The 115,343-nt window shown below is 43.9% G+C and carries 100 protein-coding genes, 2 tRNA genes and 1 pseudogene (1 of these 103 running past the window's edge); 59 read left to right on the top strand and 44 right to left on the bottom strand.

The window, feature by feature from the left end; all coding sequences use genetic code 11:
- From AUJ82_00725 to AUJ82_00705, 5 genes are all read right to left on the bottom strand, one after another.
- Nucleotides 1-415 carry the beginning of a KpsF/GutQ family protein gene (locus AUJ82_00725; protein OIO60931.1) on the bottom strand. 500 nt of this gene lie to the left of the window's left edge, so only the first 415 of its 915 coding nucleotides appear in the window; the start codon lies at nt 413-415; its stop codon lies off the left edge, out of view.
- Nucleotides 416-545: 130 nt separating this feature from the next.
- A complete protein-coding gene (locus tag AUJ82_00720; protein ID OIO60921.1) occupies nt 546-1,313 on the bottom strand; it encodes a 3-deoxy-D-manno-octulosonate cytidylyltransferase in 768 nt (255 codons plus the stop codon).
- Nucleotides 1,310-2,701, bottom strand: coding sequence for a UDP-glucose 6-dehydrogenase (locus AUJ82_00715; GenBank protein OIO60920.1), 1,392 nt, complete (start codon nt 2,699-2,701; stop codon nt 1,310-1,312). The genes AUJ82_00720 and AUJ82_00715 overlap by 4 nt, the downstream gene beginning before the upstream one ends.
- 47 nt (nt 2,702-2,748) lie before the next feature.
- The gene (locus AUJ82_00710; protein OIO60930.1) at nt 2,749-3,690 is read right to left on the bottom strand and encodes a hypothetical protein; all 942 of its coding nucleotides are present in this window, start codon (nt 3,688-3,690) and stop codon (nt 2,749-2,751) included.
- A 156-nt stretch (nt 3,691-3,846) separates the two neighbouring features.
- Nucleotides 3,847-5,580, bottom strand: a complete 1,734-nt coding sequence (locus AUJ82_00705) for a histidinol-phosphatase (protein ID OIO60919.1) — start codon at nt 5,578-5,580, stop codon at nt 3,847-3,849.
- A 239-nt stretch (nt 5,581-5,819) separates the two neighbouring features.
- Here AUJ82_00705 and AUJ82_00700 point away from each other — a divergent pair, with 239 nt between their 5' ends.
- The 5 genes from AUJ82_00700 to AUJ82_00680 all read left to right on the top strand — a co-directional run bounded on the left by AUJ82_00700 (nt 5,820) and on the right by AUJ82_00680 (nt 12,083).
- Nucleotides 5,820-6,332: a hypothetical protein gene (locus AUJ82_00700; GenBank protein ID OIO60918.1), complete on the top strand. Its 513-nt coding sequence runs from the start codon at nt 5,820-5,822 to the stop codon at nt 6,330-6,332.
- A gap of 85 nt (nt 6,333-6,417) precedes the next feature.
- Nucleotides 6,418-9,132 (top strand): aconitate hydratase 1, encoded by a 2,715-nt coding sequence (locus AUJ82_00695; GenBank protein OIO60929.1) that lies wholly within the window; start codon nt 6,418-6,420, stop codon nt 9,130-9,132.
- The gene (locus tag AUJ82_00690; GenBank protein ID OIO60917.1) at nt 9,129-9,659 is read left to right on the top strand and encodes a hypothetical protein; all 531 of its coding nucleotides are present in this window, start codon (nt 9,129-9,131) and stop codon (nt 9,657-9,659) included. The genes AUJ82_00695 and AUJ82_00690 overlap by 4 nt, the downstream gene beginning before the upstream one ends.
- A 66-nt stretch (nt 9,660-9,725) precedes the next feature.
- On the top strand, nt 9,726-11,177 hold the full coding sequence (locus AUJ82_00685; GenBank protein OIO60916.1) for a hypothetical protein: 1,452 nt from the start codon (nt 9,726-9,728) through the stop codon (nt 11,175-11,177).
- Between the two features lie 30 nt (nt 11,178-11,207).
- Complete coding sequence (locus AUJ82_00680; GenBank protein ID OIO60915.1) at nt 11,208-12,083, top strand: YicC family protein; 876 nt, start codon at nt 11,208-11,210, stop codon at nt 12,081-12,083.
- Nucleotides 12,084-12,095: 12 nt separating this feature from the next.
- Here the strand turns inward: AUJ82_00680 and AUJ82_00675 are convergent, their stop codons facing one another.
- The 5 genes from AUJ82_00675 to AUJ82_00655 all read right to left on the bottom strand — a co-directional run bounded on the left by AUJ82_00675 (nt 12,096) and on the right by AUJ82_00655 (nt 18,736).
- Nucleotides 12,096-12,758 (bottom strand): hypothetical protein, encoded by a 663-nt coding sequence (locus AUJ82_00675; protein OIO60914.1) that lies wholly within the window; start codon nt 12,756-12,758, stop codon nt 12,096-12,098.
- A gap of 86 nt (nt 12,759-12,844) precedes the next feature.
- Nucleotides 12,845-15,040 carry a hypothetical protein gene (locus AUJ82_00670; protein OIO60913.1) on the bottom strand — a complete coding sequence of 732 codons (2,196 nt, stop codon included), beginning with the start codon at nt 15,038-15,040 and terminating at the stop codon, nt 12,845-12,847.
- A 118-nt stretch (nt 15,041-15,158) separates the two neighbouring features.
- Entirely contained in the window at nt 15,159-17,429 is a 2,271-nt protein-coding gene (locus AUJ82_00665; GenBank protein ID OIO60912.1) for a hypothetical protein, read from the bottom strand.
- A 42-nt stretch (nt 17,430-17,471) separates the two neighbouring features.
- The gene (locus tag AUJ82_00660; protein ID OIO60911.1) at nt 17,472-18,140 is read right to left on the bottom strand and encodes a hypothetical protein; all 669 of its coding nucleotides are present in this window, start codon (nt 18,138-18,140) and stop codon (nt 17,472-17,474) included.
- A 23-nt stretch (nt 18,141-18,163) separates the two neighbouring features.
- Nucleotides 18,164-18,736, bottom strand: a complete 573-nt coding sequence (locus AUJ82_00655) for a hypothetical protein (GenBank protein OIO60910.1) — start codon at nt 18,734-18,736, stop codon at nt 18,164-18,166.
- A 114-nt stretch (nt 18,737-18,850) separates the two neighbouring features.
- Here AUJ82_00655 and AUJ82_00650 point away from each other — a divergent pair, with 114 nt between their 5' ends.
- The gene (locus AUJ82_00650) at nt 18,851-19,966 is read left to right on the top strand and encodes a hypothetical protein (protein OIO60909.1); all 1,116 of its coding nucleotides are present in this window, start codon (nt 18,851-18,853) and stop codon (nt 19,964-19,966) included.
- A gap of 22 nt (nt 19,967-19,988) precedes the next feature.
- Here AUJ82_00650 and AUJ82_00645 read toward each other — a convergent pair whose 3' ends face one another.
- The gene (locus AUJ82_00645; GenBank protein OIO60908.1) at nt 19,989-20,297 is read right to left on the bottom strand and encodes a hypothetical protein; all 309 of its coding nucleotides are present in this window, start codon (nt 20,295-20,297) and stop codon (nt 19,989-19,991) included.
- A 49-nt stretch (nt 20,298-20,346) separates the two neighbouring features.
- On the opposite strand from AUJ82_00645, the gene AUJ82_00640 reads away from it, so the two are divergent.
- From AUJ82_00640 to AUJ82_00620, 5 genes are all read left to right on the top strand, one after another.
- On the top strand, nt 20,347-21,318 hold the full coding sequence (locus AUJ82_00640) for a hypothetical protein (GenBank protein OIO60907.1): 972 nt from the start codon (nt 20,347-20,349) through the stop codon (nt 21,316-21,318).
- A 3-nt stretch (nt 21,319-21,321) separates the two neighbouring features.
- Complete coding sequence (locus tag AUJ82_00635; protein OIO60906.1) at nt 21,322-22,320, top strand: hypothetical protein; 999 nt, start codon at nt 21,322-21,324, stop codon at nt 22,318-22,320.
- Nucleotides 22,321-23,487, top strand: a complete 1,167-nt coding sequence (locus AUJ82_00630) for a hypothetical protein (GenBank protein ID OIO60905.1) — start codon at nt 22,321-22,323, stop codon at nt 23,485-23,487.
- Nucleotides 23,488-23,548: 61 nt separating this feature from the next.
- Complete coding sequence (locus AUJ82_00625; GenBank protein OIO60904.1) at nt 23,549-25,822, top strand: hypothetical protein; 2,274 nt, start codon at nt 23,549-23,551, stop codon at nt 25,820-25,822.
- Nucleotides 25,810-26,811 (top strand): hypothetical protein, encoded by a 1,002-nt coding sequence (locus AUJ82_00620; protein ID OIO60903.1) that lies wholly within the window; start codon nt 25,810-25,812, stop codon nt 26,809-26,811. The genes AUJ82_00625 and AUJ82_00620 overlap by 13 nt, the downstream gene beginning before the upstream one ends.
- Here AUJ82_00620 and AUJ82_00615 read toward each other — a convergent pair.
- Together AUJ82_00615 and AUJ82_00610 are read right to left on the bottom strand one after the other, a co-directional pair.
- Nucleotides 26,736-28,073 carry a dihydroorotase gene (locus AUJ82_00615; GenBank protein ID OIO60902.1) on the bottom strand — a complete coding sequence of 446 codons (1,338 nt, stop codon included), beginning with the start codon at nt 28,071-28,073 and terminating at the stop codon, nt 26,736-26,738. The genes AUJ82_00620 and AUJ82_00615 overlap by 76 nt on opposite strands.
- Before the next feature lie 2 nt (nt 28,074-28,075).
- Nucleotides 28,076-29,026 (bottom strand): aspartate carbamoyltransferase, encoded by a 951-nt coding sequence (locus AUJ82_00610; GenBank protein OIO60901.1) that lies wholly within the window; start codon nt 29,024-29,026, stop codon nt 28,076-28,078.
- Nucleotides 29,027-29,065: 39 nt separating this feature from the next.
- On the opposite strand from AUJ82_00610, the gene AUJ82_00605 reads away from it, so the two are divergent.
- The gene (locus AUJ82_00605) at nt 29,066-29,563 is read left to right on the top strand and encodes a hypothetical protein (protein OIO60900.1); all 498 of its coding nucleotides are present in this window, start codon (nt 29,066-29,068) and stop codon (nt 29,561-29,563) included.
- Here AUJ82_00605 and AUJ82_00600 read toward each other — a convergent pair.
- Together AUJ82_00600 and AUJ82_00595 are read right to left on the bottom strand one after the other, a co-directional pair.
- Nucleotides 29,547-31,937: a hypothetical protein gene (locus tag AUJ82_00600; protein ID OIO60899.1), complete on the bottom strand. Its 2,391-nt coding sequence runs from the start codon at nt 31,935-31,937 to the stop codon at nt 29,547-29,549. The two genes, AUJ82_00605 and AUJ82_00600, sit on opposite strands and share 17 nt — an antisense overlap.
- Entirely contained in the window at nt 31,934-32,746 is an 813-nt protein-coding gene (locus tag AUJ82_00595) for a hypothetical protein (protein ID OIO60898.1), read from the bottom strand. The genes AUJ82_00600 and AUJ82_00595 overlap by 4 nt, the downstream gene beginning before the upstream one ends.
- 261 nt (nt 32,747-33,007) lie before the next feature.
- Here AUJ82_00595 and AUJ82_00590 point away from each other — a divergent pair, with 261 nt between their 5' ends.
- On the top strand, nt 33,008-33,556 hold the full coding sequence (locus AUJ82_00590; GenBank protein OIO60897.1) for a hypothetical protein: 549 nt from the start codon (nt 33,008-33,010) through the stop codon (nt 33,554-33,556).
- A gap of 218 nt (nt 33,557-33,774) precedes the next feature.
- On the opposite strand, the gene AUJ82_00585 is transcribed toward AUJ82_00590, so the two are convergent.
- Nucleotides 33,775-37,059: a hypothetical protein gene (locus AUJ82_00585; GenBank protein ID OIO60896.1), complete on the bottom strand. Its 3,285-nt coding sequence runs from the start codon at nt 37,057-37,059 to the stop codon at nt 33,775-33,777.
- 259 nt (nt 37,060-37,318) lie between these two features.
- Between AUJ82_00585 and AUJ82_00580 the strand changes: the two genes are divergently transcribed.
- The 11 genes from AUJ82_00580 to AUJ82_00530 all read left to right on the top strand — a co-directional run bounded on the left by AUJ82_00580 (nt 37,319) and on the right by AUJ82_00530 (nt 47,359).
- The gene (locus AUJ82_00580) at nt 37,319-39,112 is read left to right on the top strand and encodes a phosphoenolpyruvate carboxykinase (GenBank protein OIO60928.1); all 1,794 of its coding nucleotides are present in this window, start codon (nt 37,319-37,321) and stop codon (nt 39,110-39,112) included.
- A 225-nt stretch (nt 39,113-39,337) separates the two neighbouring features.
- Entirely contained in the window at nt 39,338-39,877 is a 540-nt protein-coding gene (locus AUJ82_00575; GenBank protein ID OIO60895.1) for a hypothetical protein, read from the top strand.
- A 144-nt stretch (nt 39,878-40,021) separates the two neighbouring features.
- A tRNA-Ser gene (locus AUJ82_00570) sits at nt 40,022-40,109 on the top strand.
- A 269-nt stretch (nt 40,110-40,378) separates the two neighbouring features.
- The gene (locus tag AUJ82_00565) at nt 40,379-40,615 is read left to right on the top strand and encodes an excinuclease ABC subunit C (GenBank protein ID OIO60894.1); all 237 of its coding nucleotides are present in this window, start codon (nt 40,379-40,381) and stop codon (nt 40,613-40,615) included.
- 355 nt (nt 40,616-40,970) lie between these two features.
- Nucleotides 40,971-41,561 (top strand): DNA-3-methyladenine glycosylase, encoded by a 591-nt coding sequence (locus AUJ82_00560; GenBank protein ID OIO60893.1) that lies wholly within the window; start codon nt 40,971-40,973, stop codon nt 41,559-41,561.
- 73 nt (nt 41,562-41,634) lie between these two features.
- Entirely contained in the window at nt 41,635-42,231 is a 597-nt protein-coding gene (locus AUJ82_00555; protein ID OIO60892.1) for a hypothetical protein, read from the top strand.
- 93 nt (nt 42,232-42,324) lie between these two features.
- A complete protein-coding gene (locus tag AUJ82_00550; protein ID OIO60891.1) occupies nt 42,325-44,430 on the top strand; it encodes a hypothetical protein in 2,106 nt (701 codons plus the stop codon).
- A 96-nt stretch (nt 44,431-44,526) separates the two neighbouring features.
- Nucleotides 44,527-44,952: a hypothetical protein gene (locus AUJ82_00545; GenBank protein ID OIO60890.1), complete on the top strand. Its 426-nt coding sequence runs from the start codon at nt 44,527-44,529 to the stop codon at nt 44,950-44,952.
- A complete protein-coding gene (locus AUJ82_00540) occupies nt 44,945-45,412 on the top strand; it encodes a hypothetical protein (GenBank protein OIO60889.1) in 468 nt (155 codons plus the stop codon). The genes AUJ82_00545 and AUJ82_00540 overlap by 8 nt, the downstream gene beginning before the upstream one ends.
- A gap of 164 nt (nt 45,413-45,576) precedes the next feature.
- Nucleotides 45,577-45,801 (top strand): hypothetical protein, encoded by a 225-nt coding sequence (locus tag AUJ82_00535; GenBank protein ID OIO60888.1) that lies wholly within the window; start codon nt 45,577-45,579, stop codon nt 45,799-45,801.
- A gap of 304 nt (nt 45,802-46,105) precedes the next feature.
- Complete coding sequence (locus tag AUJ82_00530) at nt 46,106-47,359, top strand: dicarboxylate/amino acid:cation symporter (protein ID OIO60887.1); 1,254 nt, start codon at nt 46,106-46,108, stop codon at nt 47,357-47,359.
- On the opposite strand, the gene AUJ82_00525 is transcribed toward AUJ82_00530, so the two are convergent.
- The 5 genes from AUJ82_00525 to AUJ82_00505 form a co-directional block, all read right to left on the bottom strand.
- Nucleotides 47,356-50,106 (bottom strand): hypothetical protein, encoded by a 2,751-nt coding sequence (locus tag AUJ82_00525; protein ID OIO60886.1) that lies wholly within the window; start codon nt 50,104-50,106, stop codon nt 47,356-47,358. The two genes, AUJ82_00530 and AUJ82_00525, sit on opposite strands and share 4 nt — an antisense overlap.
- A gap of 335 nt (nt 50,107-50,441) precedes the next feature.
- Complete coding sequence (locus tag AUJ82_00520) at nt 50,442-51,257, bottom strand: hypothetical protein (GenBank protein ID OIO60885.1); 816 nt, start codon at nt 51,255-51,257, stop codon at nt 50,442-50,444.
- A 298-nt stretch (nt 51,258-51,555) separates the two neighbouring features.
- The gene (locus AUJ82_00515; GenBank protein OIO60884.1) at nt 51,556-53,160 is read right to left on the bottom strand and encodes a hypothetical protein; all 1,605 of its coding nucleotides are present in this window, start codon (nt 53,158-53,160) and stop codon (nt 51,556-51,558) included.
- Between the two features lie 113 nt (nt 53,161-53,273).
- Complete coding sequence (locus AUJ82_00510; protein ID OIO60883.1) at nt 53,274-54,131, bottom strand: hydroxymethylbilane synthase; 858 nt, start codon at nt 54,129-54,131, stop codon at nt 53,274-53,276.
- Between the two features lie 72 nt (nt 54,132-54,203).
- Nucleotides 54,204-54,280, bottom strand: a tRNA-Val gene (locus AUJ82_00505).
- Between the two features lie 144 nt (nt 54,281-54,424).
- On the opposite strand from AUJ82_00505, the gene AUJ82_00500 reads away from it, so the two are divergent.
- The 3 genes from AUJ82_00500 to AUJ82_00490 all read left to right on the top strand — a co-directional run bounded on the left by AUJ82_00500 (nt 54,425) and on the right by AUJ82_00490 (nt 56,820).
- On the top strand, nt 54,425-55,453 hold the full coding sequence (locus AUJ82_00500; protein OIO60882.1) for a hypothetical protein: 1,029 nt from the start codon (nt 54,425-54,427) through the stop codon (nt 55,451-55,453).
- 72 nt (nt 55,454-55,525) lie between these two features.
- A complete protein-coding gene (locus AUJ82_00495) occupies nt 55,526-55,825 on the top strand; it encodes a hypothetical protein (protein OIO60881.1) in 300 nt (99 codons plus the stop codon).
- A gap of 32 nt (nt 55,826-55,857) precedes the next feature.
- Nucleotides 55,858-56,820 (top strand): general stress protein, encoded by a 963-nt coding sequence (locus tag AUJ82_00490; GenBank protein OIO60880.1) that lies wholly within the window; start codon nt 55,858-55,860, stop codon nt 56,818-56,820.
- Here the strand turns inward: AUJ82_00490 and AUJ82_00485 are convergent.
- From AUJ82_00485 to AUJ82_00460, 6 genes are all read right to left on the bottom strand, one after another.
- Nucleotides 56,817-57,437: a hypothetical protein gene (locus tag AUJ82_00485; GenBank protein ID OIO60879.1), complete on the bottom strand. Its 621-nt coding sequence runs from the start codon at nt 57,435-57,437 to the stop codon at nt 56,817-56,819. The two genes, AUJ82_00490 and AUJ82_00485, sit on opposite strands and share 4 nt — an antisense overlap.
- A complete protein-coding gene (locus tag AUJ82_00480) occupies nt 57,438-58,082 on the bottom strand; it encodes a hypothetical protein (protein ID OIO60878.1) in 645 nt (214 codons plus the stop codon). It abuts the gene before it with no gap.
- An 18-nt stretch (nt 58,083-58,100) separates the two neighbouring features.
- On the bottom strand, nt 58,101-58,478 hold the full coding sequence (locus AUJ82_00475; protein OIO60927.1) for an rRNA maturation RNase YbeY: 378 nt from the start codon (nt 58,476-58,478) through the stop codon (nt 58,101-58,103).
- 97 nt (nt 58,479-58,575) lie between these two features.
- The gene (locus AUJ82_00470) at nt 58,576-60,963 is read right to left on the bottom strand and encodes a hypothetical protein (GenBank protein OIO60877.1); all 2,388 of its coding nucleotides are present in this window, start codon (nt 60,961-60,963) and stop codon (nt 58,576-58,578) included.
- Between the two features lie 20 nt (nt 60,964-60,983).
- Complete coding sequence (locus tag AUJ82_00465; protein ID OIO60876.1) at nt 60,984-61,946, bottom strand: phosphate starvation-inducible protein PhoH; 963 nt, start codon at nt 61,944-61,946, stop codon at nt 60,984-60,986.
- Between the two features lie 46 nt (nt 61,947-61,992).
- Nucleotides 61,993-62,484 carry an HIT family hydrolase gene (locus tag AUJ82_00460; protein OIO60875.1) on the bottom strand — a complete coding sequence of 164 codons (492 nt, stop codon included), beginning with the start codon at nt 62,482-62,484 and terminating at the stop codon, nt 61,993-61,995.
- A gap of 796 nt (nt 62,485-63,280) precedes the next feature.
- On the opposite strand from AUJ82_00460, the gene AUJ82_00455 reads away from it, so the two are divergent.
- The 4 genes from AUJ82_00455 to AUJ82_00440 all read left to right on the top strand — a co-directional run bounded on the left by AUJ82_00455 (nt 63,281) and on the right by AUJ82_00440 (nt 68,204).
- Nucleotides 63,281-64,753, top strand: coding sequence for a glycogen synthase (locus tag AUJ82_00455; protein ID OIO60874.1), 1,473 nt, complete (start codon nt 63,281-63,283; stop codon nt 64,751-64,753).
- A 99-nt stretch (nt 64,754-64,852) separates the two neighbouring features.
- Complete coding sequence (locus AUJ82_00450; GenBank protein OIO60873.1) at nt 64,853-65,251, top strand: hypothetical protein; 399 nt, start codon at nt 64,853-64,855, stop codon at nt 65,249-65,251.
- A gap of 150 nt (nt 65,252-65,401) precedes the next feature.
- Complete coding sequence (locus AUJ82_00445) at nt 65,402-67,891, top strand: hypothetical protein (protein OIO60872.1); 2,490 nt, start codon at nt 65,402-65,404, stop codon at nt 67,889-67,891.
- Between the two features lie 22 nt (nt 67,892-67,913).
- Nucleotides 67,914-68,204, top strand: coding sequence for a hypothetical protein (locus AUJ82_00440; GenBank protein OIO60871.1), 291 nt, complete (start codon nt 67,914-67,916; stop codon nt 68,202-68,204).
- Between the two features lie 19 nt (nt 68,205-68,223).
- Here the strand turns inward: AUJ82_00440 and AUJ82_00435 are convergent, their stop codons facing one another.
- Complete coding sequence (locus tag AUJ82_00435) at nt 68,224-68,937, bottom strand: hypothetical protein (protein ID OIO60870.1); 714 nt, start codon at nt 68,935-68,937, stop codon at nt 68,224-68,226.
- Nucleotides 68,921-69,367 carry a hypothetical protein gene (locus AUJ82_00430; protein ID OIO60869.1) on the bottom strand — a complete coding sequence of 149 codons (447 nt, stop codon included), beginning with the start codon at nt 69,365-69,367 and terminating at the stop codon, nt 68,921-68,923. The genes AUJ82_00435 and AUJ82_00430 overlap by 17 nt, the downstream gene beginning before the upstream one ends.
- A gap of 147 nt (nt 69,368-69,514) precedes the next feature.
- On the opposite strand from AUJ82_00430, the gene AUJ82_00425 reads away from it, so the two are divergent.
- The 4 genes from AUJ82_00425 to AUJ82_00410 all read left to right on the top strand — a co-directional run bounded on the left by AUJ82_00425 (nt 69,515) and on the right by AUJ82_00410 (nt 73,881).
- The gene (locus tag AUJ82_00425) at nt 69,515-71,488 is read left to right on the top strand and encodes a hypothetical protein (protein OIO60868.1); all 1,974 of its coding nucleotides are present in this window, start codon (nt 69,515-69,517) and stop codon (nt 71,486-71,488) included.
- A gap of 84 nt (nt 71,489-71,572) precedes the next feature.
- A complete protein-coding gene (locus AUJ82_00420) occupies nt 71,573-72,103 on the top strand; it encodes a chemotaxis protein CheD (protein ID OIO60867.1) in 531 nt (176 codons plus the stop codon).
- Nucleotides 72,100-72,954 (top strand): hypothetical protein, encoded by an 855-nt coding sequence (locus tag AUJ82_00415; GenBank protein OIO60866.1) that lies wholly within the window; start codon nt 72,100-72,102, stop codon nt 72,952-72,954. The genes AUJ82_00420 and AUJ82_00415 overlap by 4 nt, the downstream gene beginning before the upstream one ends.
- A 3-nt stretch (nt 72,955-72,957) precedes the next feature.
- Nucleotides 72,958-73,881 (top strand): histidine kinase, encoded by a 924-nt coding sequence (locus tag AUJ82_00410; protein ID OIO60865.1) that lies wholly within the window; start codon nt 72,958-72,960, stop codon nt 73,879-73,881.
- On the opposite strand, the gene AUJ82_00405 is transcribed toward AUJ82_00410, so the two are convergent.
- A complete protein-coding gene (locus AUJ82_00405; protein OIO60864.1) occupies nt 73,878-74,081 on the bottom strand; it encodes a hypothetical protein in 204 nt (67 codons plus the stop codon). The genes AUJ82_00410 and AUJ82_00405 overlap by 4 nt on opposite strands.
- 86 nt (nt 74,082-74,167) lie before the next feature.
- Here AUJ82_00405 and AUJ82_00400 point away from each other — a divergent pair, with 86 nt between their 5' ends.
- From AUJ82_00400 to AUJ82_00390, 3 genes are read left to right on the top strand one after another with little or no spacing between them, the layout of a single operon-like run.
- The gene (locus tag AUJ82_00400; protein ID OIO60863.1) at nt 74,168-74,611 is read left to right on the top strand and encodes a hypothetical protein; all 444 of its coding nucleotides are present in this window, start codon (nt 74,168-74,170) and stop codon (nt 74,609-74,611) included.
- 9 nt (nt 74,612-74,620) lie between these two features.
- Nucleotides 74,621-76,171 (top strand): glucose-6-phosphate dehydrogenase, encoded by a 1,551-nt coding sequence (locus AUJ82_00395; protein OIO60862.1) that lies wholly within the window; start codon nt 74,621-74,623, stop codon nt 76,169-76,171.
- Nucleotides 76,172-76,195: 24 nt separating this feature from the next.
- A complete protein-coding gene (locus AUJ82_00390) occupies nt 76,196-77,185 on the top strand; it encodes a hypothetical protein (protein OIO60861.1) in 990 nt (329 codons plus the stop codon).
- Between the two features lie 10 nt (nt 77,186-77,195).
- Here the strand turns inward: AUJ82_00390 and AUJ82_00385 are convergent, their stop codons facing one another.
- Together AUJ82_00385 and AUJ82_00380 are read right to left on the bottom strand one after the other, a co-directional pair.
- Nucleotides 77,196-78,443: a hypothetical protein gene (locus AUJ82_00385; protein ID OIO60926.1), complete on the bottom strand. Its 1,248-nt coding sequence runs from the start codon at nt 78,441-78,443 to the stop codon at nt 77,196-77,198.
- A 54-nt stretch (nt 78,444-78,497) separates the two neighbouring features.
- The gene (locus AUJ82_00380; protein OIO60860.1) at nt 78,498-79,157 is read right to left on the bottom strand and encodes a hypothetical protein; all 660 of its coding nucleotides are present in this window, start codon (nt 79,155-79,157) and stop codon (nt 78,498-78,500) included.
- A gap of 227 nt (nt 79,158-79,384) precedes the next feature.
- Between AUJ82_00380 and AUJ82_00375 the strand changes: the two genes are divergently transcribed.
- The 4 genes from AUJ82_00375 to AUJ82_00360 all read left to right on the top strand — a co-directional run bounded on the left by AUJ82_00375 (nt 79,385) and on the right by AUJ82_00360 (nt 84,583).
- A complete protein-coding gene (locus AUJ82_00375) occupies nt 79,385-81,538 on the top strand; it encodes a DNA polymerase (protein ID OIO60859.1) in 2,154 nt (717 codons plus the stop codon).
- 70 nt (nt 81,539-81,608) lie between these two features.
- Nucleotides 81,609-82,847 (top strand): beta-ketoacyl synthase, encoded by a 1,239-nt coding sequence (locus AUJ82_00370; GenBank protein ID OIO60858.1) that lies wholly within the window; start codon nt 81,609-81,611, stop codon nt 82,845-82,847.
- 24 nt (nt 82,848-82,871) lie between these two features.
- Nucleotides 82,872-83,120 (top strand): acyl carrier protein, encoded by a 249-nt coding sequence (locus AUJ82_00365; protein ID OIO60857.1) that lies wholly within the window; start codon nt 82,872-82,874, stop codon nt 83,118-83,120.
- Between the two features lie 53 nt (nt 83,121-83,173).
- Nucleotides 83,174-84,583 carry a phytoene dehydrogenase gene (locus AUJ82_00360; protein OIO60925.1) on the top strand — a complete coding sequence of 470 codons (1,410 nt, stop codon included), beginning with the start codon at nt 83,174-83,176 and terminating at the stop codon, nt 84,581-84,583.
- Here the strand turns inward: AUJ82_00360 and AUJ82_00355 are convergent.
- Nucleotides 84,580-85,431 carry a hypothetical protein gene (locus tag AUJ82_00355; GenBank protein OIO60856.1) on the bottom strand — a complete coding sequence of 284 codons (852 nt, stop codon included), beginning with the start codon at nt 85,429-85,431 and terminating at the stop codon, nt 84,580-84,582. The two genes, AUJ82_00360 and AUJ82_00355, sit on opposite strands and share 4 nt — an antisense overlap.
- Nucleotides 85,432-85,607: 176 nt before the next feature.
- Here AUJ82_00355 and AUJ82_00350 point away from each other — a divergent pair, with 176 nt between their 5' ends.
- The 4 genes from AUJ82_00350 (at nt 85,608) to AUJ82_00335 (ending at nt 91,275) form a co-directional block, all read left to right on the top strand.
- Entirely contained in the window at nt 85,608-87,032 is a 1,425-nt protein-coding gene (locus AUJ82_00350; protein ID OIO60855.1) for a hypothetical protein, read from the top strand.
- Between the two features lie 83 nt (nt 87,033-87,115).
- On the top strand, nt 87,116-88,615 hold the full coding sequence (locus tag AUJ82_00345) for a hypothetical protein (GenBank protein ID OIO60854.1): 1,500 nt from the start codon (nt 87,116-87,118) through the stop codon (nt 88,613-88,615).
- Nucleotides 88,616-88,690: 75 nt separating this feature from the next.
- A complete protein-coding gene (locus AUJ82_00340) occupies nt 88,691-90,763 on the top strand; it encodes a 1-hydroxy-2-methyl-2-(E)-butenyl 4-diphosphate synthase (protein ID OIO60853.1) in 2,073 nt (690 codons plus the stop codon).
- Between the two features lie 56 nt (nt 90,764-90,819).
- Nucleotides 90,820-91,275: a hypothetical protein gene (locus AUJ82_00335; protein OIO60852.1), complete on the top strand. Its 456-nt coding sequence runs from the start codon at nt 90,820-90,822 to the stop codon at nt 91,273-91,275.
- Nucleotides 91,276-91,589: 314 nt separating this feature from the next.
- Here the strand turns inward: AUJ82_00335 and AUJ82_00330 are convergent, their stop codons facing one another.
- Genes AUJ82_00330 through AUJ82_00320 form a run of 3 tightly spaced genes read right to left on the bottom strand, consistent with a single transcriptional unit; the run spans nt 91,590 to nt 93,717 of the window.
- Nucleotides 91,590-92,657 carry a hypothetical protein gene (locus AUJ82_00330; protein OIO60851.1) on the bottom strand — a complete coding sequence of 356 codons (1,068 nt, stop codon included), beginning with the start codon at nt 92,655-92,657 and terminating at the stop codon, nt 91,590-91,592.
- Nucleotides 92,654-93,451 (bottom strand): EscT/YscT/HrcT family type III secretion system export apparatus protein, encoded by a 798-nt coding sequence (locus AUJ82_00325; protein ID OIO60850.1) that lies wholly within the window; start codon nt 93,449-93,451, stop codon nt 92,654-92,656. The genes AUJ82_00330 and AUJ82_00325 overlap by 4 nt, the downstream gene beginning before the upstream one ends.
- A complete protein-coding gene (locus AUJ82_00320) occupies nt 93,448-93,717 on the bottom strand; it encodes an EscS/YscS/HrcS family type III secretion system export apparatus protein (GenBank protein ID OIO60849.1) in 270 nt (89 codons plus the stop codon). Before AUJ82_00320 ends, AUJ82_00325 begins: the two co-directional genes overlap by 4 nt.
- Nucleotides 93,718-93,963: 246 nt before the next feature.
- Here AUJ82_00320 and AUJ82_00315 point away from each other — a divergent pair, with 246 nt between their 5' ends.
- The 8 genes from AUJ82_00315 to AUJ82_00280 all read left to right on the top strand — a co-directional run bounded on the left by AUJ82_00315 (nt 93,964) and on the right by AUJ82_00280 (nt 100,525).
- Nucleotides 93,964-94,779 (top strand): ATP synthase F0 subunit A, encoded by an 816-nt coding sequence (locus AUJ82_00315; GenBank protein OIO60848.1) that lies wholly within the window; start codon nt 93,964-93,966, stop codon nt 94,777-94,779.
- A gap of 109 nt (nt 94,780-94,888) precedes the next feature.
- A complete protein-coding gene (locus AUJ82_00310) occupies nt 94,889-95,110 on the top strand; it encodes an ATPase (protein ID OIO60847.1) in 222 nt (73 codons plus the stop codon).
- A gap of 64 nt (nt 95,111-95,174) precedes the next feature.
- Nucleotides 95,175-95,738: an ATP synthase F0 subunit B gene (locus tag AUJ82_00305; GenBank protein ID OIO60846.1), complete on the top strand. Its 564-nt coding sequence runs from the start codon at nt 95,175-95,177 to the stop codon at nt 95,736-95,738.
- 14 nt (nt 95,739-95,752) lie between these two features.
- Nucleotides 95,753-96,151, top strand: coding sequence for a hypothetical protein (locus AUJ82_00300; protein OIO60845.1), 399 nt, complete (start codon nt 95,753-95,755; stop codon nt 96,149-96,151).
- A gap of 38 nt (nt 96,152-96,189) precedes the next feature.
- On the top strand, nt 96,190-97,725 hold the full coding sequence (locus AUJ82_00295; protein OIO60844.1) for a F0F1 ATP synthase subunit alpha: 1,536 nt from the start codon (nt 96,190-96,192) through the stop codon (nt 97,723-97,725).
- Between the two features lie 15 nt (nt 97,726-97,740).
- On the top strand, nt 97,741-98,622 hold the full coding sequence (locus tag AUJ82_00290) for an ATP synthase F1 subunit gamma (protein OIO60843.1): 882 nt from the start codon (nt 97,741-97,743) through the stop codon (nt 98,620-98,622).
- A gap of 40 nt (nt 98,623-98,662) precedes the next feature.
- Entirely contained in the window at nt 98,663-100,087 is a 1,425-nt protein-coding gene (locus AUJ82_00285) for a F0F1 ATP synthase subunit beta (GenBank protein OIO60842.1), read from the top strand.
- A gap of 24 nt (nt 100,088-100,111) precedes the next feature.
- Nucleotides 100,112-100,525 carry an ATP synthase F1 subunit epsilon gene (locus tag AUJ82_00280; GenBank protein OIO60841.1) on the top strand — a complete coding sequence of 138 codons (414 nt, stop codon included), beginning with the start codon at nt 100,112-100,114 and terminating at the stop codon, nt 100,523-100,525.
- Between the two features lie 71 nt (nt 100,526-100,596).
- Here AUJ82_00280 and AUJ82_00275 read toward each other — a convergent pair whose 3' ends face one another.
- Nucleotides 100,597-101,151, bottom strand: coding sequence for a hypothetical protein (locus AUJ82_00275; protein ID OIO60840.1), 555 nt, complete (start codon nt 101,149-101,151; stop codon nt 100,597-100,599).
- 153 nt (nt 101,152-101,304) lie between these two features.
- Here AUJ82_00275 and AUJ82_00270 point away from each other — a divergent pair, with 153 nt between their 5' ends.
- Complete coding sequence (locus AUJ82_00270) at nt 101,305-102,198, top strand: hypothetical protein (protein ID OIO60839.1); 894 nt, start codon at nt 101,305-101,307, stop codon at nt 102,196-102,198.
- 63 nt (nt 102,199-102,261) lie between these two features.
- Here AUJ82_00270 and AUJ82_00265 read toward each other — a convergent pair whose 3' ends face one another.
- From AUJ82_00265 to AUJ82_00255, 3 genes are all read right to left on the bottom strand, one after another.
- Nucleotides 102,262-104,316, bottom strand: a complete 2,055-nt coding sequence (locus tag AUJ82_00265) for an RNA degradosome polyphosphate kinase (GenBank protein OIO60924.1) — start codon at nt 104,314-104,316, stop codon at nt 102,262-102,264.
- Between the two features lie 58 nt (nt 104,317-104,374).
- Nucleotides 104,375-105,187 (bottom strand): hypothetical protein, encoded by an 813-nt coding sequence (locus tag AUJ82_00260; GenBank protein OIO60838.1) that lies wholly within the window; start codon nt 105,185-105,187, stop codon nt 104,375-104,377.
- A gap of 73 nt (nt 105,188-105,260) precedes the next feature.
- Complete coding sequence (locus tag AUJ82_00255) at nt 105,261-106,205, bottom strand: hypothetical protein (GenBank protein ID OIO60837.1); 945 nt, start codon at nt 106,203-106,205, stop codon at nt 105,261-105,263.
- A 66-nt stretch (nt 106,206-106,271) separates the two neighbouring features.
- On the opposite strand from AUJ82_00255, the gene AUJ82_00250 reads away from it, so the two are divergent.
- The 4 genes from AUJ82_00250 to AUJ82_00235 all read left to right on the top strand — a co-directional run bounded on the left by AUJ82_00250 (nt 106,272) and on the right by AUJ82_00235 (nt 109,100).
- The gene (locus tag AUJ82_00250) at nt 106,272-107,168 is read left to right on the top strand and encodes a hypothetical protein (GenBank protein ID OIO60836.1); all 897 of its coding nucleotides are present in this window, start codon (nt 106,272-106,274) and stop codon (nt 107,166-107,168) included.
- A gap of 742 nt (nt 107,169-107,910) precedes the next feature.
- A complete protein-coding gene (locus tag AUJ82_00245; GenBank protein OIO60835.1) occupies nt 107,911-108,438 on the top strand; it encodes a carboxymethylenebutenolidase in 528 nt (175 codons plus the stop codon).
- 78 nt (nt 108,439-108,516) lie between these two features.
- On the top strand, nt 108,517-108,768 hold the full coding sequence (locus AUJ82_00240; GenBank protein OIO60834.1) for an antitoxin: 252 nt from the start codon (nt 108,517-108,519) through the stop codon (nt 108,766-108,768).
- 68 nt (nt 108,769-108,836) lie between these two features.
- Entirely contained in the window at nt 108,837-109,100 is a 264-nt protein-coding gene (locus AUJ82_00235; protein ID OIO60833.1) for a toxin of toxin-antitoxin system, read from the top strand.
- A gap of 9 nt (nt 109,101-109,109) precedes the next feature.
- Here AUJ82_00235 and AUJ82_00230 read toward each other — a convergent pair whose 3' ends face one another.
- The 4 genes and pseudogenes from AUJ82_00230 to AUJ82_00215 all read right to left on the bottom strand — a co-directional run bounded on the left by AUJ82_00230 (nt 109,110) and on the right by AUJ82_00215 (nt 115,343).
- A complete protein-coding gene (locus tag AUJ82_00230) occupies nt 109,110-109,556 on the bottom strand; it encodes a hypothetical protein (protein OIO60832.1) in 447 nt (148 codons plus the stop codon).
- Between the two features lie 57 nt (nt 109,557-109,613).
- The gene (locus AUJ82_00225) at nt 109,614-112,037 is read right to left on the bottom strand and encodes a DNA gyrase subunit A (GenBank protein ID OIO60831.1); all 2,424 of its coding nucleotides are present in this window, start codon (nt 112,035-112,037) and stop codon (nt 109,614-109,616) included.
- 33 nt (nt 112,038-112,070) lie between these two features.
- The gene (locus AUJ82_00220; GenBank protein ID OIO60830.1) at nt 112,071-114,593 is read right to left on the bottom strand and encodes a DNA gyrase subunit B; all 2,523 of its coding nucleotides are present in this window, start codon (nt 114,591-114,593) and stop codon (nt 112,071-112,073) included.
- Between the two features lie 153 nt (nt 114,594-114,746).
- Nucleotides 114,747-115,343, bottom strand: a pseudogene (locus AUJ82_00215) (hypothetical protein).

Raw genomic sequence — 115,343 nt, 5'->3', positions numbered from 1 at the left:
AGCAACTTGTTGTAGGGACGATGCCCAGCGGATCCGCCTCCTTTTGTACGGTGACATCGAGAACAACATCAGATTGATGCGCAATCGGGGAATCCATGTTCCCTACAATCGAAATGAGAGGGGACCTGAATTGCCTTAGGGTTGGGATAAGACGAAGCATTTCCGCGGTACTACCACTTTTGGAGAGCAATATTGTAGGGTCGCCTGGTTGATATATACCAAGATCCCCATGGACAGCTTCTCCAGGGTGCATGGCAATCGCGGGTGTTCCTGTGCTGCAAAAGGTTGCTGCCATTTTTTGAGCCACGTGGCCAGACTTACCCACGCCGCAAATGATAATTTTTCCGGGGTGGGTAATGATAACCTCTAGCGCGCGTGTGAAATTTTTGTTTAATCGTGTAGCAACGGCGTCCATGGCCAGCGCTTCATGACGAAAAATATTTTTTGCGGCTTCAATAATAGAATCAGCGGCATTACGCACATCGTGAGCATTGGGCTTACTCAGATCAGCGTTGAGTCGGCTTCTTTCCGCTACGGGCATGGGCTCATGTAACATAGTGTAATTTCTCCGTTTCCTGTGCTTTAAATTGTTTTTGCACGACTAATAAATCTGCTGCGGTGTCCACTCCGGCAAACTGGTGCTTTACTAGAAAGGTCTGTATCGAATAACCGGCCTCTAAAAATCTTAATTGCTCGAGGCATTCGGCATTTTCTAGATAGCTATTGGGGACGTGCTTGTAATTTTCCAATGTTTTTCTGGGATAGCCGTAGATGCCGATGTGCCCTTGGAATTTGCACGCGCTTGGCCAATCGTTTACCGGACAATCTCTGACATAAGGTATGGTGCTTCGAGAAAAATAGAGGGCTCTACCATTACTGCTTGTGACAACTTTGACGACATTTGGATTCATCACCTTTGCCGGATCTTCAATGGTATAAATAGGGGTATAGATATCCGCATCTGCTTTGTTTGCCGTGCGGATCATTTCGCGGATGATTTCCGGATCGAAGAGAGGCTCATCAGCTTGTAAAATGATAATGAGTTCGCCTGGGATCTGATTCATAATGGTAGCCACGCGATGTGTTCCAGAGACGCAGGAAGGATCCGTTAAAATAACTTTTCCGCCCCAACTTTCAACCATCTCGAAGACTTGCTGATTGTCACACGCTACAAACACATGGGCGACTTCCGCAATTTGGCTGGCTTTTTGCCAAACGTGCCACAGCATGGGTTTGCCGTTAATATCTGCTAATATTTTATTGGGTAGCCGCGTTGAGCCGAGCCGTGCTGGAATGACGATGGTTGTTTTCATGACACAATCATATTGTTTCGTTTAGGATTGGGTTTACCGATGCCAAACGCGTCAAAACCGATTGCGCGTAGCCCTTCTAGATCTACAATATTTCGGCCATCAAAGAGGAAAGCGGGCTTTTTCATGGATGCATAGATTTTTGCGTAATCTAAGTCTTTAAACGCATCCCATTCTGTGAGAATCGCAATCGCATGGGCATCTTTAGCCGCTTCGTAAGGATCATTGCAAAGCGTGATTGCTTCAGCTTCAGGATCGGATATATTTAAATCTTTATAAATTTGGTGAGCCTGAACCTTTGGGTCATAAATAGCTAGTTCAGCTTGTTCATCGAGGAGGTCTTGGCAGACCGCAATTGCAGGGGACTCCCGGGTGTCATTAGTATCCTTTTTAAATGCAAAGCCAAATATAGCGATTTTTTTATCAGCAATTGTATTGAAGAGCGTGCTTACCATTTTACGGCTGAAGCGGTGCTTTTGGTGGTCATTCATCAAAACAACTTGTTCCCAATAGCGAGCAACTTCGTTTAAGCCGTAGCTTTCACACAGGTAGACGAGGTTTAAGATATCTTTTTGAAAGCAGGATCCGCCGAAACCTACAGAGCTATTCAGAAAGCGATTGCCAATGCGGGTGTCAGAGCCAATCGCTTTAGCGACTTCGGTAATGTCTGCGTCCGTTGCTTCGCACAACGAGGAAATGGCATTGATGGAAGAGATGCGTTGTGCCAGAAATGCATTGGCTGTCAGCTTAGAAAGCTCGGAAGACCAAAGGTTTGTTGTGATGATTTTTTCTCGGGGAACCCAGTGGGCATAGACGGAAACAAGTGTTTCAATGGCTTGAAGGCCTTCAGGAGTCTGCTCCCCACCGATCAAAACGCGATCCGGATTTTCTAAATCTTGAATGGCTGTGCCCTCGGCAAGGAATTCAGGATTAGAGAGAACCTGAAATTGGCAATTGTTGCTCGTAACCTCTAATATGTCGCGGATGGATTCTGCTGTACGAACCGGAAGGGTGGACTTTTCTACAATGATTTTATCCGATTGAGCAACCTCGCCGATCCGTCTCGCACAGCTTTCTACGAAACGTAAATCTGCAGATTTGCCCGCCCCATAGCCGTATGTTTTAGTAGGTGTATTGACGCTAATGAAGATGATGTCTGCTTCTTGGATTGCACTATCCATATCAGTGGAGAAGAACAGATTTTTGCCTCTGCATTCTTCCACAATTTCTTTAAGGCCTGGCTCGTAGACCGGTAGATTGTCGGAGTTCCAGGCTTTGATCTTTTCGTCATTGATGTCAACGATGGTGATTTGGATGTTCGGGCACTTGTGGGCAATTACGGCCATAGTAGGCCCACCAACGTAACCAGCTCCTATGCAACAAATTTTCATGCGTTGTGTGTGTAATGAATGATCTTCAATTTTAGAAAAAGAATAGACTAACTGGATGGGAAAACTTCTTTGAAGTCACGCTTCATGCTGATAACTTCCCAGCCATTGTTCTTGGCATGATCCAGCAGTTCCTCTGTGTGATATTCGAGTTCACGATCCGGATCATCGTGGTCAAGAATCATGACCAGGTTTTTATGGTGGGAAGCACCTGCAAAGGTAAGCATACCGAAATCCCCCATACTGTTGCCAAAGGCAAATATAGGAGCTTGGCCGGCTTCACCAATTTGATTCAGGATGTAGACGCATTTGTAGTCTTTGCGGTTTTCTGGTTGGCGAAAAGTATCATGCATGCGGAAATGAGGTTTGCCGTCTACGATCGAGAAGGTTAAGTCCACTTCATTACCTATAATAGCAACGTGCTCTAATCCCATACAGTCTTCTAAAAGCACGCGGATGCAGTTTTCTTCTGTGGTTGAGCAAATATAGACACGGAAGTTATTGTCTTGAAGATATTGCACAAGTTCGGCACCCGGTTGATAGTAGAGCTCGTTGAACTTACGGTCAAATGGAGCCTGTTTTTCGCGAAGCATGTAATCTTTAGCATATTCGTGAAACTCATGTACCGGGTAATCCTTGAAAGCAGTCAAAAAGATATAGTTGTGATTATTGGAATTTGCCTGGTATTCATCATCGAATTCCACTGCTGCCTTGTAGGGCTGCTCTTCTGCTAGAGAAGGGTTTTGGGCTGCAAGTTCGCGTAGGCGCTCTAGGGCAATAGCGCGTTGAAAGTTAATGGGATGTTCGCAAACAATGGTGCCATCCATGTCTAATGCAGCGACCCGTTCACGAGGGGGGACGAAATCCGGGCTTGAAGGATCAGTTACCGATTGTACGAAGTATATAATCTTTTCCTTTATAGCACCATCATTCCATGAGGGAAGGGGATCTTCACCCGGTAGGGGAGCAAGCGCAAAAGATTGGCATAGAATGAAAGGAATGAAAGTGAAGGTGAGTACAAGTGTTTTTAGTGTTTTCATAGATTGTAGGTTTTGGAAAATATAAAATAGATCATTCCGTATTATAGCAAGGGAATTAAGGTCGATTAGATAATATCTATATCGCGGCCTTTTTCCTTTTATTATTTGTTACGCGATAAATTTTTTAAAATAGCGGGTGACTTCTGTGAGTGGCCGTGTATTAAGGATGTGCTCTTTGGTGAGCATGCCTTTTCGAGCTATATTGATGCCGGCTTTGTAGAACATGAGTTGTTCGCGGCTGTGAGCATCTGGGTTGATCGAACAGAGAATATTACGTTCCGCGACATTGCGCCAGAGTCGCCAGTCCATGTCCAGGCGATAGGGATTAGCGTTTAATTCTATGATAACCTTATTGGCAATAGCGGCATCAATCACCTTCATCATATCAACTGCATAAGGTTCTCGTCTTAACAGCAATCGACCGGTTGGGTGAGCCAATATGCTCGTATAGGGATGTTCGATGGCTTTGATAATCCGTTTGGTCATCGCATCTTCATCCATATTGAAATTGGAGTGGATGGAAACGACTACGTAATCGAGTTCTTTTAAAATAGCGTCCTCAAAATCCAGCGAGCCATCAGGAAGGATATCACACTCTGTGCCCGCGAAAATATGTGTGTTAAAGCGCTTGGATTTATTCAATGTTCTGATTTCAGCGATTTGGGCCAATAGACGCTCTTCATCTAATCCATTTGTCTGCCGACTTGATTTAGAATGGTCTGCGATGCCGAGGTATTCCCACTCGTAGGAGTCGGCCGTCTCTGCCATTTGTTCCAGGGTATGGACACCATCGGAGGCTACGGTATGGTTATGAAAGACCCCGCGTATATCGCTTTCTTGAACCAAGTGTGGGATTTTGTCTTTTGCGGCAAGGTCGAGCTCGTCAAGCCCTTCGCGTAGTTCCGGCGGGATGTATGACAGTTTGAGCGCTTTGAATAGCTCTGCTTCCCCTTTAACGTGGTTGATGTCTTTATGATCATCTTTCTCGGCCTTTAGACCCCATTCGCTGAGGCTGTAGCCCATATGAAGCGCGCGTTGGCGCATTTGTATATTGTGATCCTTTGATCCCGTAAAATGATGAAGCGCGAAGTAATATTGTTCCGGCGCAACAACGCGTAGGTCAGCTTGTATGCCTCCTTTGAGGCGGACACTTGATTTTGTTTCGCCTTTAGCGGTAACGGATTCAACCGAATGGTGTTTCGTAAACCAATCCATAATCGCCTGTGGATCCTTGGATCCAACGACAAAATCAAGATCTCCGATCGTTTCGAGTCTTCTGCGCAAACTACCTGCTAAATCAGCGTGTACAGTTTCAGGGAGATGTTTGAGTTCATTCAGAATAGGTTCCGCTATATGATAAGCTTCCCACCAAAGATGGCGCTGGCTGTAGGCCACCAAATGCTCGATGCCGGCAAGAATATTGTTTTGGGATTTCGCTCCCATGCCGGGTAATTGTGCTATTTTACCCGCTTGGCACGCGAGTTTTAGATCTTCAATGGTTTCGATGCCCAGGTTGTCATGTATTAATTTGATTCGTTTTCCGCCGAGGCCGGGAATATCAAGCATTTTAATTAACCCCTCGGGGATAGACGCAGCAAGTTCTTGGTAGTAGGCTAATTTGCCAGTCTTATGAAGGGTTAGTATCTTTTCTTCAATGGCTTTGCCGACTCCTGGTATATCTTCTAAATGACCCTTTTTGATCGTTTCTTCAAAGTTGCCCTGAAAGGTTTCTAGGGCGCGGGCTGCATTTTGGTAGGCTCTTATTTTGAAAGGATTCTCGCCCTTGAGTTCAAGGAGAACAGCAATTTCGTCTAAGATTTGGGCGATTTCACGTTTATTCATAGTTTGTTCATTTTGGGCACGTTTGTCCGGAAGGTCAATTTTGGAGAATCAGTAAATTTTATTGAAAAGTTACTTATATTTATGCGCGTTTTTTTGTGTAGAATAGGGGGTTTTTGCTTTAAGAGAAAGGGTTTCCTGGATTTTGTATGGTAATAAACTTGCGGAAATGGGGTAGATGACTACAATAAGTGTTTTACTTATTTATAAAAGAAGTTAACTCAAGACAGAAAGAACAATTGATGAAAGCAGAATTAAATATTGGATCACCCGCGCCGGATTTTACACTACGATCAAAGCCCGTAGGTGGCGATGTGCAGATGGTCAAGTTAAGCGAGAATTTTGGCAAACGCCCTACAGTGCTCTTTTTTGTGCCGTTAGCGTTTACGCCTGTTTGCACAAAGACATTTTGCGCCGTTTCGAAGGAAAATCATTGGGATGAGTTTCGCAAGATGGGGGCAGCCGTGTACGGTATCAGTGTTGATAGTCCTTTTACGTTGGAAGCTTGGGCAAAGGATCAAGGCATTACGTTCCCTTTGTTAAGCGATTTTAATCGTGAAGTGGCTCCTCAATATGGGGTATTAGCAGAAGACTTTAAAGGATTTCAGCAGGTATGCTGGCGCTCCGTTTTTGTGATTAACAGCCAGGGGAAAATCGCACATATGTGGAAAGCGCCCGCAGAAGACGGTAACCAATATCCTGATATGGATGGTGTCCGTAAGGCATTAGAAGAAGAAATGGCGGCAACGGCATAAGCTTTTTCTAATCTTATTATTTTAAACTCCAAGGACGTTTTTTCGTACTTGGAGTTTTTTTATGGCCTTGGTATACTGCGATTATATGAGCCAGCCTTACGACCCCTTTAACGCGTTAAAGAAATTCAGGAACGGGAAGTTGTATTCTCTTCCAGCATTAGAAGCAGCAGGTGTGGGCAAAATCTCTCGATTGCCTGTAAGTATCCGGATTGTCCTGGAATCTGTTTTACGCAATTGTGATGGCAAAAAGATAAGAGAAGAGGACGTAAGGGAGTTGGCCAACTGGAATGCCAAGAAACCTTCCAGTCGTGAGATTCCCTTTGTTGTATCCAGAATTTTACTACAAGATTTTACGGGAGTGCCTTTAGTCGTAGACCTCGCCGCTATGCGAGATGCGGTAGCCGAAGTGGGTAAAAGCCCTGAATTGATTGAGCCTCTCGTGCCGCTGGATCTGGTGATAGACCACTCCATTCAAGTAGACGAATACGGCACTGCGATGGCTTTTAAAGGGAATGTGCAAAAGGAATTCGAACGAAATCGCGAACGTTATGAATTTTTGAAATGGGGGCAGGAAGCCTTTGATACTTTTCAGGTAGTGCCGCCCGCAGTGGGGATTTGCCACCAGGTGAACCTGGAATATCTGGCAAAATTGGTTTTCGAGAAAAAAATTAATGACGAGACGCTGTACTACCTCGACACCCTTGTCGGTACGGACTCGCACACGACCATGATTAATGGCTTGGGCGTGGTCGGCTGGGGAGTCGGTGGCATCGAAGCTGAAGCCGGTATGCTCGGGCAGCCCGTTTATTTTCAGACTCCGGAAGTGATTGGGGTGCATCTGACGGGAGCTTTAAAAGAAGGGGTAACTGCGACTGATTTGACGTTAAATATCACACAACTCTTGCGTACTGAAAATGTAGTCGGCAAATTTGTAGAATTCTTTGGAGCGGGAGCTGCTTCCTTGACGGTTGCCGACCGTGCTACAATAGGCAATATGGCTCCGGAGTACGGTGCCACAATAGGCTTATTTCCCATCGATGATAAGACAAAGGATTATTTATTGATGACAGGCAGGCCCAAAGCGCACGTGGAGATGGTCGAGGACTATTGCAAGGCTCAGGGAATCTGGGGCATGCCGCGTGATGGCGAGGTGGATTACACCAAAGTAATCGAGCTGGATTTAAGCACAATTGTGCCCTGTGTGGCAGGTCCGAAGCGTCCTCAAGACCGTATCAATTTAACGGAATTAAAAGAAAAGTTCTCTGATTTATTTCACTCATCTGTAAAAGAGGGTGGTTACGGTAAAGCGGCGGAAACTTATAAAGACAAAGCCTCCATTACCTTGGAAAAGCATGGCGATGAGAAGTTTGAAATTAAGCATGGATCTGTCCTCATAGCGGCAATTACCAGTTGTACGAACACTTCTAACCCATCTGTCATGGTTGCCGCTGGTTTAGTGGCAAAGAAAGCCGTAGAACTTGGCCTTAAAATAAACCCTATCGTTAAGACTAGTTTAGCTCCGGGTTCTCGGGTAGTTACGGATTATTTAGCAAAAACAGGGCTACAGGAATACCTGGATAAATTAGGATTTAACCTAGTTGGCTACGGTTGTACGACTTGTATCGGTAATAGTGGGCCATTGGATCTCGAAGTGGAGAAAGCCATCAAAGAAAAAGACTTGGTATGCGCCAGTGTATTAAGCGGAAACCGTAATTTTGAAGCCAGAATACAACCGGCTATTCGGGCTAATTTCTTGATGTCGCCTCCTTTGGTTGTTGCTTTTGCCCTTGCGGGAAAAGTGGATATAGATTTTGTAAAAGAGCCTCTAGGAAAGGATAAAAACGGAAAAGAGGTTTATTTGCAGGATCTTTGGCCGACTAATAAAGATATACATGAATGTGTTATTCATGGCCTTGAACCCGAAATGTTTTTAGATAAATACTCAGCATCCGCAATAGATCAAGCCAATCCCGAATGGAATGCCATAAAAATTCGAGGAGCCACGCGCTATCATTGGGATTCGGAGTCCACTTATATCCAAAAGCCTCCCTATTTTGACGATTTTTCAATGGATACCAAGCCCATAAAGCCCATAAATGGCATGCGTGCATTGGCAATATTGGGTGATTCGGTCACAACTGACCACGTCTCGCCGGCAGGCGCAATAGCAGAAGATGGTCCAGCGGGTAGATATTTAAAGTCGCTCGGCGTAGAGAAGAAAGATTTTAATTCTTATGGCTCCCGGCGCGGGAATGACCGTGTGATGACTCGTGGTACCTTTGGGAACGTACGCATTAAGAACCAGATGGCACAAGGAAAAGAAGGGGGTTATACGACCCATATGCCGGATGGTGAACTTATGAGCATATATGATGCCGCCATGGTTTATAAAAAAGAGAACGTGCCCTTAATCGTCCTTTCCGGTAATGATTACGGCATGGGAAGCTCTCGAGACTGGGCTGCCAAAGGAACTTTACTATTGGGCGTAAAAGTGGTTGTTGCCAAAAATTTTGAGCGTATACACCGCAGTAATTTAATTGGAATGGGAGTATTGCCCCTTCAGTTTAAGGAAGGTGAAAGCGTGGAATCATGGGGGCTAGATGGTACTGAAATTTACTCATTGCCCGATTTTGTCGATGATTTTGAGCCCGGAGACGAAATTAAGATGGAAATTTGGCACATGAATGGCAAGATTGATGCTATTAATCTAATTATAAGAATAGACACCCATATTGAAAAAGATTACTATAAGCATGGAGGAATAATGCCATACGTACTACGTAGCATACTCAAGCAATGAAAAGTCCGTTAAGGGGAATACATATGAAAACAGATTTAGAAAACGTATATTTTGTTGATTCGAGTTCCGATCCTGTCGTCCTCAAAATAAAGGGGCGCGCATCCTACTTAAATTGCAACCCCTTGAATGATTTTTTTGATTCCATGCGAATGAAGAGTGTGCAACGCATTATCATTGATTTTGAAGACTGTACGGGGATGGATAGTACCTTTTTAGGCTTAATTACAGGAGTGGCACTTGAGTTTCAAGAAGCAGACGAAGAGGCTTGTTTAGCACTCTGCCACCTCGGGAAGCGCAACTGGGACCTCGTCCATAACCTAGGGTTAGATAAAATTTTGCAAGTTATTGATAATGGAATAACGAATGATGGGAAATCAGAGGAGTTACAACCAGTCACATCTAACAAGCAAGTGGCTGACTCTAAAACCATTTTAAAGGCTCACGAGAACTTGGTCATTATTCAAGGCTCAAACGAAAGTAAATTTCAAGATGTCATCACTTTTTTAAAGGGTGTGGTAAAGGATTAATTTCAGGGGGTTTAGGGAATATTTTTTGAGCTTCATTAAAAGAAAGAAATGTACTATGAATGAAGTATGCTTTGGTACTTTCTTGCTGGTGTTGCCCTAGGCGCTTTAGGGCTCAGCTTTCTTTATATTTCCGCGAGGCGCGAAATTGTAAAGATTGATGAAGAAAAGCAGCTATTGTTGCAGGAGAAGCAGATATCGATCGAATTCATGCATAGTTTGGTGGAAGCGATCGGTGAGGGGGTCGAGCGTAATGATTTATACAACCATATCGTTCATACCGCGATTCTAAGTACAGGAGCCTTGAGTGCGTGCGTTTATGAAAAATCAAACGGGAACCAGTTAAAGCGTGTTGCGGTAGAGGGGTTGTTTCCTCCCCAAAAGCCCATTGCCTCAGCTGACGAAACCGTAGTTACTCGAGCAAAATTTATAGAACAGATATTGAAGTCCGAAAGCTTCGAATGGGGAGAAGGCTTGATCGGCGGAATCGCCAGAAGCGGGAAGGGTATATTGATTGCCAACGCGAGAAAAGATCCAAGAGTCATCTTTCATAAGGATCCCGCGCTTGCCGTCCACTCGATTATTATTGTGCCCATTTTATCTCACGGAAGCGTTTTGGGTTTATTGGCCGTTGCCAACCCCGCGGATAACATAGCGTTTAACGAAACCGATTTTTCCCTCGTGCAATCCTTGGCAGAGCAAGCCGGTATGGCGCTCCATAACTTGCATTTGATGGAGCTGCAGTTAGAGAAAAAGCAGTTGGATTTTGAAATAACTTTGGCAAGCAATATCCAAGGGATGTTATTGCCGCAGTCTTTTCCCAAAGATAATCACTTTGACGTTGATGCGTGCTACCATCCCGCAAAAAAAGTGGGTGGTGATTTGTATGATGTCTTTAAATTGCCAGACGGTCGTATCGCTGTGGCAATCGCTGATGTATCCGGAAAGGGAATACCAGCATCACTCCTCATGGCGATTTGCCAGACAAATCTGAGGCATTATGCTCGAGGAAATATGTCTCCTGCCGAAGTGTTAAAGGCTATAAATAGAGAGATGTTCCCTGAAATGAGGCGAGACATGTTTATTACGATCGTTTATGCGATTATCGATACTAAAAAAGGAGAGATTATGTTAGCCCGCGCGGGACATGAGTTACCAATGCTCTTAAAGGGTAGCCAAGCGGAGGCAGGCAAGGCCACCGAGATCCAATTGATTTCTTCCGAGGGAATGGCATTGGGAATGGTTCCCAGCCATTTATTCGATTCTGTAATAGAAGACAAAATAATACCGTTTCATAAACACGATGTATTGTTGTTATATACAGACGGGATTACGGAAGCTATTAACGATAAAGGTGAAGAATTTTCTGCCGAAAGGTTAATAGCCGTATTCAGGGCCTTAGGGAGGGAATCTGCTAAAAATATCAATCAGGGTATTTTAAAAGAAGTAGCGGAGTTTGTAGGGGCACCGGATCGCGCCGATGACCTTACCTTATTGTCCGTAAAATGCACGCAGGGGTGATTTAAATTATAAAATAGGTTATATAAAGTAATGAATAGCATGACAGGATATGGTATCGCAGTGGGAAATTGCGATGAAAGTGAAGTGAGCGTAGAGATTTCTTCTGTGAATCGAAAGAGCTTGGAGGTGAGTGTTTATTTGCCCAAAGAGTGGGTGAAGATGGAGCGCGATATCACAAAAAGAATTCAAGAACGTGTAGGGCGCGGCAAGATCAACGTTTATGTCAAAATCGCGAGTATCGATGCCGAAAAGGGTTTTACGTGGAATGAAGATGGCGTGGGTAAGATTTTTAACGGTTTACGCGAAATGTCGGAAAAGCTGGATGTACCGTTTAATCCGGATGTTACCCTTGTCTTAAATGCCATGAAAATGAGTGGCCAAGATAGCAAGCTCCTCCCGGAAGACACCGTTGCGCCTGTAGTGGAAGTTTTGTTAGAAAAGGCATTGGATGCGTTTATCGAAACGCGCCAGGAGGAAGGAAACGTTTTGGCAAATGATATGGCAGGCCGATTGACCCAATTATCAACTTGGGCAAAAGAAATCGCGGCCTTGAGTAAGCCGACCATAGAGCGTTACCGCGAACAATTAATGGCGCGTTTGCAGCAATTGAATCTTTCTATTAATTTGGAGGATGAGCGTGTTTTGCGAGAAATTGCCCTGTTCGCCGATAAATGTGACGTTTCTGAAGAAATCACGAGATTAAACAGCCATATTGACTCTTTTCTGCAATGTATTCAAAAGGATGAAGGCAGAGTTGGGCGCAAAATGGATTTCATTTGCCAGGAATTGCACCGTGAGTGGAATACTATTGGAAGTAAGGCCAATAACATAGACATCTCTCGTATTGTTGTAGAGGCCAAAAATGAGCTCGAGCGCATTCGCGAGCAAGTGCAAAATATAGAATAAAGACTATTCGATTTACTTCGTTTCCGGCTCAACAAGCTCAGTATTATAGAGATAGCTCATGATGTGAGGTGTCGTTTGCTCAACTCTTTTTGCCGGGCCGGAGCGTTGGATCACGAACAATAAACGTTCCTTTGTATCAGGAAACATAATGAATTCCTGATAGAGCATAGGCTCTTTATTCGAGCCTTGGCTAACTTGGTATTCAATATACCTATAATTGCCATTTAAAATAAAGGGCTGGTTTGCTGGAATGAAATTGGTTTTCTGATTGAGTACCTTGAGGCGTTGCCCGTATTTTGCTTTCAGGCTTTCGATATAGCCTAAAAGGGTATTCAGATTAAAGTTTGGCAAAAACTCATCGGGTTTAAAGATACTAAAACTTAAGCGATTGTCTGGGTTTCCTTGCTCCGTAATCGCAAATGATTCCGTCATAGCAGGCGTAGTAACGTGCCACCGTGGGGGAAACTGCATTTTAATGATTAGTTTAAACGCTTTGTTTTCTAGAAGGTAGTATCTGTAGGCAAGGCCATCAAAAAATTCCTGTTGAGCAGAGATTTCGAGTGCGGGACGTTTTGTTAACGGCCACGAATAAACCGTCAGCTGCTCCGTGTTGTTTTTGCCTTTTGGTTGTGCTTGCGTTAGGGAAAAGGGAATGAGCAGACATAGGAGTGCCATAAGGGTGAGGGGTAATCGGCGCATGTGCATAATATAAGATTTCCTGGTTGTTTTTTTCAATCATTTCCGGAGCATTTTTTGCCAGCCTATAGGTTTAGAATGGCGGCATCGTATTCCGCTTTGTCAATAAAACGGAAGTCCAATCTTCTGAATGATCTGACATTAGGGGTTCCGGGAGGGTAATTGCCTTTGGCGAATTGATCGTAGAAGCCCCATAGGCGTATTGGCGGGCTGTAATAGGAGGTGGAAACCGTTTGATTCGCAATTTCACTTTCAAAAAGAGCCACGAGGGACCCTCTATAAAGGAATTTTTTGTTACTCCAATTTTCTAAAAATCTGGGGAAATTGTGCGTACCGCCACTGGCCATATTGGTATCCCCGCCTTTATTTGTAATAGCAATACCGGTGATAAGGGCAGTGTTAACTTCAGTATCTTCGGCAGGGCGATCACTTGTAGAATTCTTGCTTTTGGCGAAGTTCCATTGATCAGATAGGATCGTGATAGAATCAGCAGCTAGTGCTACCGGTGGTTCCGGCGAAAGAGGATTGTCGGGAGCCGTTTCTGTTCCCGTGGCAAAGCTGCCGTCCGCGTTAAAGTCACCTTTTACATAGATGGCGTTATTGGTTGCTAACGTAAAACCGCTGTCTCGTGTGGGGATGTTATTGTAACTCGGATTAGGGACTTTCTTGCCGTCAACCAGATAGAGCCCCATATTATCAACACTTACGTTGACTTTATCCGGGCGTCCTGTTTGGGATGCATCCATGGGGAACTCTACATATACAACGCCATTGTAGTCGGTTACGGGAACATAATTACTCGTCCATACATAAGGTTTATAATGTGAATCTGTATTATCTACTCCCTCTCGAAATTCACCAACATCTAATTGCAGGATATCGAGGCCTTTTTCTCGCCGTGCATCCCAAAAGCTGGATGTCGGTTTGTTGGTCGAGGGATCCTCTTGATAGGTGTGTAGTTGAAATACGTCACTCACAAAACTGGAGGATACAGCGACTGGAATTTCTTGAACATTGCCATTCGCATCCAATTCAGCTTCACTATTGGGTAGGAGCGGATTTATGCGTTTCAGTTTATTGAAGGAAACATAATAATCTCCAGTTAAGTGCTGTGCGTGGGTGGGGACGGTACTTGGATCGTTGGTTTTGTAGAGGCGGACAATCAGGCCAGCCTTGCGGGCGTACTTTTCTTTTTCGCCAATGCCTTTATTGTCAGGACTAGACGTGGGCAGATTTGGCTCAATAATAGCATAAGCATAGTTTAGCGCATCATCTACGGCTTCCGTTGCGGGATTATCGCGAACATAGTCCGGAAACCCGATTAAATTGAGTTTGGGCACGCTATGCTCGGTGCTTTGCACATTTCCGTCCCAGCGGTTAGATGCCAGTTCTCTCCAACCGGGGCTGGGGACACCGTTTTTTATAACCGTGTAGTTGCTATCATAGTAGCTCGAGGAAAGTGATTTACTTCCTGAACCTTTGTAATCACTTATCCAATCACCTTCGCTGTCTTGAAAGTAAACCGTGCCGGTTTGGGAGGTTCCTGGGTCAGACATCATGCCGTGGTGGAATTTTCCAGCCGTGGTTACGGTAGAGTGGAAGTATAATTTATCAATCGCAGAGACCCATATATCGCCGTTGGCATGAACGGGACCATACATTTCCATTTTAGGGCCGGGGTGAAATTCCATATCCAGGTTATAAAAAACAGCATGGGCTAGTAACGGCGCATCACGTACTTGAAGGATCTCTTTCACATAGGATATTACTTTATCATTCGAATGTGGTATCTTGGCTGCGGCTTTGGCATAAATTTTGACATTTCGCGCGAAAACAAGTTTTCCCTTTTGGCTATCGAATTCATTGCCCGGATCTTTTGGGTCAATGTAATTCCATTCACCGGGCGGAACGGTTCCTCCCTTAAGTTCTAGGTCGCTGTCCACGATTTCACTCGAAAAAAATGTGGAGGCCGAAGCCGGAATTACGAGTGGCTGATTTGCGGAAAGCAGTTCATCAGTAGTAAACGAAGTGGCATTTTGCCAACGCGCGATGAGCTGGGCGACCCCGTACTCCGCAAGGCTTTCGGCGGCGTTTTTTGCTTTCAAACGAGTGAAGCTCCGCTCATTAAACCGGCGTTCAGAAAGGCTCCATTGGATGAGTGCGGCGAGAATGATCGCAACAGCGGTTGCTATAATAATGGTGAGAAATATAACAGAGCCTTTGTTGTCTCGACTAAAATGTTTTCTGTGTTGAGGGTTCATTAATGGGGTTCTCGGCTAATTAATTGTAAATAAGACACATACGAAATCACAAGCAAAGCTTTATGCTACGATGATTGCATTTCAAACGACTGGAATTACTTTTATGAATGTATTATATTCAGTTGCCGAAAACTATGGAAAGGTTACCGAGAGCAGCTTCGTACTCTGCTTTCGTGATAAATTTAAAATCTACTTTCTTAAAGGAGCGTACCATCGGAGTACCAGGGGGGTAATGGCCTTCTTTGAATCTCGTGTAATAACCCCAGTCTCTTTGAGGTGGGCTGTAATAGCTGGTACTGTATCCTTGATTAGCAATTTCGCTTTCGTACAGGCAGACCATTGATCCGCGATACCTAAATTTCTTGCCGGACCAATTTTCTAAAAACCGGGGGAAATTATGGTTACCACCACTGCTGATAGCTGCTCCCCCTTTCGCGGTTGGAACAAGACCAGCAATAATTCCCGCGCAGACTTCATTGAAACTGGATGCAGTACGGTTACTGGCAGAACTTTTGCTTTTTGTAAAATCCCAGTTGTTTGATAAAATGGTTATCGCATCAGCGGCAAGGGCAACGGGCGGGTTTGGGCTATTTGCATGGTCTGGCTCAGTAGCAGAACCCGTAGCTTCATCACCATCCGCATTAAAATGGCCTTTTATATATAGAGTGTTGTTTGTGGCTATGGTGAAGCCAGGGGATCTACCGGGGCCGTAATTATAACTAGGGTTAGGTATATTGCTGCCGTTAATAACTAATAAACCGAAATTGTCTTGGCTTACGGTTACGTTATCCGGGCGATTCGTAATAGAGGTGTTTCTGGGAAACTCAAAATACACTATGCCGCTGTAATCCACTGTAGGGGTATATCCTGATGTCCACAGTAGGGGATTGTAGTTCCAGCGGGTATTGTCTACCAGCTCTCGGAATTGAGATACGTTAAATCTTAGAACATCTAGCCCTTTGCCTCGGCGAGCATCCCAGAAGCTTTCAGTAGGGGTATTGCTAGAGCTATCTTCTTGATACTCGTACATGCGAAACACATCGTCAAATTGGTCAGAGTCCATTGTGACTGCAATTTCTTGAACATTACCATCAGCATTGAGTGTTGGTTCGCTGTAGGGGTTAAACGCGTTATCTCGCGCGAGTTTGTATAATGCGATATAATAATCGCCTTTTAGGTGTTGTGCGTGCGCGGGGCGCTTGGAAGCATCAGGTTCTTTTATCAATCGAACAATTAAACCTGCTTTATATGCAAATTTTTGTTTTTCACCTTCACCTTTGTGCTCAGGGTTGGGTTGCGAAGGGTCACTGGGCTTTTTAGCGGGCATATTGGGCTCAATGAGCGCGTAGGCGTAATTTAAATCGTCTCCCGCAACAGTAGGGGTAGCTGGGTCATCATCAATATAGTTTTTAAACCCAATTGGGTTGAGGTACGGGACTTCATGCACATCCGTTTGCACATTCCCGTCCCAGCGATTAGAGGCTAATTCTCGCCAGGCATTTCGAGTTTCTCCATCAACGGTAACCGTATAGCGGCTATCGTAATAACTCGAGGAAAGGCTTTTATTGCCGGAGCCTTTATAATCGCTCATATAATTCCCGTCCGCGTCCTTAATACTTACCGTTCCCTGTTGAGAGCCTTCACTGCCGCTTGACCAGTCATCAGGCCAACGAATAAAACCGTGGTAGTATTTTAGAGGGGTTGTTATGGTGGAATTGAATTTTAGCGAGTCAACTGCGGCTACCCAGATATTTCCATTTGCGTGAACCGGGCCGTTCATCGACATAGCAGGGCCTGGGTGAAATTCTAGATCCATGTTGTAAAAAACGGCATGCGTAAATAAGGGGGCATCTCTTACTTGCAGGGTCTCTTCACCATAGACGGTTAACGTTTGATTCGTTTTAGGAACAGAAGCGCTTGATTTGGCATAAAGTTTAACATTCCTAATAAAGGTTAATTTCCCTTTTTGGGAATCGAATTGATTGGCAGGATTATCGGGATCTATGTAATGCCATTGGCCAGGGGGAACCGTACCGCCTGTTATTTCAGAACTGTCGACCTGAATTTCAGTATCCGCGTAAAAATCGAAGAAGGATTGGGGTAGGTTTATCGGATTATTGCTGGGCGCAAGGGCATTTAACGGAAAGATCGTTTCGTTTTCCCACCGCATTCGCAGATCGGCAACGCCATATTCTATAATGCTTTCAACCGCGTTTTTGAGCTTTAAGCGCAAAAAATGTCGCTCATTGTTCTTTTGTTCCCCAACGCCCCATTGCAAAAGGCTGCCCAAAACTAAGGTGAGTGCAGTCGTCACGAGCAGCGTTAACAAGAGGGTGGAGCCTCTTTTGAGATTTTTTTTGAGCTTGGGGTTGGTCAGTTGTGCTTTCATACCTAGGTGGGGGCATGTGGGGTTATTATGAGTATAAAATTATTAGCCTCGGGGTGAAATGGTAAAGTTGTAGGTTTCTGTCACACGTTTTGCTTCATTACCGTGAATAATCTTTCCGTTTACTACGATGCTTTTATTCCAAAAGTTATAAAATAGATTTCCATCAGCAAGCCCTTCAGAAAGTTCTATGATTTTCGGGAAATTACTCGAATTAATTAATGATTCGTCTGGTAAGAGACTTTCTAGGGGTGCGGTAGATGCAGGGGAAAAAGATATTTCGAATTTTCTTACAGGCCCCATGCTTGTGGGGTTAGAGGGGTCAACAGGGGCCCTGTAATATCCGATAATAGCCGATATAGGGCGGGTTTGGGAGATAAGGGTTGGCAAAGGGCCTTGAAACACGAGAACGATATAGTCGCCCGCGTTACTTTCGGCGAGGCGGTCACCCGCGCTATCATGATCTGTGTTTTTAAAGCTTTTATAGAGTACAAAATAATTGGCGGCTCTCGCGTTGTCCGAGAGCTCGCTCGTCAATTTTCTAATGTCATTATTGATCAGGTTTTTTTGTTCACTCACAAAAGCCATTCTGGAGCTCTCTACAAAAAACTCAACAGCAGCTCCTAAGACAAGGACGGCCAAAAAAAGCGTAATCATCACCTCGAAAAGCGTAAATCCACTTTTGGAAGTTCTTTTTGTGCGATCGTTTAGCATATAAATTTTTTTGAATAACGACTCTAAAGTTCCGTCTTCACCATCCTTAACGAACCCTGATGTTTCACATCTCCTCGTACATGGCGAGCTTCGTATTCAAATTCTAAAATGATTTCTAAAGCCGGAATAGCATTGGCTCCCGTATTCAAATCCTTGATTTTAGGGGTAAACCACATGTCTACGGTATACTCCACTGGGTTGCCGTCTGTATCTTCTTGGATGTCTATAAGAACTTGCTTGTAGTTGTTGGCTTCTGTTTTTGCGTAGGTTTCGGTTGTTTTACCTAAATATAGGGGGTCGTCCTTTTCAATATTGGCTGTTTCCAGCGCAGAAATACTTTTTGTGGGAATGGCTTGGCTATTATTGCTAACAGAGGATAGTAATTCAGCCATCGCAATGCTTTTCATCTGCTCTAAATAACCCTGGGCAACCGTAAAGGCTGTGTTCCTAATGATGTTCATCTGAGCTATCTTTTGTGACTGAATAGCGGTTGCACTCAATCCTAAAGCAGCGATGCCAAAAATAATCATGGACACCATAACCTCCACTAGCGAAAAACCCTTAATTCCTAGCTTCTTCTTCTTACGTCTTTGCATTTAACCCTTTATCTATAATATACATGAGTTCCTGAGAATTTAAACCCCAATGGGCGTTTTTTTATATAGTTTTGGCAATAAATAGGGTATTTTGATACCTTACCTTAAGGAATTATGATTGAATCTCAACGGCCATTTTTTAGGAAACTTGTTGTTTTACTAGGTTTGCCGTTCCATGATTTGACCATGGAGGAGGCTTTAAACGCATGCGAATCAAGCATGAAGCGTGCCGATCCTGAGTATTTTGTAACCGTGAATGTGGATTTTACGGAAAAAGCTTTTGAGAATCCTGAATTACGGGAGATTCTCTTTTTTGCGGGAACTATATTTTGCGATGGTATGCCGCTTGTCTGGCTTTCTCGTCTATTTGGCCAACCCCTGCGACACCGCATCGCGGGTTCAGATTTAACGCCAAAATTACTGGAATTATGTTCATTATTAAATAAGAAGATATATTTTTTAGGATCCGATCCCAAAACACTCCAGGAATTGATAAAAAAGCTCCAGGTAACGTTACCTGACTTAAGGATCGCGGGGCACGAATCTCCTCCTTATGGGGAAATTGATAGCTGGGATAACGCGCAAATCATTACCCGAATAAAAGCTGCGCAACCTGATTTATTAATGGTTGCATTCGGATGCCCTAAGCAAGAGTTATGGATCCACCGCTATTATAAAGAAACAGGTGTGCCGCTCACGTTAGGTGTGGGCGCAAGTTTGGATTTTATTGCGGGAAAGCAAATACGAGCGCCTAAATGGATGCAATCGTGCAGTTTGGAATGGCTTTGGCGCCTGATTACTGATCCGGCTAGATTGACAAAGCGGTATTTAAGGGATTTTCTCTTTTTTGGGCGTATGACGTGGTATCAGTTTCGCTTACTTAAACGAAAAGAGCATAACGCTATACCGCAGGCTCCTATTAAGGTGAGCGAGGAGGGGTTTGCTTATTTGCGCTGGAAGGGCGATTTGACGCAGGATTTGGTATACGACCTCCAGTGGCCCGAGTCTTGGGATTTCCCTGTTTTATGCGATTTGAGTGAGGTAACTGCGGTAGACAGCGCAGGCTTAGGGCGAATGGCTCAATTAGCTCGCTATTGCAGGCGACACCACGTTCGCTACATTTTTTTGCAACCGTCCGATCAAATAAAAAAATTTATCAAACTGTTTCACCTCGAAGCCCAATTGCCATACGTGAATAGCCCGGAAGAATTGAAATCTGTGTTGCAATAAAACAGAGGTTTTTTTTGAGATATCAATATTCATGCGTTATATTGGGGTAGAACTTAACGAAGGTATTATATGTTTTTTGTATCAGGGCAATATTTTGAAAAGGCAAATAAGCTTGTGCATGGCGGTAAATCGGATGTCCATAAGTTGAAGGATGAGTATAACGCAAAAGAAAAGAAAAAGATGCATTTCCATCCTCGGCAAAAAACAAAGAGGGGCAAGCAGGCAACCCGAGGTCTTTGGGATCATAAGGGGTAAGCTCTTCGCATAGGGGTGTTTTTTTCTGTATCGCTATTAGCAGTAAGGACTTGCTTAATTTTAAGAACGTTTTCATGATTAGGGGAGTATTTGCCCGGGCTCGGGCAAAATATTAACTCCCGTACATGGATTCCGTTATTATTGTCAGCTACAATACCAAGCATGATCTATCGGCATGCTTAAGCAGTGTTTGTAGCGCTTTAGAGAGCATTTCTTCCGAAATTATCGTAGTTGATAATAATTCGATGGATGGTTCTGCTGAGATGGTTAAATCAAAATTTTCCGATGTCGTATTAATCGAAAATAAGGAAAATCTAGGCTTTGCGGCAGCAAACGCACAAGCTTACAGGCAATGTAAGGGTGATTATATTTATTTAGTCAATCCGGATGCCGTTGTCCTGAACGATGCCTTTCAGGTCGCGAGAGCCTTTATGGATGATACTCCCGAATGCGGTATCTGTGGCGGTAAGGTTTTGGACACAACGGGCAATACGGTTCCCTCAGCAAGGCGTTTTCCTAACGCGTGGTATAAATTTTTAATGATATCAGGGCTAAGCGATCGTTATCGTCACATCAAGTTTTTTGGTAATGGAGACTACAAATGGTTCGATTACAATTCGACAATTGAAGTGGACTGGGTTCCAGGTGCTTTTTTTTGCATCCGCAAGGCAATGTTGGATGAAATTGGTTTTCTGGATAAACGCTTTTTCCTCTACTACGAGGAGACGGATTTATGCCTTAGGGCAAAGCAAAACGGCTGGAAGGTCATGTTTGTTCCGCAAATAATCATCACGCATGAAGGTGGCGCAAGCAGCAAGACGGTTAAGGATAAATTATTTGATCAAGGGTCCGCTCAGATCGTAAAATTTAGAATGTTGGCCGAGTGTCTCTATTTTAGAAAAAATTATGGCTGTTTGTCCGTTTTAAGCAATATGGGCATAGAACTCCTTTGGCACGCACTCCGCTGGATTGTTAATTTAATAAGGCCGCATCGTCAACTCAAGCGGCAAAATGCAGCAGCCCTGATGGCACTTATTATGGCATCTCTGCGTGAAACAAGATTCGGAAAAATTTCCCCGGAAAAACCTTGGAAGTAACTTATGAAAATTGATGTTGTTATCATAGGAATTAATACGGAAAATACATTGAAGAGCTGTATAGAGAGCGTATTGAACAGCAATTATCCTCTGAGTGAATTACAAATATATTACGTTGATGGGGGCTCTCGAGATAGTAGTGTGAGTATCGCCGGGCGATTTCCTTCAATCGAGATTATCGAGCTCGATACAAAATATCCAACTCCCGGAATGGGGCGAAATGCCGGATGGAGGGCGGGCAACGCTGAGTGGGTACAGTTTCTGGATTCAGATACAGAACTTCATCCCGATTGGCTTAACTTCGCGACACATGCAATTGAGGATAATATCGGCGCGATTAGCGGTAATTTGCATGAAGTATTTCCTAAGGCTAATATTTACCATTTTATCGCGCATTTAGAGTGGGGGGCAGACCCCGGAGAATCCCAGGCTTTTGGTGGAAACGTGTTTATGCGTAGATCTATTTTGCAAGAAACGGGAGGCTATCGAGAGGACTGGATTGTTGGAGAGGATCCCGATCTAAGCCAACGCATTCACAAATTAAATCACTGGAAAATTATTCATATAGACGCGCCCATGGGCCGCCACAACATTGCAATGAAATCTTTCGGTCAGTATTGGAAACGTGCATACCGTTCGGGTTATGGTTATGCTGCCATATGCGGGGCTCATGGCCTAAGGAAGGGTTCTTTTTGGGTGTATGAACTAGGCCGTATAATGGCTCGTGGCGGTGGTTTTGTGGGGTTATCTTTCGTTGCCTTCATTTGCTTGCTCTTTGGGCAAATGGTCGGCATCCTTATATTTTTGCTGGGCTTATGCTTATTATTATATCCGAGGCTTTTTCGTATTGATTATTTTAGGGAAAATAAAAAAATAGACTATATTAGCGCAAAAAGATATGCTTGGCATTGTAGTTTTGTTGTTATTCCCCAATTTTTCGGAATTATGCGTTATGTCTTTGGAGTCATGTCTGGTTCTGGATTGAGAAATCGAGTGAAATAAATGCCTAAAATAAAAAAAGCCCATATCCTGTTTGTCCTGTTCTTGGTCGCCCTCCTATCGGGGTGCTCCCACTCACGTTATGCCAAAATGCAGCCAGGTGTATTCGATAACGAGGGTAAGGAAGAGGACTTTAGTAAGTACGCTTCCAGCGCGCCTCAGGATGAAACCGTTCGTATGATGAAGGATGTCTTTTACTCCGAAATAGGAGACAGAGTCAATTATACGACACCCAAAGAAATTCAACAAGCGGGTGATGATATCGATGATACCTACAAATTTGGCCCCGGAGATGTCCTGAGTATCCAAGTTTGGAAACGGCCAGAGGTCTCGGATAACGATGTTACGGTTTCGCCGGATGGTACAATATCGGTTTCCAGAGCAGGTTATTTAAATGTTAACGGCCTTACGTTAGATGAAGTTACGATTAATGTGACAGCAGCACTAAGGCCTTTCTATACAGATCCAGAGGTTGTCATAAAAATTAGAACTTATAACAATAATAAGGCGTTTGTGTTAGGGCGTGTTGCTAATCCTGGTATTGTCCGCTTTTCGGGTAAAGGGACGCTCATGGAGGCGCTTTCGTTGGCCGGTGGTTTGCCTATTTTAGCGACAGAATCTTTTTTGACGAAATGCTCAATTGTTCGAGGAAAGAATACCATTTTCTGGGTCGATTTGCGTGAGCTTTTAAATAACGGTAATATCGCTTATAACATGCGTATTAAAAATGATGATATTATTTTTATTCCTGAAAGTGAGGATGAAGTAGTCTATGTCATGGGTGAAGTGAAAAACCCAGGAGCCGTTCGTTTAAAGACAAAATTAACGTTGCTTGACGCATTGATGTTCGCGGGTGGACCTCTCATAGATGCCGATGCGGGTCGTGTTTATATCGTCAGAGAAAAGGACAGAAAGGGTTATGTTCGCAATGTCGACCTTCGGGAATTGCTTGTTAATGCTAATTTTTCCAATAACTTTATCCTAAGAAATCACGACATCATTTTTGTTGGTCAACAAGATCTCTCTAAATGGAATTATTTCATTCAAAGTGTTACTCCCACTGTCCAGTTAATAAGCCTCGGAACAGGTATTGCAGAAGATTTTGGCGTTATGCAAGAGGTTCGAAAAGAACTGTTTGGACAAACCGGATTTGTTAATGGTAGTAATTAGTATTGTGTTGAAAAGCTTATACTTCTTGCTACACTATAGAAAATTGCCCCGCTAAAATCGGATGAATAATACAGAAAATCCAGAATTTGAAAGCAATCTTGCTGGTAATCCTAAAAAGGGGTTCGATATTTTTTACTTTGTATTAAAGCGAACTATACCCGTTTCTATCGTTGGTCTTCTCCTTTTTATTTTATTGCTTCCGTTTGCCCTTATTCTCAGTAAAACTTACTACGAATCAGAGGGCTTTTTGCAAATCGCTCGTGTTGTTTCTTCCGTGAGTGGGGAAACAGACCCTATGTCTATTTCAAATTATTTTGATGATTACGCAAGTACCCAGGCCAGAATCATCCAATCATATGATACCCTTAAAGCCGCTTTATTAGAGCTACCTGAAAACGAGTGGCCTACCTTTCTCGACCCAGCTTTACCGATAGAGACTAATATTACGATTTTACAAAGAAATTTTTTGGTAGCTCATGTTGACGGAACCCATCTTATTCGCCTAAGTATGGAATCCCTTGAGCCCGAGGGTATAGCTGAAATGATTAATCAGATCATGGAGGTCTACATCAATAAGCAAAGAGACGATCAGGAGCAGCTTAACTCCAGGCGCTTTGCTTACTTGCTTGGAAAACAAAAGGAACTTGCCGAAGCGTTAATCGAAAGGGAGAAAAAACTTTATCAACTTGTTAAAGAAACCGGTAGTAGCTCTTTTAGCGAGCAGTTTAATATGTATTATGACAGGCTTTCTTCCCTCGAGGAGTCCTATGCCATGATTAGTGCCGCTCGCTTCAATGCCGAAGCCGACTACAGGTCTGCGATTGAAATTGTTACGGCTGTGGAAAAACTATCACCAGATGCGGCTGCAGATGAGATGGTTGCCCGTGACGAATCAATATGGTCAATACAATTTTGGACCTATCAGATGATGCAGGATATGCGCGCTTCTATCCATGGTATTGCTAAAGAAAATCCTGATCGCAAGTTTGTTGAAGAGCGCATGGAGAGCATGCAAAACTATCTGAAAAACCACCTTGAGAATGTTACGGCAAGGGATCGTAAAATTATCCGAGAGCAACGTGATTATGATCTGAAGAAGATGCTCATCGAATCTGAAGCTAAGTATAAAGCAGCGGTTTCCGCGGAGGAAACGATGCATGCTTCGTTAGAAGAGGTACGCGCGCAGACAAGAGATACTTCCGGAAAAATGCGCGAGGGAACGCGTATGGAGGCAGAGGTTAAGGATCTGAGAGAGAGAATTGTTCCACTGGAGAGCAAAATTCAAGACTTATATGCCGATTCTAAAGCACCTGCGCGTATCTCGATTGAATCCAAAGCCAGGGCACCTTATTTCCCTGCTAGGACAAGTTTTAGAAAGATCCTTGCGGTCTGTTTTGTCTTTGCGTTTGGCATAGTCGGTTTCCCTGTTTTTGTATATGATGTTATGGATGACCGTATCCGTAGGAGCGTTGAACTGAACCGCGCCTTGGGCAGAATTGCTCCGGATCCCATTGTTGAATACGATTTGCGTTCCTCTGAAAAACCTTACGTACGTGCAACTTTAGATATTCCTATTCACCCTACCGTGTCCTCTTTAAGGCGTTTGGCCATCCGTTTGGATAAGGAGCGAAAAGTACATGGTAGTAAATGCGCCATATTCACTGGGCTTGAGCGTGGTAGTGGCGTTACGGAAACGATCATTAACGTTGCCCACGCAATGACGAATTTTTGTCCTCGGGTTTTGTTAATCGAAGCTGATAATTTACATCCGTCCATCGGTAGGTTGCTTAACCTTAATCCGCCGGATTATTATTTGGAAAATTATATCCGAGGAGAGGTCGGTTGGGAAGATTGTATCTTGTTTGATCCGGAAAGAAAAATAGACGTTGCTGTTTTTCGTAAAATAACATGGAACAACGCTCAATATCGAGAGTTGGCTCATATGATCGCATCTGCTAAGGGTGTCTACGATTTCATCTTTATTGATTCCGGTACCATATTGGAACGGCCATTAACACAGTACTTAGCGCTTCAAGCCGATATCACGGTATTAGTCATACACGAGGATGTTACGCTTTATAGCGACTTAAGGCAAACCATGGAACTGATCTATAATTCAGAAATCCCGGCAATGACCGCAGTCTTGAATTTCTCAAAGCCGCTTGTCTCTCGGATTGTTATGAAAAACATTCAGAGTCAGGTTCTGAAGATTTCTAAAGCATACCGCAAGCATTCTAAGACCTTGGTACAATCTTTCCTTGAGAAAGAGCAAGTTGCTGCTGTTCGCAAAAAAATAGGCAAACTTACGAATAAATATAAAAAGTGGGTCGGCTAGCGCATCGTTTCTTTTATATCATTCCTCCACCTTATATATTCCGTAAAGCAGGGGAATCTCGTTTGCGTTATTATTTTAGAAAGTACCTGAAGCGCAGGGTGCTTCCTCCTACAGGTGGCGTTAAAATTATTCTTCAGCATTGCGATTTTTTAAACAAACAGGGTTATCAAGCGTTTCCCGTTCACGCGGGAAACTTTACCGTAGGGTATCATGAGCACGCTACCCCCCACATTACGCTTAAACAGGCACTCAAGATAATGCGCGAGGAGGACATTGTCATCATTCCCGAAATGATGCCGTACGTGGTCAGCCAATTTAAATGTAAAACAAGAATATCTTTGGTGCAGCAAAGATTAGGTAATCCCCCTGACTTTCAAGCTTTGGGCTATACTCATATATTATGCATTTCAGACTTATTGTTGCAGGAAACGACACACTATTCCGCATTGCCTAAGTTTTTAGTAATGAATGGCATTGATCTCTCTGCTTTTAAACCAGACCCCGCTATCAGGGAGGTCAATCGAGTCATTTTCTTGAATTTTAAAAATGCTGATTTGGCAAATAGGGTCGTTGGTAAATTAAACCCGGAAATTAAAAATCGGGTCAATATCTTAGGGCTAGATGCCGTTTATAAACAACATGAATTGATCGAGCAATTCCAGCGTACCGATGTCTTCATGGCTACGGCTTTCCCGGAGGGCTTCTCGCTCCCGCCTTTAGAGGCCATGGCGTGCGGTTGCGCCGTTGTCGGTTGCACCGGTGGTGGGGCTGGGCAATATATGCATGATAATAAAACAGCTCTCGTTGTGCCCGATGGTGATGTTGATCAGTTTGTTAAGGCACTGGAGGCAATCTTAACCGATAACGCTCTAAAGGAGCGTATTCGTGAGGCGGGCATACAGGAGGCCAAAAACTACAGTGTCGACAGAATGGAGCGCGAGTTATTGGTCTTCGCGGAAAAAATTTGCGCCGAAGCGTCATCTTCGTAAACAACACGGCCTGCGCATATCGTATACTTCACTTTTCCCGTAAGCGATTGGCCCCACCAGGGTGAGTTCCTGGATTTGCTGAATGTTTTATTGTAAACAAACGTTTCCAGGGGATCAAAAATAGTAATGTCCGCGTCTGCTCCGGTAGATAATGTTCCTTTGCTTATGTTGATAAGTTCGGCCGGTTTATGCGTCATTAAAGCTATCAAATAAGATAGGTCACAGTTGCCTGTGTTTACTAACGTCTCCAAACAAACGGGTAGCGAGGTCTCTAGTCCGGTAATGCCGAATGGAGAACTATCAAACGTATCATCTTTTTCATCTTTAGCATGAGGCGCGTGATCTGTAGCGATGATATCAATGGTCCCGTCTAGTAGTCCTTTAATAATAGCCTCTTGATCCGTTTTTTCGCGTAAGGGCGGGTTCATTTTGAAATGGGTATCGTATTCTTGAATACATGAATCGGATAATGCTATGTGGTGAGGGGTCGCTTCCGCGGTAACGCGTATTCCTTTTCGCTTAGCTTGGCGGATTAAATCCACCGCGCTCCCAGAACTCACATGTTGCATGTGTATATGCGCTCCCGTGCTTTCGGATAAGGCTATGTTTCTCGCGACGATAATGTCTTCTGCTGCTCTGGGCCAACCTTTTAGGCCTAGTCTCAGCGACCATTCGCCTTCATGTATCACGGATCCACTGGTCAACGAAGCATCCTGGCAGTGGTCCATTACGGGCAAATTAAACATCAAGGCATATTCAATCGCTTGTCGCATAATCGCATTCGATTGTATGCAATCCCCGTCATCGGTAACCGCTACGACGCCCGCGTCTTTTAACGCTCCCATGGGTGTTAGTTCCTCACCTTTGCGTCCCATTGTTAACGTTCCGGTAAGCAGGACGTTGATCACAGCATCTCGCTTAATCGTTTTTTGCACAAGCTCCAGGGTGCCTACGTTATCTAGTGCTGGGGAGGTATTTGGCATGCAAACAACGGTGGTAAAACCGCCTGCTGCCGCAGCCATTGATCCGGAAGTAATTGTTTCCTTGTGGGTCTGTCCGGGTTCTCTGAAATGCACATGTATATCTATTAAGCCGGGGCAAACTACACAGCCGTTTGCTTCAATAATCTGCGCGCTTTCTTTTTCTGCAATATCAAGAGTATCAACAATCTTGCCGTCTTTAACGTACACGTCGCTTGTTTCGTTACGTTTGTTTGCGGGGTCAATGACTTGTCCGTTCTTTATCCAAATACACTGTGCCATAATTATCGTTTATTTTTGTATGCATTATAACAATACGCAAGCACTGCCATTCTTGTGACGACACCGTTTGTCACTTGTTCTAATATTACAGAATTCTCAGAATCCGCCACGTCAGCGTCCATCTCCACGCCTCTATTGATCGGGCCGGGGTGCATAATAATTACATCCGGTTTCATCCAGGTCATTCTGGCTTTGTTCAGCCCGAATAACCGCTTATATTCCTTTAAGGATGAGGCAGATCCCGTCAACCTTTCTTGCTGAATACGCAGGCACATGACTACGTCTGCATCTTGTATAGCGGATTTTAAATCATGGCAAACTGTTACGCCGAAGGCTTCAAATTCCTTGGGTACCAGATTTAAGGGGCCGGCTAAGGTCACTTCCGCCCCTAGTTTTTGTAACGCCCATATGTTAGAGCGAGCTACTCGGCTATGCAGGATGTCACCCAATATCGTCACTTTTTTACCTTTAATAGTGCCTTTAAACTGTTCATGTAGGGTGAAGCAGTCCAGTAGGGCTTGTGTCGGGTGTTCGTGCGCGCCATCACCGGCATTGATGACGGGAATAGCCAGCCATTTACTTAATTGTAGCGAGGATCCGGGCGCTTTATCCCGCAGTATAACGATGTCCGCTTGGAGTGCTTTTAAGTTTAATGCCGTGTCGCGCAGGGATTCCCCTTTAGTTAGGCTGCTTGTGGCGCTGGCTATGTTGATGACGCTTGCGCCTAGTTTCTTTGCTGCCACTTCAAATGCCACGCGTGTCCGTGTGCTCGGCTCAATAAAGAGGTTTACTACAGTCGTTCCCTCAAGTTCTGTAAATGAGTTGCTCCTGTCCTCAAGACGGTCTTTATATTCTTTCGCCACACGAAAAACAGCTTCTATTTCTTGAATAGACAGAGATTCAATATCTATTAAATCTTTCCGTTGCCATACGGTATCATTTATACTTACCATGGTGAATAAACTTTTTATCAAAATCAAAAAGGAAGCGCAATGGGTTTATTTAAGATCGTAGACAAAGATGCTTTTCTCGTAAGGGGAATCAGTGTTAGAACAAACAACGCTGCCGAAATGTCGGGAACGGGCAAAATGCCGGCGCTTTGGGCTCGTTTTCAGGAAGAAAATTTATTGGCTAAAATCCCGCAAGTCATCGATCCCTTAAAGGTTTTTGTCGTTTATTCCGTTTATGAGAGCGATGAAAGCGGAGACTATGATTACACTATCGGCTATCAAGTCCCTACCAACCTAGATCCTGCCGAGGGCTTTTCTGATATCCTTATTGAAAAACGCTCCTACGCGGTTATTCCTTCAGATAATGGGCCGATACCCGCTATGATCATTTCTGCTTGGAAAACTATTTGGAAACTGAGTCCTGAAGAGCTGGGTGGGGAACGTGCCTATCGTACAGACTTCGAGGTCTATGATAGTCGTTGCGCAGATCCTCAAAATGCGCAAGTGGACATCTTTCTGTCGCTTAAAAACTCAGCATAGGGTCTTCTTCTCGGGAATCGTTTACTAGCGTTCCGTGAAGCCAGTTCTCTAAATCATCCCGTGTTTTTATTAACTTCCCTGTTTGATATTCCGTTGCAAGTAGTTGCTTGTAGTCTGTTTCTGCAAACCGTTTACAATGGAGCAATACTTTAGCGTGTTGCCCGGGCATGCGCACAAAGCGCCCCAGCGCTTGGTTGATTTTCTGGATTGCAGGAATTTGGTACACATCACGAAAGGCAGCTGTTCGACTCATCTCTTGCTCGGCTTTTTCCAGCTTCGCGTTCTGCACTGGGTTTACTTGGGGTAACGCGGGTCCGACAACCATGATATGCGAAATTCTGCCGCCGAGTACATTAATGCTTTCAGAGAAACCGCTGCCCAGGATCAAGAATAGTACATCGCGGTACCGAAGGCTTTCTTCCAAAAATCGAGCTTGCTCGTGCAAACTACCACCCCGGGGCTGTATCACAACTCTCGTTAACGGGCTGATTGCTTTTACATAGGGTAACACCGTTTCCGCGTATTGGTAGGAGGGGAATAGCACAACAATAGGCGTGTCTGAAAAACTTGATATCCGTTGAATGGTATCGGCTGTATCTTCATAATGCTGTTCTCGCTGCTTCAATCGGGTATCGACTCTCCGGTCTATCGCCACATCATACGCATTGTCCCTCCAATCGCACTTCGTTTGTACATACTGTATATGCTCCTTTTTGATGCCGATGCTTCTTATGTAGGCATCCATCGGAGAAAGCGTGGCAGACATTAATATTACATTGCTAAAGGTGGGCAAGATTGATGCAATCACAGGGCCCGCGTCTAAGCAGTTAACGGATAATCTTCCTGATTCCTGGATCCATACTAATTTCGAAAGATTGTCATCACACACGATGTTTCGCTTAAGTGGTATTTCCCACAACGTTTCTTTCGTGTAAGCAGATAACGAATCATACTCAATTACATCATGCTGTAAGCTGATAAACAGGTCATTCAAAATTTCTTTTAACTCATACTCTAGGGTAAGCTCCAGGCGATCAGTCGGCTTAAGGGCTTTTAGGAATTCTAGCCAACGTTTCCAATGGCCGAGTAGCTTGGACTTTCTTTTATGGACAAAATACAAGTCGCTTAAAACGCTTTCTGCATCGTTATATAATGCTTCAAATGAAAATACATCTGCTACGCGCGAGGCTAAGTTATGGGCTTCGTCAATAATAAGCAACGTTTGCCGCGGGTCATAATCGATCTGATTTTCTAAAACACTTTGGCTGCTCGGGGCAAACAGATAATTGTAATCACATATCCAGAAAGACGAGTAGGGGAGTGCTGCTCTCGAAATTTCATACGGGCAAATACCGGTTTGGGCGCCCACTTCTTTTGCGAGGTCAACTGTGATCGTCCCTTGGTCAAAGAGCCTGGGTAAATGTATACTATACTTATCCCAATTCTCCGCTAGACCTTCCGAGCAGCTGCCGTAAGCTTGGCACGAGTGAAGTTCGGATCGTATGGCATGCTCGGAACGGTTTCTCAATTGTATATAGCGCAACGAATCTTTCTCCGGTAGCATTTTTTCTAATTGCTGGACCACCTCCAGCTGCCCTGTCGATTTCCCTGTCAGGTAAATGGCTCTGGAATATACACCGTCTCTTAATTTCCCCAACGCAAAATCCAGTACCGTGCCTGTCTTGCCAAATCCGGTGGGCGCTTCCAGTAAGGTTATTTTTTTAGAATGTATCGAGTCAAAAAGACCTTTTTTGATTACCCATTGCTCCTCTCTGAATTCAGGGAAGGGGGGATTGAATTGTAGGGCGGATAACTTGTTTAAATAATCCCAACGATCCAGCAAAAAGGGGTAAATACGGTTCAACTGTTCTTTGAAAAGCTGTTCAGCGGCTTCTTTAAGCGGTACAACTTGCATCGTCCCGTCCGCTATATCCACAAAGATCAACTCTCCGGAAAAGCTAATGCCTTTATTTTCAGGTAATAATTGTGACAGTACTATATAGGTGGCTAGCTGTTTGAAATAATGCGGGTAGTCTCGCTTCAGTTGCTCATAGGGTAGGGGAAGCCTTTGTGAAACGGATTTTATCTCCTGGATAGTCCTCTCTTGTTCTCCTTCGATAATAATTTGGTCAATACGTCCTTGTATCTCGATATGCCAGCTTTTATGTACCCATGTCCCTTTTACGGAAACTTCAAACAACGCCTCCAGTTCCTGTTTGCGGGTAAGGGCATTGATGTCGTTATGGCAGGCAACTCCCTGGGCTAGCCGCGAGGGGCTTGTATATTCACGTTTAAAGGGAGACGGTCCTTCCTGGAACTCCGCAAACTCCCGCACACTTAACGCTATTTTCCTTTCCCCTTTCGTGAATTTCATTTGGCTTTAGATCTTAGCCAAATTTCGTTTGGTTCGGGAAGATTAAAAATACTTTTGTCCATTTCCGTATTGACCTCGAAATCACTCCAAGTCAGTTCCCCATAGATTTCTTTGCCGTAACCATAGGAAATCTTTTTGGGCATCCATATCCCGTTTACAAGGTAATATTGGTCAATATAAAGATCGTGCTCAACCCTATTGCCTTGGATCATTCGAGTTGTTCCAAGGCGGGTCACTAAAAACGTCTTGGCATCAAAATAGTAATACACGGCCTGTTTATCCGGGAAATATCCTTTTACAAGATACTGCTTTCTGCCTTTAGAGGTTGCGGTACCGCGATACTCGAAAATAATCCCTCGTTGGCTATGCTCGTAAAAGGATCCGTAAAAATCAGCATTGCGTAGCAGTTCTTCACGTTCCTCTGCTTTTAAAACAACGGGGAGTGCTGTTTTCTCTGTCGGCTCATATGTCCAGGCAACGGTTCCGTTATAGCCTTTTAAGATCTCCGTCTTGGTGTTGCCTTTGTTTAACGTCCTTTCCTCAAGAAAATAATTCGGCTCCAGTTGCCATTGGCTTATCATATAGACGTTTTTGCCTTCTTTCAAGATACCGTCTTTTTGTATCGAGTATATCGTCAGAAACCGATCCAACCCCCCTATCGCCATAAAATAATTATTAATCAGTTTTTGCGAAAGGGTATCCGTTCTCGCGGGCGCTTCCTCATTAATAAGAGATGCCGAAACCAAGCTCGTTAGGACGGATGCTTGGGTAACAAAGAAAAATAAATAAGGGATAAAACGTGATCTCATAACCTTGGCCGGGAATCCTCTAATGCCAATTGCTTAACTAGTATTTCAAGATTAACTCTAGTGCATAGGAGTGTTTTATGCAATTAGAATTACATTTTCCGTTTTTATAAAAAATCTTTCTGGCAGCCGTCAAAACTATCACTGTTTGGTACCCAACAAAAAATGCGATCGCAAAATAACTCCTGTTTTTTTGACATTCCCTCATTAGGGGGTATGTTGGGGTTGTAAAATGACTACAAAAAACAGGAGGGATTATTTATTATGTTAAAAAAAGCAAGTATTTTGATGGCTTTCGTGGGGGTATTCCTTGCGCTTCAGGTTGGGGTAGGCTTAGCCTACGGTATCGATAAATTTACTACCGAGTTTCGTGTCCTGAGTAATTGGGGGGAACGGTTTACAAACGTCAACTTTAATGACCTAGTGCTCACATTGAAACCGGTACCCGGCGAGGGTTCTGATGTTGTCAAGGCTTTCAGGGGCACCGTAAACCAGGAAGTAGTCCTCGGACCGGATGCAATCAAGAATCTTTCTGAAATTGTACTAGCTTGCGCGTTTACCGTGGATAAATATCTCATGGGCCCCGATCGTGAAAGGGTTTATATGGGTACCGCAACTGGTAAAATTGAAACAGTTACCCTAAAAAGCGACCTATTTAGGCAACCGGTTAAGGCCAAATTGCTCGATGAATCCGGAAAGGCAGTGGGCGAAGTTACCATCGTGCTCACGATTGATGGTTCCGCTAGTATAACAAATATTCGTATTGATACAGACTTCGATGGGCTGGATAAATTAACATACCGCACTCGATAAAAGCCTAAATAAATAACTGAGAAGAAGCTTAAGCGAGAATGCTACATGCATTTTCTTCTCAGGCCGAACTTTTTTCCAAAAGACCTAACGCATCACCATCAGTCTATTCTATTTATAGATGGACTGATGGTGATGCGTGATCTTGTAAATATCCAGAGATAAATCTTGGAGTTCGTACGTTTTTCCTGCCGGTTAAAGGGTGGGAGGCTTACTGGTTACTAATTATTTTTCTTTGAATCCTCATCAAACGAAGTTCCAAAAAAAGTTTTATAGTAAGTTTTGATCTTTTTGCTGGGGTTACGCCCTAAATTTTTCATGATCAGCTCTTTGTATTCCCCCTGCAGTTCCTTTGGGGCAAGTTTTTCCAGTGCTTTCTCGGCTTGACTGCTCCGTAGTGTTTTTTCTGCGTAGGTAAGAAATAAATCCTGGAATAGCATATATCGCCAGCTTTTACCTTCTGTTATTTCGGCTTCTTGCATCTTAGTGATTAGGGTTGGGATACTCGCTATCGCGTTAGCAAATTGGAAATCCTTTTTGCTTTTGAATGAAAGCTGCAAAAAGAAGGATGAAAACATGACACTAACATTCTTAACATCATTGGTCTCTTTTTTATCGACTTTGCCAGCCATTTCAATAAAGCGCTCCACATCTTTTTGATACTCATTAATATACTTCTTATCATTCTTGAATTTGTCCAGATCCTTGATTTTTTCGTATAAAATAGTGATAAGTTCCATCGAAACGGGCGTTTTGTTGTCATTCACGAGCGCAATAGCCTTATCAAGGTATTCAGGCTTCTCTTTTGCCAGTAAACAATAGGCGTTTATCAATACCAAGGCCGCCTTTGGGTTTTTACTTTCTTTGTCCAATAAGCTTAGCAAATAATCAATTTTAGTAAGTCTGTTTTTATCTTCATCTGATTCCAAGCGGTTGATGAGTTTATTGATTTCATCAAACTGCTGAAGGGCTATAATTTGCTTTGCGCAATTTTGCCAGGTGCGTTCATCGTCTTTCATGTCTACATTGAAGAAAAGCCCGCCATATAGAGCAGCGACTTCTTTACTCAGCATTTGGTCTGTGTCGTATGAGTTGTTCTTTAATAAATCGACTATTATTATTGGCACGTCTAGCGCATTCGAGCTAAGCCGGTCTATCAAATGTTTGGCATAATAAAAATTCGCTTCGTTCTTGTTTAGCCCAAATAGTGTTATACACGTTTCTATTGTAAGTCTTTGATCGCTCGTTAGTAGCTCGATCAAAATTTCTTCCGTTGTTGCCTGAGTTAATTTCTCATAAACATTAAAATAAAATTTCGCTTCATCCCCTTTTTTACTTTTGGTGCTTCCCTGAAGTTTTCCAAAAAAATGTTCTTTTATTTGATTTTCAGAAATAGTTAACTCCTTAAAGCCATTTTTATCAATGGCGATTAAGAGGTTCAGTTGTGCGTTATCGATCTTGCCCTCTTTTAGTGTGTTATTGATATCCTTAATAAGGTTCTCTCTAAAATTACCCTTAATCTTACTTCCTGTAGATGAAAGGTAATCGTAGAGTGTTTTTGTGAAGCCCTTTTTGTAGCAAAAAGTAATCAATTTTTCTGCGATTATATCTTTTATCTCATTGGTCAATTTTTTATCCGAAATGTTCTTTAAAAGAGGGTCGATTTTGTTCTCAATATGCTCCTTAAGTGAATCTTCATTTTCGCATTTATTTAGGTACTCTTCTTCCAAGTATAAATTAATTGCATTTCTATATATGGATTGATCGCTGAGCTCATGGTCTTTAAGGAATTTATCAATTTTTTCAGATTCCTTATTTGCTATCAATTTTTTAGCATATTCATTGGAAACCTTCTTTTGTGTGTCTTCGTCAACGATGGCATCTATAGCCTTTTCAGCGAGTTTAAATCCCTTATTGTCTACCAATTTTTTAACGTATACATTAAAAGCTGTCATCTTTGTGTCTTTGTCATCGATGGCGTCTATAGCCTTTTTCGCGATTTCAAAGTTTGGCATTTTCTGATTACAGCAATGCTCACAGAGAGCCTTGTATTGCAAATCTCTTAGATCTGTATCGTCAATCTTCGCAATGGCGGCGCTGGCCTTCTCGTAATCTGGTGTTTCTAGAGCCAAATATTGAACTGCCAGTTTTTTATAAAGATCGTCTCTCTCACCAGATACTTCTGTTTTGCTGAGCGCCTCTTCTGCTAAAACGTACTGCTTAAACACAATTGCTGTATTGGCGTATCTATGAAGTGCTTTATTTTTCGTAGCTTCGTTCTTAATGAGCGCGATTACTTCTTTTGCCTTTTCTAGATCTGTAGTGAGGGTATTTGTGTAAAATTTGTTTAGTGTTACTAACGTATCATCATCAGTGGCTTCGCTGATATTACCTAATATGTAATGAATTAATCCCTGATGCCAAGAACCGCGCTTGTTGAGACTTACCCCGGAGTCTAAGCTATGAATATTCTTAACATCATCCACCAAGCCAGCCGTAATCGCCCCCAACAAGGCGTTTTGCAGGTCTTTATTTCCGCACTTTACAATCACTTCTAAATAACTCAGCGATTTCAGGTCATTTATCTCTGCTTTTTCAAAATCATGGTTATTAACTTCATCGATAATCTCATTTTTTAAATTATTTATAAATGATTTTAGGTTATCTTGGTTTTTTATGAAATTATTAAATCCGTCAACGCCTTTGATATTTTCGTTATTGTCTAGGTATGCTTCTAATATAGAGATCCCCCATTCTTTCCTTATGTTTAAATCGCTTACTGCTTGGTTCATTTTCTCGGTGAATTCCTGAAATCCCTTAAAAGTTTTATCGGAGTCCTTGTCTTTTAAATAAGTGTCCAGCAATTCCTTTCCCAATTTCTTTCCTAATTTAAATTCCTCCGCAGTGTCTATCATGAGCATCAAGTCTTCTTTAGTGCCCTGTTTTATGCTCGCCTCCTCTATCAGTTCCCAATTATTAATGTTCGTCTCCTCTATCAGTTCCCATCCATCCTCTTGATCTTCCTTGCTAACATCCCGATTATCTTCTTGCTCGGTGCCCAATACCTTTTCTTTCAATTTTTGAAACTCCTCCACTTCCATACCTAAATGCTTTGCTCCATAGGTATCATAATACTCATCGTAAACATCTTCAGCGGTTATATCAGATGTGATGTTGTCTTTATTATCAAACAAGATCTTCTTCGTCGCTACCTGTTCTACTGCAGACCTTAGGGTATTTTTGCTCTCCTTATCTAACTTTGACTCCTTGTCGAAGATTTTTGCGTCTTCTTGCCCGCTCTTAATCTTATTTATATAGTCACTTTTGCGTTCTTGAATAGATTTCCCTAAGCCAAAGCTAATGAAGGATTTAACGTTCCTTCCAATATTGCGTTTGGTATAGTATCCAAACCCAATTTGCCCACTCTTGAATTCAATCTTTCCGTACTTGTTGTTGCTAAATACCCCAGATTTCTCCACCGTTTGCTGAAATTTGGATTTTGGCATCTCATACGATTTTCGTTTTTCTATATTACGGTTATTCATATCGATACTTTTTTGTTATAATTAATTATCGCATAAGTTATTGTTTGGGTCAAATTTATGAATTATTTTTATTTTATTATAGTGTGGTTTATTGGATTGTATGCTTAGTTTTTGCGCACTACTTAAAGTGAGCACCTTTTCGCTCCGTAGACTCCCCAATTATCTGCTTGCCTAATCGTAGGTTTGTTTGAAGACTAATTTTCAAATGGAAGCGATAACAATGAATAAACCCAAAACTTCTCACAAAGCGCTACTCAAATGGGTAGGCAAAATGGTTGATATGTGTGAACCCGATCAGGTTCATTGGTGTGATGGTTCCCAAGAGGAGGCTGATACCCTTTTTAAGCAAATGGAAGCTTCGGGCATGTGTGTTCGGCTAGATCCCGCCAAGCGTCCCAATAGCTATCTTTTTCGTTCAGATCCTAGAGACGTTGCTCGTGTCGAATCTAAGACTTTTATCTGTAGTAACAGCCCGGATGCCGCGGGTCCCATGAACAACTGGGAAAATCCTAGGAAAATGCGCAAATTCCTTAAGGAAAAGCTCTTTGCTGGCTGCATGAAGGGGCGTACCATGTATGTCATTCCTTTCAGTATGGGCCCCGTAGGTTCTCCCATTTCCCAAATCGGTGTTCAGGTAACCGATTCCCCATATGTGGTGGTTAACATGCGCATTATGACGCGTGTGGGCGACAGGGTGCTCAAAGTACTTGGTGAAAGTCATTTCTTCGTCCCTTGTCTCCACTCCGTTGGTTGTCCTTTAAAACCTGGGCAAAAAGATGTCGCCTGGCCTTGTGATCCCGAAAATACCCATATCGTCCACTTTCCTGAAGAGCGTACTATCGTTTCTTATGGCAGTGGCTACGGTGGTAATGCGTTGCTCGGTAAGAAATGCTTCGCGCTTAGAATTGCTTCCAATATGGCTCGGGATGAGGGCTGGCTGGCAGAGCACATGCTCATTATGGGGGTTGAATCGCCCGATGGTGAAAAAACCTATGTCACAGCTGCTTTCCCAAGTGCTTGCGGGAAGACTAATTTCGCCATGCTCATCCCTCCTAAAGAAATGGAGGGCTGGAAGGTCACCACAGTCGGGGATGATATCGCCTGGATTAAGCCCGATAAAGATGGCAAGCTTCACGCCATTAACCCGGAGGCCGGTTTCTTCGGCGTGGCTCCGGGTACTTCTTATGACACGAATCCCAATGCCATGGAATCCTGTCGCAAGGACTCTATTTTTACAAATGTCGCCCTAACAGATGATGGCGATGTCTGGTGGGAGGGTATGACAAAAGAAGCTCCCAAGCACTTAATCGATTGGCAGGGCAATGACTGGGCTCCCGATTGTGGCCGTCTCGCTGCCCATCCCAACGCTCGTTTTACTGCTCCTGTAGAAAACTGCCCTTGTGTCGACAAGGAATGGGAAAACCCTAACGGTGTCCCTATCAGTGCTTTTGTTTTCGGGGGTAGGCGTAAAGATGTTCCATTGGTCTATCAAGCTTTTAGTTGGACGCATGGTGTATACCTCGGCGCAACTATGGGTTCCGAAAGAACCGCGGCCGCAGAGGGTACTGTCGGTGAACTTCGCCACGATCCTATGGCTATGCTTCCTTTCTGTGGCTACAATATGGGAGACTACTTCCGCCACTACATCAACATGAGTCGCTTTTTGTCAGAAACCCCTCGGGTCTTTCACGTCAATTGGTTCCGTAGGGATGAAAAGGGTAACTACATGTGGGATGGCTTTAGCCAAAACATGCGCGTCCTTAAATGGATCGTAGAACGCGCTCGCGGCCGCGCTTTCGCCAAGGAATCTCCTCTCGGTTGGATGCCTCGCTATGAGGACATCGATTGGCGTGGTCTAAAGTTCACTAAAGAGCAATGGAAGGCTCTCATGTCCTATGATCGAGATAAGCTTAAAATGGAAACCCTTCAACACGAAGCTCTCTTTTTAAAGCTCTCCTCTCATTTGCCTAAAGAGCTTATTTTTGAACGCGAGCTACTCGTCTGCCGTTTGTAGTCACCTTAGCGCATCTTTCGATACGGGCAACAGGCTCGTATCGAAATGAATCGCTCAGGGGGAGAATCCAGCCTATATGTCCATGGAACCTTCAATCTGCTAGGCAGGCTAAACCGAAAATACCCCCATACTAATCTGTTTGAGTGTCTGGTATTGTAAGAATATGCTTGCTATTTATTCATAATTTACATACAATAGCATATTTAATAATAAAAACTAAACATTATGATGAAGAGATTAATATTAACATTATTTGCATTGGGGTTATTCGTAGGGGTACTAGCGGATAGGGGTTACGCCTTTCACGTAAAAGAAAACTTTACCGTAGACTTCCATGTCTGGGGGGGGTGGTCTCCTTTTTTCTTTCCAAACATTTCATCTAAAGATTTACAGATTACATTTATACCAAAATCAGGTGCGCCGATCGTAAGAAATATTACATTAGGTGGACCTGTCTCAATAGATCGCAAAATTGATATTGATAGAATTATCATTAAGGGGCAGATATATGTTCCGCGTTGGAGAATCGTGCCCTCCATTCCCGAAGGTTACTCGATCGCTGAGATAAACAAAGAAATTACCTCGGGTAAATTCATGCAGGAAAATGATAAAACCATTCTGAATGTTCCTGAGAAAGGAGCCCCACATGAGGTGGGCGCCAACGGCAAAATAATATTGCGCTTTGATGACAATAAAAATCTGACAAAAATAGATCTTGGTTCTTGGACTCCTGACCTTGGAAGGCTTCACGTCAGGCACGAATAAACAAAATTATTTAAACACAAGGGCAGCTTCAATCAGAGGTTGCCCTTTTTTATTTTACAACGAAAGGAGCTTCAATTCCCTACGGACCATTTTTTGCCATTGACCCAACGCATTTAATGAATTACATTCGAATACTTAAATCTTGGAGAGGTGACAGAGCGGCCGATAGTGCAGCATTGGAAATGCTGTGTACCTCACGGTACCGAGGGTTCGAATCCCTCCCTCTCCGCCACCTTAGCGCTTCGAGATACGGGCGTTCCGCCCGTAACGAGATGAGTCGCTAAGAGTGTCTGCCGAAGCCTTGGCGCAGGCAGGCCCTACGGCCTGAATAAAAAAATCCCAAAAGCCAAAAAAAACAATAAAAGGCCCAAAAAAAGAACCCCAACATCAAACCTCACGAGCGCAGGCAGGCTCTACGGCCTGAATAAAAAAAATCCCAAAGGCCAAAAAAACAAATAAAGCCCCCCCACACACACAAAGACCCCAACAACTCCCCTCAAAATGTGGTACGTTTATTTTTTAGAACTCTCAAACAACTCCATTTACATCGGCTTCAGCAATAACCTCAAACAACGCGTCACAGCTCACAACGATAAAAGAGTCCCCGCAACCGCAGCCCTTCTCCCCGCAAAACTCAAAAGCTACATAGCAGTAGAAACAAGAGAAAAAGCCATGTCCTTAGAGAAATACTTCAAACTTGGGTCCGGTAGAGCATTCGCGAAAAAACGCTTTCTATAAAAAGCCAGGAGTGTCCGCTGGCCTGTCTGTCTAACCTCCGCAATACGGAAAAACGAAAAAATTACCTATCGAAATGACGGTAGTTGGCGAGTGGTTACGCAAGGTATTAGAATGGAACTGATCAGGCACTCACATCACGTTCCCGTATTCGGTGTTTATCCTGGCCTTATTGAAACTGATATGGCCCAAGGGATTGACCTATTTTAAAAAGATATCAATGCTATTGAAGCACTTAATCAACCTTGCCTTCATATGAGGCCTTTACTACACTAAAAACCAGAATAGAGGAGAACTTACTTTGGCCACTTGTGCAAAACGTCGATATTTTCAGTAAAAAGTTATAAGGAAAATTGATATGAATCTTAAGTTGCCTACAAGCCCAGACGGCAAAAAGCGTTGCTTCGGCAACAAACCCAACCAAGCCTTTTACGCAGACTACCACGACAACGAATGGGGTATCCCTGTTCACGATGATAAACATTTATTCGAAATGCTCATCCTCGAAGGTGCCCAAGCCGGCCTCAGCTGGGAAACCGTTCTCAAAAAGCGCGAAGGCTATCGCAATGCCTTTCACAACTTTAATGTTCAAAAAGTTGCCCAAATGACAGATGAGCAACTCGAGGCCTTACGCGATAATCCCGCCATTATCCGAAACCGTCTTAAAATTTACGCCACACGCAAAAACGCCCAAGCTTTTATAGCGATCCAAAAGGAATTTGGCAGTTTCTCAAACTACCTTTGGCGTTTTGTTGATAATAAACCCATAGTCAACCACTGGAAATGCTTATCAGATGCGCCGACTGCTACCCCTGAAAGTGATGCGATCTCCAAAGACCTCAAGAAACGCGGCATGACATTTGTCGGCTCAACCATCATCTACGCCTACATGCAGGCTGTAGGCTTGGTCAACGATCATGTGCAAGAATGCTGGCGGCATGGCCATTAAGGATAAAATCCTAATTGCTTTTAACTCCATTTTCATCCATAATTACAGTATCTTTTTTCCTATTTAATTAATAATGAGTATCCAAGATCCAATTTTACTAGACCTTCCCATGCCGATCACTACAAATCGGCTCACCATCCGCCCCTTAATGCCTGGCGATGGCAAGCAGCTATATGCATTGCTCGAACACTCAAGGGAAGAATACGGTAAATGGTTCAATTGGATTGAAGGGGTCAGCTCATGGACCGATGTAGAGCATACCGCGCGCGAATTTTACAGCGAATACATTCTTAGAAAAACTTTCTGTTTCCCTTTCTTCCTTGAGGATGAACTCCTAGGCGTTGTTGGTTATAATAACCCCAATTGGGCCATTCCATCCGCAGAACTGGGTTACTACATTCACCTCGATCATCAAGGCAAGGGCTACATTCGGGAAGCCGTAACGGCCATCATCCAATACGCTTTTAAGGAAATCGGCTTCAAGAAACTCTCTATCCTCTGCGATGAAGAAAACACCAGAAGCATCACAGTCGCCGAAAGCCTCGGCTTCGAGCTCGAAGCCAAATCACCCGGAGTCACCAGTGTCCCTAATGCCACCGAACTTCGCATGGGTCGCTGCTATGTCCGTTTCGATACTGAAGGGCTAGAAGACTTCGGCGTAAAGTGGTAGGGCATAGCTTGCTTATTCCAGCTCACATACAGCTTGCCTAGCGAAAATGTTATGGGGTAGTATCACTCATTAATGCGCTCTCCCCGCCCAAGAATGAGAACTTTTTTACCCCGCTTCATTGCCATCTTCGCATCGGTACTGCTTTTGTCTTTATCACACGCAAAAACGGTCAACTACGAACTCACCATCCAACCGCTCACCGTCAATTTTGCCGGAAAGGAGGTTCAGGCCATGAGTGTTAATGGCACCATTCCTGGCCCTTTAATCAGAGCAACTGAGGGAGACTTGCTTCGTATTAAGGTAACAAACGCTTTAAATGAGGATACCTCGATTCACTGGCATGGGCTCTTGGTTCCAAATGATATGGATGGCGTTCCGTATGTCACATTTCCTCCCATAAAACCGGGCGAATTTTATCAATATGAATTTCTTGTTAAACAAAGTGGTACATACTGGTACCACTCCCATTCCGGCCTTCAGGAACAAAGTGGCGTGTACGGCCCGATTGTTCTTGATCCCAAGGAATCAGTTGAACGGGATTATGATGAAGAATACATACTCGTCCTCTCGGATTGGACAAATGAACGGCCGGATGATGTCCTCAAGCACTTGAAGATAGACGCAGATTACTATGCGCGTAAAAAGGGCTATGTGCAATCTTGGCTCAAGGTTCTTCAGAATGGTCCCGAGGCCGTTAAGATAAGGTTCAAAAACGCACTCATGCAAATGGCTCCTATGGATCTTACCGACATCGGTTATGATGCTTTTTTGATTAACGGCAATCACGCGCAACACCTCTCGCGCGCTAAATCGGGTACTCGCGTTCTTCTGCGCGTTATTAACGCCGGCGCTTCTTCGTATTTTATTCTTCAATACTCCGGTGGTCCCATGAAGGTGGTTGCCGCCGATGGGCTCAATGTTCAACCGTTTCTTGCAGACAAAATTCGCATCGCTATTGCGGAAACCTATGATGTCGTTGTCACGATCCCCGATAATAAGCAGTACGAATTCAGGGCGTCTTCAGAGGATGGTACCGGTTACGCAATCGCTACGTTTGGAGACGGGGAACTTGTGCCTGCGCCCAGCATTCCCATGCCAAATCTTGTGCTCATGGACATGTCGCATGGTGGGGACATGAACCACATGGGAAACATGAATCACGGGTCAGGCATGGATGATGCGCCGTCCACGAGCGATCACTCACCCATCCATCATTCCCATCAGGCAAGGCCCGCAGAAGACATTTCCCTCGTCAAATATCTCAATAATTACCAACCCATTCAGTCGCTTTCAGATACAACCCTTCCAGTAGACAACCCGACAAGAACCATTCCGATAAACCTAACCGGCTCCATGGAACGTTTCACCTGGGGTATTAATGGTAAGCCCATGAATGAATCGGATAAGATACTCATTAAACGTGGCGAAAACGTAGTTTTTATCATCACGAATGAAACGATGATGAAGCATCCTATTCACATCCATGGCCACTTCTTTCGCGTTATTAATAAACATGGCGCGCGCAGCCCTCTAAAGCACACCGTCAACGTAGAACCTTTCGAAACCGTCACAATCGAATTCGAGGCGAATGAGGACAAGGATTGGATATTCCATTGCCACAACCTCTACCACATGAAAACCGCAATGGCGGGTCTTATCCATTACGAGGGGAGTTATATTGATCCGTCCATCGGTGAGCACTCCCGTAAAGCAAAACGAGAGCACGGAGGGGAATGGTATAATGCCTCAAATGTCGCCGTTTACACCAATTTTGCGGCTGCGAACACGATGTTCATGAACAATGATAACAATGTCTTGTTCGAGGCGCGCCACAATTATAAGAAGAACTACGAGTTCGAGCCCGCTTTTCGTCGCTACTTCACCCGTCTTTTCGCAGTCTACGCGGGTGGTGATTTTAAGCGCGAGGATGATGAATACACAAATGTCGGTCTCATCGGTCTTGAATACATGTTACCGCTTCTCGTCAATGCCCAGTTGCGCGTCGATAATAATGGCCACTTCCGTCTCCAGCTCGGTAGCGAATTACAGTTAACAGACAGGCTTGCCTTCCAGTGGGTCTGGAATACCGACAAGGAATACACGTTCACCCTCAACCTCGAGCTCACCAAGCTCATCTACGCTTCCGCTAACTATGATTCCGAAGACAAATTCGGCATCGGGCTAGCACTCGTGTTCTAAAGATCCCCACTGAGCGCAAAAATTTGTTTGACGTAATATAGTAAACTCATATACAGTAATTATGTTTACTAAATAAACACCATCACTCATAACATCATGTGGATTCGCTCTTATACAAAAACATTTAAGCATCTTAATCCCGAGGACATCTGGCCGCTCTGGCAGGATGTCAATAACTGGCACAAATGGGATACCGATATCGAATATGCCAAAATGTCAGACTCCTTTGCGGTGGGTAGCCATTTTGTATTCAAGCCCAAAGGAGCTCCCGAGGTTTCCCTTAAGTTGGTCGAGGTTGTTGAAATGAAAAGATATACGGATTCTTGCAAGTTCTTCGGAGCCCGTCTCTTCGGTATGCATGAGATGGAGCGCACTCCCAATGGGCTAAAATTGACAACGTCCATCAAGGTTACAGGCCCGCTCAAGTATCTTTGGATCTTCCTGGTCGCCAGAAATATCGTAAAGGAGCTTCCGCAGCAGACGGAAAACCTCGCCAATCTCGCCACATCCCAACATGTCTAAAAAGTCCCAAGAATCCGCTTTCGGTTTCGATGCCCCAGAAGAGAGTCCCGGATTCCTCCTCTGGCAAACAACAGTTACCTGGCAGCGTCACATCAAAGTCGCCCTCGACCCTTTTGACATCTCGCACGCCCAATTCGTAATCCTCGCAGTCTCCCGCTGGTTTGAGGAGCATAACGAACCCCCCACGCAAGTCACGATCGCACGTCTCTCTCGCCTCGATAAAATGACTGTCTCCAAGTCCCTTCGCAAGCTCTCAGATCTAGCGCTCATAAAGCGTTCTGAAAATAAAGAGGATACCCGTGCCAAATCCGTCTCTCTCACCAAAAAGGGTAGGGCACTCGCTCAAAAGCTCATTCCTATCGTAGAGGCAGTCGATGCGCGGTTCTTTAATACTTTGTCAAAAGCAGATTCTCAAGCCTTGCTTAAGCTGCTAAATCGTTTGGTATTATCCCCTAAATAGAAGGGCATCCAGGTCGTTATGCTTTTCAGTTTAAGGCGCTATACTGAAATTCAAGGCTCCGTTTCGGTTGTCTTTTTCAGTTTACGTCTTCAAGCTGAAAAGCGGGTTCTTTTTCTGAGTTTACATTAATACTGATTTTATATGAAATTGAAATTGATATTGATATGAAAAATCCTGTCAAATATTCATCTCAGCTCGAAGCAGCGGTTCTAAAGGAAATTAAAGAACTTGCGAAATCACAAGGGAGAAAGCTTCAGGATGTGATAAATGAAGCGGTTAAAGAATACTTGGAGCGAGCACGCAGCAGCAGCCCACGCCCTCATGTCATGAAAGCTTTTCATAACAGTTTGTCTATCTATGATTCTGTTTATAAAAAATTGGCTAACTAGCATTTAACTTGCCTCTCGGCTTGTTGGGTGATTAATCACTTGACCTCCCGCTTCATTTCTCCTAGCATTGTGGATAATTATTACGCAAATGGTCTTAAACAGTAACACATCCGATTCCGCATTACGCAGCTTTTTTAGAGCTGGCGCGATCGTTTGTGCATCATTTGCTGCCTGTGGCATGGGTTGTCGTCCCTAGACGACTCCTTTTCCTATACCCATACCTGTATTTAACATACATCCATTTCCTGAAGAACATACTAGGAAATTCAAAATCTATTAACTTTTATCGCAATAAATTCATACCATGTGCACACAACACGCAAAATCAAAACCTAAACTTTGGCAAACCGCCGCCATCTATACTGTGGCTATCTTACTGGGTATCTACAGCGGCCTCTCCGGCATCGAGTGGTTACAGAATATCGGTCTCGCCGTTTCAGAAATTTTTGTCAACATCTTCAAATTCCTCAGTCTCCCGCTGATCGCGCTCTCTCTGATCGTTACGATCACGAACTACAGTAATGCGGGCGCTATGGGAAAAATGAGTCGAAAGATCCTGTCTTATACGTTTGGTACAACCATCATCGCGGCCCTTGTCGCATGCGGTTTATACCTCCTCTTAAGCCCCAGTTCGCCAAATCTCACTGGCTTGGCAGAGCCTATGGAGCACGCGCATACGGTTTCCTACGTCAAACACATCAGTAAGCTCATTCCTACAAATCTCCTGGAACCTTTCTTGCACCATCAGGTGATGAGTGTTCTGTTCATGGCGATCGCGATCGGTGTTGCCATCCTCAAATTGCCGGATACCAATAGCAAAACCACGCTCATTAACTTCTTCAAGGGCCTCCATGGTGTCTATTTGGTATTAACAAAATGGGTCATTGCTGTTATCCCATTTGCGCTCTACGGGTTCATAACAGCCAGTACGGTTCAGCTCTCACAGGGCTCAGACCTCAGTGGCATCGGCACTTACTTGACGGTTGTTGTATTGGCAAACCTGGTACAGGGGCTTATTATTCTGCCCGCCTGGCTCTGGTGGAATAAAATTTCTCCGATCCGTGCGATGAAGGGTATGCTTCCGGCTCTCTCAATGGCTTTCTTTTCAAAATCATCCACCGGTACCCTTCCCGTCACGATTGATGCGGCAGAGAAAAACTTGAACGTTAGCCCGTCCGTCAGTCGTTTCGTCCTCCCGCTTTGCACCACCATTAACATGAATGGTTGCGCGGCGTTCATTTTCACAACAGTCATCTACCTCATGCAAAGCAATGGCATCGAGGTCGCCCTCCCAACCATGCTGCTATGGACGCTTATTGCCACCGTCGCCGCCATCGGTAACGCAGGCATCCCCATGGGCTGTTTCTTCCTCAGCGCAAGCCTTCTCTCCGGTATGGGGGTTCCGCTCGCGCTCTTGGGGCTCATCCTCCCATTCTACACCATCATTGATATGATTGAAACGTCCCTCAATGTCTGGTCAGACGCCTGCGTCACCAAAGTCGTAGATGAAAAAATGAAAACCGCGGACGAATCCATCCCCGTGCTTCAAGAGGCCTAACTGTTCAATAGTTTGATTTCGTCATCTGCTAATCCCGCATTCTTTAAGGAATCGATCACCTTGTCTGAATTGCCATTCTCGGCCGCCACACGAAATGGTGTTCTGTAGCTTTCGTTCATTGCAGACATGAATTTAGTGATTTGGTTTTTTGTGAAATTAGCCTTGCTTAAGGAATCGATCACCTTGTCTAAATTGCCTCTCGCGGCCGCTAGATGAAACGAGGTGTTAACAGATTTGTCCGTGTCAAGCATGTAGTAAGTCATTGATTGAGCCAATCCGTCCGTCATTAAAGAATCGATAACCTTGTCTAAATTGCCTCTCGCGGCCGCTAGATGAAACGAGGTTCTTTGATTGCGGCTTTTATCTTTGATAGACATGCACCTAATGATTTGGTTAGGTGTGCATCCTGCGGTCTTTAAGGAAGCTATAACTTCGCCTATATTATCATTAAGGGTCGCAAAATGAAGCGAGGTTCTGCCAAAAATGTCCTGGATAGATATGAGATGAGCGATTTCATCATCTTTGCATCCTGCCGCATTTAAGGCATCGATTATCGTGTCTAAATTGCCTTTCTCCGCCGCTAAATGAAGCGGTGTTGTGTAACTTGCGGCCGTTGCAGACACGAATTCAATGATTTGTTTTTTTGTGAATTTGAACTTGCTTAAGGAAAGGATAACCTTGTCTAAATTGCCGTTGCTAGCCGCCCAATGCAGAGGGGTTTTGCTATGATTGTCCTTGATAGACATGAGCTTAAGAATTTCATCAGCCTTGCATTCTGCAGCATTTAAGGAAAGAATCACCTTGTCGACATTGCTGTTGCTAGCCGCCCAATGCAGAGGGGCTTTGCCATTATCGTGCTTGATAGAAAGAAGGGTAATGATTCCATCAGATTCGAATCCTGCTGCTTTTAAGGAGTCGATCACCTCGTCTAAATTGCCTTTCTCCGCCGCATTATGAATTGGGATTCTGTCATGACTGTCCTTAGTAGACACGAAGGTCGCGATTTCGCCAGCATCGCATCCACATTCATGTAAAACTGTAATAACTTGAGGCAAATAGCCAGCCTCTGCTAATGCGTGCACATTTTCCTTTGCGAGCGTGATAATCTCTTCAGTTTTATACCCGAAGGAAGTCAAAATCGAATAGGCGTCTTTTCGCGCAAAGATCATTTTGATAACGTCATTCACCAACGCTTTATCAGTGTCTGAGTAGCTTAATAAATCTCTGATAGTCAGTCTATTACTTGCTTCACCCAGCTCGTGAATAAGAGAAAGATCCCCGAACGATAGCATCTTGATCAATAGCTTTGCGTAAGATTTACTTCTCATGAATACCTCAAATGAAGTCTGCCCTTCTTCGGAAATAAGCTTCTGTTTGTAGATACTCCAGTCTGCATACCCCTTCCTTATGTGATTGAGGAACCGGTCAAGTTTTTCATTTTTAACTTTATATTTAGAGTCATTAAGTGCCTTTTTAATATGCGATCCTAACTCTGTTTTACCGCTCGCCTCATTAAGCTCATCGCGGCTCGCTTCATCGTAACTATAAATAACAAAGTATTGGAAGCTCTTAATAAAACCATCAATGGACGTATCTTCTTTTATCTTATTGGCTGCCCAGTCTTTGTATGTGCTTTCCAGTAATTTGTTGTACGCATCCCGATCCCCGTTCTGCACTTTACGCATCTCAATATAACCGGAAACAAAATCGGCATTGTCCTTGTGTCTCGTGATTTCATTCTCAAAGCGCTTTTTAAGATTTTTAAAAATCGAAGAATCTTTATTAATGCCTTCATAGAGAAGAAGGTTCTCAATAAATTCCAAATCGTCCGATTTTAGGACAACATCCCAAGGTGTTTCGTTAAAATGATTTACCTGGTCGAGGAGTGATCGATCCCCTGCTTCATCCAATATTTTCAGAAATGCTATAAAAGCTTCCTGTGAACCAAGTTTAGCAGCCCAGTGAAGAGGATTGTTGCCCTGAACATCAGGGTGTTTCAGTGCGTTAATATTGCTAAAATACTCGATAAACGGTTTGTGCAAAACCTCTTTACCTATGCCAGCCCCAGATTCCCCATCCAAATGCACCAGCAGCTCGTAAAAATCATTAATATTTACGTCCTTACCTGATTCTATGTCCTTGGCGATTGATACTAAGTCAACCGAAAGCTCCTTTACGTTAGATGATAAATAACTTGAAAATCCGGTAGTACTTTTGTTCTTAATGTCTGAGGCTAAATAAGCTTTTAGGCACGCAATACCGAGATCTTTACCTAGTTCACAACCTTCGGCCGTATCAATCATCAACATTAAGCCCTCTTCGCTTATTGTTACCGCTTCCCATTCATCCTCCTCACTAGGAGAAGAGCCTAATGCTTTGGCCTTTAGTGTTATAAAATCTTTTTCAGAAATGCCTAAATGCTTTGCGCCGTAGTCAATGTATAAAGCATCCCACAGTTTATCAGGGGTAATATCTGATACAATCTTGCCGTCTTTAATTATAATGCTGTTGCTCGCTACCTTTTTCGCAAATTGTTTGAATTCTTTTCCAACCGTATCCGTGCCGAATATTCCCGACTCCTGCTTTAAAAATTCCTTGAGATAATCCGTTTTTCGCTCCTTAATCGATTTGCCAATCCCTGTAAAATTTTTGACCCTTCTAAATACATTACTATTAACATATTCCTTGAATGTTTTTATCTTTAACATTCCTTCTTTAGAAATCCCCTGAAAACCGAGTTTTCCCATCTCATTCTTGAAATTACTATATTTTATTGGCTTTGATTTAATTGATTTCGGATTCATGACTAATTGTATATCTATTTTTTTATTTTTTCAATCTTTTGGTATTAATTATACTTAATAATTAACCAAATTCACCCTCCAAAACATGCTTTTATGGATGCTTACTGCCACCGTCGCCGCCATCGGTAACGCAGGTATCCCCATGAGATGCTTCTTTCACAGCGCAAGTCTACTCTCAGGGATGGGGGTGTCGTTAGCCCTGAGAGTCTTAACTGTTTTTAGTCACAACAACACCAAAGCAACCTAACCTTGCCTCGGCCGAACATCACTCACTTCGTTTAGCTCTTCAATTGCTTAATGTCTTCACTCGTTAAGCCGTACGACTTCAATAAATATTCCGACCAGCCTAAGCAGCTGTTCTTCTCCGCCCGGCGAAGCGGGGTGCAGTCACCCGAGTCCCTTATGGAAAGAAGGGTAGTGATTTGCTCAGTTGTGAATCCGGCCAAGGAATCTATCACCTTATTTAAAGTGCCTTTCATCGTTGCCCTATGAAGGGGGATGCAGCCATCCGGATCCTTTAGAGAAAGAAGGGTAGTGATTTGTTCAGTTGTTAATCCGGCCTTCTTTGAGGAATCGATCACCTTATGTAAATTGCCTTTACTAGCCGTCCAATAAAACGGAGTGTCGCCACCCGAGTCCTTTTCGGAAAGAAGGGTAAAGATTTGGTCAGCTGTGTACTCCATTTCATATAGAACCGAAATAACTTGAGGCAAATAGCCAGCTCTTGCCAAGAAATGGCTTAAATACTCTTTGGCATAAACCTTCTTCAGTTTCTCCAGACTAATATCTGATGCAGTCGTGCTGCCTTTAATGTTAGCGCTGTCTTTCGCTACCTTTTTTACGATCTTTGCGATTATTTCGCTAACCTCATCCTCACTGAATATTTCCCATCCCTTCTTTTCAACACTACCGAAATACTCAGGCTTTCTTTCCATAAGGAATTTTCCGGCACCGTTAGGATCATTTACATCTTTCGTGTAGGTTTTTACTGTCAACGTTTCCGTTGTAGAGCTTCCCTGAGAATCGAGCCTTTTCACCTCGTTATTAAAATTACTATTCTTTTTAGGACTTGAATTAAGTGAATTTAGGTTCATGACAAAATTTATATCGTCTATTTTTTCGCAAATTAGTCAATAGTCGCTTTTATTAATTCTTTTCTTGCGAGAAACGATCGCTTTATTTGTGTATAAATCGCAAAATAGTGATCTTATGATCACTATTTTGCGAAAAGATTTGTTTCAGGTGAAACAAACACCCGTTTTTATGACGAAAAAAAGCGCATTAAATGCGCGTTAATTTCTAAATTAAGCCTGATTGATAATCAATCTGTTCTCAAATGTTAATGATTTGAAAACAGATTATGATTATTAATAAAGCCCATTGGGCTGCTATTTAAGCAACGCTGAAAACTCGTTTTCCACGTCCGCCGCCTTGGTTGTCAGATCTCCGACCGCCGCCGCCAAAGCGGGATGAAGATGATCTTGGTCTGTCGCTGCGCTCTCCGCCACGGCTTTCTCCGCCTTCACTTCTTCTGCCGAAACGATTTCCGCCACCAAAGCTTCTCTCGCCACCGCCGAAACTTCTTTCGCCGCCATTGGAGCGTCTTTCACCGCCACCAAAGCCTCTCTCGCCACTGCCGCCGCTTCTCTCTCCGCCGCCGAAACTTCTTTCGCCGCCATTGGAGCGTCTTTCACCGCCGCCAAAGCTTCTCTCGCCACTGCCGCCGCTTCTTTCGCCGCCGAAACTTCTTTCGCCACCGCTGGAGCGTCTTTCACCGCCTCCGCCAAAGCTACGACCACGACCGCCGCCTCCGCCGAAGCTTCTGCCTCCGCCTCCGCTGCCGCCACCAAAGCTACGACCACGGCCGCCGCTTCTGCTGCCGCCACGGCTATAACCGTTTTGTGGCATATCGTCTTCGTCGCCCTTAAGAAAGCGTTGTACACATACCCACTTACCTTTATCTGCAGGAGAAATCAGGGATAGCGCTTCTCCAGAAGAGTCTTCACCACGAGCGGTACGCCCAATACGGTGAATGTAATCCTCCGGACACTGTGGAATGTCATAATTAATCACGAAGCTGATGTGCGGAATATCCAGCCCTCTTGCAGCAACGTCTGTAGCTACCATGATGCGGTACTTCTGGCTACGAAACGCTTTGATAACACGGTCACGTCTGCTCTGTCTCAAGCCGCCGTGGATCACGTCTGCGCTATGGTCGTGGCGAATCAATTTATCCTTGATTTCCTCAGCACCTCTTTGTGTCTTAACAAAAATTAATACAGATCCCTCACTCGCTTCCAGAGCCTTTAGTAGCTCAGGATACTTGTCTTTCGTGTGTATTTCATTTTGTACGATATTCTTTGCGACTGTATTAACATCGCCAGAAGATATGCGAACGGGATTACTTAAATACTTGTCAGACAGCTTTGTAATCGCTTTCGGCAATGTTGCTGAAAACAAAAGCGTTTGTCTTTCCTTTGGAATATAAGAAACAACTTCGTCAATCTGTATGCCAAAGCCCATGTCTAGCATTCTGTCCGTCTCATCTAATACTAGAAAACGTGTCTGGCTTAAATTTAAGCTCTTACGATCCAAGTGGTCATTGACACGCCCTGGAGTTCCCACGATCAATCTCGCCTTCCTGCGCAACTGCTGCAGCTGGCCGTGCATAGATTCGCCGCCAATTAACAATGCGGCATTAATGCCACTGTTCTTATCAAGCATTTGGATTGCTATGCCATAAATCTGTCTGGCAAGCTCCCTTGTTGGGGTCAGAATAATCGCGGATCCATCCTCATCGCCCATCAAATTGGCGATAATGGGAATAATAAACGCTCCTGTTTTCCCTGTTCCCGTTTGGGCAGAGCCCAAAACATCCCTTCCTTCAAGAATAACCGGTATAGCTTGCTCTTGAATAGGCGTGGGTGTTATATAATTCATCCCAGTAAGCCTACCTTTAAGCCCCTCGGGTATATTGAAGTCATTGAATTTGTTCATTTAATTTATTTTGAATTAATTAGCCTTAAATGGCTAAAAGCAAAAATGATACAATTTTATATGGCCGTTTACAAGAAAAATCAACAACTTTAATGGAAATTGTTTATACTCGTTTACTGTAACACTCCAATTGCTTGTATGATATCAGCAATCCGCTCTGCTGTCTGGCCTAAATCCACTATATTGTGGAGGGGGTGCTTGCTGTACCCCGCGGCTTCGTGAAAAATATGCAAGTGACCATCTGTAAAATGCCCGCCAACAGCAGTTTGGCACCCACCGCCTAACATGGTCAGGAAAATTCTTTCAATAGAAACGGATTGAAATGTCTCCGCATCAAGCAGGGGTCTGAATTCCTCAATCCTGTCTTTATGGCATTCAATCGCGATTGCACCTTGTCCTACCGCAGGCACCATATGATCCACGGCTAATGGGATGAACTTTAAGCCACTATAGCTTTCTATGTTTAAGCGCTTAAGCCCAGCCGCTGCCATAACGGTAGCATCCGCATAGCCATCTACCATCTTATTCAGTCGAGTGGCTACATTCCCTCGTATTTCTAAAAACTCAGCTTTAGGGTACATTACACGCACTTGAGCACGCCTTCTGGGGCTAGCTGTAGCAATTTTATGGGGCGATCCAACTATATTTTCTCTCAGGATCAGCACATCATTGGGAGTGTCTCTTGGCAGATAGCCTGCGATCACAAGGCCCTTGGGTAGTTCTGTTGGCAGATCTTTCGCGCTGTGCATTGCGATATCGGCTTCCCCTGAAAGGAGAGCTTCTTCAAGTTCTTTCGTAAAAAGGCCTTTCCCACCTTGTTTCTCTAAAGACCATCCTTGCTGTTTATCACCAGTAGTCACCTTTTCAACGATCTCATAACCGGATACGCCCGCTAAGTGTTCGCCTACCATATTCGTTTGAATCAGCGCCAAGGGGCTGCGTCTGCTCGCTATTTTAAGTTTTCTTTCCATAACTACAGGGAAAACTCTGCCTTTTTTTGTTTGCTAATGCAATAATAAGAACTTTTCAAAAATAATTGAAAATGGTGGACGGCACAGGACTCGAACCTGTGACCTACTGGGTGTAAACCAGCCGCTCTAACCAACTGAGCTAGCCGTCCCGATTCAAATGAAATTATAAAGTAGACGGTTTTGCGCAAATTGCAAGCGAAAACTTGATAGTTTTTTTGGCTTACATATTTAGCTTGAATAGATGTTAAATTAACATCACTTTGAGTTTTGTCACAGAACCACTACGTCCCAAAATGCCATTACCATTGCCGAAAATCGTTTCATTCATATTTTTATCCTTACTATTCTCAGGACAATTACTTCTTGCAGAGCTCCCAAAAGGGATGGTGAAATTTATGAACGTAAAAGGAGATGTGTCGGCTCTTAAAGGTACTGATGACCAAAAGCTTGTCGCGCATAATGGCCAAATTTTAGATGAGGGTTATACGGTTACTACAGGTGATAATGGTTCTTGTGTTTTGGTTTTTTCAAACGGCTCAACTCTTGTTGTTTCCAGTAATACCAGTCTTTCCATTGCGAGTTTTAGGCAAGAATCATTTGATGATTCGACTCGAAAATTTGAACTTCTTGACGCAGATCCGAGCGAATCCACAAGTGATTTGATTCTCAACTATGGGCAACTCCTTGCGGATGTAAAAAAATTAAGCAAAAAATCTTCATTTAAGATAACCACCCAAGCAGGCGTTGCTGGTATTCGTGGAACCATCGCAGATGTTTCCTTTGTGATGGATACGACAACCGGCTCGTTCGTCATGAAGATCATTAATGTGGTTGGTTCGGTTACGTCAACTGCCTATAATGTTTCTATTAACAGCGATGGTCTGCAAGAAGTCGAAAAGATTGTTAGCGAGCTTAATGTTGGCGCAAAAACGACTTCTTTGGGTAACAAGGATCTGGCATCGGGCAATATAGCAACAAGCGAATCAAGGACTGAACCCATTACTCAAGCAGATAAGAATATTATATTGGAGGCTATCCGTAATGCTAATATCACGGATCAAGGTGTTCTTGCAGCACTTAACGCCGTGATTCCCGCCATACAGGCACTTAAGGAACCTGCTAAAATTCAAAAAAATGCACAAAAAGACTTACAGCAACTTGAGCAAAAAACACAAAAGGCTTTCCAGCTCTCAGCTGAAACTCAAACAGTTGTGGCACTAACGGCTCAGGCAGTAGAGGCATCATCCCCCCAGGCTGGTGTTGTGGACAATTCCATTGTTAATAAGGACGAATTTGTGTCCAGTCCCGCTGATCCGGAGTGATTGAATGATGCCGTATTGTATTCGCTTTTTTGATGTTGTGGTGCACCGATATTCTTTTTTAAACTAAAAACGATGCCCCTCCCTTCTTTTATTAAAAAGCTGTTAGTCCTTACTTTCGTGTCTATGATTGCGATTAGTTGTCCGTTATTGGCTAGAGTGCCTCCTCCTCGGCCGCACCCAAGAGAACAGCAACCAACACCTCCTCCGGGCCACCTTGAGCCAGATGCGTTAGCGCCGCTTCCTCATCCTCAAGATGATCGAACCGAGCTTAGGCCTATTCCTCGCACGGACCCCAGTTCCCCAAAAGAAAAGGGCTATTACCAAAAAAAGAAGCTAGACGTTGATAAGGCACCGCCCCAAAAGTCCAAATAAAGAGAGCGAATACCTGTAAGTTTAAAGATATTATGAAATATACCCGTTGCTTAGGCATAGATAAAGATTGGAGCGTTCTTACGATGGGTTGCTGGCAACTCGCCCCGAGCATTGGTTGGGGCGATAAGTGTAGCGCAACTGAGGCGGAAACTGTCATAAAAACTGCTGTTGATTGTGGTATAACCGCATTTGATACTGCTGAGGGCTATGGTGATGGTGAATCCGAGCGTCGTCTAGGAAGGGCTCTGGGAAATAAAAGAGATGATGTTATTATTGTTTCAAAAATTTGGCCGGATGCCGAGCTAACGCTCGAGGCTTATCAAAAGCGCCTAGATGAGACGCTTTTGAGGCTTAATCGCGACTATGTAGACCTTTACCTGATTCATTGGCCATCTGATTTTATGCAAAATGCTTCTCTTTTTTGCGATATCATGTTTGCCCTGAAGGAAAGTAAAAAGGCTTTGACTGTTGGCTTATCCAACTTCCATGAGCAAGATTTGGAGTTACTAGGGGATCAGCTCGCGGATTTTTCTATCAACCAAGTACCTTATAATTTACTGTGTCGCTTTTATGAAGGGCGCACACGTGAACTGTGTCATCAATCAGGGGTAACCTATATGGCATATGCTCCATTGGCCAGAGGTTTCTTAGCACGAAAATTAACAGAAACGGATCGCCAAGTCGCTGCCCGTACGAACCGTTATGACAGTTTTTTTGATGAACCGATCAAAAGTGAGGTTGCTAAGGTGTACGATCTCTTGGCTTCCATCGGTCAAGACCTCGGCAGGCATCCTTCTGAAATTGCTTTGGCTTGGGTTATTGCCCAAGAGAACATCCAAACGACCATTATCGGCAGTCGTAAGCCGGAACAAGTAAAAGAATGTGCCAAAGCGGGCGATTGCGAGCTCACTGCTGAAATGCTTCAAGCATTAACGGCTGCAAGTGATCGTTTTGTAGCAAATACAGAACGTGTGCTCCAATCTCCGATAGACTAAATTATAATCGCCGTTTCCTTTCGAATCCATTGGTGTAGTCGCTCGATGGATTCTTGGTGTTCGGGGGGATCTTCTCGGTCGGCTTTCGCGTGCAACTGCTCCTTTAATAGAGCCCAGGTGCTTTCTCTGAGCTTTGTGGGTAATTGTTTAAGCCAGGCTTCCTTCACGGGGTAACCCTCTTGTTGCACCAATAGATAAATCGCTTTTAGGTAAACGACACTGGGGGCATATCCGTTTAAAAGATGTTGCAGGGATTTCTCCCAAAGCAAAAAGAGGTCTTCCGTAGACTCAGGGTGCAGGTTATTTCTGTACAAAAGTTTGGAGAGCGAGCATGCGTAGGTAAAAGCCTCGTAGTTGCGGCTGATGTCGCTATGCCGCCTTTCTAGCCGAAACTCTTGAATGAAAAAAGTATCTTGGTTCGAACCTCTCGTCTTAACCACAATTTCCCCAAGATCAAAGAGGTCTATGCTGGAGCTGGCTCTTGATTTTTTGGTTTCCCTAAATAAGCCTAATATAATGCCTTGAGCAGCGGTAAGGATACTGATTCGGCTGATACTCTTTTCTGAAGCCGAGGGCGCTTTATGGATCACGTACCCCCTGAATTCCTGAAATTGCATCTAGCTTCCGATATCAAGCGGTTTTGCATTATAAGCTGGTACAAGTGCTCCTCCAGAAATAACAACCTTCATGCCATCAGAAACACTCATTTCTAAATCGATCACCTCGTCCTCTGGGAGCATCAATAGAAATCCACTAGTCGGGTTAGGTGTTGTTGGCACGAACACATTAACCACAACTTTTCCAGTCTTTTGCTGTACTTCGCCTTTTGTGGTACTTGTTAAAAAGCCTAAAGCATAAACCCCGGGTCTAGGGTATTCGATCAATACTGTTTTTTGAAAAACCGCCTTTTGTTGTTGGCTAAAGGTGTCAACAATTTGCTTCACCGTATTATAAACAGTCTTAACAAAAGGTACGGATGTGATTACCTTTTCAGCTAATTGCATCATTAAGCGCCCTAAGAAGTACTTGGATAATAATCCCAAAATCGCTATGAAAACGACTATAATGATAATCGAAGCAATGCTTAACATCCCTTCAAACCAAATTTGGTCACGCAAACTTGAATCAATAAACCAGAATATCAATTTACTTGTGGGAGCCCCAATAGACTCTATTAAAAACTTAACTACGAAAATCGTAGCGGCTAATGGCAGAAGGATTAATAATCCTGTGAAAAATGAACTTCTAATTGATTTAAACATGGCAGTGTATGGAACAGCCTATACGTTATCCAAAAAAACAAACTCAGGCAAGCCCTCACATTCAAGTATTTTTTGCATCACCACGCTTTCCATATGCCGTATTTGCTGAATATCTTCAGTTGTTTTGTCATTATAGCCCGCCAGGTGTAGCCAACCGTGCACGATATAAAGCATGAGTTCGTAAGGAAATGTGACGCGGTGGTCATTATGCACTTCCATAGCTTGGTCAGGTGAAACGCAAATTTCTCCGGCAAAATCCATCTCAGGATCACCGGTAAAGGTCATAACATCCGTTGGCGTGGGGTCATTAAAGAAATTTTTATGTAGCTCGATAATGATGGGGCGCTCTAAAAATGCGATGGAAAGCTCCCCTGGTGGTATTTTAGCCTCGGGAATACTGTCTAATAGCGCAATAATCTTTTCAAGCGAGTCAGCTTCAAACTTCAGGTTAGGATGTTGATTATTGATGAAAACTTCCCTCATGCAATTTATATTAAACATCACCTCCTGTGTCGTCCGCAGGTATCTTGATGGGTTGTTTGGGTTCATAAGCGCTCCTTGAGGATTCTTTTCCCTTGGGGTACTCTATTCGTGAATGTAGCGTGTTGAGTATTGTCACTATGAAACTTTTCTTGAGCTTTTCAATTTCCTTCAGGGTGATTGGACATTCGGTTAACTGCCCATCTTCAATCTTTTCCTTGCAGGCCTGATCTACTAATTCCTCGATGCTTTGGGCGCTTACTTTTTTCAAGGTGCGGCTAGCGGCCTCTATCGTATCGGCAATCATTACAATGGCGCATTCTATAAACTGGGGTTTCGGACCGTCGTAGCGGAACGTAGATTCATCAATTTTTTCTTCCCCAATAATCGTTTCCGGCGCGATGAAGGGTAAACTTGTTTGCTTTTTTTGGCGTTGAGCCTTGTCGAAGAAGTACTGAATGAGCGTAGTTCCATGGTGCTGCTCAATTATATCCAATACAGCTTTGGGGAGCTTTGATTCTTTGCCCATCAATAAACCCTCTTTTACGTGGCTTTTGATTACTAATGCGCTCATTGAGGGATTGCGATCCATATGCGGGTTAATGCCATCCTTTTGATTCTCAACAAAATACTCTGGTTTCACAACCTTTCCAATGTCGTGAAAGAGGGCACCGACGCGGCATACTAGCGGATTTGCTTTTATTTCCGCCGCGGCACGTTCTGCTAAATTGGCTACCATTAAGCTATGGTGGTATGTTCCGGGGGCTTCTAATTGTAGTTGTCTTAACAGGGGGTGATTGAAATCTGTTAACTCGAGTAAGGTGATGTCTGTTGTCATCTTAAACACGCTTTGCAATAGGGGCATAATGAAAATCGCTATCAATCCCGTACATATACCCGCAATTTGTGCGGTTAACATTTGATTAAGAATGGTAAATACATTGATGTCATTAAATATTCCTAAAAAGGCGGCGCAAATTGCCATTATCAGGCCGGCAATTGCTCCTGCGCGTATAACCCTTGTTCTCAAAACGATATGGTTGGAATAATGAATCGCAGCTAGGCAGACCAGTATGCTAGGTAGTAGGAAGCGTATAACGTTCCCGAGCATGAGGGCATAAAAACAACTGACCAATAGGGAGACAATGATAGCAGATCGAGCATTCAGCATAATTGTTATTAGAATCGCGCTGAGAGCAATTGGCGCCATGTAGGGCAGAATCGAAAGGAAAACAGAATTGGCACCAAAAAGGTCGGTTTCACCAAGTTCGAGAATGAGTCGTATTATAAACAGGTTTAATAAAAAAAGAATTGCGCAGAAAGTTAGATCTCTTTTGCTTTTTAATAGTTTGGGCATGTTTAAGCGCAGGTAGACAACGGCTCCAAAGAGAATGCCAAGAGTTGCAACAGAAAGCTCAATGAGGGAGGCGTTAAAGCCTAATCCAATATCTTCATGTTTTTTTGCACTATCACGATAGGCAATGAGCGTTTCGTATTGCTCTGGTCCTACAATTGTTCCCGGCTCTATTATGGTTTGCCCTTCGCTTATAGAAACAGTTACGGGTTGCATTTTCGCAATGGCATCTTCTGCCTTTTTTTCGCTTTTTGCCGCATCGTATATTAAGTTTGAGCTTATGCCGCTCTTAAGAATACGGAACATGGCCCTAGCTACCTTCGCGTCTATATCAAGCGCGGATAGATTAATTCGCAAAAAGCGTAGTGCTTCTTCTTCGGATAGGACTCGAGAGTCACTATGCCGTCCTTCGATTTCGATGCTATAAAAATAGGGAGATGTTTTGCCTTCCTTTGCCCCTAGCTCGGTTGGATCGTAAATACCTTCTCTGAATATTTCACGAAGAATGATTAAACCTTCTTCAAATAGCTGTTCCTGTACGTTCTTGTCCGTAGATACGAGTATGGACTCTAAGTCCTCCGCGTTTAAGAAGTAGCCGGTTTTATTGCTAAATTTGGTTTTTAAGTCCCTGACTTCGCTTTCTATTTCAGTTGGGCTTAATTGCTGCTTGATACCTTTGTCTTCAATTTCGGTTAGGCCCTCAGCTAACAGGATCATGTCTTTTTTGAACTTTTCGTAGACAGACATGTCTAGATGATATACGGGCGCAATGCGCTTGCGAAGCTGTTCTTGGTTGCGTTGAGTTAATATTTTGCTTTCGTAGGTGAAGGGGAAGTTGGCAACGATTCTTGTGTTCGCTATTTGTTTTGGTAAGACTTGTAGTGTAGCTGGCGTCTGCCCTCCGAAGCATATGGCGATTGTAGTTATGGCAAATAGTGCAAAAACTATGGCGCCGGCGATATGTTTCTTTTCCAGAAAGGCTTCCGGGGTGATGGATTCTTCGTCGCGGCGTTTGCGGCGGGCGCGTTTTGGTTTTTGGATGGGCATCGTGTTAAATTCAGTATAAATTAGCGTTCGCGGTCGTTGAAGAAGTGTTCGTAGGCTTCTATTATCTTCTGCACAAGAGGGTGTCTTACGACGTCTGAATTTTCGAAATAAAATATCTTTATGCCTTGTATATTGTTTAATACGGAGATGGCTTGCTTGAGGCCCGATCTGTTTTTAAGGGGGAGGTCGATTTGTGTGATGTCGCCGGTGACGATCATGCGGCTGTTGTCGCCTAGGCGGGTGAGGAACATCATCATTTGCTCTGAGGTGGTGTTTTGGGCTTCGTCTAGGATGACGTAGGCGTTGGAGAGGGTGCGGCCACGCATGTAGGCTAGGGGTGCGATTTCGATGATACGCTTTTCCATCATTTTTTCGGTGTCTTCGGGGCCAAGGATGTCGTACATAGCATCGTATAGTGGGCGTAGGTAGGGGAGGATCTTTTCCTGGAGGTCTCCTGGGAGGAAGCCGAGGGCTTCTCCAGCCTCTACGGCTGGCCTTGTTAGGATGATTTTCTCGACTTTTTTATTGAGGAGGGCATCGAGTGCGGCGGCTACGGCCAGGTAGGTTTTGCCGGTACCGGCGGGCCCTACACTTAAGACGATCTCATGTTTTTGAATGAATTGTAGGTAGCGCTTTTGGTTGATGGTTTTTGGGACCAGGCTTTTGTTGCGTATTTTGAGAATAAGCGGGTTTTCAAACGTTTCCCTGAATTCATGGGCGCGCCCTTCTACAACGCCAATAAGCATGTGATCGAAATCGGAGTCATTAATATTGAGCCCCTGTGCGCGGGCAAGGTTCAGGATATCGAATAATTCGGAGACACGGGCGATGTCATCTTGGGTACCCTCTATGGTGAGCCAATCATCGCGAGTTGTAAGACTCACGTTGAATGCTTTTTCGATATGAGTGAGGTTTGCCTCATTATTGTGATATAGCTGAGAGAGTAATCTTGGGTTTGCGAAATGTAGTGTTTTTGATTCCATTGAGTTGTTGGGTATCGTGTCGTGAAAAGGGTTAAGGGGAGCGGTTTTAGGCCTCTTCGGTAGCGAATTGTTTAAGACGCTGCCACATGGTGTCCAGTGCTTGAGGGAGTACACGTGTGTTGCCTACCACCGGCATGAAGTTAGTATCCCCCTGCCAGCGAGGGACGATATGGCAATGAAGGTGACCTGGTATGCCTGCTCCGGCAGCGCTGCCGATATTCATGCCTATATTAAAGCCGCTAGGCGAAAGGGCTTTGGTGAGGATCTCTTGTCCTTTAATGATAATATCCATGTAATCGGCGCGTTCTTCAAGGTTAAGGTCGGCCAATGTAGGGACTTCCTTAAGCGGAACAGCCATGAGGTGGCCGGCGTTATAGGGAAATTTGTTCAGGATGAGAAAAGCGTGTTGGCTGCGATAGAGGATGAGCGCCGCTCTATCGTTTCCGGATTCCAAGATGTTCGTGAACAAGCTCTTGTCATCTGGTTGTTTAGAGCTTTCAACGTATTCCATGCGCCAATAAGCATGTAGGTGGTCCATATTCTATTATTCTTAATGTAAATTACCGATTTGTCAAAGCAATGCCGTTTTCCGTCCTATTGGAGGTGTGGCTCAGGGGGCTGTTTTTTTCGTATTAATTTTAGCTATAGTTTAGTGATTTCGTTGGAATGATTTCACTATTTCAGGGGGATATTTTGTTTGGTTAAGTTCGTTATTTCTTATTGATATACGAGGCTTCTTAGAGGGATTTTTTATTGGTATATTTCCGGTAGATTCGATATAAATTCGCTATAAAAAAGGGCGGTTTGTTTCACCTGAAACAAACTTTTGGAAAAATGAGAGCATCTTATTAAAAATTAGGCTCTAAGGTTTAATAAGGAATCATGGTTATTTATTCTGGAAACGTGTGGATTTTCTTGTTAAAAGTAATAAATTTCTACACATAAGGGTGTCAGTTTTTTACGCTCGTTTTAGGTAGAAAATAATTGTTTGAACTTGAAAGCAAGCATTGTTACCTTTGGTATATGACACCCCGAACAAAAATCCTCCTGTTGATTGCAGTAATAATGATCGTTCTTTTCTTTACAACTCGCTTTTTAAGTGCTGCGTAAGGGGTAAGTGACTCTGCAGTATTAAGGAGAAAGGCGTTCTTGTGAAAAGCGGTAAGAGCGTTGAAATTGGTATTGTCTATGAGCGCGAGCGTAGTTAATTAGCCTTAATAGGGAGGTTATGACGGTATTCTAATCGAAGTGATCGGTTTTGCAAAATTTTACGAGTGAAGGAGCCGCGCTTTGTTTTTGCCTTTTTCATTACAATAGTCCCTTATGGGAGGCATATGAAGATATTGATGGTCAGCCCCGAGGTGGCACCCTATGCGAAAGTAGGCGGATTAGCGGACATGGTGGCGGCGCTCTCTAAAGCGCTTGTGAAGCTAGGACATGAGGTGCGCATTATATGCCCGAAGTACGGTGGCTGGGATCTTTCTAGAGACTATAAAGCTTATCCTGAGCCCATGATTGTAAATTTGGGATACGGACGAGTGGAGTTTTGCCAATTGTGGGAGACGAATTTTGAAGATTCCGGTGTGAAGCTTAATTTAATTGAGTACAATAAATATTTCGCGCGACACGAAATCTATACAGGCCCCTGGGGTAGCCATGCTGATAACAATGAGCGCTTTACCTTTTTAAGCCGCGCGGCTATGGATCTATGTTATTACTTGAATTGGGTGCCGGATGTGATTCATTGCAATGATTGGACGACGGGATTGATACCTGTTTATCTCAATACAATCGAGTGGCGAAAGCCCCTAGGGAATGTGGCGAGTGTGTTCTCGATTCACAACCTGATGCACCAAGGGATCTTTGGGCCAGAGGTTTTGGGATTTGCGGGATTACCTGCCCATGTGCTTCGAGAAGACTGCTTGGAGGCGCTCGGCAATGTTAATATGATGAAAGGGGGCATATATAACGCAACCAAGTTGACGACAGTTAGCCCGAATTACGCGCGTGAGATACAGACGGCTGAGTACGGGTGCGGGTTGGATCCTGTGATAAAGTTTCGCGCGAGCGATTTAGTCGGCATTGTTAACGGGATTGATACCGATATTTGGAATCCTGAGACCGACAAACTCATTAAAGCAAACTTCAGCAAAGACGATTTATCCGGAAAAGCCATTTGTAAAAAAGACCTACAGGAGCTCTTTCATTTAGAAGTGAACGACTCTATCCCGGTGATGGGAGTCATATCCCGCCTGGTTGATCAAAAAGGACTCGATCTATTACTGAATATCATACCCTGGATTATGCACGAGATGCACATACAGATTGTGATATTGGGAACCGGAGAAAGCTTTTTGGAGAACGGGTTTAACCAGATGGCCGCCCTGTACCCAGGGCGCGTAGGCGTATACATAGGCTATAAAGAAAGCTTGGCGCATAAGATAGAAGCCGGGAGTGATTTCTTTATTATGCCAAGCCGCTTTGAGCCCTGTGGGTTAAATCAGCTATATTCGATGCAGTATGGAACCTTACCGATTGCGCGAGCGACCGGAGGCCTAGTCGATACCATTGCACAATATCAAGAAGACAAAGATGAAGGGACAGGGTTTTTATTTCAACACCCTACGCCGGAAGCCCTTTATTATACAATAGGCTGGGCATGCGCTACGTATTATGATCGGAAGTCGGCGTATAAAAAATTACAACACAATGCGATGAGCCACGAGTGCTCATGGGATAAGTCTGCCAAGCATTATTCGGAGACCTATGAATGGGCAGTTGAGGCTAGGAGTAAGCGATTTGGTTGATTTTAATAACGCTTTTTTCGGCTTTCCCTGTTGACAAAAAAGAGGGATTGGACAGAATGCATATAGTTATCTATTATTTTTTCAACCCCCTATAAGACGATGTTAGACCACCTTTCGATTGCGGTTAATGATTTTGAGCAATCCATGCGTTTTTATGATGAGACGCTTGCTATTCTCGGTATAGAGCGCTTGATGACCTTTAATGAATATAGTATGGCGGGTTATGGAGAGCACGGTAAGCCATTTTTTTGGATTGGCGTGAAAGGGAACGCCGATGAGTATGTAGGAAAAGCGAGAGGATTGCATATTGCGTTTCACGCGCGTAGCCAATCCTTTGTGGATGAGTGGTATAAGCATGCGATAAAATTGGGTGCTGTTTGTAATGGAACCCCATCGATGCACCTGGAGTACCATGCTCATTATTATGCCGCGTATGTGATTGACCCTAATGGATGGCGCTTGGAAGCGGTAAATCATGGGACACATTGGGATTCCTAATGTCGTGCAGGACTTTCTACAAAGCCTTTCGAGAATTATTATTCGTTTTTTTACTTGATCAACCTTATATTTTTAAGCACAATACCCCTGCTTTGGAAATGGAGCTCCGATAAACTAGGATCTCCTTTATAAAAACCTTTTGAGTATGTTATGCCGTTATCTCCCCCAAAACATATATATAGCCCCGAATCGATTCAGTTTTGGTCTGAAAAAATAGGACTTAACTGGAAAACGCAATTTAGCCCGAGTGAAGTGTCCCTCGGGAAAGAGATATTTCAAAATTTTGAGATCAGGGAGCTGGAGCTGACGGAGACGGGAGCTATTGTGAATGCTCGATTTGACCAAGAAGACTGTTACGCCTTAGTGGACTGTGACGGGGAAAGCTTTAGCATTCGTGTCGCGGGACAAGACGGCTTTTTGGGCAGAGCGCTCGCCTATGCGGGGTTTTTAGAAATTGTAAAAGTGGTTGCCACGGAAGGTACGCCCCAAGAAGCGAAACAGGAAGTTACTACTAAATGTGAAGAACCCGCGCAAGCTGGGTATAATGTGGCATTGAGCAAACCAAAGACAAATGGGATGCGGCCACTAGTATTGCAATTTGAGTCTCGGCTGAAGAGTATTTTATTTAAGCCACAGTGGAAGCATGCGGACGGAACCTATTCCTTAGCCTTAAAGCAAGGAAAGAATTTACCCGATGAGACAACGCCCCAAGAGCGTGAGAAATTAATACGATTGGCGAGCTTGGCAAGACGATCGAGTTTTCAGTTTAGAGCCAATGCCGGCACGTATGTGTTGGACGATTTGGAGCAAATCAAGACCTTCTGGGATAAAGAAGTGGGCACATGGGAAACGTATTTCGAGTTTGATCTACCGGAAGAGCTGAAACGTATCCCTAAAGGCATCCAGGAAGTAGAGCTAACCCTTTCGCTTGTTGATCAAGATGAAGGCACGCTTGATTTTTCTTGGGATATGCGGATTGGGAAAAGTATTTTGGAGCCAGAGGATTGCGTGCGATTGATACGGGCGCACCATCAGCCACTACTTATTCCAAAAGTGGGGCTTGTAGCCCTTACAAAAGAGAAGACGGCTATGTTGGCGAGTTGGAAGGACTGGATGGATTCGAGCCCTGAGGATGAAATTCCAAAGTACCTGATGTTCTCCTTATTGAAGGATGATCCCGTGAAGGTGAATTTGTCTGACGAGTTGAAGCAGTGGCGAGAGTCTCTGCATATGATTCCCAGTGATAACAAAGCATTGCCCGAATTTTTAAGATCCTATCAGAAGCAGGGCGTTTCTTGGTTATGGCATTTATGTGATAATAATTGCCATGGGTTGTTGGCAGATGAAATGGGATTGGGTAAGACGTTGCAAATATTGTCTTTGATTGCGAGCCGTGATTACTATGATAAGCCGAATATTATAGTTTGCCCAGCCAGTGTTGTTCCTGTTTGGGAGAAAGAAGCAAAACGATTTTTCCCGCATCTACGGACTGAGGTTTTAAAAGCAGGACATGACTTTATCAGCTGCGAGGAAAAAGTATTGTGGTTGGCGAGTTATACGCAGTTACGCCGACATAAATTTTTACTGGATCGTACAAATTTTGGATACGTGATTTTAGACGAAGCCCAGCATATTAAAAACCCGGATGCTAAAGTTTCCCAGGCTTGTATGAAGATACAATCCGAGCATCGTATCGTCTTGACAGGTACGCCACTGGAGAACCGTTATTTGGATATATGGACGCTGTTTCGCTTCTTGATGCCCGGGTTAATGGGCGGGCGCAGGCAGTTTGAGGAGCGATCTACGAATCCTCACGTGCAACAAATTTTACGTAAACAGATTGCGCCCTTTGTTTTAAGACGAACCAAGGAAGATGTCTTAAAAGAATTACCCGGTAAGACTGAGATTGAGTGTTTGTGCCCGTTGACGGAGGTGCAGAGTGCGGAATATGAGCGATTGACTTCGGAGGGTATTACGCAATTGGGGAATGATTTACCCAAAGCTGTGAGTGAGCAGTCGCTAAGCTTTTTGACCCTGTTGACACGTTTGCGCCAAGTGTGTTGTGACCCTGGGTTGTTGCCTTGGATGGACATTGATTTTATGGCGAGCGGCAAGATCTTGAATTTGATCGATAAGCTTGAGGAGATTTTAGCAAACGGCCACAAAGCGGTTATCTTTAGCCAGTTTACTTCCTTGATTGATCGGATTGACCAGGCGTTGGCGAAGTTTTTCCCTGACGTGCCACGGTTTACCTTAACCGGGCAGACGAAAGATCGTGGTGAACCGGTTAATGATTTTCAGAAGCTGGAAGGCGCGGGCATTATTTTAGTGAGCTTGCGTGCCGGTGGTGTGGGAATAACCCTGCATAACGCGGATTATGTTTTCTTGATGGATCCGTGGTGGAACCCAGCGGTGGAGGATCAAGCGATTGACCGTGTGCACCGTATTGGGCAAGACAAGCCTGTGTTTGTTTACCGGATGATTACGCCGGGGACGATTGAGGCGAGAGTGCAGCAGCTTAAAGTTGAGAAGAGAGACCTTTTCTCCGGCGTTGTGGGCGCGATGTCTGATATTTCTGACATCAAGAATTACTATCGCTCGTTGAGTGATCTGATTGAGTTGTTGCCAGATAATCGTTAATGCCTATTACTATAGGGCGTATATGTCTGTTGAGAAGAAAAAGAAGAAGGTAGATTTAGAGGCGCTGAATTCCGCGTTTATGAAAATACCGAAAGTGAATACAGCAACCGCGCGGGATCTATTAGATTTGGGGTTTACGGAAAGTTACCAGTTGATTGGGCGTTCTCCTGAAGTTTTGTATGAAGAGATTACGCGGATAAAGCTGGATGTACCTAAAGATCGTTTGGGGTATTTTCGGTATATTGTGGCGTATGTGGAAGTGCCTGAAGAAGAGCGGAAAGCTGTGAATTTTTACGCATTTACGCAGCTTTAAATAGGGTGGTAGCGTATTGTTAGTGGCTCCACGTCATACAGTAATAACCGTCTTCAAGATTTTGGCGGTTTATGTAGCCCTCTAGTCGGGAGAGAAGCTCTTGGTCGATATCCAGGTTGCCGGAAGAATTGAGGAGCTGGGGCTTACCAATTGGCAGGCTGTCCTGCACCTGCAAAGCGAAAGAAACGGGATACCAAATGGCTTGGCTGGTATTACTTGAGGCTTCGAAATCGATTAAAGTTGAGGGTGACGCGCCATTAAAGTTTTCCTGCTTTAAGTAGACTTTATTTGGCAGCCTATTGAGCGAAGGAGCCTTATCCTGTTTGTAAAGATTGAAAGGGGAGGTGAATAAAACGCTGTACGCCCTTGTTTTAGCGAAGCGGGACGGCAAAAATGTTGTGGAAGGAACATTTACCTCTAGTGTCTTTGGGGCGTAGGCGCTTAATAGAGCCAATTGCTCGGTTGTATAATTTTGGTTACGGATATTGCTGTTTGCGCTCCATTCGGAAGGGAGGAAAAGAGGCTCGGTGTTATAGAGCTCAAACGCGATGAAATCCGATGCCTCCGGTAGACTATTAACCTGAAAATGACCCGTTTGAAACGAAGGGAAATAGGGAGCGTTAATTGACCCAGAGAGAAAAAAGTAAACTAAGGCATACACAACCAAGCTCGCCACAATAGCGATATTGAGAAACGAGTTCACCGGAAGCGCTTTTTTAAAGAGAAGATTCACGAGTGTTTGCGGCTAATTGTATTTGAGTGATTCCTTGGGCTTTTATGATGCCAGCGAGCTGGGCAAGTGTGTTTATTTCAACCGTTTTATCCGCTTTAACGAGGACAAGACTATACTCCCTGTTTTTGTTATGCAGGTATTTTTCAAGCAAGACGGGAAGTGTTTTAAGGTTATGGATACCCCCATCGAACAGAATCATATTGCCTGATTTAATGGTTAAAACGATCACATTACCCGTTTTGATGCTTTGGGTGACGATGTCCGCGCTTGCATCGGGCACAGTAATAGCTATTCCCGGAGAGGAGATAAAACGGGAACCGAATAAGGAGAAAAAGAAAGCGATGATCAGGGCATCAAGAAAAGCGATACAGACAAAGTGATAGCTGGGCTTTTTTATGTGCTGTTTTAAATTGAGCGGACTAGTGAGCATGATTTATTGGATATATAGAAAGTTTATCTAGGTTGGGCAGTCCTGTCACTTCAATAATTTGTAGACAACCTGGACAGTTTTTTGTTCCTATAGTGATTTAAGTTATTGCGATTTATGACGACATGAAAATAGGACAGTTATAAAAATATGTCGGATGCCCCATTAATCAACCGCGAAGTCGAATTAGACAAGCTACTGAACGGACTTACCCAGAAGGACGACCGTATAGGGTTGTTTTCCATTGCGGGGCAAACGGGTATAGGGAAGACGACATTGGTGAGACAGCTATGGAGCCTGTTAAAAGAAATAGACACCCCCTTTGTTTGGCTTTCTCCGAAAGGCATAGGGAAAGAGTGGTTTGAGAAGTGGCCCCTGTTGCTGACCCAGGCAATACAAGTGAATCGAGATGAACTTGTTTCCTTGAAAGAGATGATTAATTCCAAGCTGGAAAGCATTTATGAAGGTACTGGAGAAGGAGAAGCTACGACCTATCCCTTCGATTACCAAGGCTTTTCCTCGCAAGCCTCATTGGATCAATGCCAGAAGTGGGTAAGGCTCTTGATAAAAGGCATTTACAAAGCCTATGATGATTATGAAGAAAAACGCGGCCAAGAGCTGAGAGTTATTTTTGTCTTAGACGATTACGATGATTTTTCACCCGAGTATCGGAAGTTCTTTCACTATAGTATCGTAAAAGCCTTTGAAGAACTGGACCCTGACCTAGACGTACGCTACATTATAAGCGGCAAAAAAGCATTTAAAGGGTCAGCGGAAATACAAGAAGATTGGCCGGCATTGTTTTCTCATTTAAGTGAAGTGGCACTAGAAGTATTTACGAAGCGAGATATTCTTTCCTATCTGAATTTTAGAGAGATACCCGGTAAGTTTTTGGATCCGGTTTATGAAGCGTGTAAAGGGATTCCGGGTCAATTGGAAGCTGCGATAGAGAAAGTAGTTGGTATCCCCAAAAACGATGCGACAAAAGGCGCCGAAGGCATAGGGACCCTCTTTGAAGGTAAGACGGAAGTACAAAAGAAGTGGTTACTGTGGGCAGGCTATTTGAAACGGGTGACTGTGGAAGGCCTACAATTGTTTAGGGCTCCGGAAGAAGTGTTGGAGGCATTTTCCTGGTTGAGAGAGCAAGAAGAGTTGAGCTCAACAGGGATCGCGGGAGGATTTGAAGTGGCCGAGCCAGTTTGCGAAGGTATTGTTAACTGGCATTTATCATCAACCCTTAAAGATAAATACCAAGATTACGCGCATAGGGTGGCTGTATATGATGAAGTATTGCGGATAATACCGCAATTAGAGTCGAGAGAGCGACTTGCGGATTTATCGCACTTTAACCACTTTAATATGGATCTAGTGCGTATCATTTTTAGCAAACAAGAAAAAGAACTGACCCGCTTTATAGAACGAGATAACGACCAGTATTTAATGAAGAAACGCTTTACTATGGTTATCAAACCTGAGTTTAACGATGCGATCAAAACGTATTTGGACTTATTTCCGCACAAACAAAGAAAAGATCTATTTGCGAAGATAGGCAATTTATGGAAAGCGAAAAGCGAAGATTTAAAGAAAAGATTAGATGAGGCAGACGAGAAGCTCAAAAAGTCCAACAAAGAGCGCGAAAAAAACGAGCAAGAAATAGCAGCCTGCGTGACGGACATCAAAAAGCAAGAGGCATTGATTAGGCATTACGAAGGAGGCGTAAAGGCGGCCAAAGAGACCCTTGCGGGGGTTATGAAGCCGAAAGGCTCTCCCTCGGCATATATTTTTCTCATGGTGGCGATGGGAGTGCTGTTATTGTATTTTGGCGTAATATTCGCGGAAAATGTTTCCGTGATTTCGGTGGCGTTAGGAGCGGGATTGATCATTGGTGGGGTGATTTGGGCAGGTGATGCCGTTTCTAAGCCCAGCGCTTCTCCAACCAAGTCACGAAAAGTGTTGTTGCAGGAAAAAGCGATACAAGAGAAAGCGAAGACGGTTTTAAGGATATTGAAATCGCGAAAAGATGATCTTGATAAAAAACGTAACACGGAGACCTACAATTTGACAAAGTATAAAAACCAACGAGAAGAACTTGACGATGAATTGAACGAAGCCTATATAATATAGTTATATATCCCTATTATGTTAGCCCCCTGCTTTTGCCTCTGTAAAATAACAGGGATTCAATTTAGCCTTTATTATTAAAAACCCATGGGAGGATCCCCTAAAACTTCTAATTTTTATGCTCAACGAATAGTTGTCGGCGTTGGCGATATGACAACGTCTAATAACACGAGTGTTGTGTTGAGTACGTATGCGCTAGGCTCATGTGTTGGTGTCGTTGCCTATGATCCGATTAACAGTGTTGGTGGGATATTACATTTTATGCTGCCTGATTCCAGGCTTTCCGTGGAGAAAGCAAAGAAGCAACCCTCTATGTTTGCGGACACGGGGGTAAAAGTATTTATGGATTCCTTAGCAGAGCTAGGTGTAGACCCGCAGAGAACAAATTTCTTTATTGCCGGCGGAGCCTCTGTGATTTCACAGAATACGGAGAATAATGTCTTTAAAATAGGGGAACGTAATGTAGCAGCCGCAAAGGCAGCGTTAGCGGATTACCAAGCTAGGATTCTAGACGAGGATATAGGCGGGTTTAATAACAGAACACTCCATTTAATTCTGGAGACCGGTGTTATCGAAGTAAAAACACCCTCCGGAACCAAAATTATTTCATTACAATGATTACTATTCAGGAAATTTTAGCAGACGACAAGCAACTGCCACCCAGCCCCCAAATATTGCCAAAACTATTGACGATACTACAAGGTGGAGAAGGCACCAGTTGGGAAATTGTTGAATTAGCGCGAGTAGACCAAGCACTCACGGCTCAAGTACTTGCGTGGAGCAATAGTGCGTTTTACGGTTTTTCCGAACCCTGTGATGATCTGGAAACGGCTATAAGCCGTATTGGGCTACGCGAGTTGTATAAACTGGTAGGAATGATTATTTCCAAACGACTTGTTGGGAGCAAAGTGGCCTGTTACGTGTTGGATGAAGGCCAGCTGTGGGAAAATTCAATCGCGTGCGCCTTTTGCATGGAAATTCTTGCGACAAAACTAGGGGAAAACCCAAGTGAATGTTATACCATTGGCCTCCTGCACGCGATCGGTAAAACCGTTATCAACCAGTGTGTTGACAAAGAGTACGACAACGTATTTGCGTTGATTGACGAAAAGATGATCCCCTTGAACCAAGCTGAACAAGAGGTACTTGGGTTTAATCACGCGCAGTTGAGCCAAGCGTTGTTGGAAAAATGGAAGTTTCCGCAGGTTATTTCAGAAGCAGTTGGCTTTCAGTATGATCCCCGAGGCATTTCCCCAAAGTACTCGAAATTCGCGTGGATGATGCATTTGGCTAATTGGATAGCGGCTGGCATTGGGCATAATCCTGGGCGAGATTCCTGGGCACTTGATGTTTTGCCTGAAACATTTGAAAAACTTTCCCTTTCGGAAACCCTGTTGCACTCTATATTATTGGATGTGCATGAGAAGATAGACAGCGTGAAGTCACAGTTGGTATCGGCTAGGGTTTAGGCAATGAATATTCCCATGTCATTACCTTCACAAAACGTATCAAGACCCCTTTCTTCTGAAGAGATACAAGAGCGCATTGATGATTGCCCTAAATTAGCCTCGTTACGCAGTATTAATAGAGCATTGGGAGATCTTTTAAGTTCTGAGAACAGTGTTACCTCGCAGATTGCTGAAATTATTCGCAGGGATCCGACATTAACGGCGCGCTTGTTAAAAATGGTGAATTCTGTATTTTTTGGGTTAACGAGAAAAGTAAGCAATGTAGAAGACGCGATTTTTTACCTAGGATTGAAACAAGTCCGCGAGCTTGCGCTAGCGACTCCCATTATTGAAGAATTAAATACATTGCAGAGCAAATTTAAGGACATCGACTGGCAGATGCTATGGCGACATAGCATTGGTACGGCGATTGTTTCACGAGAAATCTTGTCCATTGCTAATTATCATTGCGATGACGATACCGACTACTTAATTGGGCTAGTGCATAACATTGGGAAAATTGTGATGGCGTATGTTTTTCCTGAACACTTTATTAACCTGGTTAATTTTAAAGCAAAAAATAGCCAAGAGTATATACAGAAAGAAAGAACGGTTTTAGGATGGGATCATGCGGCGATCGGCGCGTATTATTTAAAGAGACACCAAGTATCGCCGGATATCATCGAAGCAGTGCGCTTTCAGCAGGAACCTCAGCAGGCGCCGGAATATTCCTTGCTTGCGGCAGCGGTGCAAGTGGCAGATTGTATGGTTCGCTCTGTAGGCGTGAATGGGATAGAGCAATTGGACCCTGTTGTGGAAGGGGATTGGAATAAATTAAGCGGGTGGGGGATCTTGTTTGATACAGAAGATGAAGAAGCGCAATATGGAGTGGCCTCATTGAAACATACGATTGCCCGTTTGCCGAATATTTTAAACGGGATGATTTAGCGGCAGTGCGCTTTAAAGAAGCGCTGTTCAGTACCCTTGGCCTCATGGATACCGATACGAAAAGGTTTTCCGCATTTAGGGCAGCGGCCAATGTAAGCATTGACTCCATCATTTTTGTATAAACGACCATAGATACCACAGGTGACAAAGTACACACCCAGGAATTTTTTATGAGGTTCTTCCTTTTTTTCTGAAGGCATCTTTTACTATTTTTCACAAAAATTTATAAAAATACAAATATTTTAAGAAACTTGAAACTAGGGCCAAAAAAGCTAACGTAAAATAAATGAGCATTTTTTGTTTTTGGGCATATTGGATTAAAAAAGTCTTTAAAGTTAAACTCAGCAGTAAAGATGTAGGCGTTTTTGGCGAAGCGATTGCGGCAAATTTTCTAAAAAAGAATAAGAAACTCAAATTACTTGAGCGAAATTGGATTGACCCCTCCGGTCGAGTGAAGAATGAAATCGATATTATCGCGAAAGATAAGGACGTACTGGTGTTTATTGAGGTGAAAACGAGGACTGAAGGCGGGCTTGTGCCCGGTTATTACAGTGTGAACACGAAGAAAAAAGAGGCGTTATTAAAGGTTTGTAAGGTTTACCTGAGGAAAAAGCGAAAAAAGCATAGTTACTATCGTTTTGATGTATTGGAAGTTAGGCTTTGCCAAAATTATGACTACCGTGTTATACATTATACGAACGTACCACTATTCCCGAAACACTTTGCCTAAAGCACCTTTATGGATACTCCTGTTACTAAACACCCTTTTTTGAACGATTTAGGGAAGTATGGCGCCATTCCCCCGACCATTTTGGTGATCTTCGGAGCGTCCGGAGATTTGACTGCGCGTAAGCTTTTGCCAGCTATCTATAATCTTTCCCATGATAATTTTTTGCCACCGGACTTTTATTTAATCGGGTTTGGACGAAAAGAAATATCGGATGATCAATTTAGAAAAGACAGCGCTAACGATCTTTCCCAATTTTCCAGGCGCCCGTATAACGCGAGTCTTTGGGAAAGTGTTGAAAGAAATACGTTTTATTTTACCGGTCAGTATGACAACCTTGAGAACTTTTATCATCTTAAAGGCAAAGTAGAAGAGATCGAAAAGAGTGTTGGTCGCGATACTCAGTTGATGTTCTATATTTCTACACCGCCCGGTGTTTTTCAGACGATTATTGATAATCTGGGGGAATCCGGTTTAGCAGGAAGGCATCGCGGGAAGGCATGCGCATCTAAAGTTGTTATAGAAAAACCCTTTGGACGAGATTTGCAATCCGCGGTGGAGCTGAATAAAAAGATCGGCTGCCACTTTCAGGAATCACAAGTCTTCAGGATTGACCACTATTTAGGGAAAGAGACCGTACAGGACTTGCTCGTGCAGCGTTTTGCGAATTCGATATTTGAGCCCATTTGGAATTTTCGCTACGTGGACTGCGTGCAAATCACCGTTGCGGAAGCTTTAGGGGTAGGATCCAGAGCCGGTTACTATGATAAAAACGGTGCCCTTCGGGATATGATTCAAAATCACGCCATGCAGCTATTGAGTTTGGTGGCCATGGAACCCCCGGTGTCTACTAGCCCGGAAGATATACGTAATGAAAAAGTTAAGTTATTAAAAGCTATTCAACCCATCAATTGCCAAGTAGAAGGTGGGGATGTTATTCGAGGCCAGTATTCGGAAGGCTTGGTAGACGGCCAAAAAGTGCCGGGTTATCTGTCTGAACCTCAGATCAATAAAGCATCTTTTACGGAAACGTACGCCGCTATTCGGCTTTATATCAATAATTGGCGATGGAACGGAGTACCATTCTATATAAGATCCGGAAAGCGTATGCCTAGGCGGATTAGCGAGATTGCGGTACGCTTTAGACGCCCACCCGGGAGCCTTTTTACAGACCCGAATCGTTATCACCTAGCATCGAATACGATGGTGATCCAAATACAACCTGATGAAGGAACAACGCTTTTGGTAAACTCCAAGGTGCCAGGGTTAGAAACACTCACGCAGCCCGTGAAGATGTATTTTCGTTACTCCTCAACCTTCGGGATGAATGTACCAGAGGCCTATGAGCGTTTATTGCTCGATGCGATGATGGGGGACGGTACGCTCTTTATCCGTAGTGATGAAACAGAAGCTTCTTGGAAATTGTTCACTCCGGTGCTCCAGTTTTGGCAAGATATGGAAGCTCGAGGGTTGCAGCATTACCCTTCGGGTTCTTGGGGGCCACTTGCCGCGGAACGGCTTCTGTGGGAAAGTAAACATGAGTGGCGTTCTCCCGGTTTCTAATTTATTTAACCTGGATTTACTTGTATGAGTGAAATATTTGACATAATGCCCGGGATAGAGACCAAGATTAAAGACATCTCGGATGAATTGTCTAATATGTGGAAATGTTCGGCGGATGACGATTCTCTTCCATCGGATCACGGAATTGTTCACGCCTGCCAGATGAACCTGATTTTGCACTTGGGCAAGGATACGGATCCTGAAGATGCCTTGAAGTGTTTTTGGACAGCGGTTCATTTTGCCCAGATGAGGCCAAGCCGCATAATAGTACTTTGCCCAGAGCAAAATGAACAGGAAACCCCTGTCGCAAAACTCTTTGCGCAATGCTATCTTGGAGATGATTTTAGGAGTAAGTGTTGCTGTGATGCGATCATTATCGATTATACCCCTAATCGCTTTGATGTTTTAGTGACGCAGATTTCCCTTTGGTTGGAGAATGATTTACCGACCTCTTACTGGATCCATCGCGTGTGCAGCGAATATCTGATGCAACATGCTACAAAATTTGCCCAGCAATGTCGTAACGTGGTTTATGATTCTTCTATTGAAGACAAGCGCTTTAAAACCATTTCTTGGAAGAAAGAAACAAATGTGCGCGACCTGCTCGGCTTCCGGTTGTTGACGGTTCGGCAAGCACTTGGACAATTGCTGAGTACGTATAAACCAGAAATGATTGTCGAGTCCCTTCAAAGCGTTCATATTTCTTGCGTAGAGCCTTCCTCGCCTTACGCGGAATCTATACAAGAATGGCAGCAGAATTGTTTATTAAACTGCTCCGAAGACGTGGCGGAACAAGTGCGGTTTAGTATTGCTATAGAAAATATTCCTGAAGATGAAGCATCCATGAAATGCATTTGGCATTATACCGATGATCGCAAGGAGTTTGCTTGGCAGTATTGCCATGAAAAGCACGAACTGCAATATTCTATCAAAATTGACGGCGAGCTACACCAGTATACTGCGAGGTTACATACGTTTTCTCCGGAAAGAATTTTAGCGGAAACGTTGGTTTAGTAAATTAATACTAGTTTTTAGGGTACAACCAGAAACGCTCTGTTTGGGCTTGGAACTTACGTGCGTCGCGCGCCCATCTCTCTACGAAATATTTTACACGAGCTCTCTCGCCACGTGTTTTGAGCTCAGTGAGCCAAGCAGAAGAACCCACGTGTTTATTGAAGAGTTCAATATCATTTTTGGATGCTTCCTTAAAGGGGTTCCCCAGGCTCCATTCACAGGCGAGCTGCATCATATTGAAACTGAGTTCAGTGGGCTTTAGTTTTTGCCAATCATCGATTAAAACATATACACCTGTATTCATTTTTCCACGACGATCCTTATATTCAATAATCTTAAAGCCTAACCCATCGATTTGTCTATCCAGCAAGGCATTTAGAATGTCATCGGATGATTTTCCTGGGTAAGATAATAAGCGAAAGGGATAATCTGTGCCGATGCCATGTTGAAAGCCACCTATCTGGGAACCTAAGCCGGTTATAGAGTAACCGATGGCAGCAGCAAAATCAGGAATATTGGGAGATGTGGGCACCCAAGGCAGACCAGTATCAGTCCACAACATACTGCGTTTCCAGTTGCGCATAGTGACAACTTGTAGTTTGCCCTTTCGATCTAGCCCTTTGCGTAGCATGGTGGAACCCGGAGTGCTTTTTGCCCAGCGAGCCAGTTCGCCAATGGTGAGGCCGTAGACGTAAGGTATATTGTAGGCGCCTACATAACTCATCCATTCCCTTTCCATCATAGGGCCGTCTACCTTAAGGCCTCCGAGTGGGTTGGGACGATCGAGCACGACTACCTCTACATTCTGTTCAAAGCACGCTTCCATGACATAGAGTAAACAACTAATATAGGTATAAGAACGTACGCCCAAGTCTTGCAAGTCTACCACCATGACATCAAGCCCCTTGAGCATTTCCGGTGTGGGCTTTCTGTATTGACCATAGAGAGAATAGACAGGCAGCCCAGTTCTTTTATCCGTACGATTTTCTACGGGAGTATTAGCCGCTTCATTTCCATAAATACCATGCTCTGGGCCAAATAAGGCGACCAAATTTACGTATTTACTCTTCCTTAAAACTTCTATGGTGCTGACTCCGTGACGATTTACTCCCGCGGGGTGGGTGAGTAGGCCAACGCGTTTTCCTTGGAGGAGTTGAAACTTGTTTTGCTCCAGGACATCGATGCCCAGTTCCACTTGAGCCGTTTGGGTTTGTGCAACCGTAACATGCGTTATAAGTGCAAACACAAGCGAGGTAATGAAATATTGCAAGTTTTTGGAGAGCAATCGGAATGTCATGAGGGATTGATGTATCTATTTTTTTTCTGCTGGGTTAGTTGCAGGTGACTTTGCATTGTCCGCTTTTTCTTTAGCGGGATGCGGGTGAGTCTTCTGCCACTTTTTTAAAAAATAGCGGTAAAAAATGGTTGAGATAAGGCCGGAGAAATACCCCATGACCATACCGCCAAGCATGGTAGCCATGACGTATCGTATTGCTTTTTTACCATGGGTGCCGAGGAAAATGCCGGTTTCTACCGTATAAGAATCCTGCATGAGTTCCGGCCCCTCTTTCCCGAAGACGGTAAACAGATTTATGCAAGCATCCCCTATGAAATAAGCAATTGGGTATAAAAATACAATGGTAGCCGGGTTGCTGATCAACTGCAATGCGACCAAGATCATCAAGTTTGCCCTAAAAACAATTGCTAGGGTTAAGGCAAGTGGAATTTGCACGCCGTAGAGGGGCATGAACGTTAATATAAAACCCGCGTAGAGTGCTGGAACAACTTGTTGCGAACGAAATGACCATAAGTAATGGCGTTTGCGAGCCGAAGCGGCGAACCACTTTAAAAAAGGGTATTTGTGGACAGTTGCCTTTCTGGGCATGTATCGCAGCCACTTTTTGACCCTACGGATTCGCATGTGTTTTTGTTGGCGATGGTGTTCTTCATCTGTCATAGCGACTTCAATCATGAAGAATGAAGATTATCATGGGGTTAATATTTTTTAAAGACATAAATGCGGAGCTTTCTCATTAAGCTTCGCTTTCACTATTTATAGTTTAAGCGTATGTAGTGGAGAAGGGGCATATCGCGATTTATACACACTGGTTAAGTCGAAATAGATAGCGGGGAACAGCTTGTAAAATCATTTAATGTTTGAGATAATAGCCTTCTTGATCGTTATTATCAATTAATACAATGACCATTATTGCTCCTCCATCACATTCTCTTTGTGGCATCTGGATAGATTCTTCGGGTACCGCGCATGTCTCTAGCCAGTCTGATGGAAACGCGCGTATTGAAGGCGAAAATAAATTTCAGCCCTTTGCCTGGCTGGCTCGAGGAGCGGGTGAAGGTGTTAACCTAGAAGAGCTTCCGGGAAAGGGGAGATTGAGCCGTATGGCTCATTTTGACAAAATTGCGGATTATAACAATCTATTGGCAGCTAGACTGGATAAGGATTGCTACGAAGTTATTCGCAATTTAGAGAACCAGTACCTTTTGCAAAATGGATATCGTTTATACCACGATATGCGCTTTACGGAACTGCGCCGCTGCCAGTTTGATATCGAGACAGCCTCTTCCGGCGGGTTTAGTGATGCCCGCAAGAAAGACGATCGTGTGCTCGCTATTGGCCTATTGTTTGGTGAAAAAACGCATTACCTGGTATTGGAAGATTATACGGATGTGGCGGAACGAGATCTCTTGCTTGCCTTTAATCAATTGCTCCAGGAACTCGATCCTGATGTGATGGAAGGGCACAATTGCTTTCGTTTTGATTTGGATTACCTACGCATTCGGTGTAAGCGGCTAAAAATTCCCTGTGCATGGGGGCGCTTTGGGCAGCAAGAAGCTATTTTCCGCAATAGTCGAATACGCATTGCTGAACGTTGGATTGATTTTCCACGGTGTGATATTCCAGGGCGAGCCGTTTTTGATACCTATTTGATGATCCAGATTTACGACCTCACTGAACGTGAGATGGAATCCTACTCCCTTAAGAATATAGCCGTTCATTTAGGTATCTCTAGTTCCGATAATCGTACTTACATTGATGGCAATAGCATACAGGTACAATTTAAAGAAGACAGGGCACAGTTTCTCGCTTATTTAGGGGATGATTTACGAGAAACGAAGGGAGTTGCTGATTTGCTCTTGCCGACTTATTTTGCCCAAGCCCAAAACTTTCCCATTACCCTACAAGAAGCGTCATTGAGGGGGACTGGCACAAAAGTGGAATTACTTTTACTTGAAAAATATTATCATGGCCGCTGGGCATTGCCCGATCGCACTCCTGTGCGCCCGATTGAAGGCGGGTATACCAAAAGCTTTGCCTCGGGAGTTTTTAAAAACGTCTTTTATTTTGACGTTGCCTCCCTTTATCCAAGCCTCCTGATTCAAATGAACCGTAACCCAAAGAATGATCATTTGGGCATCTTTATCCCGCTCCTTAAAGAATTGCGGGCATATCGTTTAGAGTATAAAAAGAAAGCGCATGAAGAAAAAGATCCCGTGCTACGCAAGGAGTATGAAGCAAGACAGGCCAGTTTCAAGATATTGATCAATTCCTTTTACGGTTACCTAGGGTTTGATGGGGCTCGATTTGCGGATAGCGATCTTGCCGCGGAGCTTACCGCTAAAGGGCGAGATTTGCTGCACGCCCTGATTGAAGAATTTCAAAGACGAGGCGCAACCGTATTGGAAGCTGATACCGATGGGTTGTATGTGTTTGCCCAAGAGTATTCGGGCAATCCTATGGTGCTGCATGATCTGGTGACCACTATTCTCCCCGAAGGCATAGACCTAGAATACGCGGGCTCTTACCCAGCCATGTTTTGTTATAAAGCCAAGAATTATGCCCTCTTTAACGGCGAGTACGTTATCGTAAAAGGATCCGCATTACGCTCTCGAGGAATGGAGCCCTTTTTGAAAGAGCTCACCAATTGCCTGATCCATTATAAGCTAGGCGTGTCTGAAGTATCACCCGAAGTATTATTAGAAGAATTTACCCGAAAAATAGAATCAGGGACGATGGATGTTATGCTGCTAGCTAAACGAGAACGCCTTAGCCAAAACCCTGAAACGTATGCGAAATCAATTGATATGGGTAAAAAGCCCCGAAGAGCATCCCTTGAAGTGGCGCTTAGAATGACCCCCATGCCGAGAATGGGAGACAGGGTAGCCTATTTTATTGCAAAAGGAGAAAAAGCCCGCCAGCCGGATTGGCAGAGAGCCTATTCTGTAAAGGATTTTAATAAAGAAACGCTCCCGTATGATCCTACTTATTACCTGAAAAAGCTCAAGGATTGGAAAGAACGATATAAGGACTATTTGTCCTCCGGAGAAGAATAGAAGGTTGTTTTTCATTTTATGCTTCAAAAACTCTCTATATGTCGATAATATTCACGTTTTAAAATTGTTTATGAATCACAATGATCGCATAGTCATTACGGGCATAGGGTTAACGGCTCCTAATGGCAATACCTTGGCTGATTTCCGCCAAGCGCTTCTTACAGGACAGCCTAATATTCAGCGTATTGATATGCGTTATATAGGTCCTGTGCTTGCGGGTGTTTGTGATTTTGACCCTTTTATTTATCAGAAACGCAAAGAAGTGCGTAATGGTACTCGAGCCGGTAGCATTGCTATTTACTGTGCGCATGAAGCCGTAAAAGATTCCGCGATAAACTGGGAAGCAGTAGACAGAGACCGAGTAGGGGTATATTTAGGAATCACGGAGCATGGGAACGTAGAGACTGAAAACGAGGTCTATAATATCTCGAAATTTGACTATGACACCAAGTACTGGACGCACCATCATAACCCACGAACAGTAGCCAATAACCCAGCCGGGGAAGTCACCATCAATTTAAATATTACCGGCCCACACTACACTATTGGTGCTGCTTGTGCCGCAGGAAACGCAGGCTTAATACAAGCCGCCCAAATGCTGCGCTTAAGAGAAGTGGATTACGCGCTTGCTGGGGGAGTCAGTGAAAGTTGCCAGACCTTTGGTATTTTTGCAGGGTTTAAGAGCCAAGGTGCTCTTGCCGAGCACGAAACTCCGAATAAAGCCAGCCGCCCGTTTGATATGGATCGCAATGGCATTGTTGTCAGCGAAGGTGGGTGTATCTATTTTATTGAGCGTTTGGAAACCGCACTTGCCAGGGGAGCCAATATCATTGCAGAAATCGCAGGTTATTGCATGAATTCGGACGCCCAAGATGCGGTGCTTCCTTATCCAAAACGCCAGGCGGAGTGTATGCAAAAAGCGCTGAAGCAGGCCAATATGAAGCCATCAGACATCGATATCGTCAATACGCACGCGACATCCACGCCTCAAGGTGATGAGCAAGAATGTGAGGCCATTCGCGCCGTTTTTAAAGATTCTCCGCATACTTATATTAATAATACAAAGAGCTTTATCGGGCATGCTATGGGAGCAGCCGGTGCTTTGGAGTTAGCCGGAAATATACCCGCTTTTAAAGATAATTTAGTCCATCCAACAATAAATGTAGATAAGCTTGACCCCAAGTGCGAAATGCCTAACCTTGTTATCAACGAACCACGCAAATTGCCGGAAGTGAAGACGATACTAAATAACTCCTTTGGCATGCTGGGTATAAATTCCGTTTTAATAATAAAAAAATATTCTGCGTAACATTTAAAAAAATCCTGTTTTTTCATGACATACGAACAAGTCAAACAAATAGTACTCGATATTATCTCAGAAATCGCTCCAGATGAAGATTTGAGCGATGTTAAGCCTGAAGTGCCCTTACGTGATCAGCTCGATCTGGACTCTATGGACTTCCTGGATATCGTAATGGAACTGCGCAAAAAGCATAGCATTGAAGTGCCAGAGGCCGATTATCCTCGTCTGGCATCCTTGGATAGCTGTGCGGAGTACCTGCAACCTAAGTTTGCTAAGTAACTTTGGCCGCGCTGGACGGAGAACATTTTGATGTCGCTATTATAGGGGCAGGGATGTCTGGCCTTGCTGCGGGCATTCGTTTAGCGTTATTTAACAAAAAAGTAATTATCCTGGAACGACACAATGTTTCAGGTGGTTTAAATAGTTTTTACAGCTTTGGGGGGCGCAAGTACGATGTAGGTCTCCATGCGATGACAAACTTCGTACACAAGGGCGTTAAGGGAACTCCCTTGGTAAAACTATTGCGCCAACTGCGTATTTCTCGAGATGATTTTGATCTCTCTGAACAAATACGTTCTCGTATTGTATTTCCTGGTGTTGATTTAATATTTACGAATGATTTTACATGCCTAGAAAGTCAAATAGCAGATACTTTTCCTAATGAAATAGATGGCTTCAGGCGGTTAACGCAATATATACGCGAGTTTGATGAAGTTGCCCTTTCTAATGAAGAAATTTCTGCTAAGCAGGTTGTTCGGCAATACATCAAAGATCCCCTGTTGGTCGATGCGCTTTTTCTTCCCCTATGTTATTATGGTAGCGCGATGGAAGATGATATGGATTGGAGCCAGTTTGTCATCATGTTTAAGTCTATCTTTATGGAAGGCTTTGCCAGACCCTTCGAAGGGGTGCGAAAGATTATCCGCGTACTCTTAGATAAATATCGCCAGTTAGGCGGCATCCGCAAAATGAAAACGGGTGTACGCTCGATCAAGACACATAATGGTGTTGTCCAAGCATTAGAACTTGATAGCGGTGAGACGATTACGGCAGACAATGTTATATCTTCAATCGGTTTAGTGGAGACGGCTCGCTTGTGCGATGTGCCACAAACCGATCCTAAAAACTCAGCGAGCAACATCGGACACTTATCATTTGTTGAAACGATCACAGTCCTCAACGAGCAGCCTAAGGACTTGGGCTGTGAAGACACGATCGTCTTTTTTAATAACACCGATCACTTCGAATACAAGCGCCCTACGGATCTTGTGGACCCTCGAAGCGGTGTGATGTGTGTGCCCAATAATTATCAGTATCCCGAAGATCAGAAAATGGAAGAAGGGTTTTTGCGCGTCACGGCATTGGCAAATTATGATAAATGGGTCTCCTTGCCTGAGGGCGGATACCAAGAGCAGAAGCAATATTGGTTTGAGGAACTCAGTAAGAATCTGCAAAAAACGCTTTTCCCAAAGGAAATTAATAGTAGTTTCTTAAAAGAAAAAACGGTAGCCATGGATATGTTCACCCCTCGGACGATTCAAAAGTATACCGGTCACTTAGGTGGTGCTGTCTATGGAGCACCTCATAAAAGCCGAGATGGCCGCACGTCGATTAAAAATCTGTATATATGCGGTACGGATCAAGGTTTCTTGGGGATAATCGGCGCGATGCTCAGCGGCATCTCAATGGCAAATCTTCACGTTCTGTCTGCAGAAAAGGCACACGAGCAAGCAAGCAGCTAGTAGAGTATCTCATAGTGGAGCTTTGGAAGAAACGGATCTGTTTTTGAAGATATTGGCCTAAGGATGCGCTCTATCGCTCGTTGCTCGAACCTGCCAGTATTCTTGATAAATAGCTCTACATTGGATGAATTACCCTTCTGATGCAGGATAACGGCCATTTTATAATAGGTATTGCTCTTTAGGTTGCCTGCTAAATTAGCGTACTCCTGCGCCTCATTTAGCAGGTTAAATTCAGCGCATTTGCATGCCAGGAAAAAGTAGAAGAGGGATTTTTCTTTAGCGCCCAGTTTTGTGAAAGTTAACACAGATTGAGTAAATTCAAGCTTATTGATTTTAGCACTCATGATTGAAAGCTTGCTGATAAATTTGCACTTTTCTCGAACCCGCGGGAAACAGGAGATACCCGTATTAATGATATCGAAAAGGCCATTTTCCCAAGGAAACTTAACGATACCCTTTTCATTACAGGGGAAGATGGTTAAGTCTGAAGTCTTCCTATTGGAAAGGTTCAAGACAAATTCAAATACAATTTCTTTGGTTAACAACTTCATGTCTGGGATGCGTAGGCAGTATTGGTTGATAAAATACTTTCGAAGGGAGTCCTTACTGTCCAATGCTTGCAGTTCTCCTAAGCGACCCTTTAATGTTCGTGTAATCACGCCATCTTTTTCCCACAAGAAAGGAAGAAAATGTTGACTTACAAATACACAGGCAAACAATGATTTAAGATCTAAAAATGAAAGCATGTTGATAAAGACATCTCGGTTTTGCTCGTATCTAATAATTTGCCCGTTCGGAACTTTATTTTTTTGTTTCAGCTGAGTAGGGGGTGTTTTTTGAATATCCATAGAGTATCTTGTTTGAGGCTAATGTGATATTATTAACCTGGGTTGTTAATGAATTTAACCAAAATTCATATTGAAAATACAGACTTAAACGATTTTTATTTATGTTGATTTTTTAGTAATTATTAATATCATTTATTTCTTATATATGAAAATAGCCTTATCGGCATTATAACTAAATGAATAACTTACTTGCTATTACTGGATCCTCTAATAAAGGAAAATCCGATTTTGAAAAAAAGCGCTTGCGTGAGAATGACAGCGAAGTTCTGAGTATCAATCCCTCATCCAGCAAGATATTTAAGGGTGTTGAAGGAGATAAATCGGTGAATAAAAATTTATTCTGTAGAGAAGTCTATAAGGAAGTTGCATACTGTCGGCGGCAATTGAAGAAAAGCGAATACCTGCATTTTGTAAGTTTACTTACAAATGAAGAGATAAAATCGCTATACAATTACATGCGTGAAAACAAAAATAGCGCTAAAATAACCAGAGCACTGCATGAAAACCCTTTTCGGGTATTATATTACATGCAATGTGTTGAGAAAAAAGGCCAAGAATGGGCCGATGATCATATAAAGGATATCCTGCGCTTGGATAACAACTTGGCTCGTGTTGGCGCAGCCTTAGGGGTGACGGATTTGGCGGCTTTAATTGATTGGAAAGACCATAGTGAGTTTTTGCAAAAATTGGTACGCAGGGTCAGTAAAAACTGTAGTTGCTTAGGCGCTTATGTTTCGTCTCCTAAGAACCATGGCAAAAATGTATACGAGGCGCTTGTGGAATTACAGAAAAAGGGATCCATGACCAACGGTGAAATTGAATATCTTTTGGGCTATTTTACAACATATGGAATGGGATTAGAGAATAACCGCAAAGAAGCGCAAGAGTGGCTGAAACAGGCTGTGAAATGTGAAAATCCAGAAGGGATATATTTATTCGCAAAATTTTATGTTACGGATGCCAATGAAAAAGAAAAGCTCTACCTGAGCGCAATGGAGCTTGGCCATTTAGAGTCAGAGTACATGTTCTCACTCAAAGGTGAAGAGGTGTATGAGGACGAAGAGGAAGAGGATTTTATGTTAGATTTATATGAAGATTTAGCAGAAAGAGGGCATTTAAAAAGCATATATAAACTCGGTAAGTGGTATTCTGATCAGATACATTTTTTTGATAAATCTTCATGTAAATATCAGGAGTCAGCCATAAAATGGCTGACTCAAGCCTCAAGACTAGGTCATGCGGATGCTTTGTATGACCTAGGATGTCTCTATAGAGACTTAGCTAGCGGAAGTGAGGCCATTTATTGGCTGGAACGTGCGTCTGAATTGGACGACCCTAATAGTGCAATGACATTGGGTGTGCTTTATGAGGATGGCTATGGTCTGGAGAAAGAAGATTACGAAAAGGCGATTTATTGGTATTCTATCGGCGTTGAAAAAGGATATATCCCCTGTCTTTTGCTTTTAGCAGGACTCTATTTGAGAGAATTTAATGATTATGAAAAAGCACTTTCTCTATATAAGAGAGGCGAAAATTTGGGGGATGAAGATTGTCAGGTGCTTGGTTTAGAACTCGTTAAAAAGCACTACCATTTCCTGTAGCGGTGGTATGAAATGCGACCTTACAGAAAAGGCTCGCAATCTAAAAAGCGTTTGTTAACTTGGAAGCTTAATTTGTTAAATTTATGACGCTTTCAGGCTTAGATATTACTGTCATCTTTATTTACCTGCTAATTGTTTTAGCAGCAGGTTTTTATTTTGCGATTCGTGGAGGAAGCGCTCAGCGCTTTATGGATGCGGGACGCTCGCTTTCGGCATGGACTGTGGGCTTATCGCTTTTGGGAACATGGCTTAGTAGCATCATCTTTTTGGCTTACCCTGCCAAAACCTACGCGGGAGACTGGAGCCCTTTTCTGTACGAACTTGTACCGCCATTTATGGCTGTAATTGCAATCTATTGCTTTATTCCTTATTACCGTAAGGTCGGTAGTATTTCTGCTTACACACATCTAGGGGAACGCTTTGGCTCTTGGGCTAGTATCTATGCTGTTATATGCTTTTTCTTAACCAAAATGGGCCGCATTGGGATCATGATGTATCTGGTGTCTCTAGCCATTGCGCCTTTAACCGGTTGGAGCCAGGCGTGGGTTATTGTCGTAGTTGGTGTTGTGGTTACGGCTTACACTTATTTGGGGGGTATTGAAGGGGTTATTTGGACCGACGTGTTGCAAAGTATTATGCTTATTTTGGGTGCCATTGTTTGTGTGGGATACATTCTATTTAATATGCCGGAAGGGCCTTCTCAGGTATTTACGATAGCGAATGCGCATAACAAATTTAGCTTGGGGGATTGGGATTTTAGCCTTACGAAACCCACGGCATGGGTCGTCATTATGTTCAGTATGGTTATGAATCTGCACTGGTTTGCAGTAGATCAATCATTTGTGCAGCGTTATATCGTCACCAAGTCTGATAAAGCAGCCAGAAACAGTGTTTGGTTTGGCGTTTTACTAACCGTTCCCGTAGCGGCTCTTTTTTGCTTTATTGGTACCGGTTTATTCTCATTTTACACGGCGCAACCAGAATTATTGAATCTGGAAGGTGTTATTTCTCCTGCAAATGACTCCATTTTACCTTATTTCTTTGCCCACCAACTGCCTAGTGGGGCAGTCGGGTTCATTGTTGCCGCTATTTTAGCTGCAGCCATGAGTAGTATAGACTCTGATCTCAATGCTGCCGCGACGCTCTTTTTGTGTAACATATACAAACCCTATATTTGCCTAAACCAAGAAGTTTCGGATCGTGAATCTAAGAACGTCCTTCATATCGTCTCTTTATTATTGGGGGGGTTGTCCATTCTAATGGCCTTTTGGTTTGCATCTCTAGAATCTGCCATATTTGATATCTGGTGGAAAACAACGGGTATTTTTACGGGCGGAGTTCTAGGACTTTTCTTATTGGGGATTATTTCCCGAAAAGCTAAAAAGCCAGCTGCTATTACGGCGGTTGTCCTTGGTATAGCTGTCATTCTATGGATGACTATTTCTGAAAACTGGTCCGGTGGTATGGCCGCTTTTAAAACACCAGTCCACAATCTTATGATTTCGGTTGTCGGTACGTTGGTGATTCTCTTTACAGGGATTTTAATCACTATGTTTGTTCAAAAGAAATTGAAAAAAGCCTAGCTATTTATCGAGCTCAGATTGATTTTGACGCTATAGATAATTTTTGTCATTCTCTTTTATAAGTGTTTTTAACTTATGAAAGAGAATGAGTACTGTTATTCAAGGTATGCGGCCAAACGCTATCAAACCCGTGTTGTTAACGTAGGCAATGTTCCTGTTGGGGGAGGAAATCCCATCCGCATTCAGTCCATGGTTAATACGCCAACTTTGGATGTTGCAGCAACCGTAAAGCAATCGATTGAACTTGCGGAAGCAGGGTGTGAGATTATTCGCATCACTGCGCAAAATGTCTCAGCAGCTAAAGCATTAAAAGATATCCACCGCGAATTTCGAGCAGCGGGCTTCGATAATCCCCTCGTAGCCGATATTCACTTCTTGCCCAAAGCGGCGTTTGAAGCGCTAGAGCATGTTGAGAAAGTGCGCATTAACCCCGGTAACTTTGCAGACAATAAGAAGTTTGCTATCAAAGAGTATTCGGATAATGAATACGAAATCGAATTGCAGCGCCTGCATGACGAGTTTTCGCCATTGGTGAAGCGAGCTAAGGAATTGGGTAAATCCCTGCGTATAGGCACAAATCATGGATCTCTTTCTGATCGCATCATGAATCGCTATGGGGACACGCCACTAGGTATGGTAGAGTCTGCATTGGAGTTCTTGCGAATCTCGGTTGATTATAATTACCATGACATCATTCTCTCGATGAAGGCGAGTAACCCGAAGGTTATGATCCAAGCCTATAGACTTATGGTAGCGCGTATGGCTGCAGAGAACATGAATTTTCCGCTTCACCTAGGTGTGACGGAGGCCGGTAACGGGGAAGATGCCCGCGTTAAAAGCGCCATAGGTATCGGGTCTCTACTAATGGACGGTTTGGGCGATACGATCCGTGTTTCTTTAACGGAAAACCCAGTCTACGAGATTCCGGTAGCCCAACAATTAGCCAAAATGGCTGAAGATCTTTGGAGCCTTAATCAAGAGAAGCGTGCTTTATTGACAGGAGATTCTATAGACCCTTATACGTACACCAGGCGCGATACGGTTGTTATTAACGCTGCAACTAAAGCACCTATTGCGAGTTCCGAATTTCCAAGGGTATTCGTAGCGATCGATTTTTCAGAAAAAACGCCTGAAAAAATAGCGCAGGAAATCTGCCGCATGCACAATCGTTTACCGGATAATAAAATTGAGGGCCTATGCTTTCGTATTGAAAACGAGCAATCCTTGGAATCCGTCTTCCATCTCAACCGTATTTTAAAAGACACCATTCCGTATTTTGTGCTAGAACTGAGCGTGGATATGGATATTTCCCTTTTAAAGAAACACGTTTGGGACGATACCACCCGGTGGTTCTTTACGCAACGCCTTGCCGATCAAGCGGCATTTCAAAAGCTCCAAGCCTTTACTTCAAAAGCAAAAAATAGAATCCTGGCAATTGATGCTCCTATTGCGCTGCTGCCTGAAATCTGCACTGAGCTAAAAACAAACAATACCACATTTGCCAATATTGTTTTCACATCCTCTCAAAACGAGCCAGGATACCACGCTATGGGTTCATATCGTGAGCTGGCGGAAGTTCTGAAAACAGAGTCGATAAATGCTCCTATATGGATACGCTCAACCCGTGATAATGCCTTTGGTAATAACGGCCATTTTAGAGAAACCATTTTACAGGCATCGATTCATATGGGCAGCCTGCTCTGTGATGGTATTGGGGATATCGTCAGTATTGAAAACTATAACGATATCGAGCGCACCGCGATTTTAAGCTATAACATCCTCCAAGGTTCTCGACTGCGATTCACCAAGACAGAATTTGTTTCCTGCCCCTCTTGTGGCAGAACGCTCTTTGATCTTGAAACCACAACCGATAAAGTACGTGAGAAAACCGAACACTTAATCGGTGTGACGATTGCCATTATGGGTTGTATCGTAAACGGTCCTGGTGAGATGGCGGATGCGGATTTCGGTTACGTGGGCGGGGCTCCCGGTAAAATTAATTTGTATGTGGGTAAAGAATGCATCAAATACAACATCCCGGAAGCGGAAGCTGTAGATCGTTTAGTGGATTTGATTAAAGAGCATGGTCGTTGGGTAGAGCCCAAGGAGATTGTCAAAGAAGAAGAACCCCAGGGGGTAACCTGTTAATTGAGCATTTCGCATTTTCCGTTTGCTTGAACCACTTGTTTTTATACATTTAGGGCATGGATCAAGAGCGTATTTTATGTGTCACTGTTTATATTATTAACGAGAAGAATGAATTTCTTTTTTTGCATCATAAGAAGCTAGGTAAATGGCTTCCTGCCGGTGGGAAAGTAGAGCCAACGGAAACCCCGGATGAATCTCTGCACCGTGAGGTTTTTGAAGAAACTGGCCTAGAAATTAATTTAATAGGGGAGGGGGATACTCCCGTAGACGGCGGTCTTGCTAAACCCTGGGGCGTACAACTCAACCGCGTGTCCCCCATTAGAGATCACGTGGATCTTGTGTACGTGGGGGTGCCTAAAAAGAGCAATGCGCAACCGATTCTGAATGAACGAGAAGCCTTTGCGATTGAATGGGTATCGGTCGATAAGATTGATGCCATTGATACCTTTCCCTCCGTTCGCCAATGGGTGCAGTTAATAGACGATTCGGGTGTCCTTGGCGCTGCTTTTTAGTAACTGTTTTTGAGTTAAAAAAGATAAGGGAGCCGACTTTTCAGTCAGCTCCCTTAAAGGGTTGACGGGCCGCCTACCCCTAAGCTGCCCGTCATTTTTTTCTACTTGATCTCGTTACTTGTTACCCCAACTCCCGCGGGAGATATTCACGAAATGAATCGTGAATAGATTGTTGATTCTGCATCGAGAAGAAGGAGACGCAAGTTTTTTTTTAAAATATTTTTTTAAAAACTGTAACCCTTTTTTAATAAAAGAATTGTGATGAAAAAAAGAATCATTCCTTATTTCCATTTTCCTATTCGTAAACAAAAGAACTACATGTCGCTGGCGCTTTGCTGGCTTTTGGCCCAGACAAGAACAGCTGCAACTGGCTCTATAAGCTCTTCCGGTATGTAGTGGAATTCGGGTGTCTGCTGGTAAAGAGAGTGGGCTAGTGGCACATCGCGCATGATAGGTATATCGTTTTCCAGAGCGGTTTCGATCATTTTCTTTGCCATATGGCCTTTCCCTTTGGCCATGACCATGGGGAGCAGTACCTTGCCTTCTTCGTAATAAATCGCAATCGCGTACTCTGTTGGATTGGTAATTAGCGCGGAAGATTTTTTAACAGCCTCCACATTATCGCTCATGGCAAGTTCTTCATGGAGTTGCCTGCGTTCTCCCTTGATGAGGGGATCCCCTTCCATTTCCTTATACTCCCGCTTTACTTCGTCTTTCGTCATCATAAGATCCTTTTTGTATTGCCAGCGTTGGAACAGTAAATCCGCAACAGCTACTACAATATACACCATACTTACACTAATTGCAAAATTCTTGAAGACAGGGATCATGACGGCAAAGATCGCATTCAGCCCTGAGAATGGGATAAGCATCAATGGCTGGATCGTATTTTTGATAACATAATAGAGCACTATGCCCAAAAAAATCGTCTTTAGCGTGTTTTTGAGGACTTCAACCAACCCCTTTTTTGAGAAAATACGCTTTAATCCGGCTGCCGGATTCAGCTTTTTCATGTCTGGCTTCATTGGGTCTACGCTGAATACAGGTCCTGTTTGCAAGAAATTAATAAAAATACCCATAATCGCCACTAGCAGCAGCATAGGAACTGTAAGTAATAAAAATAAACTTATCATACCCGCCACCACTTGCGGTAACGCTTCCTCAAAAGGCTGGGACATAAATACAGTGGGCAAAAGAACTAGTTCTTTAAATTTTTCCAACAAGATATATTTAAACATCGCGAAGTAAACGAACATCACGATTAGTAGCCAAGTTGAGCTGACATCCGCGCTTTTGGCCACTTGCCCCTTTTTCCTGGCATCGCGGAGCCGTTTATCTGTTGGATCCTCTGTCTTTTCCCCGGACTGCTTGTCGTCACTCATGCCGCGGTCGAAATAATTAGTTTTTCAAAATATTCAAAAATTTTGTGCGTCTTAATGATTTCTATTTGGAAAAGTTCCGCCATAAAAGACAGGTAGAGAATCAATAAAAAGGCCGCAATGCCACTCTTTATCGGCATGGAAAGGGAAAATACATTTAATTGCTGCGCGAAACGGTTCATCAAACCCAGCCCAAACTCTACTAAAAAGAGCACTATGGCAATGGGAGCGGCTATCAAAACAAGCGTCTGCATCAGGTAGTCCATTGAGTTTAGAAAGGCCGTGGCTACCGCTAAAGATATGTTGGGGTAAAACGAAAAAAGCGGCCAAACTTGAAATGATTTGTAAAAAAAAGTCAGGAAAAGGACAAACCCCCCTAGTGTGAAAAATAAAAAGATAAAAAACTTATTAAAAAGCGACCCCAAAGGTGTTGTTGTGCCGCCGACCATGGGGTCAAAAATTTGTGAAATACTCGCTCCACGTTGCGTATCCAAGAAGTTTCCCGCGCCCTCCGCGGCCCAAAAGGCCAGAGATACCACAAAACCCATAATAACTCCCAAGATAACTTCCTTTACCATCAGTAGGCCTATCTGCGCATAGGTTAGCTCCCCAGGCGTATACCCATAGATCACCATCGGCATAACAATGACGATCAAGTTAATCGAGACCACTATTCGAGCCATGCCTAGAAAAAACTGCTGACTAAAGAAAGGCGCAATAAGGGTAACGCCCGTAATCCGCCCCAAGCTAAGCGTCAAGACAATGATAAACTGCTCCAAGCTATTGATTTCACTCATTTCGCGTATAGATGAAAAGAAGTAAACAAATAGTTAGAGTACTTGTATAGTTCCGCAGTCATCCAACTAGCTGAAAAAAGAAGCACTGCTATGACCACGATCAATTTGACCGCGAAACCCAGTGTCTGTTCTTGTATCTGCGTCAACGCTTGTACGATACTCACGCCTAAGCCGGCAACCGTAGCGATCACAATAGCGGGCATGGAAAGCAGGAGAACCAGGACCATTCCTTTGATCGTAAAGTCGATTATGATGGATTCAGGCATATAATTTGGAGGGCATGAGCCTACTTAGGTTAAGTATAAGCAAGATAGATAGCCTTCGCCAATCTTTTTTACTCATTCTGTCCATTTTGGGTAAAAATTTTACTCTAAAAAAAACTAACGAATATGACATTAGAACATTGACCTATGGTCTTTAATTTTTCATCATCTCCTTGTTGCATCCCATATGATCTATCAATGAGATATCATTTTAAAACAACCATAACCTCAATTATAATCCTTTTTGCCATGGCTTCTGGAGCATTTGCTTCGACAGAGGCCGTAAGCCCGAAAGCCTATATTTTGTATAGTATTGGAGGTCTCCATATTACTAATTCAATGGTGACGAGTTGGGTTGTTTCTTTGCTTATTATTGTTGGAATCCGTTGGATGGCCGGAGGCAGGCACCCCAAGCTTATCCCTTCAAAGGGACAGGCGGTTATCGAAAGTATGTTGGATGGGGTGAAGGATATTATTAATCCGATTGTTGGGAAAAAAGTAGCAGATAAAGCATTCCCTCTGCTCATCGGTTTTTTCTTTTTTATCTTAATACAAAACATCAGTGGCTTAATCCCAGGAGTTGGTACATTCGGCCATTATGATGAAAGTGGGCATTTGCTCTACTATTTCAGGCCCGGTAATGCGGATCTGAATATGACGCTGGCGCTTGCGATTGTTTCCTTCATTGCATGGCTTTATTTTATTTTCCGATATGTTGGATTTAAAGGTGTTGTTTACGATCTCTTTGGCAATAAAGCCGAGAGGAAAGAGGTTCCGGGTTGGCTCTACTATCCTTTGTTTGTGGTGTTTTTCGGTGTTGGTATTATCGAAGTAATTTCCATTTTGTTCCGCCTGGTATCTCTAACATTTCGTTTGTTTGGTAACATTTTTGGGGGTGAGAATTTACTTACCAGTATGCACGGCATCTTTGCCTATATCTTGCCGGTTCCTTTTTACTTCCTGGAAATGCTCATAGCACTCATCCAGGCGCTTGTCTTCACTCTATTAGTAGCGGTTTATATAGGTCTCATTTGTAACCATGGAGATGAAGAAGAACATGCCTAACCCCAGCTTAAAAAATTTCTTGATCGGGACCATGCCAGCAGTAACCAATCTGCAACGTGTGTGGGCGATTAAGATCAATGTTGTTAATTGATAAACTAAGGAAAAGAAAATGTATCAGATACTAGCAGAAATCACAGGTAATATTCACTACGGTCTCCAGGCCGGCCTCGGTTGTATGGCAGCTGCCATCGGCGTAGGCATGGTAGGAGGTAAAGCAGCGGAAGCTGTTGGCCGTAATCCGGGAGCTTCCGGTAAAATTCTCGTCCAAGCGATTATCGGTATGGCGTTGGCAGAAGCTGTCGCGTTCTACGTGTTGTTCTTGGGCCGCTAAGAAGATTTATGACTGGCGCTGTCGCCAAAGACCGCGTCGGTCATCTTTCCATAAATAAAATAATATGATCGATTGCTTATTCACTATTGCCGCTACTGGTACTGAAATTGCTCAAAACCCAATCTCTAAGCTTGCGGGACAATTTGGGGTCGAATGGCACCTCCTGATCGCGCAGATGATCAATTTCTGTGTGGTTGCTTTTTTATTGTATCAGTTTGCTTTCAAGCCGGTTATGAAGACAGTCGCGCTTCGGCAGCAGAAAATCACAGAAGGTCTCCAGTATGCTGAAGAGATGAAGCATAAACTTGCGGATGCCGAGAGAGAATACGCGGAAGCGTTGCGTGAAGCTGCGATGGAAGGTAAGAAGATTATAGACGATGCTCGCGAAAAAGCAAAGCGCTTTGGCGAGAAGGAAACCCAAGAGGCCATAGCCAAGGCAGCTGCCATCATGAAGAAAGCAGAAGAGGGGATTGCTCTTGAGAAACAACAAATGTTACGTGACTTGCGTAAAGAGGTCGCTCAACTCGTCATCATGACCACAGAAAAGGTTCTCGATAAAGAACTTTCACCTGCGGAACAAACGCTCTTTAGCGACTCTGCTGTTAAGGAACTGGTAGCACGTAATTAAGAGCATTTTTTGTAATGAAAAATAAAGACAAAACCATACAAAAATGGGCAAAAAGGCTCTTCGCCCTTTCCCTGGATGCCAATGGTAAGCTCTCTGATCAACGGGTTCGGGAGGTCTTGCGCGTTACCGAGGAAAGCCCGCCTAGAAATTATAAAAAAATCCTCAAACAATATTTAAAATACATTGAGCGCGAGGTCGCCAACAATATTGCGATCGTAGAGCACGCGGGTATAGTTAATCCAAATACGCTCAAGCGAGTATATGATAAAATGAACACCTACTATAATAGAGAGCTGCAGTTCGTTCAAAAGGTTAATAAAAACCTCTTGGCCGGTATGCGCGTAAGAATAGGAGACGATATCTGGGATATCTCTGCTCTTGGCCGCCTCAACAAACTTTCCGAAGCTTGCTAACCCTTTTTTTCAATTTTAATTTTAAAGACACCAAATAAATGACAGCGATTATTGAGCAAATCAAAGAAGAAATTAATAAACTCGATACCCGTTCTACTAAAAAGAACGTTGGCCAAATCGTCTCCATCGCCGATGGCGTGGCAAAGCTCGATGGCCTTTCCGAGGCTATGTATAACGAAATGATTGAATTTCCGGGTAATATTTTCGGTCTCGCCCTCAATTTGGAAGAGGATGAAGTCGGTTGCGTTATTTTGGGAGATCCGGCTCATTTAAAAGAGGGGGACGAGGTCAGGACAACCGGCAAGCTCTTATCTGTTCCTGTTGGCAAAGCGCTTTTAGGTCGTGTAGTAAACGCACTCGGCGCTCCAATTGATGGCAAAGGTCCTGTTAACACAGAGGAGACATACCCTGTTGAGAAAACTGCTCCTGGCATCATTCCTAGAAAGTCTGTTACCCAGCCGCTCCAAACCGGTATCATTAGTATAGACTCGATGATTCCAATCGGCCGTGGCCAGCGTGAGCTCATCATTGGCGACCGTTCTACAGGTAAATCAACTATCGCGATCGATACGATTATTAATCAGGCTAATATTAACAAACAAGGCCTCGCTAGTGGTGATCCTGATTTTCGCCCCGTCTATTCTATTTATGTGGCTATCGGCCAAAAGAATGCCAATATCGCGCGTACAATCAAAGTGCTAGAAGATAAAGGGGCAATGGACTATACGATTATCGTAGTTGCTTCTGCCGCGGATAACCCAGCTAACCAATACATCGCCCCTTATAGCGGTGCTGCTATGGGCGAATGGTTTATGGAAAACGGTATGGATGCCTTGATTGTCTATGATGATCTTTCTAAACACGCTGTTGCTTATCGCCAAATTTCCCTCATCCTAAAGCGCCCTTCTGGTCGTGAAGCTTATCCCGGCGACGTTTTCTATCTCCATTCTCGTTTGCTAGAGCGTTCTGCTCGTCTCAATGAGGAAAATGGAAATGGCTCTTTGACAGCTTTGCCAGTTATTGAAACACAAGCGGGCGACGTTTCCGCCTACATTCCGACAAACGTGATTTCGATCACAGACGGTCAAATTTTCTTGGAAACCGACTTATTTAACCAAGGTATCCGTCCCGCGATTTCAGTCGGTCTTTCCGTTTCCCGTGTTGGTTCTGCTGCGCAAATCAAGGCCTTTAAACAAGTTGCCGGTAAAATTAAGCTTGAGCTGGCTCAATACCGCGAACTAGCAGCGTTTGCTCAATTTGGTTCTGACCTCGATGCCCGCACTAAACATCAGCTCGATCGAGGCGCTCGCATCGTAGAACTTTTTAAGCAACCTGCTTTTAGTCCTAAAAAGACTGCCGTTCAGGTTGTTTTGCTCTGGACTGTTCAGAACGGTTACTTCGATGGCGTTGAGGTAAAACACATTGTTGCTGCTGCTAAGTCTCTTCAAGAAACCTTTGAAACAACAAGTCAGGATCTTCTAGATGAAATCGAGTCTAGTGGTAAAATTACTCCAGAAATCGAAACGAAACTCAAATCAAACATCGAGTCTTGGAAAAACACGTTTGTTGTCTAAAGTCTTTACAATAACATGAGCGGAACCAGAGATATATTACGCCGAATTAAGGCAGTCAAAAATACAGGTAAGATCACCAAAGCCATGCAGCTCGTGGCGGCATCCAAGATGCAACGTGCTCAAAATACGGCCAGAAAGGGGAGAGCTTACTCTCTTATGTTGGCAGAAATTCTGGAATCTCTCATTACGAACGCAGATAGTATCGAGCACCCGCTGCTCAATAAGCGTACGGTCAAAAATAGAGGTATCTTGGTGGTCTCAACCGATAAAGGCTTGTGTGGATCCCTTAATGCTAACCTATTTCGCATGATCATTGAGCAAGTTAAAGATTCTGCGAGCTATGTTACTGTTGGCAGAAAAGCAAAATTGTTTATTAGTCGTACAAAACGCGATCTGCTAGCCGATTTCCCCGTCTCTGACCACGTTGAGTTTGCTGAAATTCGAGCAGCGGTTGAGTTTATGTTAAAAGCCTATTTAGAGGGAAAAATCGATACCATCGAGGTCATTTTTCCTCGATTTATTAACACGCTGATCCAGACACCAACAATTGAAAAACTTGTTCCCTTGACTGATTTACATGAAGAGGTGGCTGCCTTACGCAAACGTTTTGGAGAAGAAACCATAAAACCTACCCAGCCTGATTCCGGAGCCATGATCTTTGAGCCGAATGCTGATGCAATGCTTCAGCTTCTCCCTGACATGTTTTTGAAGCAAGAAATCTATCAAATGGTTCTCGAAGCCAAAGCTTCAGAGCATAGCGCTCGTATGGTCGCCATGAAGAGCGCCACCGATAATGCTAAGAACCTGGTAGACGATCTTAGTCTTCAATACAACAAAGCAAGGCAAGCTGCCATCACGCAAGAAATATTAGAAATTGCCGCTGCCAGCGCCGCATAATCGTTAACTTTAAAAATAAAACACGCACAAAAATTTCGTTATGAGTAATGTAGGAAAAATCGTTCAAGTCATCGGTCCCGTTATCGATGTCCAGTTTGATAAAAACAAGATTCCCGAGATCTATAACGCCTTGGAGATCGAGTTCACCGTTTCGGGCAAGAAAAATAAACTCGTTCTCGAAGTCCAGCAAAACCTCGGAGACGGCATGGTTCGCGCAGTTGCGATGTCCTCTACTGAAGGTCTAGTTCGCGGTATCGATGTTATGGATACAGGGGCTCCGATTTCTGTTCCCGTAGGCGAAGAAGTTCTGGGCAGAATTTTTAACGTTACAGGTGATCCGGTAGACAATAAGGGTCCGGTCAAAACCAAAGAGCGCTATCCTATTCACCGTCCTGCGCCCACGTTGATGGATCAAGACACATCCGCTAACATCCTCGAAACAGGGATCAAGGTTATTGACCTCATTTGCCCGTTTATTAAAGGGGGTAAAGTAGGTGCCTTCGGAGGAGCCGGTGTAGGCAAGACCGTGGTCATCATGGAGCTTATTAATAACATTGCTAAAGCGCACGGTGGTTATTCCGTTTTCGCTGGAGTGGGGGAACGTTCTCGTGAAGGTAATGACCTCTATCACGAAATGAGCGATGCAGGCGTTATCGACCAAAATGATATTTCAAAATCAAAAGTAGCCCTCGTCTACGGCCAAATGAACGAGCCTCCTGGCGCTCGTATGCGTGTCGCTCTCTCGGGTCTCACGATGGCTGAATATTTTCGCGACGAGAAAAATCAGGACGTGTTGCTCTTTATCGACAACATTTTCCGTTTCTCTCAAGCTGGTTCAGAAGTGTCCGCGCTTCTTGGTCGTTCCCCTTCCGCAGTGGGTTATCAACCTACTCTCAGCCAGGAAATGGGCGATCTGCAGGAACGAATTACATCTACTAAGAAAGGTTCTATCACTTCCTTCCAGGCGGTTTATGTGCCAGCGGACGATTTGACAGATCCCGCTCCTGCTAATACTTTTGCTCACTTGGACTCTACTATCGTTCTTGAACGTCGTATCGCCGAGCTTGGTATCTACCCGGCTGTGGATCCTCTATCGTCTACTTCAAACGCCCTCGATCCAAACATCGTTGGTGAAGAGCACTTCAATGTCGCGCGTGGCGTTCAGCAAGTTCTCCAGCGCTATAAGGATCTCCAAGACATTATTGCCATCTTGGGTATCGATGAATTGTCTGAAGAGGATAGGCAAACGGTCTTCCGTGCGCGTCGTATCCAGAAGTACCTCTCTCAACCCTTCCACGTAGCCGAAGTTTTTACCGGTTTCCCTGGCAAATATGTTCCTGTAGCAGATACCATTCGTGGCTTCAAAATGATCCTCGATGGTGAGTTAGATGACGTCGCGGAAAACGACTTCTACATGAAAGGCTCAATAGACGAAGTCCTCGCTACAAAAGAAGCCGTAGCTTAAACACATTACGAGAGAGCTCTCAAAATGCCAATCATACTGGAAATTGTAACACCCGCTGGAAAAATCTACTCTGGAGATGCAGAGACCGTTATTTTACCCACAGAAATGGGAGATATCGGTATTCTCGAAGGGCACGTTCCGCTCCTCTGTAACCTTGTACCCGGCGAACTCGTTGTCCATCATAACGCCAGTAAACAGTATTTGGCTGTCGATAAAGGTTTCGCACGCGTTCTGGGGAATACGGTATCTGTACTCACAGAAGCTGCGATCGATGTCCATGAGATAGATATTTCCCTCGCTGTTGAAGCTCAAGCAAGAGCCGAAAAAGCCCTTGCCGAAGCCCGCAAAAAGCCATCAACAGATGCTGCCGAAATCGAGCGCTTTGAATCGATTACACGTTTCGCTGTGGCTCAGCAACTCGTCAAAAAACGGCATTAATCTTTATTTAAGATGCAAAAAACTCCAGCTCAATCGGCTGGAGTTTTTTTTAATTGAAACTACAATAGCTATTAGTGGGAGCACTTACAAGGTGTTGTAAAGCCAGTGTTTACGCAAGGAGTTACCCCTCTTGAAGTCCAAAAAGCAAAACTAAATACTGAAATTAGCATACTGCCAAAAAGAAGATAAAAATCCTTCAAAAGCAAAATTCCTGCGACAACACCAAGCAACTTGTTAGCCGCATTGGTTGTGAAAAAGTTAAGCACAAACGCAGGAAATTTCACGCGATTATACCAACTTTGTGCGCTTTCTTTCCCGTCGTGATTATCAGTTACATTTGCGATCTTTCGATCTCCAACATACTTCTCTAGTAAATAGGCTCCAGAATAGAACGCAGTTGTGAAAAATAAATTCAACGCTCTTTCAGTTGACTCATTCCCTGGCTGGAAAGCAGCTGTAGTATTAATGCCAATAACCGTAGCGCACGCCACCCGAAAAGTTGTTCTGGATAAATCCTTAACCCATCGAATAGCCCTTTCATTGAAGGTACCCACGTTGTTAGTTTTGACCTCTTCATTCTGCTGCTTTTTACAGCACGTTTTCTTTTCTATATTTTTAAGTTCCATAAAAGATACAACCCTCCTAAAAGTTGAATATTATTCCCCAATACAATAGAAAGCAAAACCCCATCATACAATCCCAAAATCTATGGGCTAATATTCACTTCGAAGTATCCCTGCCGAATTTTTTCCTGTCAAAAACTCCCATCATAGCGGATAATGGTCGTTATTATGTTTTTTGCGTTTTTTTTACCGTTAACAGCCGGCCTAGTATACTCCATGGCAGCGCTTACGCTAAAACAAGCAACTACGCCTTCTGGGATTGGTCTCACACGTGTCCTTTTTATCTCGAACCTGATGTTCGTGGTCGTCTTTTCGCCGCTCTTATTGATTGATCATGAGGTGCTAGACTGGTCTCGCTGGCCGGGTTTACTGGAAGCAGGGGTAGCTGTTTTCCTTGGCTCAATATTTCGCATCATGGCCATACGAGCCATGCATGTTTCTTTCCTGACGCCTCTAATGGGCAGCAAGGCTCTCTTTGCAGCAATATTATCTGTTATTCTTATAGGAATGCCGATTCCCTTTAGCTGGTGGCTAGGTGCTGCCATTACAACGGTAGCTGTCTTTATTCTTGGCTTTTCAAGCGGATTTAAGGGGCATCTCGCCATAAAAGGAGTTTTTTATGCCCTCTTATGTAGTTTCCTATTTGCGTCCAGTGAAGTTACCATGGCCAAAGAAGCACACCTTTTTGGTAAGACACCTTTCATTGTCTTCATGGTTATGATCCAAGCGACACTCTCCTTTTTGCTAATCCCTTTTTTTAAACGACCACTCACCATGCTCCCCAAAGGATCCTGGAAGTACACTATTACTGGAGGAGCACTCCTCGGTGTTCAAGCCATGCTTCTTTTCACAGGAATTAGCCAGTCTGGTAATGCGGTTTTGGCAAACATTGCCTACGCTTCCCGGGGCTTTTGGAGCATCCTGCTTGTCTGGTTCCTCGGCCACTGGTGGGCAAATGACGAGCGTGCGCACGGCGCAAAAACCATGATCCGCAGGACCATCGGTGCTTCCTTGTTATTTATCGCCATCGTTATCGTTTTAGTATTCTAAGAAGTGCTTTTCTTTGGGGAATAACACAAAAGGGGATAAATTTCAAAAATCGCCAATAGCTCTCTATTCAGTTGAAGGTTTCTGAGAATCCAGCAGCGCTTGCTCTAACAAATGCTTCTGTATGGAAAACGCTTGGTCGCCTTCCTTCCGTTGAACATCCTCATAAGAAAGATCGCCTTGCAAAACCTGTGCCTTCACATTGTCCTTCAGTACGGGAAACAGATAGTGATCAATAATTCTGTGCTTCAACTTCTGGTTATCTATTGGGAAAATTGCTTCAATCCGCCTGAAGAAATTACGAGGCATCCAATCCCCGCTCCCGACGTATAGCCTCGGGTCTCTATCCGCATTCTCGAAATAATATATCCGACTATGCTCCAGAAATCGGCCCAATATGCTGCGCACAGTAATATTCTCACTCAATCCCTTTACTCCCGGGACAAGACAACATATCCCGCGAATAATTAACTCAACCTGAACACCAGCCTGAGAAGCCAAATACAGATTGTCTATTGTTTCCCTATCAGATAAGCTATTGATCTTAATGACAATTCTGGCAGGCTTGCCCTCTATGGCATTCTCCGTCTCCACCTTAATATACTCTTGCATCAGACGGTGATAATTAAAGGGCGAAACAATCAACTTCTGAAAATAAGGAGCCAATGCGAACCCAGTTAGGGTATTAAATAAATCAGCAACCTCATCAGTAATCTCCTGCCGAGCCGTCAAAAGGCTCAAATCCGTGTAGGAACGAGCCGTTTTCACATTGTAATTCCCTGTGCCTAAGTGCGCGTAACGCACTAAATCATTGCCCTCTCTACGCACCACTAAACAGCATTTGCAATGCGTTTTCAATCCAACAAGGCCATACACAACATGTACTCCTACTTCTTCGAGTTGTCGCGCCCAGGAAATATTATTTGCCTCATCGAACCGAGCCTTCAGTTCCACAAGCACTGTAACCTGTTTCCCGTTACGCGAAGCCTCCTTAAGTGCCTCAACAATAGGGGAGCCACCGCTCGTTCGGTACAGTGTCTGCTTGATTGCAAACACCTGAGGGTCTCTAGCAGCCTGTTGCACAAAGTCTATAACGGGAGCAAACGATTCGTAGGGATGGTGTAGTAGTATATCTTCCTTAGCGATTGCGGAAAATATAACCTCAGCGTTGGCCAGCACAGCAGGCAGATAGGGAGTGAAAGCTGGGAATTTAAGATCCGGCCGATCAATCATATCATATGCGCTAAAAAGCCGCATGAGATTAAGCGGTCCATTGATCCGAAAAACATATTCCTTCTGTAAATGAATTGCCCTTAAAAGTTGCTCAAGAAAGCCATCATCCACGTCCCTACGAATCTCTAATCGAACGGCCGCTCCACGACGGATCTTGTAAAGCTCTTCTTCAATCTTCTGGAGCAAATTCTCCACTTCCTCTTCGTCAAAGTACAAATCACTATTGCGAGTGATTCTGAATTCCCAAGCCCCCTCCACTGTGTATCCCGGGAAAAGGCGATCGGCAAAGGCTCTTAAAATGTCACTTAAAAAAACATAACTACTTGTCTCTTCGATATGAATCACTCTTGGAAGGATCCTAGGGACTGGGATCACTGCCATAATCCTCTCCCGTTCCTCGGTAGCGGGGTTAGAGAGCCAAGCCAGAATATTGAGCCCCTTGTTGATCAATTGAGGAAAGGGATGCGCGGGATCAATTGCTAAAGGGGTTAGGACAGGGTAGATCTGTTTTTCAAAGTAAGTTTCCAGCCAGCTGAGCTCTTTGGGGGTGAAATCCTTATTGGTCTTAAAGACAATGCCCTCCTCTTTTAGGGCGGGGGCTAGTGCTCTTTCCCAGCACTCGTACTGCTCGGATACGAGTTTGTTGGTTGTTTCGATTATGGCATGGAGTTGTTGCTTAGCATCTAAGCCGTCTATGCTTTTATAGGATGCTCCAGAGTCCACCTGTTGGATTAATCCGGATACACGAATCTCGAAGAACTCATCAAGATTCGTGCTCACGAATGAAAGGTAACGCATCCTCTCTAATAGAGGGTATTCCGGGGAGTAGGCCTGCTGGAGGACGCGTTGGTTGAAGGCTAGCCAGGATAGCTCGCGGTTGAAATAGATGGGTTTAGGGGGTTGGTTACTGGAAGAGGGTGAATTCACTATAAGTTCTGTATAAAGACTAGTGCTTTTGGAGCTCTCCGTTGATCACCCTTCCGGATAACTGTGTATTTTTTCCTATTTCTACTACATTACCTTGTACTTTGTTAGTGAAGGTTATGTTGCCTTGTATAAGGCTGTTGCCTTTGAGTTTGACGATCTGAGGTTTGCCGGAATTATTGTCTGCCACCGTAATATCTTGTGTTTGGCAATTATCAAGTTCAACTAATTCTGCTTGAGCGCTTAATGATTGTTTAAAGATGGAATCTTTGACCAGGAATAAGCCATTCACGGTTACCGGGCCTTGGAATGTAGATTCTTTGCACTCAGTGTTTCCTTGTAGTGAGGAATGGCCTTGTATAATGATCTTTTCTGCTTCAAGCGGGCCGAAAACGTTTAAGTCCTGGCCAATGCTGATTTCCTCAATATATGTTTTGCCTTTAGCATCTAATGATCCGTTGATTGTGGCTTCTCTAATTTTAGTTTTGCCTTGGACGCTAATGGTTCCCTTAACAAATAAATCTCTGGCCATAAGGGTTCCGTATACCATGAGACTTCTTTGGATTTCACTGTCTTTTATTTTGGTTAAGCCTGTCACAGTCAGATTGCCCTGTACGACTACATTTTTCATTTCCAGGGAACCGTAGACTATCGTATCTAGTAGCCAGCCATTATTGAATTTTGAGGGTCCGAAGTGGGTGCTGTTCTCCATGGGACCGTAGGTTTCCCATCTAGCCTCTTGGTTTTGATTATTCTCATTTGCTGTCAAAAGGGTGGGCGTGAGGCCGAGCATTAATGCGGCAAGAATGGTAATGATTGTGGGTTTTGTTTTCATGATCTGTTTGGGGTTGGGGTTAATTCCTTTTTAAAAGTAAGATAATATGAGTGGAAGGCGAAAAACGCTGGGTTTACCGGTTAGATTTATTCAATTTGAGGTCACCGTTGACGATTATTCCAGTGATGCGGGAGTCTTTGTCTATTTCTACCATATTTCCCTGGACGGTGTTATTAAAGGTAATATTGCCTTCGATAAGGCTTTTACCGAGAATTTTGACAACTTGTGGTTTGCTGGATCCCGTGTCTTGGAGGGTGATGTCTTTTGTTTGCACATCGATCAGCTTGATGAACATGCTGTTGATTTGAATGGGTTTCTCGAAAAAGGTATCTTTGGCTTGGAATGAGCCACTGATGTCCAATTCTCCTTGAAAGAGGCCGTTTTTACAATCAATGTTGCCGTTGAGTTTAGTAGGGCCTTGGATAACGAAGTCCTTGGCATCAAGCGGGCCAAAAGCGTTGAGGTTTTTTGACACATTAATTTCCCTCATGGACGTATTGCCTTTAACGTCCAGGGAGCCATCTATGGTGACCTCGCGTAACTCGGTGTTGCCCTGGATTTGAACATCTTCACGGACATATAAATCGCTTGCTCTAAGGGAGCCGGATACGAGAATACTCTTTTCGACCTCTACATTTCTTAATTTCACCCGGCCGCTTACGTTTAATGCGCCCCGTACAAGGACATTTTCCATTTCCAGAGAACCGTAGACAGTCATTCCCGGGAACCAACCATCACTGCATTTTGTGGGTCCGAAATGGGTGTCACCTTCTACTCTGCCCGATGTTTCCCATTTAGCTTCCTGGTCGGGTTTCTTGCCGTTTTTGGCATTGGCGAGCAGTATGGGGCAAGCAAAGAGCTGCAGACTGGTAATAAGGATAATTAGAGGGCGTATTTTTTTCATAACGAGAGGTGTTGTTTCTTTTGTTTTAAAACCAAACTTGTGTAGGAGCAAGGATAAAACTATGGTTGAGCGGGTGTTGTGGATTGCAGGCAGAGGCACAGCATCAGCCGCCAAGGGGGGATTAAAGTATGGACAAGGAATTGGATTGTATATATTATTTACCTGTTGATCGTTCTTAATATGATAGAAGGCAAGATACAGAAGCCCATTTTTGGGATAGGATTTAAAATATTAAATTGCGTTTGTTTTACGTTGATATCGATTGTAGCACGCTCTGTATTGTCGTCTGCAAGCGTATTTCAGCTTTTTTTTATGAGCATAGGAATTTCCTGCGCGATCATGTTGCCCTTTATGCTTTATAAAGGCTACCCGCTGCCGGATAGACGAGTTTGGCCGCATTATTTAGCGCTTGGGGCACTGGGAGTAGCCGGCATGACCTTATGGTTTCATGTTTTGACGCTTTTGCCGATTGCGTACGCGACCGCATTGAGCTACACAACCCCTTTGTTTACAACCATTTTGGCGATCATGGTCCTTAAGGAACAATTGCGCAAACGTCATGTCGTAGCCTTAATTGCGGGGTTCTTAGGCGCCTTGATGATCGTGCGGCCTGAGATGAGCACCCTGTTGTTAGGAAGTATGCTAGCGCTGATTAATGCTTTGATTTGGGCAACCTATGATTTAGTGACCAAGATGCAGACCGTGAGGGAGAAAGCCCCCGTGCAGGCCTTTTATGTACTGGTATTACACTTTATCTTTGCAGCACCCTTTGCGTTGATCGAGTGGAGCGCACCGACCCTACAGGAGTGGATGGGAGCCGGTATGATAGGAGTCCTGTTTATCCTGAACCTGATGGCATTGTTTAACGCCTACCGCTTGGCACCCTTGACGCTGTTGATGCCCTTTAGCTTTAGCCGCCTTATCTTTGCCTCTGTGGCGGGCATGGTCATTTTTAGCGAAGCGTTTTCCTGGAACACGATCTTGGGAGCAAGTGTTATATTTGCGAGTTCACTCATGTTGATTTTGTTGACTTACAGGGAGCGCAAAACGCCTGTTTTTGCAACGAGCAAAAGCTAGCTATAAGTTCGCTATTTTTTAGTATCTCCGTTTTTTTATTTTGGGCCGCGGGTTTCACTATAAAGTCATCATTTCTTATAATTATGAGGGCGCGTTTGTTTCACCTGAAACAAACTTGAGAATGAAAAAGTGATCAAAAGAGCACCTTTTTCCGGGACATTTTATGAAATTGGCTCTGAGCACCCTGCCGGAAAAACTGATTATGCGTAATATTTTATTCTTTATTTTTTAGTATTTTATACAAACGAATTGCAATCGAATGCGATACAAAATGATCATTTTTTATCCATTTTTACTCCATTTTTTAGGCATAAAATGCGGGGTTTGTTTCACCTGAAACAAACAAGGACAGGAATAGGTGAACGAATGAGCACTTTTTTGCAATCAAGATGAAGTTTTGCGATCACGATCTGAAACAGGCGGTGGATTCGGGCGCATAGATGGCTTTAGTGGGGATCCCCTGATATTGCTACAGGAAACTCAAGTAAAATAAGAAATTTGGAGCTTGGAATGTGAAGATTCACTAAAAAATTAACTGATTTGAGATTTTATTTTGTATTTGATTTTCATGCTTTATGTTTTGTGAGGAATCTGAATAAACATAGAGTTGTATTCATTAATAGGATACAAGTAAGCATGAACGCGTTGAAAAAATGCATAAGCAAAAATATGATTAGCCGATATATTATTTGACATCTTGGTAACGCTTCACTTCTATAGAACACAAAGAGGACACTTACCTATGACACTTACCCCAGCTAAACAAGCCCTCGTGGATGCTTTTGACAAGCACGTTAATGCCGAACTGAATAAAGATTTGGAAACAACGTTGGCAACGATGACGCCTGATCCGCACATTAACAACATTCCGACCTTAATTTGCGGTGAAGGTTTAGCAGGCGTTAAACAGTTTTATGGTAGCTTAATTCCTGAAGGGAAATTTTTTCCATCCGATACTGAGATGACCGTTATTTCTCGTACCATAGACGAACACCAGCTCGTGGATGAAATTATTTTTAAGTTCACGCACGACACTGAAATTGGTTGGATGCTTCCGAATATTCCACCCACGGGTAAGCGCGTTGAAATTCCATTGATTGTTATCGTTGGGTTTGACCAAGGCAAGGTGGCGCATGAGCATATTTATTGGGATCAAGCGAGTGTTCTCGTTCAAATCGGCTTACTTAATCCAGACGGCTTACCTGTGGCGGGAATAGAAACCGCAAATAAAATGGAAGCACTGAGAGAGCGGTACTATCAACAAAAATGATATCGTGAATCGGATGATTGTGCGGACATTCTAAAAGAATGCATTGACAAAGCGTACGTTTTAGCGTACATTTAGGTTATGGAAGACATTGTAAATGTTACAGAAGCAAGAAAGCAGATTTTTAACCTTGTTAAATCAGTGAATAAAACCCACAAAGCTGTTATAATCAAGGGAAAAGGGAAAAACGAGAGTGCTGTGCTTGTGAGCAAAGAAGATTGGGATAGTTTACAAGAAACTTTATTTTTGGAGAATATACCTGGGATGGCTAAATCCATTATTGAAGGGATGAAGACTACTACTGAAAAATGCTCTGAAACGTTAGACTGGTAAAATAGATATCGATTCACTTCATGCGTCTTATAGGGAATGAGTGAGGAATAGCTTGCATTACGGTACACATGAAATACAAATTGCTTTTTACGCCTTCGGCTAAGCGTGATGCGAAAAAAGTTAAGGCTAGTAATCTAAAGGAGAAAGCTCAAGAAATTCTGGAATTACTTGAGATAAATCCTTGGGCTAATCCCCCTGGATATGAAGCCCTTAAAGGGCGTTTGAAAGGCGCTTTTTCAAGACGAATAAACATTCAACACAGAATCGTTTATCAAGTGTTGGAGGAGGAGAAGACCGTAAAGATCCTGCGCATGTGGACGCGCTACGAATAATAAAGCGATTTACTTCACCACAATATTCACGCCTACCCGGAAAGGGTTTACCTTCTCCTGATTTTTATTGAAGAATGTGAGGAGGTTTGCTGGGGAAGCGAACGTTAAAGGCTTTAATTGGGTGCGCTTTTGGAGGCACTGGCAGGAGAGGGTATAGGAGGCCGTAGTCTTGAATGTCGCGTTTTTGGGGGCGTAGGGTGCTATTTTGAAATCAAAAGCTTCCTTAATGAGGGGGCGCTTGTATTGATAGGAGACCGTTTTATAAGGATCAATGATCTGCGGGGAACTCCTTCCGGCGTTGAGATCTTTGAGATCGAAGCTGATTTTCTTTGAGGTATTGTTGGCAACCGTGAACTCGAAGTTGTAATGCTTGATGCCGGTAGGCAGTGCTCCACTGCACGTGTATTGAAATAGCAGATACAAGAAGAAGACTAATAGGGTGTTAGCGCTTTTCATTGTATAAGGTAGGGGAGAGAGGGGGGTAACAAGTAACGAGATAGTGTGTTTTAAAGATTAAGCCTCATCTTCCTTTGTTTCGATGACGCGGGAGATGCCGACTAAGTAATCATCCTCAGCAAGGTTTACCAGGCGAACCCCTTGAGTGGTGCGACCGATTGAGCGGATACCCTTGACCGGAGTGCGGATAGCTTGACCAGAGTGGGTGAAGAGCATGATCTCATCATCCTCGCGAACACTTAACGCGCCGGCAACCTCATCTGCTTTGATCGCAATGATACCGCTACCGCCACGCTTTTGCGAGCGATAGGCATCGTAGTCGGTTCGTTTACCCTGACCCTTTGCGCTGGCGACGAGAAGCGTGGTTTCCCCTTCAACGACCTCCATTGCTTTAACGCAATCGCCCTCTTTTAATGAGATACCACGTACGCCGCGAGTGGCACGACCCTGGTCGCGTAATTGTTCTTCGGAGAAACGGATGGACATACCCTTTTGGGTGATCATGACAAGTTCATCATGACCGTGAGTGAGCTTTACGTTTACGAGCTCGTCATCCTCATCGATGTTGATGCCGATGATACCACCACGACGGAAGTTTGCGTAGTCGTTTAGATTTGTCTTTTTAACGACACCCTTGCGTGTTGCCATGACGAGGTGATTGTCCTCTGTGAACTCTTTGATACAGATCATTGCCGCGACTGTTTCATCCTTTTGAAGTTCCAGGACATTTGAAATAGAGCGACCCTTAGCGGTGCGAGAACCCTCTGGGATCTCGTATACCTTTTCAACATAGACGCGACCATTGCTCATGAAGAACATGATGTAATCGTGGGTGCTAGCCGTGAAGAGGTGGATAATAAAGTCATCATCATAATGACCTGTGCCGATGACACCCTTGCCGCCCCGTTTTTGAGAACGGTAAGAGCTGACGGAAGTTCTTTTAATAAAGCCCTTATGGGAGACAGTGATGATACAACCCTCGTTTGCGATGACATCTTCGATGCAGAATTCGCCCTCAGCGTCCACGATTTTTGTGCGACGCGGGGTATTGTACTTTTCACGCAGTTCCTTAAGTTCGTCCAAAATAACCTTCAACAAGATGGCCTCATTTTCGAGGATAGCATTGTATTCCTCGATAATTTTCATCAACTCTTGGTGTTCCTTCTCGATTTTTTCACGTTCAAGGCCCGTTAATTGGTACAGACGCATTTCGAGAATGGCATTTGCCTGTGTTTGGCTGAGAGGATATTTCTCCATCAACTTGAGGCGTGCCTCTTCTCTATTTTGCGCCGCCTTGATGATGCGCACGAAGTCATCCAAGTTATCCAAGGCGATTTTGTAGCCTTCGAGTAAGTGGGCACGTGCTTCCGCCTTTTGCTTACGATATTGCGTGCGGCGGTAAATGACTTCTCTGCGGTGCTCAACGTAACAGAGAATCATTTCCTTGATGTTCATTTGCTTGGGCATGCGTTTATCCAAAGCAAGAAGGATGACCCCGAAAGAGCTTTCGAGAGGCGTGTGTTTGTAAAGCTTGTTGATCAGAACACGAGGAACGGCACCGCGCTTGAGCTCGATGACGATACGGGTATTTTCATCTGATTCATCACGCAAGTCACTGATTTCATCGATGACTTTGGCTTGAACGAGCTCTGCAATTTTTGTGACGAGACCGGCACGATTGACTGCGTAAGGGATCTCTGTGATGACGAGTTGTTCCTTACCATTTTTTATCTCTTCGGAATGGACCGTGCCTTTAATGCGAACGATACCACGACCGGTTGTTAAATACTTCTTAATACCATCACGGCCGGCAATTGTACCGCCTGTAGGAAAGTCCGGACCCGGGATGTATTTAATAAGCTCACTGACAGCGATGCTTGGGTTATTAATAACCGCGATTGTGGCATCGATGAGCTCCCCTAGATTGTGCGGAGGAATGTTTGTCGTCATACCGACGGCGATACCTGTGGAACCGTTCAGAAGAAGGTTTGGTAGAGCGGACGGAAGGACGGAAGGTTCTACAGTGCTTTCCTTGTAGTTAGGAACAAAGTCAACCGTACCCTCATCGATATCATTGAGAAGCGTTTCGGCAATGGCGTTGAGGCGACACTCGGTATAACGATAAGCTGCGGGTGGGTCACCATCGATAGAACCGAAGTTACCTTGAGGATCTATGATAGGGTAGCGCATGACCCAGTTTTGAGCCATACGGACAAGCGTGTCGTAGACAGCGGTGTCACTATGCGGGTGGTAATTCTTAAGAACTTCCCCGACAACACCGGCACATTTATCAAAAGGACGGTTGTGGAGGAGGCCTTCACGGAACATGGCGTAGAGGATACGACGCTGTACTGGCTTAAAACCGTCTCTGGCGTCAGGAAGCGCGCGACTGACGATCACGGACATCGAATAATCGATGTACGCGGTTTTCATGATTTCCGTGATGTTTGTTGAAATGAGTTTTTCGTTTTCGGTGTACATGGGAAAAGTTATTTAATATTTAAATTGATATAATTAGACATCGAGATAGGACGTATTAAGCGCGTTATCCTCGATGAAAGCACGACGGGAAGGAACATCGTCCCCCATGAGCATAGTGAACATGGCGTCTGCGTCTGCGGCATCATCGATAGACACCTTGAGGAGGCGACGTTTTTCCGGATCCATCGTGGTTTCGAAGAGCTGTTTGGGGTTCATTTCCCCAAGACCCTTGTAACGCTGGATGGTGAGACCTCTACGACCAAGCGCCCGAATTTGTTCAATTGCCTCGATGATGGAGAAAAGCGGAATGATATTTTCGTTCTTCTGGCCCATGTTTTCGATGAGCTTGTAGCGAGGCATTTCCGATGGCGTAAATTGATTGATATCCAGGCCGAGAGTACTGAGTTCTTTGATGATCTTACTGATCTGCGAAGACTCGAAGATCTCGTTTACAGAAATGCGCTGTTGGACCTTTTGGCCGTTATAATCGACCTCTCTGGTAGAAGACGTTTCGTACATGTCTGCTGTTAGGCCGTATTCGACATAGAAGCGAGAACGCTCATCATCATCAAACAAGAAACGGTATTCCTCCTCATTACCCGTACGGATACGCGCGATGTATTGAGGGAGGGCATGTGTGTCCGGATGATGTTTGTCTAGGTAAGTGAATAGAGAACAACCATAGCGAGTGACACCGCGACCCAGATTCTCCAGGCGAGCAAGTGGCTCTACGATTTTATCTATCTGGACGCCCTGGAATTGGCGATTATCGCGTTCACGAATTAAAGTGACATCCTCTGTGCCGAGCTCGAGGAGAATACGGTTGAGATCTTGATCGTTATCCACGTATTGCTCGCGGCGTTTGCGCTTGATCTTATAGAGAGGAGGTTGTGCGATATAGACATAACCGGCTTCAACGAGACCACGCATTTGGCGGAACAAGAAAGTCAACAAGAGCGTACGGATGTGGGAACCGTCGACATCGGCATCTGTCATAATAATGATTTTATGATAACGACTTTTGGTGACATCGAAAGCGCCATCGCCGGTTTCGCCGATACCGGTACCGACTGCGGTAATAATGTTACGAATTTCTTGGCTGTTTAAAACTTTGTCGAGACGAGCTTTTTCAACGTTTAGCAATTTACCTCTAATGGGGAGAATGGCTTGGTAACGACGGTCACGACCCTGTTTTGCGGAACCGCCTGCGGAATCACCCTCAACGATATAAACTTCGCACAACTCGGGAGCTTTTTCAGAACAGTCTGCCAGTTTACCCGGGAGGCCACCACCGTACAAAGCGCCCTTACGAACTGTTTCGCGAGCCTTACGAGCTGCTTCTCTGGCACGAGCCGCGTTTAAACTCTTTTCAATAATGCGTTTTGCGATCGCAGGCTGTGTTTCAAAAACATACTTTAAGTGATCGCCTACAATGCGCTGCACAATACCATCGACCTCGCCATTGGAGAGCTTTGTTTTGGTTTGCCCTTCGAAACGCGGTTCAGGTACTTTTACGGAAATAACAGCGGTAATACCCTCGCGAACATCGTCACCGGTGAGTGCGGGATCTTTTTCCTTAACAATATTATTGGCTTTGGCGTAGTTATTAATAACACGCGTTAAAGCGGTGCGGAAACCGGAGAGGTGGGTACCGCCCTCGATATTGAAAATGGAGTTTGCGTAGGCGTAAATTTGGTCGTTGTAGGTATCGTTGTATTGTAACGCGACATCGACAATGATCTTACTATCCTCTTTTTCGGGATTAGCGAGTTCTTCGCCGGTGAAATAGAGAGGAGTGTCGTGTAATACCGTTTTATTACGATTTAAGAAAGCTACATATTCCGCGATACCCTTTTCGAACTTGAAGAGCTCGGCCTTTTCGATCCGCTCGTCTGAGAGGTGAATGGTGATGCCTGGGTTTAGGAAAGCGAGTTCACGAAGACGCTTGGCGAGGATATCGTATTTAAATTCGCGGGTAGTTTGGAAGATTTCGGGGTCCGGTAAAAAAGTGATTTTGGTACCCGTTTTTTTTGTTTGGCAGATGATGTGCATCTTTTTAGTCGTTTTACCCTGAGAGAACTCCATGCGGTAGAGATTACCATCACGGGCGACCTCAACACTAAAGTCTTCAGAAACAGCATTTACGCACTTGGCACCTACACCATGAAGACCACCAGATACTTGATAGGCACCCTTGCCGAATTTACCCCCGGCGTGGAGGTTTGTCATCACCAATTCTAAGGCAGGGATATTGTATTTAGGGTGGATATCTACGGGGATACCACGGCCATTGTCCTCTACGGAGCAAGAGCCATTTACGTGGATAGTGACGGTGATTTCATTACAGAAAGCTGCGAGCGCTTCGTCAATGGAATTGTCCACGATTTCAAATACGCAGTGGTGGAGACCCCGTTCATTAGTATCTCCGATATACATATCAGGGCGTTTGCGTACACCCTCTAAGCCTTCCAGCTTTTGGATTTTAGAAGCATCGTATGTTGAGTTGTCGGATTTCATATTGGTAGGACTTTCGTCTAATGTACTGGAATCAGTCATAAAAGTAAATTTAAGCGTTAACAGGATTTATGATAAGGGGGGGGATGGGCAGCGTAAAGCGGAAAAGCTCGATTAGGGGCATAAAAGTAAAGAAACGGGCTTGTTTGTGGAAAACAAGCCCGAAAAGAGGTTAAAATACATTAAAGTAGCGGATTAGTGAGCCATGAGCCCAATGCCTAATATAATAAACGCAATGAGGGTAAATAAGAGTTTACTAAGATCCTGGGAGGAAGCTTGTGTTTCTAATTCTATGATTTGAGTAACCACCTCATTGATGGATTTTTTTGCATTAAATGATATTTTATCTTCACTATCGAGGAGTTTAGAGTACTGCTTGCAAATTTCGGTTACAATTTCATAGGTTGAGAGGGTATGGTCCATTTCCGAGTAATCCTCATCATTCTCATTGATATTGGCAGATTCGTTTTCTAAATTTTTTACAGATGAGCATAATGAGGCCAACGCAACCGTTACTCCCAGAGCACTCGTCAAGTTGTCCAAGTTAAACTCGTTCACATCCGGGTTGAGGATGAGATGACTATTGGAAGCTGATTGGTAGAAGTCTGTGTTTATATATGCATCAACCGTATATTGCTTATCTTTTTCGTGAGCGGTTGTAATTGTTGTAACCAGATCGATGAACTGTTGCGCGAGCTTGGAAAGATCTGTTGTAAGTAAACCCATGCCGTATGTTGTGAATGTATTATTGAGCGCCTTTGTGAGGTCTTGAGGTGTGATGATAAGGTGAGG

The sequence above is a fragment of the Verrucomicrobia bacterium CG1_02_43_26 genome (assembly GCA_001872735.1).
Lineage (GTDB): Bacteria > Verrucomicrobiota > Verrucomicrobiia > Opitutales > CG1-02-43-26 > CG1-02-43-26.
Note: the sequence above shows the minus strand (reverse complement) of the source record. Positions and strands in the feature narration are given on the sequence as shown.

Coding starts and splice junctions, on each gene's coding strand:
- AUJ82_00720 (OIO60921.1), bottom strand. CDS start 1,313: ATGAAAACAACCATCGTCATTCCAGCACGGCTCGGCTCAACGCGGCTA.
- AUJ82_00715 (OIO60920.1), bottom strand. CDS start 2,701: ATGAAAATTTGTTGCATAGGAGCTGGTTACGTTGGTGGGCCTACTATG.
- AUJ82_00705 (OIO60919.1), bottom strand. CDS start 5,580: ATGAATAAACGTGAAATCGCCCAAATCTTAGACGAAATTGCTGTTCTC.
- AUJ82_00700 (OIO60918.1), top strand. CDS start 5,820: ATGAAAGCAGAATTAAATATTGGATCACCCGCGCCGGATTTTACACTA.
- AUJ82_00695 (OIO60929.1), top strand. CDS start 6,418: ATGAGCCAGCCTTACGACCCCTTTAACGCGTTAAAGAAATTCAGGAAC.
- AUJ82_00690 (OIO60917.1), top strand. CDS start 9,129: ATGAAAAGTCCGTTAAGGGGAATACATATGAAAACAGATTTAGAAAAC.
- AUJ82_00685 (OIO60916.1), top strand. CDS start 9,726: ATGCTTTGGTACTTTCTTGCTGGTGTTGCCCTAGGCGCTTTAGGGCTC.
- AUJ82_00680 (OIO60915.1), top strand. CDS start 11,208: ATGAATAGCATGACAGGATATGGTATCGCAGTGGGAAATTGCGATGAA.
- AUJ82_00675 (OIO60914.1), bottom strand. CDS start 12,758: ATGGCACTCCTATGTCTGCTCATTCCCTTTTCCCTAACGCAAGCACAA.
- AUJ82_00670 (OIO60913.1), bottom strand. CDS start 15,040: ATGAACCCTCAACACAGAAAACATTTTAGTCGAGACAACAAAGGCTCT.
- AUJ82_00665 (OIO60912.1), bottom strand. CDS start 17,429: ATGAAAGCACAACTGACCAACCCCAAGCTCAAAAAAAATCTCAAAAGA.
- AUJ82_00660 (OIO60911.1), bottom strand. CDS start 18,140: ATGCTAAACGATCGCACAAAAAGAACTTCCAAAAGTGGATTTACGCTT.
- AUJ82_00655 (OIO60910.1), bottom strand. CDS start 18,736: ATGCAAAGACGTAAGAAGAAGAAGCTAGGAATTAAGGGTTTTTCGCTA.
- AUJ82_00650 (OIO60909.1), top strand. CDS start 18,851: ATGATTGAATCTCAACGGCCATTTTTTAGGAAACTTGTTGTTTTACTA.
- AUJ82_00645 (OIO60908.1), bottom strand. CDS start 20,297: ATGAAAACGTTCTTAAAATTAAGCAAGTCCTTACTGCTAATAGCGATA.
- AUJ82_00640 (OIO60907.1), top strand. CDS start 20,347: ATGGATTCCGTTATTATTGTCAGCTACAATACCAAGCATGATCTATCG.
- AUJ82_00635 (OIO60906.1), top strand. CDS start 21,322: ATGAAAATTGATGTTGTTATCATAGGAATTAATACGGAAAATACATTG.
- AUJ82_00630 (OIO60905.1), top strand. CDS start 22,321: ATGCCTAAAATAAAAAAAGCCCATATCCTGTTTGTCCTGTTCTTGGTC.
- AUJ82_00625 (OIO60904.1), top strand. CDS start 23,549: ATGAATAATACAGAAAATCCAGAATTTGAAAGCAATCTTGCTGGTAAT.
- AUJ82_00615 (OIO60902.1), bottom strand. CDS start 28,073: ATGGCACAGTGTATTTGGATAAAGAACGGACAAGTCATTGACCCCGCA.
- AUJ82_00610 (OIO60901.1), bottom strand. CDS start 29,026: ATGGTAAGTATAAATGATACCGTATGGCAACGGAAAGATTTAATAGAT.
- AUJ82_00605 (OIO60900.1), top strand. CDS start 29,066: ATGGGTTTATTTAAGATCGTAGACAAAGATGCTTTTCTCGTAAGGGGA.
- AUJ82_00600 (OIO60899.1), bottom strand. CDS start 31,937: ATGAAATTCACGAAAGGGGAAAGGAAAATAGCGTTAAGTGTGCGGGAG.
- AUJ82_00595 (OIO60898.1), bottom strand. CDS start 32,746: ATGAGATCACGTTTTATCCCTTATTTATTTTTCTTTGTTACCCAAGCA.
- AUJ82_00590 (OIO60897.1), top strand. CDS start 33,008: ATGTTAAAAAAAGCAAGTATTTTGATGGCTTTCGTGGGGGTATTCCTT.
- AUJ82_00585 (OIO60896.1), bottom strand. CDS start 37,059: ATGCCAAAATCCAAATTTCAGCAAACGGTGGAGAAATCTGGGGTATTT.
- AUJ82_00580 (OIO60928.1), top strand. CDS start 37,319: ATGAATAAACCCAAAACTTCTCACAAAGCGCTACTCAAATGGGTAGGC.
- AUJ82_00575 (OIO60895.1), top strand. CDS start 39,338: ATGATGAAGAGATTAATATTAACATTATTTGCATTGGGGTTATTCGTA.
- AUJ82_00565 (OIO60894.1), top strand. CDS start 40,379: ATGTGGTACGTTTATTTTTTAGAACTCTCAAACAACTCCATTTACATC.
- AUJ82_00560 (OIO60893.1), top strand. CDS start 40,971: ATGAATCTTAAGTTGCCTACAAGCCCAGACGGCAAAAAGCGTTGCTTC.
- AUJ82_00555 (OIO60892.1), top strand. CDS start 41,635: ATGAGTATCCAAGATCCAATTTTACTAGACCTTCCCATGCCGATCACT.
- AUJ82_00550 (OIO60891.1), top strand. CDS start 42,325: ATGAGAACTTTTTTACCCCGCTTCATTGCCATCTTCGCATCGGTACTG.
- AUJ82_00545 (OIO60890.1), top strand. CDS start 44,527: ATGTGGATTCGCTCTTATACAAAAACATTTAAGCATCTTAATCCCGAG.
- AUJ82_00540 (OIO60889.1), top strand. CDS start 44,945: ATGTCTAAAAAGTCCCAAGAATCCGCTTTCGGTTTCGATGCCCCAGAA.
- AUJ82_00535 (OIO60888.1), top strand. CDS start 45,577: ATGAAAAATCCTGTCAAATATTCATCTCAGCTCGAAGCAGCGGTTCTA.
- AUJ82_00530 (OIO60887.1), top strand. CDS start 46,106: ATGTGCACACAACACGCAAAATCAAAACCTAAACTTTGGCAAACCGCC.
- AUJ82_00525 (OIO60886.1), bottom strand. CDS start 50,106: ATGGGAAAACTCGGTTTTCAGGGGATTTCTAAAGAAGGAATGTTAAAG.
- AUJ82_00520 (OIO60885.1), bottom strand. CDS start 51,257: ATGAACCTAAATTCACTTAATTCAAGTCCTAAAAAGAATAGTAATTTT.
- AUJ82_00515 (OIO60884.1), bottom strand. CDS start 53,160: ATGAACAAATTCAATGACTTCAATATACCCGAGGGGCTTAAAGGTAGG.
- AUJ82_00510 (OIO60883.1), bottom strand. CDS start 54,131: ATGGAAAGAAAACTTAAAATAGCGAGCAGACGCAGCCCCTTGGCGCTG.
- AUJ82_00500 (OIO60882.1), top strand. CDS start 54,425: ATGCCATTACCATTGCCGAAAATCGTTTCATTCATATTTTTATCCTTA.
- AUJ82_00495 (OIO60881.1), top strand. CDS start 55,526: ATGCCCCTCCCTTCTTTTATTAAAAAGCTGTTAGTCCTTACTTTCGTG.
- AUJ82_00490 (OIO60880.1), top strand. CDS start 55,858: ATGAAATATACCCGTTGCTTAGGCATAGATAAAGATTGGAGCGTTCTT.
- AUJ82_00485 (OIO60879.1), bottom strand. CDS start 57,437: ATGCAATTTCAGGAATTCAGGGGGTACGTGATCCATAAAGCGCCCTCG.
- AUJ82_00480 (OIO60878.1), bottom strand. CDS start 58,082: ATGTTTAAATCAATTAGAAGTTCATTTTTCACAGGATTATTAATCCTT.
- AUJ82_00470 (OIO60877.1), bottom strand. CDS start 60,963: ATGCCCATCCAAAAACCAAAACGCGCCCGCCGCAAACGCCGCGACGAA.
- AUJ82_00465 (OIO60876.1), bottom strand. CDS start 61,946: ATGGAATCAAAAACACTACATTTCGCAAACCCAAGATTACTCTCTCAG.
- AUJ82_00460 (OIO60875.1), bottom strand. CDS start 62,484: ATGGACCACCTACATGCTTATTGGCGCATGGAATACGTTGAAAGCTCT.
- AUJ82_00455 (OIO60874.1), top strand. CDS start 63,281: ATGAAGATATTGATGGTCAGCCCCGAGGTGGCACCCTATGCGAAAGTA.
- AUJ82_00450 (OIO60873.1), top strand. CDS start 64,853: ATGTTAGACCACCTTTCGATTGCGGTTAATGATTTTGAGCAATCCATG.
- AUJ82_00445 (OIO60872.1), top strand. CDS start 65,402: ATGCCGTTATCTCCCCCAAAACATATATATAGCCCCGAATCGATTCAG.
- AUJ82_00440 (OIO60871.1), top strand. CDS start 67,914: ATGTCTGTTGAGAAGAAAAAGAAGAAGGTAGATTTAGAGGCGCTGAAT.
- AUJ82_00430 (OIO60869.1), bottom strand. CDS start 69,367: ATGCTCACTAGTCCGCTCAATTTAAAACAGCACATAAAAAAGCCCAGC.
- AUJ82_00425 (OIO60868.1), top strand. CDS start 69,515: ATGTCGGATGCCCCATTAATCAACCGCGAAGTCGAATTAGACAAGCTA.
- AUJ82_00420 (OIO60867.1), top strand. CDS start 71,573: ATGGGAGGATCCCCTAAAACTTCTAATTTTTATGCTCAACGAATAGTT.
- AUJ82_00415 (OIO60866.1), top strand. CDS start 72,100: ATGATTACTATTCAGGAAATTTTAGCAGACGACAAGCAACTGCCACCC.
- AUJ82_00410 (OIO60865.1), top strand. CDS start 72,958: ATGAATATTCCCATGTCATTACCTTCACAAAACGTATCAAGACCCCTT.
- AUJ82_00405 (OIO60864.1), bottom strand. CDS start 74,081: ATGCCTTCAGAAAAAAAGGAAGAACCTCATAAAAAATTCCTGGGTGTG.
- AUJ82_00400 (OIO60863.1), top strand. CDS start 74,168: ATGAGCATTTTTTGTTTTTGGGCATATTGGATTAAAAAAGTCTTTAAA.
- AUJ82_00395 (OIO60862.1), top strand. CDS start 74,621: ATGGATACTCCTGTTACTAAACACCCTTTTTTGAACGATTTAGGGAAG.
- AUJ82_00390 (OIO60861.1), top strand. CDS start 76,196: ATGAGTGAAATATTTGACATAATGCCCGGGATAGAGACCAAGATTAAA.
- AUJ82_00380 (OIO60860.1), bottom strand. CDS start 79,157: ATGATTGAAGTCGCTATGACAGATGAAGAACACCATCGCCAACAAAAA.
- AUJ82_00375 (OIO60859.1), top strand. CDS start 79,385: ATGACCATTATTGCTCCTCCATCACATTCTCTTTGTGGCATCTGGATA.
- AUJ82_00370 (OIO60858.1), top strand. CDS start 81,609: ATGAATCACAATGATCGCATAGTCATTACGGGCATAGGGTTAACGGCT.
- AUJ82_00365 (OIO60857.1), top strand. CDS start 82,872: ATGACATACGAACAAGTCAAACAAATAGTACTCGATATTATCTCAGAA.
- AUJ82_00360 (OIO60925.1), top strand. CDS start 83,174: ATGTCTGGCCTTGCTGCGGGCATTCGTTTAGCGTTATTTAACAAAAAA.
- AUJ82_00355 (OIO60856.1), bottom strand. CDS start 85,431: ATGGATATTCAAAAAACACCCCCTACTCAGCTGAAACAAAAAAATAAA.
- AUJ82_00350 (OIO60855.1), top strand. CDS start 85,608: ATGAATAACTTACTTGCTATTACTGGATCCTCTAATAAAGGAAAATCC.
- AUJ82_00345 (OIO60854.1), top strand. CDS start 87,116: ATGACGCTTTCAGGCTTAGATATTACTGTCATCTTTATTTACCTGCTA.
- AUJ82_00340 (OIO60853.1), top strand. CDS start 88,691: ATGAAAGAGAATGAGTACTGTTATTCAAGGTATGCGGCCAAACGCTAT.
- AUJ82_00335 (OIO60852.1), top strand. CDS start 90,820: ATGGATCAAGAGCGTATTTTATGTGTCACTGTTTATATTATTAACGAG.
- AUJ82_00330 (OIO60851.1), bottom strand. CDS start 92,657: ATGAGTGACGACAAGCAGTCCGGGGAAAAGACAGAGGATCCAACAGAT.
- AUJ82_00325 (OIO60850.1), bottom strand. CDS start 93,451: ATGAGTGAAATCAATAGCTTGGAGCAGTTTATCATTGTCTTGACGCTT.
- AUJ82_00320 (OIO60849.1), bottom strand. CDS start 93,717: ATGCCTGAATCCATCATAATCGACTTTACGATCAAAGGAATGGTCCTG.
- AUJ82_00315 (OIO60848.1), top strand. CDS start 93,964: ATGGCTTCTGGAGCATTTGCTTCGACAGAGGCCGTAAGCCCGAAAGCC.
- AUJ82_00310 (OIO60847.1), top strand. CDS start 94,889: ATGTATCAGATACTAGCAGAAATCACAGGTAATATTCACTACGGTCTC.
- AUJ82_00305 (OIO60846.1), top strand. CDS start 95,175: ATGATCGATTGCTTATTCACTATTGCCGCTACTGGTACTGAAATTGCT.
- AUJ82_00300 (OIO60845.1), top strand. CDS start 95,753: ATGAAAAATAAAGACAAAACCATACAAAAATGGGCAAAAAGGCTCTTC.
- AUJ82_00295 (OIO60844.1), top strand. CDS start 96,190: ATGACAGCGATTATTGAGCAAATCAAAGAAGAAATTAATAAACTCGAT.
- AUJ82_00290 (OIO60843.1), top strand. CDS start 97,741: ATGAGCGGAACCAGAGATATATTACGCCGAATTAAGGCAGTCAAAAAT.
- AUJ82_00285 (OIO60842.1), top strand. CDS start 98,663: ATGAGTAATGTAGGAAAAATCGTTCAAGTCATCGGTCCCGTTATCGAT.
- AUJ82_00280 (OIO60841.1), top strand. CDS start 100,112: ATGCCAATCATACTGGAAATTGTAACACCCGCTGGAAAAATCTACTCT.
- AUJ82_00275 (OIO60840.1), bottom strand. CDS start 101,151: ATGGAACTTAAAAATATAGAAAAGAAAACGTGCTGTAAAAAGCAGCAG.
- AUJ82_00270 (OIO60839.1), top strand. CDS start 101,305: ATGGTCGTTATTATGTTTTTTGCGTTTTTTTTACCGTTAACAGCCGGC.
- AUJ82_00260 (OIO60838.1), bottom strand. CDS start 105,187: ATGAAAACAAAACCCACAATCATTACCATTCTTGCCGCATTAATGCTC.
- AUJ82_00250 (OIO60836.1), top strand. CDS start 106,272: ATGATAGAAGGCAAGATACAGAAGCCCATTTTTGGGATAGGATTTAAA.
- AUJ82_00245 (OIO60835.1), top strand. CDS start 107,911: ATGACACTTACCCCAGCTAAACAAGCCCTCGTGGATGCTTTTGACAAG.
- AUJ82_00240 (OIO60834.1), top strand. CDS start 108,517: ATGGAAGACATTGTAAATGTTACAGAAGCAAGAAAGCAGATTTTTAAC.
- AUJ82_00235 (OIO60833.1), top strand. CDS start 108,837: ATGAAATACAAATTGCTTTTTACGCCTTCGGCTAAGCGTGATGCGAAA.
- AUJ82_00230 (OIO60832.1), bottom strand. CDS start 109,556: ATGAAAAGCGCTAACACCCTATTAGTCTTCTTCTTGTATCTGCTATTT.
- AUJ82_00225 (OIO60831.1), bottom strand. CDS start 112,037: ATGTACACCGAAAACGAAAAACTCATTTCAACAAACATCACGGAAATC.
- AUJ82_00220 (OIO60830.1), bottom strand. CDS start 114,593: ATGACTGATTCCAGTACATTAGACGAAAGTCCTACCAATATGAAATCC.